89 protein-coding genes (1 of these 89 running past the window's edge) are annotated in these 115343 nt (G+C 61.3%); 41 read left to right on the forward strand and 48 right to left on the reverse strand.

Annotation, left to right across the window (positions count from 1 at the left end; all coding sequences use genetic code 11):
- Positions 1 to 383 precede the first annotated feature (383 nt).
- The 6 genes from KUV41_RS05120 to KUV41_RS05145 all read left to right on the forward strand — a co-directional run bounded on the left by KUV41_RS05120 (position 384) and on the right by KUV41_RS05145 (position 4110).
- Complete coding sequence (locus KUV41_RS05120) at positions 384 to 740, forward strand: c-type cytochrome (protein WP_261395919.1); 357 nt, start codon at positions 384 to 386, stop codon at positions 738 to 740.
- Positions 737 to 2203: a cytochrome D1 domain-containing protein gene (locus KUV41_RS05125; protein ID WP_315900547.1), complete on the forward strand. Its 1467-nt coding sequence runs from the start codon at positions 737 to 739 to the stop codon at positions 2201 to 2203. The genes KUV41_RS05120 and KUV41_RS05125 overlap by 4 nt, the downstream gene beginning before the upstream one ends.
- Before the next feature lie 16 nt (positions 2204 to 2219).
- A complete protein-coding gene (locus KUV41_RS05130; RefSeq protein ID WP_206943781.1) occupies positions 2220 to 2699 on the forward strand; it encodes a hypothetical protein in 480 nt (159 codons plus the stop codon).
- Between the two features lie 6 nt (positions 2700 to 2705).
- Positions 2706 to 3344: a cytochrome c oxidase subunit 3 gene (locus KUV41_RS05135; protein WP_222484700.1), complete on the forward strand. Its 639-nt coding sequence runs from the start codon at positions 2706 to 2708 to the stop codon at positions 3342 to 3344.
- A gap of 34 nt (positions 3345 to 3378) precedes the next feature.
- Complete coding sequence (locus KUV41_RS05140; protein ID WP_222484702.1) at positions 3379 to 3666, forward strand: cytochrome C oxidase subunit IV family protein; 288 nt, start codon at positions 3379 to 3381, stop codon at positions 3664 to 3666.
- A gap of 96 nt (positions 3667 to 3762) precedes the next feature.
- Positions 3763 to 4110, forward strand: coding sequence for a hypothetical protein (locus KUV41_RS05145; protein ID WP_206943778.1), 348 nt, complete (start codon positions 3763 to 3765; stop codon positions 4108 to 4110).
- Here KUV41_RS05145 and KUV41_RS05150 read toward each other — a convergent pair.
- From KUV41_RS05150 to norR, 8 genes are all read right to left on the reverse strand, one after another.
- A complete protein-coding gene (locus KUV41_RS05150) occupies positions 4107 to 4343 on the reverse strand; it encodes a hypothetical protein (protein WP_222484703.1) in 237 nt (78 codons plus the stop codon). The two genes, KUV41_RS05145 and KUV41_RS05150, sit on opposite strands and share 4 nt — an antisense overlap.
- On the reverse strand, positions 4340 to 6289 hold the full coding sequence (locus tag KUV41_RS05155; protein ID WP_222484711.1) for a nitric oxide reductase activation protein NorD: 1950 nt from the start codon (positions 6287 to 6289) through the stop codon (positions 4340 to 4342). Before KUV41_RS05155 ends, KUV41_RS05150 begins: the two co-directional genes overlap by 4 nt.
- Positions 6290 to 6297: 8 nt before the next feature.
- Positions 6298 to 7131: a CbbQ/NirQ/NorQ/GpvN family protein gene (locus KUV41_RS05160; protein ID WP_222484713.1), complete on the reverse strand. Its 834-nt coding sequence runs from the start codon at positions 7129 to 7131 to the stop codon at positions 6298 to 6300.
- Between the two features lie 52 nt (positions 7132 to 7183).
- Positions 7184 to 8524, reverse strand: coding sequence for a cbb3-type cytochrome c oxidase subunit I (locus tag KUV41_RS05165; protein ID WP_206943770.1), 1341 nt, complete (start codon positions 8522 to 8524; stop codon positions 7184 to 7186).
- 80 nt (positions 8525 to 8604) lie between these two features.
- The gene (locus KUV41_RS05170) at positions 8605 to 9057 is read right to left on the reverse strand and encodes a c-type cytochrome (protein WP_206943768.1); all 453 of its coding nucleotides are present in this window, start codon (positions 9055 to 9057) and stop codon (positions 8605 to 8607) included.
- 285 nt (positions 9058 to 9342) lie between these two features.
- The gene (locus tag KUV41_RS05175; protein ID WP_222162420.1) at positions 9343 to 9744 is read right to left on the reverse strand and encodes a SirB2 family protein; all 402 of its coding nucleotides are present in this window, start codon (positions 9742 to 9744) and stop codon (positions 9343 to 9345) included.
- A gap of 4 nt (positions 9745 to 9748) precedes the next feature.
- The gene (locus KUV41_RS05180) at positions 9749 to 10933 is read right to left on the reverse strand and encodes an NnrS family protein (RefSeq protein ID WP_222484722.1); all 1185 of its coding nucleotides are present in this window, start codon (positions 10931 to 10933) and stop codon (positions 9749 to 9751) included.
- A gap of 156 nt (positions 10934 to 11089) precedes the next feature.
- On the reverse strand, positions 11090 to 12655 hold the full coding sequence (gene norR / locus KUV41_RS05185) for a nitric oxide reductase transcriptional regulator NorR (RefSeq protein WP_222484724.1): 1566 nt from the start codon (positions 12653 to 12655) through the stop codon (positions 11090 to 11092).
- A 441-nt stretch (positions 12656 to 13096) separates the two neighbouring features.
- On the opposite strand from norR, the gene hmpA reads away from it, so the two are divergent.
- Positions 13097 to 14269, forward strand: a complete 1173-nt coding sequence (hmpA, locus tag KUV41_RS05190; protein WP_222484726.1) for an NO-inducible flavohemoprotein — start codon at positions 13097 to 13099, stop codon at positions 14267 to 14269.
- Between the two features lie 167 nt (positions 14270 to 14436).
- Here hmpA and KUV41_RS05195 read toward each other — a convergent pair whose 3' ends face one another.
- From KUV41_RS05195 to yiaK, 4 genes are all read right to left on the reverse strand, one after another.
- Positions 14437 to 15951, reverse strand: coding sequence for a tripartite tricarboxylate transporter permease (locus KUV41_RS05195; RefSeq protein ID WP_206943756.1), 1515 nt, complete (start codon positions 15949 to 15951; stop codon positions 14437 to 14439).
- A 4-nt stretch (positions 15952 to 15955) separates the two neighbouring features.
- Positions 15956 to 16516 (reverse strand): tripartite tricarboxylate transporter TctB family protein, encoded by a 561-nt coding sequence (locus KUV41_RS05200; protein ID WP_222484728.1) that lies wholly within the window; start codon positions 16514 to 16516, stop codon positions 15956 to 15958.
- Between the two features lie 49 nt (positions 16517 to 16565).
- The gene (locus tag KUV41_RS05205; RefSeq protein ID WP_222238993.1) at positions 16566 to 17537 is read right to left on the reverse strand and encodes a Bug family tripartite tricarboxylate transporter substrate binding protein; all 972 of its coding nucleotides are present in this window, start codon (positions 17535 to 17537) and stop codon (positions 16566 to 16568) included.
- Positions 17538 to 17880: 343 nt separating this feature from the next.
- A complete protein-coding gene (gene yiaK / locus KUV41_RS05210) occupies positions 17881 to 18894 on the reverse strand; it encodes a 3-dehydro-L-gulonate 2-dehydrogenase (RefSeq protein ID WP_222484737.1) in 1014 nt (337 codons plus the stop codon).
- A 395-nt stretch (positions 18895 to 19289) separates the two neighbouring features.
- On the opposite strand from yiaK, the gene KUV41_RS05215 reads away from it, so the two are divergent.
- Together KUV41_RS05215 and KUV41_RS05220 are read left to right on the forward strand one after the other, a co-directional pair.
- Positions 19290 to 19607, forward strand: coding sequence for an NIPSNAP family protein (locus KUV41_RS05215; RefSeq protein ID WP_206943748.1), 318 nt, complete (start codon positions 19290 to 19292; stop codon positions 19605 to 19607).
- 13 nt (positions 19608 to 19620) lie between these two features.
- Positions 19621 to 21279, forward strand: a complete 1659-nt coding sequence (locus tag KUV41_RS05220) for a thiamine pyrophosphate-binding protein (protein WP_222484738.1) — start codon at positions 19621 to 19623, stop codon at positions 21277 to 21279.
- A gap of 198 nt (positions 21280 to 21477) precedes the next feature.
- Here the strand turns inward: KUV41_RS05220 and KUV41_RS05225 are convergent, their stop codons facing one another.
- The 8 genes from KUV41_RS05225 to KUV41_RS05260 form a co-directional block, all read right to left on the reverse strand.
- Entirely contained in the window at positions 21478 to 22905 is a 1428-nt protein-coding gene (locus KUV41_RS05225; protein ID WP_222484739.1) for an amidase, read from the reverse strand.
- Complete coding sequence (locus KUV41_RS05230; protein WP_222162411.1) at positions 22902 to 24203, reverse strand: Zn-dependent hydrolase; 1302 nt, start codon at positions 24201 to 24203, stop codon at positions 22902 to 22904. Before KUV41_RS05230 ends, KUV41_RS05225 begins: the two co-directional genes overlap by 4 nt.
- Before the next feature lie 111 nt (positions 24204 to 24314).
- On the reverse strand, positions 24315 to 25010 hold the full coding sequence (locus tag KUV41_RS05235; RefSeq protein ID WP_206943740.1) for an ABC transporter ATP-binding protein: 696 nt from the start codon (positions 25008 to 25010) through the stop codon (positions 24315 to 24317).
- Complete coding sequence (locus tag KUV41_RS05240; protein WP_206943738.1) at positions 25010 to 25786, reverse strand: ABC transporter ATP-binding protein; 777 nt, start codon at positions 25784 to 25786, stop codon at positions 25010 to 25012. Before KUV41_RS05240 ends, KUV41_RS05235 begins: the two co-directional genes overlap by 1 nt.
- The gene (locus KUV41_RS05245) at positions 25783 to 26808 is read right to left on the reverse strand and encodes a branched-chain amino acid ABC transporter permease (RefSeq protein ID WP_224851947.1); all 1026 of its coding nucleotides are present in this window, start codon (positions 26806 to 26808) and stop codon (positions 25783 to 25785) included. The genes KUV41_RS05240 and KUV41_RS05245 overlap by 4 nt, the downstream gene beginning before the upstream one ends.
- Before the next feature lies 1 nt (position 26809).
- Positions 26810 to 27670, reverse strand: a complete 861-nt coding sequence (locus KUV41_RS05250; protein WP_206943736.1) for a branched-chain amino acid ABC transporter permease — start codon at positions 27668 to 27670, stop codon at positions 26810 to 26812.
- A 57-nt stretch (positions 27671 to 27727) separates the two neighbouring features.
- The gene (locus KUV41_RS05255) at positions 27728 to 28921 is read right to left on the reverse strand and encodes an ABC transporter substrate-binding protein (RefSeq protein ID WP_206943734.1); all 1194 of its coding nucleotides are present in this window, start codon (positions 28919 to 28921) and stop codon (positions 27728 to 27730) included.
- A 131-nt stretch (positions 28922 to 29052) separates the two neighbouring features.
- Complete coding sequence (locus KUV41_RS05260; protein ID WP_409995511.1) at positions 29053 to 29829, reverse strand: FadR/GntR family transcriptional regulator; 777 nt, start codon at positions 29827 to 29829, stop codon at positions 29053 to 29055.
- A gap of 428 nt (positions 29830 to 30257) precedes the next feature.
- On the opposite strand from KUV41_RS05260, the gene KUV41_RS05265 reads away from it, so the two are divergent.
- Positions 30258 to 31538, forward strand: a complete 1281-nt coding sequence (locus KUV41_RS05265; RefSeq protein ID WP_308126692.1) for an aminotransferase class III-fold pyridoxal phosphate-dependent enzyme — start codon at positions 30258 to 30260, stop codon at positions 31536 to 31538.
- Positions 31539 to 31755: 217 nt separating this feature from the next.
- Positions 31756 to 33252 (forward strand): CoA-acylating methylmalonate-semialdehyde dehydrogenase, encoded by a 1497-nt coding sequence (locus KUV41_RS05270; RefSeq protein WP_222484740.1) that lies wholly within the window; start codon positions 31756 to 31758, stop codon positions 33250 to 33252.
- Between the two features lie 387 nt (positions 33253 to 33639).
- Here the strand turns inward: KUV41_RS05270 and KUV41_RS05275 are convergent, their stop codons facing one another.
- The 3 genes from KUV41_RS05275 to hemN form a co-directional block, all read right to left on the reverse strand.
- Entirely contained in the window at positions 33640 to 34425 is a 786-nt protein-coding gene (locus KUV41_RS05275) for a ribonucleoside-diphosphate reductase (RefSeq protein WP_222484742.1), read from the reverse strand.
- Between the two features lie 81 nt (positions 34426 to 34506).
- The gene (locus tag KUV41_RS05280; protein WP_222484743.1) at positions 34507 to 36618 is read right to left on the reverse strand and encodes an adenosylcobalamin-dependent ribonucleoside-diphosphate reductase; all 2112 of its coding nucleotides are present in this window, start codon (positions 36616 to 36618) and stop codon (positions 34507 to 34509) included.
- A gap of 234 nt (positions 36619 to 36852) precedes the next feature.
- Positions 36853 to 38238: an oxygen-independent coproporphyrinogen III oxidase gene (hemN, locus tag KUV41_RS05285; RefSeq protein WP_222484862.1), complete on the reverse strand. Its 1386-nt coding sequence runs from the start codon at positions 38236 to 38238 to the stop codon at positions 36853 to 36855.
- A gap of 417 nt (positions 38239 to 38655) precedes the next feature.
- Here hemN and KUV41_RS05290 point away from each other — a divergent pair, with 417 nt between their 5' ends.
- The 9 genes from KUV41_RS05290 to KUV41_RS05330 all read left to right on the forward strand — a co-directional run bounded on the left by KUV41_RS05290 (position 38656) and on the right by KUV41_RS05330 (position 48467).
- On the forward strand, positions 38656 to 38973 hold the full coding sequence (locus tag KUV41_RS05290; RefSeq protein ID WP_222162405.1) for a c-type cytochrome: 318 nt from the start codon (positions 38656 to 38658) through the stop codon (positions 38971 to 38973).
- Positions 38974 to 39044: 71 nt separating this feature from the next.
- Positions 39045 to 41264: a NosR/NirI family protein gene (locus KUV41_RS05295; protein WP_261395920.1), complete on the forward strand. Its 2220-nt coding sequence runs from the start codon at positions 39045 to 39047 to the stop codon at positions 41262 to 41264.
- Positions 41224 to 43152: a TAT-dependent nitrous-oxide reductase gene (gene nosZ / locus KUV41_RS05300; protein ID WP_222484757.1), complete on the forward strand. Its 1929-nt coding sequence runs from the start codon at positions 41224 to 41226 to the stop codon at positions 43150 to 43152. Before KUV41_RS05295 ends, nosZ begins: the two co-directional genes overlap by 41 nt.
- Positions 43153 to 43206: 54 nt before the next feature.
- On the forward strand, positions 43207 to 44556 hold the full coding sequence (locus KUV41_RS05305) for a nitrous oxide reductase family maturation protein NosD (protein WP_222484759.1): 1350 nt from the start codon (positions 43207 to 43209) through the stop codon (positions 44554 to 44556).
- On the forward strand, positions 44553 to 45518 hold the full coding sequence (locus KUV41_RS05310; RefSeq protein ID WP_222484762.1) for an ABC transporter ATP-binding protein: 966 nt from the start codon (positions 44553 to 44555) through the stop codon (positions 45516 to 45518). Before KUV41_RS05305 ends, KUV41_RS05310 begins: the two co-directional genes overlap by 4 nt.
- Positions 45518 to 46339: an ABC transporter permease gene (locus KUV41_RS05315; RefSeq protein ID WP_222484764.1), complete on the forward strand. Its 822-nt coding sequence runs from the start codon at positions 45518 to 45520 to the stop codon at positions 46337 to 46339. The genes KUV41_RS05310 and KUV41_RS05315 overlap by 1 nt, the downstream gene beginning before the upstream one ends.
- A gap of 140 nt (positions 46340 to 46479) precedes the next feature.
- Positions 46480 to 46929, forward strand: coding sequence for a nitrous oxide reductase accessory protein NosL (locus KUV41_RS05320; protein ID WP_261395927.1), 450 nt, complete (start codon positions 46480 to 46482; stop codon positions 46927 to 46929).
- Between the two features lie 358 nt (positions 46930 to 47287).
- Complete coding sequence (locus KUV41_RS05325) at positions 47288 to 47749, forward strand: Rrf2 family transcriptional regulator (RefSeq protein WP_222484045.1); 462 nt, start codon at positions 47288 to 47290, stop codon at positions 47747 to 47749.
- A gap of 82 nt (positions 47750 to 47831) precedes the next feature.
- Positions 47832 to 48467 carry a hypothetical protein gene (locus KUV41_RS05330; protein ID WP_261395921.1) on the forward strand — a complete coding sequence of 212 codons (636 nt, stop codon included), beginning with the start codon at positions 47832 to 47834 and terminating at the stop codon, positions 48465 to 48467.
- A gap of 18 nt (positions 48468 to 48485) precedes the next feature.
- On the opposite strand, the gene KUV41_RS05335 is transcribed toward KUV41_RS05330, so the two are convergent.
- Complete coding sequence (locus tag KUV41_RS05335; RefSeq protein WP_222484774.1) at positions 48486 to 51374, reverse strand: EAL domain-containing protein; 2889 nt, start codon at positions 51372 to 51374, stop codon at positions 48486 to 48488.
- Positions 51375 to 51600: 226 nt separating this feature from the next.
- On the opposite strand from KUV41_RS05335, the gene KUV41_RS05340 reads away from it, so the two are divergent.
- The 5 genes from KUV41_RS05340 to KUV41_RS05360 all read left to right on the forward strand — a co-directional run bounded on the left by KUV41_RS05340 (position 51601) and on the right by KUV41_RS05360 (position 64802).
- On the forward strand, positions 51601 to 52224 hold the full coding sequence (locus KUV41_RS05340) for a histidine phosphatase family protein (RefSeq protein ID WP_261395922.1): 624 nt from the start codon (positions 51601 to 51603) through the stop codon (positions 52222 to 52224).
- Between the two features lie 585 nt (positions 52225 to 52809).
- Positions 52810 to 54072, forward strand: coding sequence for a capsule biosynthesis protein (locus tag KUV41_RS05345; protein WP_222484776.1), 1263 nt, complete (start codon positions 52810 to 52812; stop codon positions 54070 to 54072).
- A gap of 49 nt (positions 54073 to 54121) precedes the next feature.
- A complete protein-coding gene (locus KUV41_RS05350; RefSeq protein WP_222484778.1) occupies positions 54122 to 55828 on the forward strand; it encodes an LTA synthase family protein in 1707 nt (568 codons plus the stop codon).
- Positions 55825 to 63498 (forward strand): type I polyketide synthase, encoded by a 7674-nt coding sequence (locus KUV41_RS05355; RefSeq protein WP_222484786.1) that lies wholly within the window; start codon positions 55825 to 55827, stop codon positions 63496 to 63498. Before KUV41_RS05350 ends, KUV41_RS05355 begins: the two co-directional genes overlap by 4 nt.
- Positions 63495 to 64802: an aminotransferase class I/II-fold pyridoxal phosphate-dependent enzyme gene (locus KUV41_RS05360; protein WP_222484788.1), complete on the forward strand. Its 1308-nt coding sequence runs from the start codon at positions 63495 to 63497 to the stop codon at positions 64800 to 64802. Before KUV41_RS05355 ends, KUV41_RS05360 begins: the two co-directional genes overlap by 4 nt.
- A 439-nt stretch (positions 64803 to 65241) precedes the next feature.
- Here KUV41_RS05360 and KUV41_RS19625 read toward each other — a convergent pair whose 3' ends face one another.
- The 20 genes from KUV41_RS19625 to fliE all read right to left on the reverse strand — a co-directional run bounded on the left by KUV41_RS19625 (position 65242) and on the right by fliE (position 94126).
- On the reverse strand, positions 65242 to 66336 hold the full coding sequence (locus tag KUV41_RS19625; protein WP_222484790.1) for a glycosyltransferase: 1095 nt from the start codon (positions 66334 to 66336) through the stop codon (positions 65242 to 65244).
- Between the two features lie 102 nt (positions 66337 to 66438).
- Positions 66439 to 68034, reverse strand: coding sequence for a glycosyltransferase family 2 protein (locus KUV41_RS05370; protein ID WP_222484791.1), 1596 nt, complete (start codon positions 68032 to 68034; stop codon positions 66439 to 66441).
- 1251 nt (positions 68035 to 69285) lie between these two features.
- Positions 69286 to 70293: a hypothetical protein gene (locus tag KUV41_RS05375; RefSeq protein ID WP_222484062.1), complete on the reverse strand. Its 1008-nt coding sequence runs from the start codon at positions 70291 to 70293 to the stop codon at positions 69286 to 69288.
- A gap of 189 nt (positions 70294 to 70482) precedes the next feature.
- The gene (locus KUV41_RS05380) at positions 70483 to 71670 is read right to left on the reverse strand and encodes a glycosyltransferase family 2 protein (RefSeq protein WP_222484064.1); all 1188 of its coding nucleotides are present in this window, start codon (positions 71668 to 71670) and stop codon (positions 70483 to 70485) included.
- 2 nt (positions 71671 to 71672) lie between these two features.
- Positions 71673 to 72602: a hypothetical protein gene (locus KUV41_RS05385; RefSeq protein ID WP_222484066.1), complete on the reverse strand. Its 930-nt coding sequence runs from the start codon at positions 72600 to 72602 to the stop codon at positions 71673 to 71675.
- A 51-nt stretch (positions 72603 to 72653) separates the two neighbouring features.
- Positions 72654 to 75560 carry a glycosyltransferase family 2 protein gene (locus tag KUV41_RS19630; protein ID WP_222484800.1) on the reverse strand — a complete coding sequence of 969 codons (2907 nt, stop codon included), beginning with the start codon at positions 75558 to 75560 and terminating at the stop codon, positions 72654 to 72656.
- A gap of 23 nt (positions 75561 to 75583) precedes the next feature.
- Positions 75584 to 76126 (reverse strand): dTDP-4-dehydrorhamnose 3,5-epimerase, encoded by a 543-nt coding sequence (rfbC, locus tag KUV41_RS05395; protein WP_222484801.1) that lies wholly within the window; start codon positions 76124 to 76126, stop codon positions 75584 to 75586.
- 31 nt (positions 76127 to 76157) lie between these two features.
- Positions 76158 to 77045: a glucose-1-phosphate thymidylyltransferase RfbA gene (rfbA, locus tag KUV41_RS05400; RefSeq protein ID WP_222484072.1), complete on the reverse strand. Its 888-nt coding sequence runs from the start codon at positions 77043 to 77045 to the stop codon at positions 76158 to 76160.
- Between the two features lie 450 nt (positions 77046 to 77495).
- Positions 77496 to 78377, reverse strand: coding sequence for a dTDP-4-dehydrorhamnose reductase (gene rfbD / locus KUV41_RS05405; RefSeq protein ID WP_222484074.1), 882 nt, complete (start codon positions 78375 to 78377; stop codon positions 77496 to 77498).
- The gene (gene rfbB, locus KUV41_RS05410) at positions 78374 to 79441 is read right to left on the reverse strand and encodes a dTDP-glucose 4,6-dehydratase (RefSeq protein WP_222484803.1); all 1068 of its coding nucleotides are present in this window, start codon (positions 79439 to 79441) and stop codon (positions 78374 to 78376) included. Before rfbB ends, rfbD begins: the two co-directional genes overlap by 4 nt.
- A gap of 224 nt (positions 79442 to 79665) precedes the next feature.
- Positions 79666 to 80748 (reverse strand): chain-length determining protein, encoded by a 1083-nt coding sequence (locus KUV41_RS05415; protein ID WP_222484078.1) that lies wholly within the window; start codon positions 80746 to 80748, stop codon positions 79666 to 79668.
- A 55-nt stretch (positions 80749 to 80803) separates the two neighbouring features.
- On the reverse strand, positions 80804 to 81904 hold the full coding sequence (locus tag KUV41_RS05420) for an ABC transporter ATP-binding protein (protein ID WP_222484805.1): 1101 nt from the start codon (positions 81902 to 81904) through the stop codon (positions 80804 to 80806).
- Between the two features lie 10 nt (positions 81905 to 81914).
- Positions 81915 to 82712 (reverse strand): ABC transporter permease, encoded by a 798-nt coding sequence (locus KUV41_RS05425; protein WP_222484807.1) that lies wholly within the window; start codon positions 82710 to 82712, stop codon positions 81915 to 81917.
- Positions 82713 to 82743: 31 nt separating this feature from the next.
- Positions 82744 to 84405, reverse strand: coding sequence for a polysaccharide biosynthesis/export family protein (locus tag KUV41_RS05430; RefSeq protein WP_261395923.1), 1662 nt, complete (start codon positions 84403 to 84405; stop codon positions 82744 to 82746).
- Positions 84406 to 84551: 146 nt separating this feature from the next.
- Positions 84552 to 84836 (reverse strand): DVU3141 family protein, encoded by a 285-nt coding sequence (locus KUV41_RS05435; protein WP_222484087.1) that lies wholly within the window; start codon positions 84834 to 84836, stop codon positions 84552 to 84554.
- A 352-nt stretch (positions 84837 to 85188) separates the two neighbouring features.
- Positions 85189 to 87195 carry a sulfate adenylyltransferase subunit CysN gene (gene cysN / locus KUV41_RS05440; protein WP_409995784.1) on the reverse strand — a complete coding sequence of 669 codons (2007 nt, stop codon included), beginning with the start codon at positions 87193 to 87195 and terminating at the stop codon, positions 85189 to 85191.
- A gap of 116 nt (positions 87196 to 87311) precedes the next feature.
- A complete protein-coding gene (gene cysD / locus KUV41_RS05445; RefSeq protein WP_206943683.1) occupies positions 87312 to 88226 on the reverse strand; it encodes a sulfate adenylyltransferase subunit CysD in 915 nt (304 codons plus the stop codon).
- A 1560-nt stretch (positions 88227 to 89786) separates the two neighbouring features.
- A complete protein-coding gene (locus KUV41_RS05450; protein WP_222484091.1) occupies positions 89787 to 91682 on the reverse strand; it encodes a methyl-accepting chemotaxis protein in 1896 nt (631 codons plus the stop codon).
- A gap of 222 nt (positions 91683 to 91904) precedes the next feature.
- Positions 91905 to 93593 carry a methyl-accepting chemotaxis protein gene (locus KUV41_RS05455; RefSeq protein ID WP_222484815.1) on the reverse strand — a complete coding sequence of 563 codons (1689 nt, stop codon included), beginning with the start codon at positions 93591 to 93593 and terminating at the stop codon, positions 91905 to 91907.
- Between the two features lie 197 nt (positions 93594 to 93790).
- Complete coding sequence (fliE, locus tag KUV41_RS05460; protein WP_206943677.1) at positions 93791 to 94126, reverse strand: flagellar hook-basal body complex protein FliE; 336 nt, start codon at positions 94124 to 94126, stop codon at positions 93791 to 93793.
- 251 nt (positions 94127 to 94377) lie between these two features.
- On the opposite strand from fliE, the gene fliF reads away from it, so the two are divergent.
- The 16 genes from fliF (at position 94378) to KUV41_RS05540 (ending at position 110559) form a co-directional block, all read left to right on the forward strand.
- Positions 94378 to 96111 (forward strand): flagellar basal-body MS-ring/collar protein FliF, encoded by a 1734-nt coding sequence (gene fliF, locus KUV41_RS05465; protein WP_222484817.1) that lies wholly within the window; start codon positions 94378 to 94380, stop codon positions 96109 to 96111.
- Positions 96104 to 97108: a flagellar motor switch protein FliG gene (fliG, locus tag KUV41_RS05470; protein ID WP_206943674.1), complete on the forward strand. Its 1005-nt coding sequence runs from the start codon at positions 96104 to 96106 to the stop codon at positions 97106 to 97108. The genes fliF and fliG overlap by 8 nt, the downstream gene beginning before the upstream one ends.
- Before the next feature lie 36 nt (positions 97109 to 97144).
- On the forward strand, positions 97145 to 97870 hold the full coding sequence (gene fliH, locus KUV41_RS05475) for a flagellar assembly protein FliH (protein ID WP_222162373.1): 726 nt from the start codon (positions 97145 to 97147) through the stop codon (positions 97868 to 97870).
- Positions 97867 to 99267 carry a flagellar protein export ATPase FliI gene (fliI, locus tag KUV41_RS05480; protein ID WP_206943672.1) on the forward strand — a complete coding sequence of 467 codons (1401 nt, stop codon included), beginning with the start codon at positions 97867 to 97869 and terminating at the stop codon, positions 99265 to 99267. The genes fliH and fliI overlap by 4 nt, the downstream gene beginning before the upstream one ends.
- Positions 99264 to 99716 (forward strand): flagellar export protein FliJ, encoded by a 453-nt coding sequence (gene fliJ / locus KUV41_RS05485; RefSeq protein WP_206943671.1) that lies wholly within the window; start codon positions 99264 to 99266, stop codon positions 99714 to 99716. The genes fliI and fliJ overlap by 4 nt, the downstream gene beginning before the upstream one ends.
- 16 nt (positions 99717 to 99732) lie before the next feature.
- Complete coding sequence (locus KUV41_RS05490) at positions 99733 to 101133, forward strand: flagellar hook-length control protein FliK (protein WP_222484819.1); 1401 nt, start codon at positions 99733 to 99735, stop codon at positions 101131 to 101133.
- A 231-nt stretch (positions 101134 to 101364) separates the two neighbouring features.
- Positions 101365 to 101865 (forward strand): flagellar basal body-associated protein FliL, encoded by a 501-nt coding sequence (gene fliL / locus KUV41_RS05495; RefSeq protein WP_206943669.1) that lies wholly within the window; start codon positions 101365 to 101367, stop codon positions 101863 to 101865.
- 9 nt (positions 101866 to 101874) lie between these two features.
- Complete coding sequence (fliM, locus tag KUV41_RS05500; protein WP_206943667.1) at positions 101875 to 102921, forward strand: flagellar motor switch protein FliM; 1047 nt, start codon at positions 101875 to 101877, stop codon at positions 102919 to 102921.
- A complete protein-coding gene (fliN, locus tag KUV41_RS05505) occupies positions 102914 to 103417 on the forward strand; it encodes a flagellar motor switch protein FliN (RefSeq protein ID WP_222484821.1) in 504 nt (167 codons plus the stop codon). The genes fliM and fliN overlap by 8 nt, the downstream gene beginning before the upstream one ends.
- Complete coding sequence (gene fliO, locus KUV41_RS05510) at positions 103414 to 103821, forward strand: flagellar biosynthetic protein FliO (protein WP_222162367.1); 408 nt, start codon at positions 103414 to 103416, stop codon at positions 103819 to 103821. The genes fliN and fliO overlap by 4 nt, the downstream gene beginning before the upstream one ends.
- Before the next feature lie 128 nt (positions 103822 to 103949).
- A complete protein-coding gene (fliP, locus tag KUV41_RS05515; protein ID WP_315857913.1) occupies positions 103950 to 104669 on the forward strand; it encodes a flagellar type III secretion system pore protein FliP in 720 nt (239 codons plus the stop codon).
- Between the two features lie 34 nt (positions 104670 to 104703).
- A complete protein-coding gene (gene fliQ, locus KUV41_RS05520; RefSeq protein ID WP_206943660.1) occupies positions 104704 to 104973 on the forward strand; it encodes a flagellar biosynthesis protein FliQ in 270 nt (89 codons plus the stop codon).
- 86 nt (positions 104974 to 105059) lie between these two features.
- Positions 105060 to 105854, forward strand: a complete 795-nt coding sequence (gene fliR / locus KUV41_RS05525) for a flagellar biosynthetic protein FliR (RefSeq protein ID WP_222484823.1) — start codon at positions 105060 to 105062, stop codon at positions 105852 to 105854.
- Positions 105855 to 105991: 137 nt separating this feature from the next.
- Positions 105992 to 108019, forward strand: coding sequence for a capsular polysaccharide biosynthesis protein (locus KUV41_RS05530; RefSeq protein ID WP_222484825.1), 2028 nt, complete (start codon positions 105992 to 105994; stop codon positions 108017 to 108019).
- Between the two features lie 11 nt (positions 108020 to 108030).
- Positions 108031 to 108804, forward strand: coding sequence for an SDR family NAD(P)-dependent oxidoreductase (locus KUV41_RS05535; protein ID WP_222484827.1), 774 nt, complete (start codon positions 108031 to 108033; stop codon positions 108802 to 108804).
- 480 nt (positions 108805 to 109284) lie between these two features.
- Positions 109285 to 110559, forward strand: coding sequence for an autotransporter outer membrane beta-barrel domain-containing protein (locus KUV41_RS05540; protein ID WP_222484829.1), 1275 nt, complete (start codon positions 109285 to 109287; stop codon positions 110557 to 110559).
- Positions 110560 to 110579: 20 nt separating this feature from the next.
- On the opposite strand, the gene cysQ is transcribed toward KUV41_RS05540, so the two are convergent.
- From cysQ to KUV41_RS05560, 4 genes are all read right to left on the reverse strand, one after another.
- Complete coding sequence (gene cysQ, locus KUV41_RS05545; RefSeq protein ID WP_315900552.1) at positions 110580 to 111425, reverse strand: 3'(2'),5'-bisphosphate nucleotidase CysQ; 846 nt, start codon at positions 111423 to 111425, stop codon at positions 110580 to 110582.
- Between the two features lie 216 nt (positions 111426 to 111641).
- Positions 111642 to 112826, reverse strand: coding sequence for an HlyD family type I secretion periplasmic adaptor subunit (locus KUV41_RS05550; protein WP_206943652.1), 1185 nt, complete (start codon positions 112824 to 112826; stop codon positions 111642 to 111644).
- Position 112827: 1 nt separating this feature from the next.
- Complete coding sequence (locus KUV41_RS05555; protein ID WP_222484833.1) at positions 112828 to 114966, reverse strand: type I secretion system permease/ATPase; 2139 nt, start codon at positions 114964 to 114966, stop codon at positions 112828 to 112830.
- 3 nt (positions 114967 to 114969) lie between these two features.
- Positions 114970 to 115343, reverse strand: partial view of a TolC family protein gene (locus KUV41_RS05560; protein ID WP_222484835.1) — the 3' portion only. The gene runs 850 nt beyond the window's last position; 374 of the gene's 1224 nt are visible here — the last part of the coding sequence; its start codon lies beyond the right edge, outside the window — the gene reads right to left on this strand; its stop codon occupies positions 114970 to 114972.

Consider the following 115343-nt stretch of genomic DNA (forward strand, 5'->3'; position numbering starts at 1 on the left):
TTATTTTCAAAAGCTTATCGAAAAAATACCCCTCTATTTATTGTCGCAAAAAGATAGTTTCATGCCATTTCAAGCAAGATATTGACGCGTATCATCTAACCGTTTCCCTGGGCATCGACAGATCTTTAAAACTGGACTACTCAATACAACTTCTTTCCATCACTGACGCTTTCAATGGAAAAACAACGATCCATATCAATACATATTCTTGATGAATCAAGGACACTGGCGAACGCAACAGGTCCATCGCTGGAGGCAGTGTTTCCATGGCATTGCGATATGTTTTTCGCCACTTCACCCGGTTAGCGCCAGCTCGGTGCGGGGGGAGGGTAGTGCGACCCTATCCACATCAACGGTTGGTGAAGCACTGGGCGGCAAGTCGGATGTCAGCCCGCTTGGCGACAGCCGGTCTGATGGCAGCAGGCCTGCTGCTGAGCCCAACCCCCATGGTCGCGGCGGCGACGCCTGCGGCCGACGGTGTCGACCCCGCAGCCCTCGATAACCTGCTGCACCAGGACTGCGGGTCCTGCCACGGCATGACCTTGAAGGGAGGGCTTGGCTCCCCCCTCACCAGCGAGCGACTGTCTGCCTATGACACCGACACGCTGACCACGCTTATCCTCGATGGCCTGCCCGGCACCGCCATGCCGCCATGGCGTGGCGTGCTGTCCCCGCAGCAGGCCCACTGGATCGCTGAAGCCCTGAAGCATCAGCCTGCTGCTCCCCAGGAGTCTCCATGACCACCACGCTTTCCCGCTTCGGGCACGGCTCCCAACGTGACGCGAGCACCGTGACTGCGTCACCGGCGCCCACGTCACCCACCGCCCTGTCGCCCGCCTTATCCACCGCATGGCGGAGTTGTCGCGCCATGCTGTCGCTTGGTCTGATGCTTGGTCTGGTGCCCGGCCTGCTGCTGGGCTCGGGATTTGCCATGGGACAGGATCGTCCCGAGGACACCACGACGATCCACACGACCGACTCGCTTGGCACGTCACCTTCCCCCGCTGCACTGCCAGAAGACACCGACGCCTGCCAGCTGCGTGCCACCGGAGGACTCGGCGTAGTGGTGGAGCGGGCAGATGGCCGACTGGCGCTGGTGGACCGCCGCGCACACAAGGTGATTGGTCGCATCGAGGGGCTTGGGGATCTGTCCCATGCCTCGGTGAAGTTCTCAAGTGACGAGCGCTACGCCTATGTGTTCGGGCGTGATGGCGGGCTGACCAAGGTGGACCTGCTGTGCACTCGTATCGCCGCCCGGGTCATTCAGTCAGGCAACAGCATTGGCGGTGCGATATCCCAGGACGGGCGCATCGTGGCGGTGGCGAACTATGAGCCCGGCGGGGTCAAGCTGTTCGACTCGGATAGTCTGACGCTGCTGGCCGAGGTCCCGGCACGCTATCCATCAGGCGGTCAGCACAATGATCAGCACAACAGCGGTCAGCACAACAGCGGTCATGAAGCCCTGTCGAAGGTGGTCGGTCTGGTGGATGCGCCAGGACACCGCTTCGTCTACAGCCTGTGGGAGGCAGACGAGATTCAGATACTCGACACGACGCCCCTGGCCAGCGGAGACGCGCCCACCGTCACCCGCTTTACGCGGATCGGTGACCGACCCTACGACGCCTTGATCGACCCTATCGGCCGCTACTATGTGGCGGGACTGTTCGGCGAGGACCACCTGGCCCGACTCGACCTGTGGCACCCGGAGCGCGGGGTCGAGCCGGTGCTTTCCGGCTACCGTCAGGGCGACGAGTCACTGCCGGTCTACAAGATGCCGCACCTGGAAGGCTGGACCATCGCCAACGATCACGCCTGGTGGCCGGCGGTAGGCCGCCATGAGGTGCTGATGGCCAGTCTCGATGACTGGCAGCTCGAACGCCGTATCGCGGTACACGGCCAGCCAGTGTTTGTCATGAGTCGCCCGGACCAGCGACAGCTGTGGGTCAACTTCGCCTATCCGGATAACGACATGGTCCAGGTCCTCGACAGCGAGAGCGGAGATGTCATCAGGTCGCTGACGCCAGGCCAGGCCGTGCTGCATATGGAGTTCAGTCCTCGCGGCGAAGAGGTATGGATCTCGGCCCGTGACTCCGACCAGGTGGTGGTCTATGACACCGCCACCTTCGAGCTTCTGGCGACTCTCGATATCGCCTCCCCGAGCGGCATCTTCTTCACCGACCGCGCCCACCGCATCGGCCTGTAGGCCCAGGAGACAAGGCATGCCGAGTCGCCCCCTGTCACAGGACAGCAACGATCACCACCCGCCGTCCGCCTCTCACTCGCAACAGCGTCGGGTTCTGCTGCTGTATGCCCTGATGCTGGGCAGCGTCATGGCGGTGGTGACGGCCCCTGTCTGTGCCCTCGTGGCGCATCTGTGGCTGCTGCTGCGACGCCCCGCCGCTGCCCTGCTCCTCAGTCATCTGCGCTTTCAGCTGGCGACCTTTTGGTATGGCGTCGCGGCTGGCCTGGTGGGGCTTGGCCTGTGGCAGCTGATCGGTACCGCCAGTGAGGCCCTGGCACTGAACGGACGTGTCGGCTGGGTCTATGGCTACGCGGGGATTACCCTGGCGCTGATCTGGATGGTGGGACGCTGCGCCCTCGGCATTCGCCGACTGTTGGCGCAGCAAGCGATTCCGTGCCCATGGTCGCCATGGCTTGGGGGCTGTCGCATTCGCTTCACCGACGCGCCGCCACACTGATACGTCATGGCGAACCTCAAGCGAAGGCGTGATATCGAAGGCCCCAGCGATAAGCGTCCCAGCGCTATGCCCAGCGCTATGCCCAATCCGGGCTGGGGCCCGCTGTCGGGCCTGCCTGGCAACCCGCTGATGTGGGTGTTGATCCTCAGCGAGCTGCTGGTCTTCGCGGCCTTCTTCGGTGTGTTTGCCTGGCACCGTGCGAACGCACCGCAGTCCTTCTTGCTCGGCCAACAGCATCTCGCGCCGCTGATCGGCGGTCTCAATGCCCTGGTATTGCTCACCAGCGGCCTGGCCGCAGCGCTGGCCGTCGATGCCTCCCGACAACCACCTTCTGCGCGACAGCGACGCCGCACCCGTCAGCGGCTCTGGATCGCCATGGCGCTGGGTATCCTGTTCTGCGTAATCAAGGCTTTCGAATATCACCTCGAGTTCTTTACCAGCCCAATACCCAATAGCGTCACCTTCTTCACTTTCTATATCGGTCTGACCGGTTTTCATGCGGCACACGTCATGTTTGGTCTATGCCTGCTGGCCATCGCCGCCTGGCGCCCACACCCCCATACGGTGGAAACCGTCGCTGCCTTCTGGCACATGGTGGACCTGATCTGGGTGCTGCTTTATCCGCTGCTGTACCTGGTGAGATGACGCCATCGACACCCGTATCGAAGGGACCACGACCATGCACCACGACCTGCAACGACGCCGCTGGCGAACCTGGGCGCTACTGATGCTGATGACGCTGCTGGCCATGGCCAGTAGCGCCCTGCATCGGGGCGAGTTGCCCTGGAGGGGCCTGACGCTGGTGATCGGCGCCAGCCTGATCAAGGCGCAACAGATCCTGGCGAACTACCTCGACCTGCGTATTGCCCCTTCCACCTGGCGCGGCGGACTCTTGCTCATGGTCGGCGTGATGGGACTTTGCCTCGCGGCGGCGGGCTTGCTGCCGCGCTGGCTGGCAATAGGCTGATGCGGCCTCGCTGCCAAGCCCCCCGCCAAAAACAGCCCCGACTGAAACAGACCCGCCCGAAACAGACAAAACACGACCAACACCCAAGGAGCCATGATGAACAAGGCCGTGGAAGTTGACATGACCTTCGAGGATGACCCGAGCGAGACCATCCGCCTGATCGCGGTGATCGACGAACACGGCGACCTGACCTCCGAGCAGGTCTACGGCTACGCTCGCGACCACGCAGAAGAGGCGCTGGTCACCTACCCCTTCGTGCTGGATCGCCAGAGCAATGACCACTACCAGATCCAGTGGGGTTACGGTGACTGCACCCAGAGTGCACTGAACTTTTCGTCCCCGGCGGTGCTGCTGGGACAGCGCGTGCTGAGAACCGACATCTATCGCCACGACAGCGCCCAGTTTGCCTACGAAATAGTGGGTATCCGGGACCTCGTCCGCTAGCCAGGGAATCGCTGCTCCAGATAACGCCACGCGTTAAGGGTCCACCAGATCACCACGGGGACCAGCGGCATCAGCAGCACTCCCCAGTCTCGGTGATGGATCAGCCAGGCCAGCGGCGTCAGCAGCGTCACTGCCAGTGCCAGGCCGGCTGCCAACGCCAACCGATGGCGTAGTGCATTCCCTCTGCGGTGGTTCCTGTCGTGGCGGCTGGCATCGCTGCGAACGTCCCTCATTGCGCCACCAGCTGGCGATAGATCCCCGGCAGCGCAAGCGCCAGATGTTCCGGCCGCGGCACGATAGCGTAGCCCGAACGGCCGAAGATACGGCTCAGGTAGCGGCTCGCCTCGCGATCGATGGTCACCGCGAACACCCGCACCCCGTCGCGCATGGCCTCGCGCACGGCATGGCGGGTGTCCTCGATGGCGTATCGTCCCTCGTAATAGTCGGTATCGTTCGGCTTGCCGTCGGTCAGCACCAGCACCAGGCGGTGTCGACGAGGATGGTCCACCAGCCCCTTCGTCAGATGGCGGATTGCCGGTCCCATGCGGGTATAGTGACCCGGCGTCAGCGCCGAAATGCGGCGTTCGACACGCTCTCCCATGGGCTCATCAAAGCCCTTGAGCTGGCGCACCCAGACCCTGTGGCGGCGCTGGGAAGTAAAACTATGAATACTGACATCGTCGCCACAGTCGGCAATGCCATGTCCCAGCACCATCAGTGCTTCCTGGGCCACGTCGATGACCCGACGGCTATCGAGCCAGGCATCGGTGGAGAGCGATACGTCGATCAGGATCGACACCGCCAGATCCCGCCCCTGGGGCCTGGAATCGACGAACAGCCGATCGCTGGCCTGGCTCCCTGCCGCCAGGTCACAGCGACACCGCACCAGTGCGTCAAGGTCCAGCTCGTCGCCCTCCGCCTGGCCTCTTAGCCACTCACGCCGCGGCCTGAGCGCCTCGAACTGTCGGCGCACCTTGCGCACCCGTCGAGACGCCTGCTGATCCCCTTGCCAGGGCTCGGCCTCGTCGGTGGCGGGCTCGACGATCACCCGGCAGTGGTCCGCTAGCAGGCACCCCTTGCGGTAGTTCCACTCGGGGTACAGCACCTCATCAGGCTGGCTCGCTACCAGCGCCTTGTCGGCAACGGCGTGGGGCGCCAGCTCAAGCGACATGTTCAAGCGTGACGCCGCGCGCCGCTGGTGGCGACTCAAGGTGATCTCGTCGAGCTGGTCGGCGGCTTCCCGCGCGGCCTCTTCGTCCTCATCCTCCAGCTGACGGTTGACGTTGACCATCTCCGCCCAGGACAGCATCTTCTCCGAGGCATTCAGCATCAGCGGATCGTCCCTCTCCGCCTGGTCCTGATAATGTCGCTCGGCCTTGCGCTTGGCACCTTCCACCTCGACCGCCTTGGGCAAGGCTGACGCATCGTCGCGGTCCTCATCGTCATCACTCGCCCCCGACAGGGTCATGGGGCTCAGTGCTTCGCCCCACAACGGCAGTGGCAGGTAGTGACGATAGCCCTTGGGTGCCCGCACCTCAGGGCATGTCCTTGCAGCGCCATGCTGGAGCCAGTCCCACCAGGGCGACGCCTCACCAGCGTCATCCCCCAGCAGGCGGCGAACCAGCGCCTCCACGGCGGCCTCTGCCGGTGGCAATCCACGGCGCTGAGGACGCGCCTTGAGCAGCGCCCGACAGAGTCGCGCGTGACGGGCGACGAACCCCGGATAGCGCGCCAGGGTGGCCTCGGTACAGCGCCCGGCCTCAGCCAGAGACGCCAGGTCACGAACCAGAGGGTCGCTCGCGGCAGCGATGGGACGGGCCTCAGCCAGAAACATCACCAGCCAGCGATACAGGTCCAGATTCAGGGCGCACTCGGGCAGCAGCGAAAGGCGCGGTGGCAGCAGCAGGTGCTCGCCATCACGCCGCGCCACCTCCAGTACCTCTTCATCGAAGCCCAGGCGCTGTCGCCACGACAGCCGGTGGCGAGAGGCACGCTTGCCGATGGCCTCGATGGTCAGGCCCGGGTCTCCCCCGCTGGCGCGAAACAGCACCCCAAGCGGGCGAGACAGCTCATCGAGGTGAACCGCCGCCTCGGCATACTCCGGGTAGCTCGCCGCGCGGGACGCCCAGCGGTGCCAGCGACGGCCCACGAACTCCTCGACCTCAAGAAACTCCAGCATGACAGTGGCTACCCGAACGTGGCGGTGACGACATCCTCGATGCCCTTCAGCACATCAGGATCGTCACTGAGAGGTTCCAGCAGCGCTGCCCGGGCGGCGTCCAGCACCGGCATGCCGGCCTGGATCAAGCTGGCGCAGTAGATCAACAGGCGTGTCGAGACGCCCTCCTCCAGATCCTGGCCCTTCATCGTCCTGAGCCGGGCGGCCAGGCTGACCAGCGCCTCGCAGCGCTGACGGGGCAGGCCGCTCTCCCGGGCTACGATGTCGACTTCGATCGATGCCGCGGGAAAGTCCAGCGAGATGGCCACGAAGCGCTGGCGCGTGCTGGGCTTGAGGGTCTTGAGAATATGCTGGTAGCCCGGGTTGTAGGACACCACCAGCATGAAATCATCCGGGGCCAAAAGCTGCTCGCCGGTGCGCTCCAGCGGCAGCAGGCGCCGGTCATCGGTCAGCGGATGCAGCACCACGGTCACGTCCTTGCGTGCTTCCACCACCTCATCCAGATAACAGATCCCACCGCCGCGAACCGCCCGGGTCAGGGGGCCATCGGACCACTCGGTTTCCCCACCCTTGAGCAGATAGCGCCCGGTCAGATCTGACGCCGTCAGGTCATCATGACAGGCCACCGTATGCAGCGGCAGGCCAAGCCGCGCTGCCATGTGACGCACGAAACGCGTCTTGCCGCAGCCCGTGGGCCCCTTGAGCATCAGCGGCAGCCGCTGGCGATAGGCATGCTCGAACAGCGCGACTTCGTTACCCTGGGGTTGGTAGAACGGTACGCTGTCAGCGGCCAGGCTGCGCGGCAGTGGTGAGAGTAGTGGTGAGAGTGAAGCGTGAGTCATCAAGGGGGTCCTCCAGACATTCGAGGCCGCCCTAAGACGGCCTCGATGCGGGTCAGGCAGCAGACAGTGTCGAGCCCGCCGCCGTGCCACGGCGAATCGGCCCGAACAAGGCATAGAGCAGTAGCGCCGCGCCCACCACCACAGCAATACCGGTGCCCAGGCGCATGGCGTAGAACAGGCCGAGCTGGTCCTGCACCTCCATGTAGTTCATTCCCAGCACCCGCTGCAGATGGGTCTGCACCGCACCGGCAAAGGTCAGGGTGAAGGTCATGAAGCACATGGCCGACGTCAGAATCCAGAAGCCCCACATATTGAGCACCTGGTGGAAGGGCTGAGTCCGGCGCAGCTGCGGCATGGCATAGCTGATCACCCCGAGGATCAGCATCACGTAGGCGCCATAGAAGGCCAGATGGCCATGGGCTGCCGTCACCTGAGTGCCGTGGGAGTAGTAGTTGATGAACGACAGAGTATGCATGAAGCCCCACACCCCGGCGCCGAAGAAGGCCACCGTCGGGCATCCCATGGTCCACAGCATGGCCGCCTTGTTGGGGTGATTGCGCGAGCCCTTCCAGAACATCACAAAGGAGAACACCACCATGGCGAAGAACGGAATCACCTCAAGGGTCGAGAAGATGCTGCCGATGGGCTGCCAGTAGCTGGGGGTGCCGATCCAGTAGTAGTGGTGTCCGGTGCCGAGCAGCCCCGAGAACAGCGACAGACCGACGATGACGTACAGCCACTTCTCGATCACCTCGCGGTCCACCCCGGACATCTTGATCAGCAGATATCCCAGCAGCGACGCCATGATCAGCTCCCACACGCCTTCCACCCAGAGATGCACCACCCACCACCAGTAGACCTTGTCCACCGACAGGTTGCCCGGGTTGTAGAATGCGAACAGCCAGAACACCGCGGCCAGCCACAGGCCGAGCATCAACACCAGGTTGATGGTGGTCTTGCGGCCCTTGAGCAAGGTCATGCTGGTGTTATAGAGAAAGATCAGGAAGGACACCGTGATCAGCACCTTGACGAAGAACGGCTGCTCGAGAAATTCACGCCCCTCATGGATCCCCAGCTGGTAGCACGCCAGGGCGGCGACGCCCGCGACCACGAAGATGCCCAGCTGAAGATAGGCCAGCATCGGACTATGGATCTCCCGTTCAGCCTCTTCCGGCATCAGGTAGTAGGTACAGCCCATAAAGCCGATCAACAGCCACACAATCAGCAGGTTGGTATGGCTAACCCGGATCACGTTAAACGGCATGACCTGGGCCAGAAAATCAGGAAACACATAGACCACTGCGGCCATTATGCCAAACACGACCTGCAGGGCAAACAGCCCCATGGCGACCAGAAAGAAGGCGTAGGCCACCTTCTGCGTTTCATATTTCATGTTGCATATCCCTCCAGGATTATCCCTCTCTCGACCCCATCTCGTGACTGCCGACCACTGGCTGGCATAGCCAGAGGCTGCTACCCGGACTCATGGGGTGGCCAGTTCTGGTCATCGATGGCATCGGTCCATTGAAGGAAGTCGATCAACGACGTCATTTCTTCGTCGCTAAGGTCAAAGTGCGGCATCTTTCGACGACCGGGGATCGCTAGCGGCTGTGCGCGCATCCAGGCAGCCAGCCCCGCTCTAGCAGCCTCTGGGTTGTCACGTCCCTTGTAGCGTGTCCATACATTGGAAAGCTCTGGTGCGAAATAGGCCCCCTCACCCATGATGCTGTGGCAGTTGATACACATGTTCTTCTCCCAGACATGCTTGCCTGCCCTCACCGAATCGGTGAGAGGGAGGGCACTGGTAGACTCCTTCACGATGTACCAGTGACTATGCGCCGTCAGAGCTACAAAGATCAGGAAGAAAAACAGTGAGCCACCATAGAAGATGTTGCGTGCTGCAGATTTTGTCAGACCCTCGGCCATGACGACGCCTCCTCATTGTTTTGGCCCATGGCGCCGAAAAGACAGACCTCCATGGCGCCGATATTCATTGTATGAAGAGGAGAGACTTTATACCTGACAAAAACACTCGGAATATGACGTGCATCACCCATTTTATCGATTGATTCGCCCTATCAACCACTTAATTAAGTGACGTTATTCACCCTTTTTTGGCAGAGAGATACGCCTACTTCATGGAGACAATGCCGTTACCATGAACACTGAAAGAAAAGCATTGATACAGCTCAAAGACGAGCCGCCATCGGGTCATGAAAATGACGAAAACCAGGAGAGCATGCTGTGGCGATGAGCCGCCCCCAGCATGTAGAGAAACACCACAAGAGCCAGTGAGGCAGCGACGCTGCGTATCCAGAAAGGCAAGGTTGGCCGCATGGCCAGCATTCCAAGTCCGATATAGGCCAGCAAGGCCGTCAGCTTGGCGGCAAGCCAGGGTGTCTGGTGAGGCCACTGGGAAGTCGACACCATCAGCGCTACCCCTGCCGCCAGCAACAGGCTGTCCAGAACATGAGGAAGCTTTCTCATCGTGGGGGAGCCAACCGCTGGACCGTCCTGCATGGCGCGACACCAGCGCCAGGCGAAGAACAGCACGCTGGTCACGGCCAGCGTCACATGCAGCGATTTCATGAACAGATAGAGGCTTGCCGACATGCTGCTAGCCCATCTGACCGTCGAGGCGAGGCGCGCTCAGTATCGGCAGGTAGTGCAGCAGGAACAGTCCGTAGCCGGCGCACCAGCAGACAATACTGGCGCTGTAGACCCAGTGGGTTACCGAAGGCCATAGCGCCAACAGCAGCGAGCGTGACAGTCCGGCGATGACCAGAAGACCCAGGGCCACGCCAACCCCTGGCAGGCAGCGCATGGGACGGCCTGTATGTCCCAGCGACACGCGGCACATCATCGACAGCATCATGGTCCCCATGGCGCCCACCGTGATGGCGTGAATGCCCAGCTCCACGCGGCCTACACCGAACAGCCCGAACGCCCACAGCAGCAGTCCCAATGGGACAAAGGCATAGCTCAGGTGCAGACTCCACAACAGCGGCTCCCGCGCGGTGGCCACCCCTTGCCAGCGGATCAGACGCAGCGGGTGAAGCACTGCCGCCAACAGCAGAATACTGGCCAGCAGGGCATCAGGCAGCTCAATGCCAAACGTCCGGGCCAGCTGCAGCAGCACCGCCACGGCCAGACTGCCCAGTGCCGCACCTTCCAGCCACCCCAGCGCCGGTCGTCGCTTGAGTCCCATTCGGTTGGCAGTGAACATCGGGATGACCCTCCCCCCCAGCACGGCCATGATCAACGTGACCAGCATGACCGCCAGGTAGGAGGACTGACGCACCAGCTCCGGGTCTCCCCGAGCAACGCCCAGGTGACTGCCCAGATTGGCCCCGGCCAGAATCGCCAGCACCGGGACAAAGACCAGATTACGCCAGCGCCTGGCTCGGATGACCATCACCGCCATCACCGCACAGACCAGCACAAGAAAGCTGACGTCCAGCGCCACTACCAGGGGCTCGGGCAAGCCGGGAAACGCCAGCCCTAGCCTCGCCGCCAGCCACAGCGCTACAAGCCCGAGCAGTGGACCACCGTGCAGACCACGCAGTCCCGTCCAGGTCTGCACCGCGGTCAACAGAAAACCCGAGACCACCGCGGCCACCACGCCAAACAGCATTTCGTGCTGGTGCCACCACAGCATGCCCGCCCGGGGCGACAGCAGGAACACGCCGTGCCAGTAGCCCAGCCACAGCAGCAGCGACAGCAGACTGAATGCCGCCGCCAGCAAGAAGAAGGGACGAAAGGCAAGGCGTGCCAGCGGCAGGCGATCGGCAATGGAGGACATGACAAGTACCCGAGTAAAGCCGTTGGTCTTGTCCAGTCTGGCCCGCTTTGGCTATCGCCACCATGATGCACATCAAAGGCACTGCTGATGCCAGGCTGACCTTCCCCCTGCTGGCCGTCTCCAGATAGCAGCCTCGCTAGTGCCTTCGGGCGCCCCTCAGGCCTTCAGCCCCAGCCGCTTGGCCAGCCGGTGCAGGTTGCCCGGGTCCATGCCCAGCCGACGCGCCGTTCCGGCCCAGCTCTGCTCCATGGCCAGGGCCTGGCTGATGCAATCGCGCTGGAACTCGTCCGTCGCCTCCCTGAGCGGCAATAGGTCATGCGCTGTCCCACGCTGAGCACTCACCTGTTCATCGAGGTGGGCGGCTGAGCGAGTCAGTGGAGGTGTCTTCAGTCCAAGGTGGACGGTATCGATACGCAGGCTTCTGCGTCGTGCATCCGGTGACGCCAGCCGGTCCACCTCGGCCATCGCCAGCAGCGACGCCCTGGCCAGCAGGGACTCCAGCTCACGCACGTTGCCCGGCCAGTGCCATGCAAGCAGTGCTGCCCGCGCCTGGTCGCTCAGGCGCAGATTGCCGACGCCAAGTCGCACCCGGTTTTGCTCGAGAAAATGTCCGGCCAGCAACATCACGTCGTCCAGGCGCTGGCGCAGCGGCGGGACCTCAAGGGGAAAGGCGCTGAGCCGATGATAGAGGTCTTCACGAAAGCGCCCCTGGATCACCTCCTGGGCCAGATCCCGGTTAGTCACCGCTACCACCCTGACGTCGACATGGCGCAGCTGATCGCTGCCGAGGGGCTGAATCTCCCCTTCCTGCAGCACCCGCAGCAGCTTCGGCTGCAGCTCCAGAGGCAGTTCTCCCACTTCATCCAGCACGAGGGTGCCACCGTCGGCCATCTGAAAGTGGCCTTTGTGATCGCTCACCGCCCCGGAGAAGGCGCCGCGCCGGTGGCCGAACAGGGTACTTTCGATCAGTGACGCAGGTAACGCCGCACAGTTCACCACCACCAAGGGGCCCCCGGCGCGGCGCGAACCATGATGCAGGGCGTGGGCGATGCGCTCCTTACCGACACCGGTTTCCCCGTGCACCAGCACGCTCATGTCGGTGGCTGCCACCAGTTCGACCGACGCCATCAGCTTGCGCATGGGGGCGCTGCGCCAGCCCACCAGGCGCTGGTTGCAATGGCTCTCAGGAGCATGGTTCAGGGCCAGCTGCAAACGCGCACTGTCCAGACGCTGCGACAGGCGCAGGCAGGTGCCCAGTAGCTCGGCAGCGGCCAGCAGACCCTCATCATCCAAGTCGGCGAGGGCGCCCGGTGTCAGCGCGTCCAGGGTCAGCATGCCGATCAGCTCGCCACCATCGCGCAGCGGGACACCCAGGCAGTCATGCACCGGGGTCAAGCCGTCATCCAGCAGGCCATCATAGGGATCGGGTAACTTACAGTCGGCAGCAAAGCGACAGACCCCGGGCGCCTTGGCGATAGCATCCAGGCGAGGGTGCTCCTGGAGCACAAAGGTTCTGCCCGCGACCCCTTCAGGCAGTCCCTGAATCGCCACGGGTCGAAGCCCTGGCCCGTGTACGACCAGCAAGGCACTGGCGTCCGCCGACGTTCTCGCCACCAGCGAGCGCAGCACGCCCTGCCAGGCCTCGGCGAGCTCAGGCCCCTGTTGGTCTCCCAGCCGCTGCAACAGTCCGCGCAGCTGTTGAAGAAAATCGACCACCCGCATTGTCCTTTTGACATGACCAGTGTCAAAAAGATAGCAACAACCTTGTCGATATGACACTAGGCAACATTCGCTTGCCCCTCGATCGCGCTCGTCCTGCCCGCCCCAGCCTGCCCTAGCCCGCCCCAGCCCGCATTCTCGCTGGCGATCCTGCCAGGGCCGCGGCAAGTTGGCGCACCCATGACGCCTGGGCACGCCCCTTGCTCCTGAGACATCAGGCAGAGGGAGCCTGACGCGTCACCACGTTCTTGATCTTAAAACGCGCAGCGCTTCAGCACGGGCGCGAACGGCCACCCTCCGACCCGCTGCGCCGGCCTGGTTGACCACCTCGCCAGGACTGCGACTAGTCCGCAGCGAGCCAAGCCTCCGATACGACAGCGCCAAGACGCCAAGATGAAGGATGCACGGCACCTTCGTCACCCCATTTCCCTGACAGGACCTACCATGACTACAGCTGCCCAAGACGCCATCATCGATGCTACCGCCCCGCTGGTCGCCGAGCATCTGGACGCCATTACTGCCCGCTTCTACCCGCTGATGTTCGAGCGCTACCCAGAGGTCAAGGCGGTGTTCAACCAGGCCCACCAGGCCGACGGCGGCCAGCCCAAGGCCCTGGCACGGGGAGTGCTCGCCTACGTGGGGCTGCGCCAGCAACCCGAGGCGGTACGCCAGCAGATGCAATCCGTCATCAGCAAGCATGTCTCACTGGGCATCCAGCCCGAGCAGTACCCCATCGTTGGCGAGTGCCTGATGGCCGCCATCGGCGACGTCCTGGGCGATGCCGTCACCGCCGAGATCGCTGACGCCTGGGGAGCCCTGTATGGCGACCTGGCCGAGCTGCTGATCGCGGCAGAGGCCGAGCGCTATCAGGCCTTCGCTGGCCGCCCCGGTGGCTGGCAGGGACTGCGCGAGTTTCGCATTGCCCATATCCAGCGCGAGTGTGAGGTCATTCGCTCCTTCATCCTGGCACCTTGCGATGGTCAGCCGGTCGCCGATGCGCTGCCGGGTCAGTACATCGGACTGCAACTGCGCATCGACGGCGAGACCGTCCACCGCCATTACAGCCTGTCCGGCAGCCCCAACGGCTGCGATTACCGCATCTCGGTCAAGCAGGAGCCAGGCGGACGGGTCAGCAACTACCTGCACCAGCAGATGCAGGTTGGCGACACCCTGGCGCTGTTGCCTCCCGCCGGAGAGTTGACGCTGGACAATAGTGATAGGCCGGTGATGCTGATCAGCGGTGGCGTGGGCCAGACGCCGATGCTGCCGCTGGCACGCCAGGCGCTCAGCCAGGGCCGCCGGCTGTGCTATGTCCATGCGGCAAGGGATATCCACCACCACGCCTTTCGCAGCGAAGTGGACGCCCTGGTGAGGGAGTACCCGACGCTGATGACGCGGATCTGTGCCTATGATCATGGAGACGACGGTGATATCACGGGACGCCTTGAACAGGCTCTGCTCGCCCGACTGCTGCCGGGTGCCGATACCCAGTGCTATTTTGTCGGCCCTGGGCCCTTCATGAGTGCCATCGACAGCCACCTGGCCGCCCTGGGTATTGCCCCTGAGCAGCGCCACTACGAGCACTTTGGTCCCTCGCGCCCGCTGCACGCGGCCTGACCCCTGTCGATCTTCGTCACCGTCGCTTTAGCACCGTTGCGTTAGCGCCAAAGCGCTATCAACAAAGCTTCCTCTGCGACGCCGTCATCCATAAAAAAGCCGCGCTCTGGGATCAGAGCGCGGCCTGCTGGCAGATACAAGACGGCGACGGTGGCTGGACCAGCGCCTCAAGCGTGCTGACGGGCTTCCGGCTTTCTTATCACCATGAAGTAATAGAACACGCCGGTCAGTGCCAGGAAGAACAGACTGTCTGGACTGGTAAGGAAGATCAGCGGATTGCCGTCAGACAGCGACAGTGAGCGCCGACAGTACTCCTCCAGGCTCGGCCCCAGCACAAAGCCCAGCAACAGGCAGGCCACCGGGTAGCCCTGGCGCCGCAGCAGGAAGGCCAGCACGCCGAATACCAGGGCAAGGCCCATCTGGAACACCGAATAGGTCGCCACATAGCAGCCCACCAAGGCCACTACGGCAATACTGGCGTACAGCACGTCGCGCCGGATGGAGACGATGCGCACGAAATACGGCCCCAGCACGTACAGGGTCAGGGGCACCAGCACCAGCGCAGATACCAGCAGGGCCATGAACATCGGTGCCACCAGCGCTAGCTGGCTGTCGAGGAACTGTGGCCCCGGCTGCAGGCCGTTGACCACCAAAACCCCCAGCACAATGGCGGTGGTCGGGTCACCGGGAATGCCGAACGACAGCATCGGCACGAAGGCCCCGCTGCACATCGCATTATTGGCCCCTTCCGCGGCGGCGATACCTTCTACCGAGCCCTTGCCATACTTCTCCGGGTGGCGTGAGCTGCGCATGGACTCTGCGTAAGCCACGAAGGCCGCCATGGAGCCTCCCGCACCGGGCAATACACCGACGCTGTAGCCGATCATGGCCGACTTGAGATAGCGATAGAGACCGATCTCGCGCACCTCTTTCCACGGTGGAATAAAGTCGCGGCGGCGAATGGCGCTGGCCTTGATCGCATCCCGCTCGACGGTACGCTTGGCACGATTCTGCGACTGCACCAACAGCTCGCTGACGGCAAAGGCGCCGATGACCAGCGGCATGATGTCGATGCCCTGCATCAGTACCCCAGTACCAAAGGTGAAGCGGGTAATCGGCTGCATCACGTCGATGCCGACAGTGGCCACCATCACCCCCAGGGTGGTCGCGACCAGCCCCTTGGAGATGGCCCCGCGCTGAGAGATCACGATCACGATCAGCGCAAAGGCAATCAGCGAGAACTTGCCGGGGGTACGAATCAGCAGCGCGGCATCCGTTGCCAGGGGTGCCATGACCATCAGCAGCAGGGCCCCGATAGCGCCGCCGATCATCGACGCCAGCGCCGCGTGCCCCAGCGCCTTGGCGCCCTGGCCGCGCTGCTGCAACGGATAGCCCTCGATCGCCGTCATCATCGAGGCCGGGGCGCCGGGAATATTTATGGTCGTCGCGGTGATGCTGCCGCTGCACATCCCGGCCATGAAGATGCCCGCACAGGCCACCAGCGCGGCGGTGATGTCGAGGCTATAGGTCAACGGCAGCAGCAGCGCGATGGCCAGCATCGAGGTCAGCCCCGGCACCGCACCAAAGAAGGTACCGATCAGGTAGCCACCGATCAGGTAGGGCAGGATATCCGGCTGCATCAGCACCGCGAAGCCCTTGGACAGTTCGATCAGGTAATCCATGCCGTCACCTCCACAGCGTCGGCAGACGCACCTGGAACACCAATTCGAACAGGGCGTATCCCAGTAACGCGATGACCGCCGCCACCAGCGCCTTGAAGCCCAGGCTGCGAAGCGCAGGACGGCCCGCGCCAAAGATCAGCATCATGGAGAAGGCGTAGGCAAAGGTAGAAAGAAAGTAGCCGACGCTGGCAAACAGACTGATATAGAGACCGGTCGCCAGGGTCACCGCCAGGGCGCCCTGCCAGATTGATGCCGGTGCCGGCTCGCCCGAAGTCGCCGCTTGAGTCGCCGCTTGAGTCGCCTCCTGGTCAGACTCGCTCATCGGGGCCTCGTCCTCTGCGCTGTCACCGTCAGCGTGGCGGTCGGCACGCACGACGAAGGCCAGCGCCAGCAGCATGACAACGCCCAGAAGCACCGGAAAGAACGACGCGGTCAGTGCACCATTATGCAGTGGTGGCGCAATCTTGAAGGCTTCTACCAGGTAGATCAGGGTCACTGCCAGCAGGCAGGCGACAACACCTCGCCGCCCACCCAGCCAACCTCCCGCCCGTAGCAGCAGTTTCATGGCAACATCCTCACAAGGGTTGCCGCCGGCGCCCGACGGCAACCGAGACTCACTGGCCAATCAGGCCGGCTTCCTTGAGCTCATCCATCCGCGCGAACAGCTCTGCCTGGGTATCTTCTGCCCAGGCCTCGACCTCGTCGGCACCCAGCCAGTTGGGGGTGACCCCTACGTCGACCAGCCAGGTCTGAAACTCTTCACTGTCATAGGCCTGCTGATAGGCCGCTTCCAGGGCCGTCAGGGCGTCTTCCGGCGTGTTGGCCGGCGCGGCCAGAATGACAAAGCTGCCCATCTGGATGTCGTAGCCCAGCTCACTGGCAGGGGGCACATCAGGGAAGCTCTCGCTCTGGACGTCGGTGAACTCCACTAGGCCCTTGGCGTTGCCGGCGGAAATCAACGACTCAAAATCGCCTAAGCTGGTCAGTGCAAAGTCCACCTCGCCGTTGAGCAGGGCTTCCTTCTGGGGCGCGGCACCGCCGGGATAGGACACGATCTTGAACGACACGTCGGCCTGGTCCTGCAGTTGCAGCAGGGTCAGGTGGGTACGCGAGCCCATGTTCTGAATACCCGCGCGCACCTCTCCGGGGGCCGCCTTGGCAGCGTCGATCAACGCCTCCAGGCTGGCATAGTCCGAGTCTGCGGGCACCACGATGGCATCGGGTTCACTGGTAATACGCGCAATCAGGTCGAGCTTGTCGATATCAAAGCCGGCCAGCATCCCCTGCCAGGGAATCGTCACCACGCTGTCGTAGGTCAGCGCCACCAGGGTGTAGCCGTCGGGCCGGGCTCCCAGCGTCTGGACCAGACCATTGGCACTCATCCCACCCTCGATGTTCTCGACATAGATGGTGCCATCGAGGGACGCTTCGGCAAGATTGGAGATCTTGCGGACGATGCCATCGGTGCCGCCGCCGGCGCCCCAGGGCACGATCATGCGGATATCACGCTGGGGGTAGTCGGCCTGCGCGCTGGCACTGGCGACAACGATCAGGCCTCCCAGGGCCACGCTCATCAACTTGCGCATCTTGTTCACTCCTTGCCGTTGTTGTTGGCGATTTGGGTCTGTTGGCATTGTGATTGCTGGCGGTGCGACTGCTGGCGTTACACTGATGGCCCTGCACCGGGGGCCGGTGGAAGCGGATACTGGCCTGCCCTGAAACATTGCCGCTTGACGACGGCCGGTTCAGGAACCTCTTTTCCAGGCGCTTTACCTAGGGAAACACTGCATAAATTACTGTGCTCGACATCTCGGCTGCCGGCGGTGCTCAAGATCCTCATTTAACCGCTTGTAAACTCCGGTCTTTCCGCTCCGGCGGCTGCCGACCTATCATCGCTCGTAACATTTATTCAGCGCGTCCCTAAACGCTTTATGCAGGTAAGGCGAGAACGGCCTGCCACAGGTCATCGGGCACGTCGAGCAGGCTGTCGTTGTCTGCGTGGCGCCTATTTCCGGTGGATTGTCCCGGCCAGCGGGGCGGCCGGCCCGCGTCCACCGGCACGGCGTCGGCCAGGTGGCCGGCAAGCCCTTCGACCAGCGCATTGCAGGCCTCGAGTCCGGCCAGCTTGCGCGGGTCGAAGACCAGAAATACCTGGGAGGCGCCGCCACCGCTGCCGCGTCCCAGGGTATCGATATGATGGGTGGGGTTGCCCTGGGACAATAGCGCCGCCATCACGTCCAGCAGCATCGCCAGGCCAGATCCCTTCCAGTAGCCCGCAGGCAGCAGGCGCCGCGACTCAGCGATGGCGCCAGGATCGCGACTGAGCTGTCCCGCCTGGTCGAAGCCACCGTCCACCGGCAAGGACTCGCCGGCCAGGGCCAGGCTGTTCAGCTTGCCGTAGGAGAACTGCGACATGGCCATGTCCAGCACCATGGGGCCCTGCTCTGCAGGCACCGCCATGACCAACGGGTTGTTGCCGATACTCTGGCTGGCGGCCCCCCAGGCGGGCATGCAGGATTCGGTGTTGGTCCACATGATCGCGGCAAATCCCCGCTCGACCGCATGCCAGCCATAGCTGCCGCCGCGCATCCAGTGGGTGGTATTGCGCACGGCGACCAGCCCCATGCCATGCTCGGAGGCCAACTCCATGGCCCGCTCGGTGGCGTCGAGTGCGTGGCGAACGCCAATCCCAAAGTGGCCGTCGAAGACTTCCAGGGCGCCCAATCGTTGCACCAGGCTCAGCCGAGCAGCCGGATCGACCCACCCCTTGTTCAGGTAATCGACGAAACGCGGAATGCGGCCAACACCGTGGGAGACCACCCCGTCACGAGTACTTTCAGCATGAATGCGCGCGCACAGCTCGGCATCTTCCGGCGCCAGGCCCGCCGCATTCAGCACTGCGGCCAAACGCGAGCGCAGCTCGTCAAAGGTGACCTGAGTCATCGAACCTCTCCTTGAGGGTGGTGCCTCGCCGCTCAGGACCAGCACCGCCAGCGAAGATTAAGTACTACATCATACAAAGTTGCTGTATGAGCAACATAGACGGGGCCACCGCACAACGAAATGCGACTTTAGTGAAGCAGCGACCAGCAACGACGTCCCTTCGGCAACCCCGCGTCCCGACCGGGCGGCGCTATTACCCCCCTATCGCTACCAGATCGCCACCTTAACTCTGCTTTATCGCTAGCTTATCTCTGCTTTATCGCTGCTACGAAACACCCTTTCCTACCTTCGCTGCCTCCACCTTCCACCATGGTCGTACTCGCACGAATTAATCATATGTACTACAAATATTGACAAATGAATGCCTCACCCATCGTGCCCCACCAGGAGATCCCATGATCGTCGACCACCGCACCTACACCATGGTCCCCGGCCGCTTGAACGCCTTTCTCGAGCTCTACGAACGCGAGGGTTTGCCCATCCAGCAGCGCCATTTGGGCAATCTGATCGGCTACTTCGTCACCGAGACCGGACCACAGAACCAGGTGGTGCACCTGTGGGGGTATGCCTCCGCGGCGGACCGGGAGCGCCGTCGCACGGCCATGGAACAGGACCCCGAATGGATCGCCTATCGCAAGAAAAGCGCCGAGGCCGGTAACGTCCAGCATCAGACCAACAAGCTGTTGCGCTCCACCCGCTTCTCACCGCTCTGAGCCAGGAGGTTTCATGACCCATCCCCACGGTGGACTCGCCCTGGTCAAGGCGCTGCAGCAGCAGCGGGTCGAGCGGGTATTCTGTGTGCCCGGCGAAAGCTATCTGGCAGCGCTGGATGCCCTCCACGAGGCCGAGATCGAGACCATTGTCGCCCGCCAGGAAGGTGGGGCTGCGATGATGGCAGAGGCCGATGGCAAGTTGAGCGGGCGCCCTGGCGTCGCCTTTGTGACCCGCGGCCCGGGCGCCACCAACGCCGCCAGCGGCGTGCACGTGGCCTATCAGGATTCCACGCCCATGGTGCTGTTCGTTGGCCAGGTGGCGAGCGACCAGCGCGATCGCGAGGCCTTTCAGGAGGTCGACCTGGTCGCCATGTTCTCGCCCCTGGCCAAGTGGGTCGCCAATATCGATCGGGTCGACCGCCTGCCGGAATACATCAGTCACGCCTTCCACGTGGCCCAGAGCGGGAGGCCTGGCCCGGTGGTGCTGGGCCTGCCGGAAGACATGCTGTCGTCAGACTGTGATGCGGCGCCAGTGCCTGCTGCCACCCTGCCTAGCGGACTCGCCGCGCAGCACGACGTGCAGGCAGTGATGCGCGCCATTGGCAGTGCCGAACGCCCACTGGTCATCGTCGGAGGCGGCGGCTGGTCGGCTCGCGCCGCCGAAGCGCTCGGCCATTTTGCACGCCTGTGCGAACTCCCCGTCGGCGCCTCCTTTCGCTGCCAGGACTACCTGGACAATCGCCATCCGAACTACGTCGGCGACGTGGGCATCGGCATCAACCCGGCGCTGGCCCAGCGGGTCCGTGATGCCGACCTGATCCTGGCCCTTGGGGCGCGCCTGGGCGAGATGACCACCAGCGGCTACACCCTGCTGACGCCACCGCTGCCACGTCAGCGGCTGATCCACGTGCATGCCGATCCCAGCGAACTTGGACGGGTCTACCGTCCTGAGCTGGCGGTGGTCGCGTGTGCGGGGGCGATGATCGAGCAGCTGGCGGCAGCGGCCGAGGCGCCCAGCGTCGAGCGCGGCGCCTGGGTCCGCGCCGCCCGCGACGACTACGCCAGCTGGCAACAGCCGGAGCCCACGCCAGGCGCGCTACGTATGGAGAACGTCATTGCACGGCTCAATGAGGTGCTGGGTGATGACGCCATCCTGACCAATGGCGCCGGCAACTACTCCGCCTGGCTGCACCGCTACTACCGCTATCGCGGCTTTCGCACCCAGCTTGCCCCTACCTCGGGCTCCATGGGCTATGGCTTGCCCGCCGCCATTGCCGCCAAGTTGCGCCATCCAGAGCGGGATGCCATCTGCCTGGCCGGCGACGGCTGTTTCCAGATGGTCTCCCAGGAGCTGGGCACCGCCTGCCAGTATGGCGCTGCGGTGGTGATTCTGGTGATCAACAACGGCATGTACGGCACCATTCGCATGCATCAGCAGAAGCGCTACCCACGGCGGCCGTCCGCCACCGATCTGGTCAATCCAGACTTTGCTGCCCTGGCCCGCGCCTATGGCGTCTTCGGCGAAACCGTGGACCACGATGACGCCTTCGCGGACGCCCTGTCACGTGCCCTGGAGCATACCCGGCGCAGTGCCTCCCCGGCTCTGCTGGAGCTGCGCCAGGATCGCCAGGCCCTGTCTCCCCGGCTGACCCTGGAACAGCTCAATCCCTGAGGCGAGCGTGCTGGCAAAGCCGACCGACGCGCTGACCCGCTGCGCGCCAACGGCTGGACAGCTAAGACCAAAGGCCCGGCCGTCGATCAGACGGCCGGGCCTTTGGCGTGCAAGGGACCCATCCAGCGCCGCCAACGCCCTGGAGGAAAAGGCGGTGGCTGAGGCAGGTCAAGCTCAATACCTGGATAAAGGCCTGGGTCAGGGACGCGGCGGTGTCAGGCGTGGCAGACGTGACTCCAGCAGCGCCGCCACCTGCATCACTCGGTCATCAGCGAACTTCGGTCCGACCAGGTGCAGCCCCATCGGCAGTCCCTGCTCGTCCAGCCCGCAGGGCAAGGAGGCGGCGGGCTGTTGGGTGAGGTTGAAGGGATAGGTGAAGGGGGTCCAGTCCATCCACTCCCGGTAAGGCCCGCCCGGGGGTACGTTGTGGCCGGCGGCAAACGGCGAGATCGGCATGGTCGGAGTCACCAGCAGGTCATAGCGTTGATGGAACTCCCCCATGGCGGCGGCCAGCTCGCTGCGATGACGACGGGCGGCCAGATACTGCGACAGGGAAATTCCGGTGCCGCGTCGGGCGATCTCGAGGAAACCGGGATCCAGCATGGCCTGCTGCGACTCATCGAGTCTCTCCAGCACCTGGGAAGCCCCGGCAAACCACAGGGTATTGAAGGTCTCGATGGGATCGGCGAACCCCGGATCGACCCACTCGACACTGGCGCCCAGGTCCTGCAGCAGCGCTGCGGCGCGGATGACGCCCTGGCGAATGTCCGGCGCTACCTCGACATAGCCAAGGTCGAGACTGATCGCGACCCGAACGCCGCGCAGGTGATCAGGCCGCGGCGCCTGCCAGTCGATGGGGCAACGCGGCCCCGCATAGCCATCGCGGCTGTCCGGCTGTGCCAGCAAGCGCATCATCAGGGCACTGTCTTCCACAGAGCGAGTCATGGGCCCCAGGTGGGACAGGGTACTCATGGCGCTGGAGGGCCACTGGGGCACCCAGCCAAAGGTGGGTTTGATGCCAAAGGTGCCGGTAAAGCTGCAGGGAATACGGATCGAGCCACCGGCATCGCTCCCCTGATGCAGCATGCCAAGGTTGAGTGCCGCCGCCGCCCCGGCTCCTCCCGACGAGCCCCCTGGGGTCAGACGGGTATCCCAGGGATTGCGACAGATGCCATGCAGCGGGTTATCGGTCACCCCCTTCCAGCCGAATTCCGGCGACAAGGTCTTGCCAACGATGATGGCGCCGGCCTCGCGCAGAAAGCGCGATACCGGGGCATCGACAGCGGCAGGAGCATGGGCATCGCTGGTACGTGAGCCCAGCCGCGTCGGCATGCCCTGGGTCAACGTCAGGTCCTTGATGGTCACCGGCACGCCGTCCAATGGCCCGCACGGCCTGCCCTGTTGCCAGCGCTGGGTCGACGCCTCGGCGGCCGCCAGGGCATCGTCCCCCGCCACATGGGAGAAAGCGTTGACCCGTGGGTTGTCGCGGGCGATGCGCGACAGGCAATCTGCGATGACCTGGGTGGGCGTGCAATCGCCGCGGCGATAAGCCTCAAGCGCCTGGGTCGCTCCCAGATCAGCAAGCTCCGCCGCCAGGCCGGTCGTCACTGCAGCCTCATGGCTCATGCCTGGCCTCCCTGGTCAGCGGCGGCACTGCCATCACCGGCGCTCTCGAGCATGGCGTGCAACAGCACATCGCAGCCGGCCTTGAGCTCCTCCGGCTTGGCATACTCGCTTTCGTTGTGACTGATACCATCCTTGCAGGGCACAAAAATCATCGCCGCCGGCGCCACCCGTCCCACGAAGATGGCGTCGTGGCCCGCGCCACTGACGATGTCCATATGGCTGAGCCCGTGGGCCTTGGCACCGGCACGCACGGCCTCGATGCAGCTATCGTCGAAGGCCTCCGGCGGAAAATCGGCGGTGGGCGTCAGTTCTGCCGCCAGACCATGACGCTGGCTGACCTCCTGCACCACCTCAGCCAGCTGGGTCGCCATCGTCTCAAGGGTCAGCGGGTCCAGGTGTCGCAGGTCGACGGTCATCTTGACCTGCCCAGGAATGACGTTGCGCGACCCGGGATGGGGCTGCATCACACCGACCGTACCGCGCCCGTGGGGGGCCGCGTCGCGCGCCATGCGGTTGATCGCGACGGTAATCTCGGCGGCACCCACCAGCGCATCCTTGCGCAGATGCATGGGCGTCGGTCCGGCGTGGGCTTCGACGCCGGTCAGGGTCAGATCAAACCATTTCTGGCCAAGTGCACCGATGACCACTCCCAGGGTGGTGTCGGTATCCTCGAGCAGGGGCCCTTGCTCGATATGCGCCTCGAAGTAGGCCTTGACCGCAGAAGGGTCCAGCCGATCGCTGCCGCGATAGCCGATGGCATCCAGGGCCTCGCCCACACTGACGCCAGCGTCGTCCTGGCGAGACAGCATGTCGTCCAGACCCAGCTGGCCGGCATAGACTCCCGAACCCATCATGCAGGGCGGAAAGCGGCAGCCTTCTTCGTTGGTCCAGGCGACCACGTCGATGGGTGCACGGGTGGTGATGGCATGCTGATTGAGGGTACGGACCACCTCAAGCCCCGCCAGCACGCCGAAGCAGCCATCGAACTTGCCACCGGTGGGCTGGGTATCAATATGGCTGCCGGTCATGACCGCCGGCAGGTCGGGTTCACTGCCCTCGCGACGCGCCACGATGTTGCCGATGGCGTCGATACGCACGCTCATGCCCTCCGCTTGGCACCAGCCGATAAACAGGTCACGGGCCTGGCGGTCGAGCTCGGTCAGGGCCTGGCGATTGACGCCGCCCTTGGGAGTGGCACCCAGCTCTGCCAGGGACATCAGTGAGGCCCACAGGCGCTCGCCATCGCAGGCCAGGGTGGCAGTCGCTGCGGCTGCCGGGGAAGTGACGGTTGCTGTCATCAGAGTATCCTTGTCATTGTGCTGTTTCAGCGCCCCAGGGGGAGCGGTGACGCTGGGTCCTGAGGGTGTAGCGTGGCCCCAGCCGAACGCCGCGGCCGGGGCGTCGCCAGGTCAGGCGCTGAGGGCCAGATAACGGTCACGTACCGCGGGATCGTCACGAAAATCATCGGCGCTGCCGGTGTAGACGATCTGGCCCTGTTCGAGGATATAGTGGCGATCGGCCACCTCTTCGCAGACCCGCAGATTCTGTTCGACCAGCAGTACCGACAGTCCCTCGCCGCGAATGGCCTTGAGGATCTTGACGATCTCGTCGACGATGACTGGCGCCAGGCCCTCGGTGGGCTCGTCCAGCAGCAGGATCTGGGGATCGTTGAGCAGCGCCCGGGCAATCGCCAGCATCTGCTGCTCGCCGCCGGACAGAGCGTTGCCGCGATTGCGTCGCCGCTCCTCGAGGCGGGGGAACCAGCGAAAGATATCTTCCATCTGCCAGCGACTGCCGCGGCGAACGGCGATCTGCAGGTTCTCTTCGACGCTGAGAATGCTGAAGATGCCACGATGCTCCGGCACCAGCGCCACGCCCTGGCGAGCAATCTGGAACGGTGCCTGGCCAAGCAGCGGCGTGCCTCGCAGGCTGATGCTGCCGGTCGGCGTATCGACCAGGCCCATGATGCTTTTCAAGGTCGTGGTCTTGCCCGCACCGTTACGTCCCAGCAGCGTCACCAGCTCGCCTTCACCGACCGTAAGCGATACCCCTTCCAGGACGTGGCTCTTGCCGTAATAGCTGTGAATATCCGTCAACTCGAGCATCAGGCGGCTTCTCCCAGATAGGCGTCTCTGACACGGGCATCATTGCGCACGCTGTGGGGGTCGCCCTCCACCAGCACCTGCCCCCGGTTCATGACGGTGATGGTGTCGCTGATCGACATCACGATGCTCATGTTGTGTTCGATCAACAGAATGCTGTGGTCTCGGCCCAGCTCGCCGATCAGCGTGGTCATGCTGGGGATATCGTCGATGCCCATCCCTGAGGTCGGCTCATCGAGCAATAGCAGGCGTGGTCGCGGGCAGATCGCCATGCCGACCTCGAGAATGCGCTGCTGGCCATGGGACAGCTCGCCCGCGGCCACCCCGGCACGGCCTGACAGACCAATGCGTTCGAGAATCTCGTCCGCTCGAGCCAGGTGCTCGCGACGCTTGTTCAGGCGTTGCCAGAAATTGAGGGCGCGCCAACCGTCGACCCCCTGGGCCGCCAGCCGCAGGTTCTCGTGCACGCTCAGCTCCTGAAACAGGCTGGTCACCTGAAACGAGCGCGACATGCCAAGCCCCACTCGGCCATGGGCTGGCTCGCGGGTGATGTCTCTCCCCTCCAGCAGGATCTTGCCAGCGCTGGGACGGCGCTCGCCGGTCAGGCAGTGGAACAGGCTGGTCTTGCCTGCCCCGTTGGGCCCGATCACGGTATGGATCTTGCCCTTGCCGATACGCAGGTTGACACCATCCACGGCGTGGAAGGCTCCATAGGCGAGCACCAGGTCACGGGTTTCCAGCAGAGTGTCGGCGCCGGGACGCGAGGTTTGCGTGGTCATTGGTCGCCCTCCTTGCCATCGGTGCGCTTGCTACGACGTTCCAGCAGGCTGGACAGGCCGCCCCACAGACCACCTCGCATAAAGATCACCACCGCGATCAGGGCCACCCCGAGCAGCAGCATCCAGCGCGGCCAGATCGATGACAGCAGATCACCCAGCAAGACGATCGCGCCGGCGCCCAGCAGTGAGCCGAACAGCGAGCCGGTGCCGCCGATGATGGTCATGATCAGGATCTGTTCGGACATCAACAGCTCGATGTTCGACAGCGGCACGAAGTTCAGCAGCATGCCGTAAAGGGCACCGGCGAGGGCGGTGATTCCCCCGGACAGCACGAACACCATGACCTTGAACAGCCGGGTGTCATACCCCAGCGCCGAGGCGCGCTGTTCGTTCTCGCGGATCGCCAGCAGGGTGCTGCCGAAGGGAGAGTCGGTGATGCGTCGTGCCACCACGTAGATGACCGCAAACAGCACCGCAACCAGCGCATAGAAGGCCAGCGGTGAGTCGAAGCTGATCAGGGTGGTGTCGCCCACTGCCAGGGGGGGACGTGGCACGTCGAGCAGGCCGTTGTCGCCACCGGTCCAGTCACTCAAGGTGTAGGCCAGGAAGTAGGCCATCTGGGTCAGGGCCAGGGTGAGCATCACAAAGTAGATGCCTTTGCGACGGATGCACAGCATGCCGACACCCAGCGCCAGCACGGCGCCCACCACCACCGCAATCAACAGGGCACCGACCAGCCCGGCATTGAGGTGGATCATCGCCAGGGCACTGATATAGGCCCCCGCACCGAAGAAGATGGCCTGGCCAAAGGACAGCAGACCGGTAAAGCCGAGCAGCAGATTGCAGGCCAGCGCGGCCATGGCAAAGATCAGAATCTCGGTCGCCAGGGTCGCCGACGGCAGCACCACCGGCAGCAGCACCATCACCGCCAGCATGGCCAACGTCGTCCCCGCTCCCAGGCGGCCCTTGAACCGGCTTGGGCGCGCGGCGGTGCTGGTAGGTTCCAGAGTCTTGGTCATCATCTCATGCTCTCCCGAACAGTCCGTGGGGACGCAGCAGAATCACCACCGCCATGGCGGCGTAGATCATCAGGCTTGCGCCTTGTGGCCACAGCGAGGTCATCAAGCTCTGCACCACGCCCACGATCAATCCCGCCACCAGGGCACCGCTGAAGGAGCCCATGCCACCGATCACCACCACCACGAACGCCAGCCCCAGAACCTCGGGGCCGATGAACGGATGGGCCCCGCGCAGGGGGGCCGACAGCACCCCGGCCAATCCCGCCAGGCCCACTCCCAGGGCAAAGGTGACCGAGAACAGGCGAAAGATGTTGGAGCCCAGCAGCGACACCATCTCGGTGGACTCACTGCCGGCCCGGACCAGGGCGCCGAAACGGGTCCGCTCCAGCAGCAGCCACAGCACGACGGCGACCAGGGCACTGAAGCCGATCAGGAACAGTCGGTAGTAGGGGTAGGCAAAGTTGCCGATGCGCACCACGCCCTGCAGGGCTTCCGGGGTGGGAATGCTCTTGCCCACCGGCCCCCAGATCATGATCGACAGTTCCTGAATGATCAGGGCGATGCCTAGCGTCACCAGGATCTGAAAGGTATGCGGCAAGTGGTAGATACGCTGGATCAGGCTACGCTCCAGCGCCCAGGCCAGCAGCGCGACCAACAGCGGTCCCGCCACCAGGGCCAGCCAGAAGTTGCCGGTCAGGCTGACCAGGGTGTAGCAGAGGTAGGAGCCGACCAGGAAGAAGGCTCCATGGGCGAAGTTGACGAAGTTCAGCAGGCCGAAGATCAGCGTCAATCCCACCGAAATCAGAAAATAGATCATTCCGAGCCCCAGGCCGTTAAGGACCTGGAACAGATAGACATTAAGCATGGTCGCGGCTCCTGGAATGCCGAGGGCGGCGCCCCCGGCAGACGGACGAGGGCTGCCTTACAGCTGGCAGGGCGAATCTTCGGGGGCGACAAAGGACTGGCCGGCGCTGATCACGTCGGCATAGTCATCGTCATCGTCCATCTCGTCCTGAGCCTTACCCTGGAGCAGGTAGTAATCCTTGATGACCTGATGGTCAGACGCTCGGATGGTTTCTTCGCCGGTCGGCCCTTGATAGGTGTACCCCTCCAGGGCTTCGATCAGCGCCGGACCTGTGCTGGCCCCGCTCTGATCGGCGACCTCCAGCATCACCCGCGTCATGGTGTAGTCCGCTGCCAGCGGATAGGTGGGCGTGATGTCATAGGCGTCGCGCACCGCTGCCACCAGCTCGTTGTTGAAGGGTGTATCCACCTCGTGCCAGTACTGGGCGCCGAAGTAGATGCCTTCGACATTGGCGGCACCCAGCTCTTCGAACTGGTCCAGGCCCGCCGACCACACCATCAGAATATCCATCTGATCATTGAGGCCGAAGTTGCGTGCCTGGCGCAGGGCGTTGGAGGACTGGGCGCCAAAGTTGAGCAGCACCAGTACATCAGGAGAGGCCGCCATGGCGTTGGTCAGGTAGCCGGAGAATTCCTGCTCCTGCAGCGAGTGATAGCTGTTGCCCACGTGCTCGACACCGGCTTCCTCGAAGACGGCCTTGGCGTTGTCGAGCAGCGCCTCGCCGAACACATATTCCGGGGTGATGGTATAGAACCGCTTGGCCTCGGGCAGCGCTTCCATCAACGGCACCAGAGTTTCGCGAATGGCGCCGTAGGTCGGCACCGACCAGCGGAAGGTGGAGGCGTTGCACTCGGTGCCGGTCAGTTCGTCGGCGCCGGCAGGCGTCATGAACACCCCCTCGACGCCAGCCACTTCCTTGCCTACCGCCAATGCGGTGGAGGAAAGAGTGGCGCCGTTGAACAAGCGGGCCCCATCCTGGTTGATGGCTTCCTGCACCTTGCGGATGGCCCGGCCGGCATTGCCTTCGGTGTCCAGGCTGACGTAGTCGATATCACGTCCCAGGGACGTTCTGGCTTCTTCCACCGCCAGGCGAGACCCCATTTCGGCGTACTTGCCATAACTGGCGAAGGCGCCAGACAGCGACTTCACGCCGTAGAAGGTCAGTGGTTCCTGATCCTGGGCCAGCAACGGCTGGGCCACGAGTCCAAGGGCCAGGGCGGAAAGCAGAAGGGGTGTCTTGCGCACTGTCATTGTTATTCCTCTTGTCGACGTCATCGGAGTGGATGAGGGGTCGCTGACGTGGGTGGCTTGGTTGTTGTTATAAGGGACGCTGTTGTTGTTATAGGTCGCTGTGGGCTGTCGCCGGATCGGGCTAAACGGGATCAGCCGCTTTCGCCCAGCACCTCGGGCGACACCAGAAACTGGTTGGCCATCTCGCCTTCCAGGGCCGACATGTGGTGCTCGGCATCACACATGTGCTCGAACATAAGACGGCGCACCGCTTCACGGTCACCGTTGTCAAAGGCTTCCATCAGGGCGATGTGGTAGCGAATGTTGGACTCATCAAAGGCATGACGTTCCGGCCGATAGGCCTTCTTGATCACCACCAGGTCGCGCAGTAGATCGTTGAGAAAGGTGCTCATGAAACGCAGCAGCGGATTGGGACAGTACTCCGCCAGAATGTTGTGGAACTCGAGCTCCAGCATGCGGTGCTGGCGCTGGCTCAGTTCATCTTCATGGGGCCGCTGGCAGTGGGCGATGTTGTCACGCAGCCGCTCACGTCCGGCCTCATCAAGATGATCCATGGCCGCTACCGCGACCTCCACTTCTACCATCCGACGCAGCTGATAGACCTGGCTGCCATCCACGTGCTGAAAGTGCAGAAAGTTGCGCAGCGCGCGGCAGGCCGGGTCGATGGTCACTTCTCGGATGATCGCGCCACCGCCTGGCCCCGTCTTCAGCACCACCAGCCCCTCTACCTCAAGCACCCTGAGGGCCTCACGAATCGTGCCCTTGGCGCATTCATAGCGCTCCATCAGGGCTTTTTCGTTGGGCAGCCGGTCCCCTGGCGACAGGTTCTCCATCACGATCTTCTGCTTGATGTCCTCGCAGATCAGGTCGGCGAGCTTCTGACGGCGCTGGGGAAAAGAAGTCGGCACGGGCATCTCGGTCATTTATTCGAATAAATATAAGGATTAGTCCCAATGCGCGAATTGGTCAAGTCAATTTATGCCAACGCCAGCAGACCCAATTACGTTTAGATTTACTTACCTAAGCGAAAACAGAGTGGTGTTTTATCAACTTTCTACAGCCGCCATGCTGCCGTTATGTCACGACCATCCGGCTATCACCGTTCGGCGCTTAGCCTGACCTAGACAGTCCGGACAAGACAGCCCGAACAAGACAGCCCGGACAAGACAGACCCAATAAGACAGCTAGACCACGACAACGACAGGCCATGACCACCAGGCCCCGGCCCCAGGCGGCTGACAGGAGACCCACCATGCTGACCTTCGACACTCTGGAGACTCGCCCCGACGCCACCGCAGAGAAAGCGGATAACAGCGACCTGAACCATCACTACTGGATGCCGTTCACCGCCAACCGGGACTTCCACGCTCACCCACGGCTGATCCACGGGGCCGAGGGTCGCTACTTCATCGACGATCGCGGGCGTCGGCTGTTTGATTCCCTGTCAGGCCTCTGGACCTGCGGCGCCGGTCACAACCGGGTTGAGATTCAGCAGGCGGTGGCCCAGCAGCTAGGCAGCCTCGACTATGCGCCGAGCTTCCAGGTGTCCCACCCGCTGGCCTTCAAGCTGGCGGAAAAGGTCGCCAGTCTGACCCCCAAGGGGCTCGACCATGTGTTCTTCACTGACTCTGGCTCCGAGTCCGCCGATACCGCGTTGAAGATGGCCAAGGCCTACTGGCGCCTCAAGGGACGCCCGGAAAAGACCCGCATGATTGGCCGCGCCAAGGGCTACCACGGGGTCAATGTCGGCGGCACCAGCCTTGGCGGGATCGGCGGCAACCGCAAGCACTACGGCCAGCTGATGGACGCCAGCCACCTGCCCCATACCCTGCAACCGTCACTGGCCTTCACCCGCGGCCAGGCCGACACCGGGGCAGAGCTGGCCGACGCCCTGCTCGAGCAGATCGCCCTGCACGACGCCTCCAACATCGCGGCGGTGATCGTCGAACCGATGTCAGGCTCCGCCGGCGTCATCGTTCCGCCGAAGGGCTATCTGGATCGTCTGCGCGAGATCTGCTCGGCCCACGATATCCTGCTGATCTTCGACGAGGTCATCACCGCCTTCGGGCGTAGCGGTGCCCGTACCGGAGCCGAGGCCTTCGGGGTGACGCCAGACCTGATGACGGTGGCCAAGCAGATCACCAACGGTGCGGTGCCCATGGGCGCGGTGATTGCGTCCAACGAGATCTTCGACACCTTCATGCACGCAGGCGGTGCCGAGCACGCCATCGAATTCACCCATGGCTACACCTACAGCGGACATCCAGTGGCCTGTGCCGCGGCCCTGGCCTCGCTGGAACTGTTGGAGCGGGAAGACTTTCCCGGCCAGGTCAGAGCCATCGCCCCCGCCTTCGAGGACCGTCTGCATGCCTTGAAGGGTCGCCCCCATGTGGTCGATATCCGCAACTATGGCCTGGCCGGAGCGATCCAGCTGGCACCACGGGACGGCGACCCGAGCATTCGCCCAAGGGACGCACATCTGGCCCTGTGGGAAGCGGGTTTCTACGTGCGCTTTGGCGGCGATACCCTGCAGTTTGGTCCTCCTTTCGGCACCACAGAGGCAGAGCTCGAGCGACTGTTCGACGCCGTGGCCACCACCCTCGACCGCCTGGCGTAAGCACATTGCGCGCCCCAGGGGGCAAACATCAGCGCTGACGGGTGAGTAGCATGAACGGTTATCCACGCCACATCGACAGCCTGTGGACAACCTTTACACCCATCATTCACAGCATTATCCACAGGCAGGTGTCATGCCTGCCTGTGGCCACTGTTCACACCGATATCGTTGCTGGACCCAGCGTCCAGACATCACCCTTCAAGACAAGAGGTCTTCAATGGAATACGTCAGTCACTGGATCAATGGCCAGGACCTGGAGTCCAGCCGCACCTTGCCGGTCACCAATCCCGCCACCGGCGCTACCATCCGCCAGGTGGCCGAGGGCGATGCCACCACCGTGCAGGCCGCCATCGAGGCAGCCAAGGCCGCCTTCCCGGCCTGGCGCGACACCCCGCCAGCCAAGCGTGCTCAGGTGATGTACCGGTTCAAGGCGCTGCTGGAGCGCGACGCCGAGCGTCTGGTCCAGCTGATCAGCGAGGAACACGGCAAGACCGTCGAAGACGCCATGGGCGAGCTCAAGCGCGGTATCGAGAACGTGGAATACGCCTGCGGCGTACCGGAACTGCTCAAGGGCGAATACTCCCACAACGTGGGCCCCTCCATTGACGCGTTCTCCAACTTTCAGCCGCTGGGGGTCGTCGCGGGCATCACGCCGTTCAACTTCCCGGCCATGGTGCCGCTGTGGATGTACCCGATGGCGATTGCCTGCGGCAACGCCTTTATCCTCAAGCCTTCCGAAAAGGACCCCTCCGCGGCGGTCGCGGTCGCCAAGCTGCTGGAAGAGGCGGGCCTGCCCCAGGGCATCATGAGCGTCGTACAAGGTGGCCGTGAGACCGTGGAGGCGCTGCTGGATGCCCCCGACGTGAAGGCCATTTCCTTTGTTGGCTCCACTCCCATCGCCGAAACCATCTACCGCCGTGGCGCCGAAAGCGGCAAGCGCGTGCAGGCCCTCGGTGGCGCCAAGAACCACGCCATCGTGCTGCCCGACGCCGATATCGACAATGCCGCCAACACCCTGATGGGGGCTGCCTTCGGCAGCGCTGGCGAACGCTGCATGGCCATTTCGGTGGCGGTGTGTGTCGGCGATGACACCGCTGATCGCTTGATCGAGGCGATGACGCCGAAGATCGCCGCGCTGAAGATCGGCCCCGGCACCGACAAGGGCCTGGACATGGGTGCCCTGGTCACCGCCCAGCATCGTGACAAGGTGCTCGGCTATATCGAGAAGGGCATTCACGAAGGCGCCGACCTGGTCGCCGATGGGCGCGACCTGGTGGTGCCAGGCCATGAAGACGGCTTCTTCGTCGGCGGCTGCCTGTTCGACCGGGTTACCCCGCAGATGACCATCTATGCAGAAGAAATCTTCGGCCCGGTGCTGTGCGTGGTGCGGGTATCGAGCCTGGATGAAGCCATCGACCTGACCAACGCCCACGAGTACGGCAACGGCACCTGCCTGTTCACCCGTGACGGTGAAGCGGCACGCCGCTTCACCGATGCTATCGAGGTTGGCATGGTCGGCATCAACGTGCCGCTGCCGGTACCGGTGGCAAGCCACAGCTTCGGTGGCTGGAAGCGCTCGCTGTTTGGTGACCTGCATGCCTACGGCCCTGACGCGGTGCGCTTCTATACTCGCCGCAAGGCCGTGTCCCAGCGCTGGCCATCCTCCTTCGAGACCGCCAAGGCTGAGTTCAACTTCCCTTCCGGCGGACAGTAACCCCTGCATTCGATACAACAACGGGCCCTCAGGGGCCCGTTTTCTTTTGCCGTCACACGCTATTGTCACTCCACGCCGAGCGGCGAACAAATCCCTTGCACAGCCCTTCCACCGATTACCACACGCTTATTCACAGCCAGCCCGCACACTTATCCACACCCTTGTCGGCGCACTACCCTCTCGTCAGGCTTGCTGTTCGCTCGCGGAAAGCCACGTTCACCTGCTACCTGTCAGCGTCGCAACGGCGGCGACGGCCATGACGCCAAATGAGTCATGCCTGGTTTGGCCATAGTTGAGCCATAGTTTGGCGACAGTTGGGTCATCGTTTGGCCATACCTTGCTTTAGCCGCGCTTTGTTTAGCCACGCTTTGTTTAGCCGCACTTCGACTAGCCGCACTTTGACCAGCCGCAGCCGGCGTAGCAGGTGGGGCAACCGTCCATCATGATCAGCTCGCCGCGACACTCGGGGCAGTGGCCAACCACCGCGGGGCCGGCGCCTTCACCTGCGCCATCCACGACGGGCTTGCCATCCAAGGGCTCGACCGCGCCGCTCGGGGTCTCGTCCTCGACCTCGGCGGGGAACCAGCCGTGACCGGAGGCCTGACGCCTGGCATAGCGGCTGACCAGTTCCTCTACCGGAATCTGGTTGCCGTCGATATCGAGGAAGCCGCGGCGATAGAGGATCTGCTGGATCGACCAGGCAATCGCGGCGACCTCGGAGTCGTGGAACATCGGCTTGTTCCAGCGGTTCATGCCGCAACGCACCAGGCCCTTGTCCCAGGCCACCTTGCGCAGATCGGCCACCGCCTGGGTGACGTAGCCGCCGCGGGCGGCCAACGACAGGCTGCGCATGGTGGCGGTGATCCACTGGTGTTCGCTGGACAGCTGACCGGAGGGAAAGAAGAACTCCACCGGGCGCTCGATGATCACGCGCTGTCCGTTCAGCACCCCTTCCACCGGCATAAAGGACACCAGCAGGTAGACCTTCTTGCGGCCTTCGGCGCCGACGTAGGAAATCTTCTCGGACACCGCCTCAAGCGTCCCCTCGGGGCGCGAGGGAATGCGCATGGTCAGCGGGTTTTCTTCGGGCAGAGGGGGCGGCACCGGGGCCGCAGGGGCCTCTTCGCTCTTGACCCGGTAGCCCACGATCTTGGATGTGATTTCGACAGCCATCAGCAGGCTCCTCCACAAAGATGATTCAGACGCGGTGCCCACAGGCGCCGGCCACCACGCAACGACCTTTCGCCCCGGGCGTTACCACTTGCCATAGGTCCCCTCCTTCAAGGCGTCGTAGAGGTTGGCGGCATTGTGCTCCTCGCCGTCGTAGATCACCGTCTCGTCGCCCTTGAGTTCGAGGGTCTCGCCGTTCTCCAGCTCGAACACGTAGGTGGTGTTCTTGAGGTCATCCTCGCGCACCAGCACGCCCTGGAAGGCCTCCGGATTGAAGCGGAAGGTGGTACAGCCCTTGAGGCGGCTCTGGTAGGCGTCCAGATACAGGTCCTTGAACGCCTCGAAGGCAAAGTCGGTGGGCACGTTGACCGTCTTGGAGATCGCCGAGTCGACCCAGGCCTGGGCGGCGGCCTGCACCGCCACGTGCTGCTTGGGTGTCACCGCATCGGCGGTGATGAAGTAATCCGGCAGGTCGCTCTCTACCGCCTCGGCGTGCATGAAGTGACGATAGGCGGCCAGCTCGAAGGACACCACCTCGACCTGCTCCTTGGTCTTCTTGCCCGCCTGGATGACGTTACGGAAGTAGCGATGAGAGAACGACGGCTCGATACCGTTGGAGGCATTATTGCCCAGCGACAGGCTGATGGTGCCAGTGGGGGCAATCGAGGAGTGATGGGTGAAGCGCGCCCCATGCTCGGCCAGCTGCGCCACCAGTTCAGGCTCGACCTCGGCGATCTTCTGCATATAGCGGCTGTAGCGGGCATGCAGGATGCGGCCTGGCACCTTGTCGCCGGCCTCGTAACCATCGCGGCTCAATTCTGGACGTTCACGCAGCATCCTGGGGGTCAGCTCGAACTCCTGTTCGAGAACCGGCGCCATGCCCTTCTCGCGGGACAGCTCCAGCGCCTGCTTCCAGCCCTCCACGGCCAACACCCGACTGACCTCCTCGGTAAAGACCAGCGATTCGGCGCTGCCATAGGGCATCTTGAGCATGGTCATGGTCGATCCCAGTCCCAGAAAGCCCATACCATGGCGGCGCTTGGCCTCGATCTCGCGACGCTGGCCGGACAGCGGCAGGCCGCTGATCTCGACCACGTTGTCGAGCATGCGGGTGAAAACGGCGACCACCTGTCGGTACTTGTCCCAGTCAAACCGCGGCGCCTCACCAAACGGGTCGATCACGAAGCGAGTCAGGTTGATCGAGCCCAGCAGGCAGGCCCCTTCCGGTGGCAACGGCTGCTCCCCACAGGGGTTGGTGGCGCGGATCTCTTCGCAGAACCAGTTGTTGTTCATGCGATTGACCTGGTCGATCAGGATGAAGCCAGGCTCGGCGTAGTCGTAGGTGGAACGCATGATGGTGTCCCACAGCTCGCGCGCCTTGATCACCTCGACCACGCGGCAGGCCACGCGCCCTTCGGCGTCCACCGTGTAGCCGTCCTCGATCAGCGGCCAGTCACGGTAGATCAGGTCCTTGTCCTCGATATCGCCCTTTTCGCCCGAGTGCAGGGGGAAGGCCAGCGGCCAGTCGGCGTCCTCTTTCACCGCCTCCATGAACTCGTCGGTGATCAGCAGGCTGAGGTTGAACTGGCGCAGTCGACCGGCTTCACGCTTGGCCTCGATAAACTCGCGAACATCGGGATGGCCAACGTCGAAGGTGCCCATCTGAGCGCCGCGGCGCCCCCCGGCGGAGGCCACGGTGAAACACATCTTGTCGTAGATATCCATGAACGCCAGGGGGCCATTGGTGCCGGCACCAGCACCGAACACGAAGGCTCCCTTGTGGCGCAGGGTGGAAAACTCGTAGCCGATGCCGCAGCCGGCCTTGAGGGTCATGCCGGCGTCCACCACGCTGTCGAGGATGTCGTGCATGGAGTCGCGGATGGTGCGGGACACGGTGCAGTTGATCAGGCTGACGGCGGGCTTGTAGCCCTCGGCGCCGGCGTTGGAGGTGATCCGGCCCGCCGGTACGGCACCGTTCTCCAAGGCCCAGCGAAACTTTGGCAACCAGGTGTCAGCGGCCTCGCCCTCTACAGCAGCCAGCGCCTTGGCCACGCGCTCCCAGGTGGCCTGGAGGTCGCTATCCACGGGCTGGCCGTGACGGTCCTTCAAGCGGTACTTGGCATCCCAGATATCATACGAGGGACCCTGCATGGGAACCTCCTGCGACAGGGCGGCGGCCTTGGCGGATGTGGTCATGAACACATGTCTCCGATGAAATTGCCGGCAAAGAAACGAGGTAACAAGGGCGTCGACGCGCGTTACGGCCAAGGTCGATCGCTCTACTAGATATAGTTAAATTTTTGGCCGGCGGCACAATATAAACGAAAAAACCGGACACGGAAGGCCCGGTTTTTAAATTGCCTTTGGCGCATAAACGGTCACGCCTGGACCGGCGAGGACCTGGCGGGGACGCCAACCGTCCGGCGCATCCTAGACGGTACGGGAGAAGCGCCCACTTTCCGCCACCAGGTAGGCGTCGAAGGCCATGGCCAGATTGCGCATCATCAGCCGGCCTGCCGGGCGCACCCTGAGTGCGTCCTGCTTGATCTCGATCAAGTCGTCCTCGCGCATCTCTTCCAGCTGGTTCAACGCCGCCGCGAAGTGCTGCTGAAAGTGGATACCATGACGATCTTCGAACTCGGCAAAGCGTACCTCGCCGTGGCACATCAGGGCAGTGATCAGCTCTGCGCGCAGCTGGTCCTCCGCGGTCAGTCGGTAACCACGCAGCACCGGCAGCCGCCCGGCCTCAAGGTGCTCGGCGTATTCGGCGGTGGTCTTGACGTTCTGGCTGTAGGCATCGCCCACCTTGCCGATGGACGTCACCCCCAGGCCGATCATGTCGCACTGGGCATGGGTCGAGTAGCCCTGGAAATTGCGCTGCAGGGTGCCATTCTCACGGGCCAGACTGAGCTCATCCTCGGGCAAGGCAAAATGATCCATGCCGATATAGACGTAGCCCGCCTGGGTCAGCCGCTCGATGGTCAGCTCGAGCAGTTCTAGTTTACGCCCAGGCGGCGGCATGTCCTCGTCACGGATCAGCCGCTGCGCCTTGAACAGCGACGGCAGGTGAGCATAGCTGTAGGCGGCGATACGATCGGGCCTGAGGGCCACCACCTTGGCCAGCGTGGTATCGAAGCTGTCGCGGGTCTGTAGCGGCAGCCCGTAGATCAGATCCACCGACACCGAGGCGAAGTCCGCCTCCCGGGCGGCATCCATCAGCGCCGCTACCTGGGCCTCGCTCTGCAGCCGATTCACCGCCTTCTGCACCAGGGGGTCGAAGTCCTGAATGCCGAAGCTCAACCGATTGAAGCCCATGGCCCGCAATTCATGTATCTGCTGGGGCGTTACCGTGCGCGGGTCCACTTCCAGCGAAAATTCACGACGGGACATTGGGGCGAAGGAAAAGTGTTGCGCCAGGCTGTCGATCAGCCCAGCCAACTGAGCGTTAGTCAGAAAGGTGGGGGTCCCTCCGCCCAGGTGCAGCTGAGCCAGTTCACGCTGGCCATCGAACAGTTCGGCCTGCAGGGCGATCTCGCGCTTGAGCAGGCCCAGATATTCGGCGGCACGCTCGCGATTGTGGGTAATGATCTTGGAGCAGGCGCAGTAGTAGCAGAGGCTTTCGCAGAAGGGCACGTGCACGTACACCGAGAGCGGCTTTGGCGTTCCTTGCTGGCTGCGTTGTACCGCCTGTCGGTAGTCATCGACACCGAAGCCCGCATGGAAATTTGGCGCGGTGGGGTAGGAAGTGTAGCGCGGGCCGGGGAGATCATACTTTTCGACCAGGCTGCGCTGAAACGGCAATACATCGGATGACATCGACAAGGCCTCTCATGACACGACCGCCCGACGGCGGCATCTGTCGGCATTGTCTCACGTCATCTCGGCTTGGCTCCGATAGACGAAGCCAGACATGATCTGCATCAAATCAGTACCAGGACGTCACCCTCAGGCAGGTCGGTCTCTGGTGCTAGCGCATGACGGTCGCCACCGCAATGATGCCTGTCTGATTCCCTTGATCCCCATCAAGCATAGTGCGTAGCGACTACCTCTCCCTAGCTAAAGTTGACCAGCGTCATAGGGTATTGTCGCTGAGCGCTCCAATACTCGAGAGTCCCAAGGGTTGCCGGCAGCTCTTGCTTGCCGACACAACGACCCCGGACAGACTCGGCTGGCGGCGTGGCATGCCTTGCCCACGCTGCCCGTCCGCAGACCCAATCCCGAGGAGCGCTCATCATGAAATGGTTCCCCCTGGCCGCGCTTGGCGCCGCCTGTCTGTTCAGCCTCGCTGCCCACGCCGCGGGCGACGCCGCCGCCGGTGAAACCAAGGTCGGGGCCTGCGCCGCCTGCCACGGCACCGATGGCAAGGCCACTGGCCCCATCTATCCCAACCTGGCAGGACAGAATGCGCCCTACCTGGAAGGCGCGCTGAAGGCCTACCGCGACGGCCAGCGCAGCGGCGGCATGTCCGCCATTATGGCCCCCCAGGCGGCTGCACTGTCCGATCAAGACATCGCCGATATTGCCGCCTACTACTCCTCACTGACGCCCTGACAACAGATCACGACGCTGCTAGGCCACCCAGCGAAGCGCCCCGTGGGCGCTTCGCGACAGGAGGTCATCCTATGGCCCATGCCCCTCGCCCACTGCCGGTCGGCCGCTCTCGCCCAGGGAGTTCGACGACCCTAGCGCTGGCCGCGCTCGCGCTGGTGCTACTGGCGCTCTGTCTGTGCCTGCCCGCCCAAGCGGTCGAGTTCGACCAATACCCAGGGGAGCTCGGCAGCGCCAAGGCGGATCTCTCCCTGATGCAGGACACCTTTCCCGGTATCGACCGCAGCGAGCCCGTGCCGGGCCTTTCATGGCCGGTCAATGCCCTCTACCGCGGCGATGAACTGCTCGGCTATGCCTTCGAGAGCGCCGAGGTCGCCCCCATCCCGGCCTACTCGGGCAAGCCGGTCAATCTGCTGATCGCCATCGATCCCAGCGCCAGCCTGCGTCTGGCCAAGGTGCTCGACCACTCCGAACCGATCATGCTGGTGGGTATTCCTGGCGAGAAGCTCGATACCTTCGCCAGCCAGCACCAGGGCGCCTCGGTGGAGACCCGGCTGGAGGTGGGCGAGGATGTCGACGCCATCTCCGGCGCCACCGTGACCGTCATCGTGGTCAATGACACCATCATGCGTTCGGCTCGCCAGGTCGCTGCCGCCCTGGGACTGATCGCAGACCCCGCCGCGCGGCCGATTGCCAGCGTTCGTAACGATATCTTCGCCCCCGCTGACTGGTCGGCACTGCTCGCCCAAGGGGCCCTGGGCCACCTGATGCTGACCCAGGGCGAGGTCGACGACGCCTTTATCGGCACCCCCGCCGAACACTACCTGAGCGGCCAGCGGCCCCCTCGGGGCGCTACCTTTATCGATCTCTACCTGGCCTACCTCAATGCCCCCACCATCGGCCGCAATTTACTAGGCGAGCGCGGCTACGACAGCTTGATGGAGAGCCTCGCCCCGGGCGAGCACGCCATTGCCCTGCTCGCCGATGGCAGCTTTTCCTACAAGGGATCGGGCTATGTGCGCGGCGGTATCTTCGACCGCATAGAGCTGGTCCAGGGCAACGCCTCCATCAGCTTCCACGACCACGACCAGCGGAGACTGGCGCAGCTGGCCATCGACGCTGCGCCGACCTTCAGCGAACGCGACATCTTCATCGTGCGCGAGGGGGCTCACTTCGATCCAGGCGAACCCTGGCAGCTCAATCTGCTGGTCCGTCGCGCCTCGGGCCCACTGACCCAGGAGTTCACCCGCTTTCACCTGGAGCACCGCCTTCCGGAAGCCTTTATCGAGCGGCCCGAGCCGGTGGACCCCACTCCCCTGTGGCTAGAGATGTGGCAGCAGAAGCGCCTTGAACTGACCGGCCTGGGCGTGGGACTGCTGATACTGTCATTGATTCTGACCTTCCAGAACGCCCTGGCCCGCCGACCACAGCTGCTACGCCCACTGCGCAAGGCCTTTCTGCTCTATACCCTGGTCTACATCGGCTGGGTCTGTCTGGCCCAGCTGTCGGTGGTCAACGTGCTGACGCTGACCCACGCACTGATGCACGGTTTCCACTGGTCGGCATTCTTGATCGACCCGTTGATGTTCGTGCTGTGGGTGTTCGTGGCAGCCACCCTGGTGCTGTGGGGGCGCAGCGTGTTCTGCGGCTGGCTATGTCCCTTCGGCGCCCTGCAGGATCTGGTCAATCAGCTGGCGCGTCACTTCAAGGTTCCCCAGGTCACCCTGCCGTTCTCCGTTCATCAGCGCCTGTGGGTCATCAAGTACCTGATCCTGTTTGGCCTGGTCGGGGTGTCCTTCTACGACCTGGCACAAGCAGAGCGACTGGCCGAGGTGGAGCCGTTCAAGACCGCCATTACGCTGCATTTTCTGCGTGACTGGGGCTATGTGCTCTACGCCGTGGCCCTGGTGACCGCCTCGCTATTCATGCACAAGGCCTACTGTCGCTACGTCTGCCCGCTAGGAGCAAGCCTCGCCATCGCCGGGCGCATCCGCCTGTTCGACTGGCTGAGGCGCCACCGAGGCCAGTGCGGCACCCCCTGCCAGATCTGTGCCAACGACTGCGAACTGGTGGCGATCTATCCCGACGGCCGTATCGAGCCCTCGGAGTGCCACTACTGCCTGGACTGCCAGATCACCTTCGACGACGACCGTCGCTGCCCGCCTCAAGTCAAGCGCCGCAAGCGCCTGGAACGGGATGGAGCAACCGCGCGCGCCAGCGGAAGTGACGCAGAGACCCGCGGCTCAAGCCAGGATGGCGACCCGCGGCGTATACCTTGCCTTGAGGAGAACTGAAGTGAGTGACGATTCCCGCAGTATCCAGAATCTGGCCCGCCGTCATTTCCTGCGCAACAGCGCGGTCACTGGCGTCGCCGGCGCAGGCCTTGCCAGTGGTATGGTCGGAGGTGTCGGCACCGGCGCCCTGCTGGCCAGCTCCAGGGCACGCGCCAGTGAAGGCAATGGTGAGGTCGCCCCGGGACAGCTCGACGAGTACTACGGCTTCTGGAGTGGCGGACACTCCGGCGAGGTCCGAGTGCTGGGCATTCCCTCCATGCGTGAGCTGATGCGCATTCCCGTCTTCAACACCGAAAGTGCCACCGGATGGGGCATCACCAACGAGTCACGTCACATCCTCGGTGACTCTGCACGCTTCCACAACGGTGACGCCCACCACCCCCATGCCTCCCTTACCGACGGTCGCTACGATGGCAAGTATCTGTTCATCAACGACAAGGCCAATACTCGGGTGGCACGGATCCGCCTTGATGTGATGAAGACGGACAAGATCACGACCATTCCCAATGTCCAGGCGATCCATGGCCTGCGCCTGCAGAAGGTCCCTTATACCAAGTACGTCTTCGCCAACGCCGAGTTTCCGATTCCCCAGATCAACGATGGTCGCGACCTGGAGAATCCCGAGAACTACTACACCATGTTCAATGCGATTGACGCCGAGACCATGGAAGTGGCCTGGCAGGTGATCGTCGATGGCAACCTGGACAATACCGACGCCGACTATACCGGACGCTTCGTCGCCTCCACCTGCTACAACTCCGAGAAGGGCATCACCCTGGCCGACAGTATGCGCGCCGAGCGGGACTGGGTCGTGGTGTACGACGTCGAGGCCATCGAGGCAGCCGTCGAAAAAGGCCAGTTCGAGACCCTGGGCGACTCCCCCGTGCCAGTGCTGGACGGCCGCCATGGCTCGCCACTGACGCGCTATATCCCGGTGCCCAAGAACCCCCACGGCCTCAACACCTCACCCGATGGCAAGTACTTCATCGCCAACGGCAAGCTGTCGCCAACGGTATCGATCATCGCGATCGACAAGCTGCCAGCCCTGTTCGATGACGAGATAGAGCCAAGAGACACCGTGGTGGCTGAGCCCGAGCTGGGCCTGGGGCCGCTACACACCACCTTCGATGGCCGTGGCTTCGCCTACACTACGCTGTTCATCGACAGCCAGGTCGCCAAGTGGAACATCGAGGAGGCGATCCGCGCCTACAACGGCGAGGACATCAACTACATCCACCAGAAGCTCGACGTTCACTACCAGCCGGGGCATAACCATGCGAGCCTGTGTGAAACCCGGGAAGCGGATGGCAAGTGGCTGGTAGTGCTGTGCAAGTTCTCCAAGGACCGCTTCCTGCCGGTGGGCCCGCTGCACCCGGAAAACGACCAGCTGATCGATATCTCTGGCGACACCATGAAGCTGGTGCATGACGGCCCGACCTACTGCGAGCCCCATGACGCCATCATGCTGCGCGCCGACCAGCTCAACCCCATCCAGGTCTGGGACCGACAGGACCCATTCTGGGCACCAACCCGGGCCATGGCTGAGGCGGATGGCATCACCCTGGAAACCGACAACAAGGTGATACGCGACGGCAACCAGGTACGCGTCTACATGACTTCGGTGGCTCCTCAATACGGCATCACCGAATTCAAGGTGAAGCAGGGTGATGAGGTCACGGTGGTGATCACCAACCTGGACACGGTGGAAGACCTGACCCACGGCTTCTGTATGGTCAATCACGGGGTGTCCATGGAGATCGGGCCGCAGCAGACCGCTAGCGTTACCTTCACCGCAGACCGTGCCGGCGTTCACTGGTACTACTGCAACTGGTTCTGCCACGCGATGCACATGGAAATGTTCGGTCGCATGCTGGTGGAGAAAGCCTGACGACGTGCCATGCCGGGCGCTGACTGCGCCCGGCATGGGCGCAGGCGCCACTCAATGATTCTCCCATCCTGCTCTTTCTCTTTTTGTCGCAGTACGGTGGCCGGCCTGGTGCTGGCGCTTCTCTGCGGCTTGACCACATCGTCGTCACTGGCCGCCACCCTTCAGGTCACCCCGGAGGTGGCCCTGCAACGCTGGATAGATCAGGCGGCTCCCGGCGACACCCTGATGCTGACACCAGGCCACTACCGAGGCCCGGTGGTCATCGACAAGCCGCTCACCCTGAACGCCACCGATGAGGCCGCGACCCTCGATGGCAACGGCAGCGGCACCGCGCTGACATTGAGCGCACCACACATCCGGATAACGGGCTTGACCATCACCCGCTGGGGCGATGACCTCACCGCGATGGACGCCGGCGTTCACGTGGAAAAGAACGCCCAGGGAGCCATCATCGCGCGCTGTCGGCTCGAGGGTCCCGGCTTTGGTATCTGGCTCGACGGCGTCGAGGATGCCCAGGTACTCGACAATCGAATTCGCGGCGATATCCGGCTGCGTTCCCAGGATCGCGGCAACGGGGTCCACCTGTTCAACGTGCGCCGGGCCCGCGTCGCGGGCAACGATATCCGCCAGGTGCGTGATGGCGTCTACATCGATACCAGCAGCGACAGCGTCATCGCCGACAACCGGCTCGAGGACCTGCGCTACGGCGTCCACTACATGTATGCCCACGACAATACCGTGACCAACAACCTGACCCGCCACACCCGCACCGGCTATGCCCTGATGCAGTCCCGGGGGCTGACGGTGACCGGCAATCGCTCCGTTGAGGATCGCAACTACGGCATCCTGATGAACAACATCACCGAAAGCCGGGTCATCGACAACGACATCTTCCAGGTGCGCCAACCCCGTGATGCCAACGACCAGGGGCAGGTCAGTGGTGGCGATGGCAAGGCCATCTTTGTCTACAACGCCCAGTTCAACGAGATCCGTGGCAACCGGCTCCAGGACAGCGATATTGGCCTGCACCTCACCGCAGGCTCCGAAGACAACCTCATCAGTGGCAACGCCTTTATCCATAATCGACGCCAGGTGAAATATGTTGCCACACGCCAGCAGGAATGGTCCGAGCACGGTGGCGGCAACTACTGGAGCGACTACCTGGGTTGGGACCTGGACGAAAACGGGGTGGGTGACGCGGCGTACCAGCCCAACGATGCCATGGACCTGCTGTTGTGGCGCCACCCTCAGGCCCGGGTGCTGATGATGAGTCCCACCGTGCTCGCTCTGCGCTGGGTGCAGCGCGCCCTCCCGGTGTTCCGCCCTCCTGGCATCACGGATAGCGCCCCGCTGATGTCACCTCCCAGACCTCCACTCGCCAACAGAAGGCCCTCATCATCATGACCTTCGCCATCCACTTTGACGATGTCAGCCTCGAACACAACGGCACCAAGCGACTGTCCCACCTCAGTTTCGAGGTGGCCCACGGCGAAGTGCTGGGGCTTCTCGGCCACAATGGCGCCGGCAAGACCACCAGCATGAAGCTGATGCTGGGACTCCTGGCACCGACGTCCGGTACCCTCCAGGTGCTGGGATATCGTGCCGACCGTCTGGATGACCCCGATTTCCGTCGGCGCCTTGGCTATCTGCCCGAAAACGTTCGCTTCTACCCCCATTTAAGCGGACGCGAAACGCTCGCCTACCTGGCCAGGCTCAAGGGCCAAGCTACCCACGGAGTACAGGATCTCCTGGACCAGGTGGGCCTCGGTCATGCTGCCGACCGGCGCCTTGCTACCTGGTCCAAGGGCATGCGCCAGCGCCTGGGGCTGGCCCAGGCATTGCTGGGAGAACCCCAGCTACTGCTGCTCGATGAGCCCACCAGTGGCCTTGACCCTGCCGCCACCGAGGCCGTCTACGAGACCATCGCCACGCTAAAGTCGCGCGGTGCAACCATCGTCTTGTCCTCCCACCTACTGCCCGGGGTGGAGCCGGTCATCGATCGTGCGCTGATTCTCGGCGAGGGGCGAAGCCTTGCCTGTGACCATCTCGATAGACTGCGACAGCAGTTCGCTCTGCCCTATGTCATCGAGGTATCTGGTCCATCTGAAGAGCTCGGCCTTGATCTGACAAGAGAGGGTATCTCGGCCCGCACCAACCTTTTGCCGGGTGGACGACTCAGGCTTGAGGTCTCTCCAGAGCAGCGCCTTGAGGCGCTGCGACTGTGCATCGCCCATCCAGCACTCAAGGATCTGGATATCCGTCCCCCAAGCCTTGAAGCGCTCTACCGCCACGTCCAGTCAGCAGCTGCGCCCGAGGCGATGCCCTGCAGTCCCCATCGGTCCACTCTGTTGAAGGAGCCAAGCTGATGCAGCCCCTGATGATCATTGCCTGCAAAGAGTTTCGGGATGGCCTGCGCCATCGCTGGGTATTGGGCATCGCGGTACTGCTGGGCGTGCTGGCCATGGGTATCGCGGCCTTCGGCGCCGCCGCCAGCGGCGGACTCGGCTTCACCGAGCTGCCCACCACGCTGATCAGTCTGTCGACACTGGCGATGCTGCTGATTCCCCTGATCGCCCTACTGCTGGCCTATGACGCCATCGTCGGCGAGGACGAGGGCGGCACCCTGCTGCTGCTGGCCACCTATCCCATCTCCAGGCACACCTGGCTACTGGGCAAGTACCTGGGCCATGCCTGGGTGTTGGGTCTGGCTACCACCATCGGCTTTGCTGTGGCGGGAATCGTGATTGCCATTGGCACGCCCCAGGCAGCCTTGATGGACACCCTCCTGGGCCTGGCCACCCTGATTGCCTCAAGCCTGCTGATGGGCTGGTCATTCCTGGCCATGGCCTACTGGATCAGCGCGGGAGCAAGCAGCAAGCAGACCGCCGCTGCTCAGGTGCTTGTCGCCTGGTTTCTGTTTGTGCTGGTGCTGGATCTTGCCCTGCTCGCACTGCTGGTGATGGTGCGTCAGGGAGGTAGTTGGCTGCCCTGGCTGATGCTGGCCAATCCCGCCGAATGCTTCCGCCTACTCGTACTCGCCACATTGGATGCTACCCATACCGCTGACCTGCCAGCACTGGAGGGCGTTGCCACGCGCTCACCCGCGGTGCTGGTCAGCGTGTTGATCGCTTGGATCGTTGTCCCGCTGAGCCTTGCGGCGCGGCGCTTCGCGAAGCGTTCTCTCTAGTTCCAGTGACCTGCCGTACCGGCGACGGTCTTGGCGAACTTCTGTACCTCTTGGCATCAGCACATCCGGGGTGAGCAGCCCCGCCCCCTTACCTTTCACGGAGCAGTTTCTCTATGCCTATTTCACCGCCTATCCGACATATGATCGCCTGCATTGTGTTCATCGCACTAAGTGCCTGTAGCGATAGCCAGAACAGCTCCACTGCCGGCCCGGTTCCCATCGGGCAAGACGATATCTGTCACGTCTGCGGGATGGTCATGACGGACGTCCCCGGCCCCAAGGGCGAACTGTCCTTCCAAGGGGAATCGTCACCGCTCAAGTTCTGCTCGGTATCGGAAATGATGATCTTTCTCCAACAGCCAGAGAACGCTGATCGACGCGCTACAGCCTGGGTGCATGATATGGGCTCAGGCGATTGGCTGCGGCCGGAAAGCCACACCTTTATCGATGCTCAGTCCGCTTGGTATGTCAGTGGTCACTCACGTCGGGGAGGCATGGGTCATGCCCTTGCCAGCTTTGCAGAAAGGAATGACGCGGTCCGTTTTCAGCAGCGCTATGGGGGATCGCTAGTGCGCTTTTCAGAGCTCTGACTTGAGTGCTTACATGACATCCAAATCAGCAAAAAACATGACAACTACCTCTACGGAGGTATTGAAACTAGCTCAATGCGATCATTCAAATTCATTAGTGCATGTTTTAAGCTTTTATAGAAAAGTTCCATGCTACATTCAAATTATGATGAGGAAACATTAGTCTCCATAAGGGTGAGATTTATCCTTAACATAAGGTAATTGATATAGGTCACGTGCTGTAGGATTTTTCATACGTTTATGCGCTTTAATGCTCCATACCTGCGTTAGTATTGCCCTCCCCTGATAGAGTCGAACCCGATAAAGATCTTCCTCTATCGCTTTCTAACTGCCGCCCTCGGGCGCCGGGACACGACCCATGCACCTCACACGTTTTACTGACTACTCTCTTCGCGTTCTCATGTATCTGGCAGAATCAGGTAATGAGCGCACTACCATCGCCGAAATTGCCTCGCGCTTTGAGGTATCGCGCAACCATCTGATGAAGGTCGTCCAGGAGCTCAGCCGTCTAGGCTATGTGTCTGCAGTGAGAGGCAAGCACGGTGGGCTATCGCTCAAGCGTACCCCTGCCAGCATCCACCTGGGCACCTTGGTAAAGGACACGGAGCACAGCCTGGCCTTGGTGGAGTGCGATGGGGACGACAGCGCCTGCTATATGGCACCGATTTGTCGCTTCAAGCAGATCGCCAACGAGGCCTTGGCAGCGTTTCTGGAAGTGCTCGACCGCTACACGCTGGATGATCTGATGACCTCCGACTGCCGCCAGCGCCTGCACACTCTGAAACTGATCTCGCTGACAGCGGAAGCCGAAAGCGCCTGATCGGGACCGGCTAAGGCCGGGACAGCGACGCCCGTGAGTGCTAGCCTCCTGAGCTCTGTCTCAAGCACTGCCAGGAGCTGTCATGCCGCTTTTGCTGTCCCATGCCTTTTGCGTTCACCGGGGTATTCGCCGTGGTGCCAGTCGTCTGCTTGGCATGGCGATCCTGGTAGGCGCGCTGACCAGCTCCCAAGCCGTATTCGCCACCAGCTTCAATGTCGCCGACGGACAACGTCACCAACGTTGGCAGTCGCTGACTGCCTCTCTGGGTGGGGAGCGACATGTACGCGCCCTCGAAGACACCAGCTACAGCGATACGCTGCTCAGCATCAATGCCACGGCAGGGCACTGCGCCACCCATTGGCTTGAGCTGAGAAGCCGCCTGGGGGAACGTCAGTCGCGCAGTGAAGTGGTCAACCGCGTGCCCGTCGATATTCTGGTGGATGAGCAGACCGCCCAGACCGGGACGGCAGTGCTCTCTACGCAGCGGGGCGATGACGGTCTGTATGTCCACGTCGAAGATCTGGACATGCCGCTGCTGGAGTCACGCCTGAGCACCGGCAGTACGTTGCATCTCCGGCTGCGCATGACCGAGAAGGAAAGTGACTATTGGTTTCTCAGTTTCTCACTGGCAGGCGCCGATGAGGCGCTGTCGCGCTTGAACCGGTTGTGCACTCAGGAGGCCGGCGACTCCTCCGACTCGCCCTCTATCTCGCCATGACGACCTAGCCTGTACGATCTAGCCAGGACGATACCCTTCGGCGGACTCGGTCTCTGCCATGGGTCCTCTGCTGGTCTCACCCATCAACCACTGCTGGGCGAACTCTTCGCTGCTCAGTGGACGTGACAGCAGGTAACCCTGGCCATGGTCGCACCCCAGCTCGCGCAGGGCCTTTAGCTGAGCAGCGGTCTCGATGCCTTCGGCGACCACGGTCAATCCCAACTGCCGTGCCATGGCGATGATGGTCGCCACAATGGCGTGATCGTTACTGTCCGTCAGCATATCGCTGACAAAGGACATGTCGATCTTGACCGCCTCCACCGCAAAACGCTTCAGGTAGGCAAGGGACGAATAGCCGGTGCCGAAGTCATCGATAGACAGCGAGAAGCCTCGCTGGCGGAGATCGTCGGTGATTCGCACGGCTTGCTCAGGGTCCTTCATGAAGCCGCTCTCCGTGATCTCAAGCCCAAGCTGTTGCGGCGAGATCCCATAGCGACTGGCAATGTCGGTCAACTGCTTGGCCAGGTCTGGGTCCTCAAACTGTGCGGCAGCCAAATTGACGTGCAGGCGATGCGGCAAGCGCGTCAGCGAAGCATCCTGCCACTCTTTCAGCTGGCGACAGGCGCGCTCCATCACCCAGCTGCCCAAGGCCTCGATCATGCCACGCTCTTCGGCGATCGTGACGAACTCTGACGGGCTCACCCAACCCAGCTCGGCATCGAACCAGCGGCACAACACCTCGGCCCCAACGAGAGCCCCACTACCCAACGCCACGCAGGGCTGAAAACACAGTTCCAGCCGCTCTCCGGCCAGCGCATCATCGAGGCGCGCAGCCAGCACCAGGCGACGACGCAGGTCACGACCCATTTCCGGCGCGTAGAAACGGTAACCGCTGCGGCTTTCCTTGGCGTGATACATGGCAATATCGGTGTGTTTCAGCAGCTCTCTGGGCCCATCCCCATCCTCTGGGAAGAAGGCAACGCCGATACTCACCTCCACGTTGAAGCGATGACGGTCATGCACCACCGGAGCATTCAGCGCACTGAGCAGACGCCCCACGACCTGAGCCGTGCCGATTTCGTCAGCCCGCTCGACCATGACCACGAACTCATCGCCGCCCAGGCGAGCGAGGGTTCCCTGCTTGCCCAGGCAGGCGCTGAACCGTGCAGCCACTTCCTTGAGTACCTGGTCACCTACATCGTGGCCCTGACTGTCGTTGATTTCCTTGAACCGGTTGAGGTCCAGAAACATCAGCGCGACCCGGTATTGCTCGGTGCGCGCCAGGGCGATGGCACTCTGCAGACACTCCATGAAGTTAGCGCGGTTGGGCAATCCGGTACCGGGGTCAAAGAACGCCAGTCGGCGGATATGGGCGTCGCTGCGTCGCCGCTCCAGCTCCGCCGACGCGCCTGCGGCGAAGATGCGCAACAGGTGCGACACGGGCTCTGGGTCGTGCAAAGGCTCACGAAACAGCACGAATAATGTGCCAATGGCATCCCCGCTGGCGTCTTCCAGGCGGCGCCCTACGTAGGCCTCCACACGGAACCCGATCATCTCCTGGGCACGTGGGTAGCGGTCGCTTACCCCTCGCGCAATCACGTGCTCCAGATCACGAAAGGCATCGTCGCAAGGCAAGCCTTCAAAGCAGTAGTGAAACGGTGCCACCGGCTGACCATCCACCAATCCAGCCAACAAGGTAGCCTGTAGCGGGACACTTTCTTCCACCCGGGACACAAAGACACCGTCTGCTCCCAGAGCCTTGGCCAGCCGACGCACAAACTGAGAAAAAAAGGCGTCATCACTGCGGGCCGTGACCACTTCCGCCATATCCAGCACCGCCTGCTGTGTATGGCGTTGATGCTGGTGCGCACGCATGGCCTGCAGCCCAAACGACAGATTGCCCGCCAGCTCCCTCAATAGCGCCAGCTCACCGTCGCTGGCGCGATAGGGCGTGTCCATCAACAGCACCATCACCCCCCGGCGCCCACTCCCCAGATGCAGCGGCAAGGCGATTTCAGCCCTCACCCCGAAGCGCTGGACCCAGTTGGGGCGGTCTTCCATGTCGGCGTAATCGGCCACCAGGTGCTCCACGTCCTCACGAAGGGCTCTCCCGCTCGGCCCCTGTCCGTGGAGTCCGTCAGCATCCCAGCTGAAGCTGGCATGGCGCAGCAGCTCATCGGCACCGCCGGCACTGGCCAGCGGCAGAATACGATAGTCGGGTGCGTCCTGGGCCAACCCTGCCCAGGCATAGCGATAGCTCCCCTGATCAACAGCCAGTCGACAGACCTCTTCAAGTACGGCCATTTCGTCCGTCAACCGGATCACGGCACGGTTGACCAGACGCAGCAGTGTCAGGGCGCGATGGGTTCGCTGCAGCTGACGGTTGGTGGCTTCCAGTTGAATCGCGGTAGATGCCAGCTTGCGCTCGGTGCGTTGATGGGAGAGTTCAGCGCCGCAGCGGGCACCGGCAATTCGCAGCACCTCCTCCACCAGATGTTGCTGGCGCAGAGGATGGCGGTACAGCGCCACCAGCACCCCGTGCAACTCTCCATCCGGCCCATGCATGGGAACGCCGGAGTAGGCCTGGGCCTTGAACTCACGCAACCATTGGTCGTCGGGAAAGGCGTGACAGACGTCTTCGGTGTAGCTGCAGGCGCCACTGACCATGGCACCATGGCAGGGAGTCCCCGCCGACACGTATTCGATATTCGGCAGGCATTCACCATCCACATACAACACCAGCGTGCGCAGCCTCGTGCCGTCCCCGACGGGTACCGCCACCACCAGTGCATCTGCGTTAAGAATCACCGCCAGGCGTTCTACCAGGTGAACAAAGAAGTCTCCCCCCACTTCGCGAGAGAGGCTGTCGGCAAGGCGCTGAAAGGCTCGGCGGGCGTCCATCTTCATCGGCTGAGCGACCCATCCCTGAATCAGGCATTCGATGTATCGAGAATAGCTGAATTGGGGCAGACATCGCAGTGGGGGTTTCCACGCTAAGGGCCACGCTGATGAAAGCTGACGATGCAGCCTGTTCTACCAGCGCCTATGCTGTTGGGTGACACGGCGATGTCACAGACGCTCGCCTACCGCACGCCGTTTCGAGGCAACGCCTCTTGCAGCGGGAGCTACGCTCATGGCAGACGCCACTACAGTGGCTCTTCCTCACTGCCACAACCACTATCTGGTGATGCGCCATGGACATAGCCAGGCCAATGCCAGAGGACTGATCGTGTCTTCCCCCACCCACGGCTGCGAGGGCTATGGCCTGTCTGCCAAGGGCGAGGAGCAGCTGCAGCACCGACTCGACAGCTGGCATCTAGCGACACCGACACATATCGTGCACTCCGACTTTCTGCGTACCACCCAGACCGCCGAGCACGTCGGCGCGTATTTCTCGCTCACGCCCACGCCCGACCAACGGCTTAGAGAGCGTTTTTTCGGTGATCTCGACCAGGGTCCGGATAGCGCCTACGCCTCTATCTGGAGCCACGATGCCGAGAACCCCCATCACCACCTTCAAGGCTGCGAGAGTGTCGCGGACGTTGTCCAGCGTATGTTCGCGCTGATCATCGACCTGGAGGCCCGCTTGCACCACCAGACCATCCTGCTTGTCAGCCACGGCGATCCACTGCACATCCTGCTGACAGCCGCCAGCGGGCAGCCACTGTCGGCACATCGTGACCAGCCGCCGCTGGCCCCGGCAGATATCCGTCCTCTGATAGTGGGCGCCGATGCCGCTGGCACCGCCTCCTCCTGATGCCCTTTCTACGGGTCCCTGACGGGCGGTCGGCCCTCGCCGGTATGTCTCCCACGTAACCAGCACCTTCCCCGACCGGCAGCCCTGTCAGGCTCCTGGCTGTGCACAACACTGTGGACGACACAGAGATGTCCTGTGGAAAAGTCGCAGAAGCACGATCAACGCCTATCCAGGCCGACAAAAGTTGTGCAGCCATCGGATAGAAGCAGCGACTGTCATGGATCTCGTACTTTTAGCGCCCGATTCTGCGAAGTTCGTACCAAATCGTCACTCGCCCGCATGATATGTTGCGAACCACACCTCTATCTCTCAGAGGCATCGCTCTCAGAGGCATCGCTCTCAGATGCCTCAGCCTCGGCGCAGCCAGCCAAGGCGTTGTGGTCGCTGCCAGGCGTTTCACTGACACAGGACTTTATTGGCTCGCATGATGGAACCCACGTCTCAGCACCGCGGCTTAGCGGTGGATGGCCAATCATCGCGCGCCTTGCTGTTGTCGACGAGTCACTGCCAGGACACGAGCGATCATCTCGCCCTCGGGCTGCGCCACCGATTAGAGCGGCCTAGCAGGTTAGGGGTGCCCAACCAATGACGCTGCTCAGGACTCGCCAGTTCCTGCTGCTACAGGGCCCCTGCTCACCGTTCTTCACACAGCTCAGTCGTGAACTGCTGGAACGTGGTCACGGCGTGCATCTGATAGACCTGTGCGGAGGTGACCTGATCTACCGCTGGCGGCTGGGCAGTCGTCGGTTTCGCGGCGGGCTAACGGACTTCACGTCACAGATAGCCACCTGGATGAGCCAATGGCGGATCACCGACCTTGTGGTTTTTGGTGATCAGCGCCCACATCATCGAATAGCGATCCAGGCTGCCCGGCAGCTTGCACTGCGCGTCCAGGTGTTTGAAGAAGGCTACCTTAGACCCCACTGGATCACCTTGGAGCCGGATGGCGTCAACGGCTGCTCCCAACTCCCCAAGGACCCAGACTGGTTTGTGGAAGCCGCCGCCAGGCTTGGCCCACCGCCCCCTGCACAACACAGCCTCAGTCCCTTCAGGGTGCGTGCCACCCATGACGTTCTCTACCACCTGGCCGGGCTCTCCAATCCACTGCTGTTTCCCGGCTACCGCGGCCACGCTCCCGTCAGCGCACCGCGCGAATACGCCGGCTATCTACGGCAACTGACGCGCAAGCGTCTTGAGCGCGCCAGCGAAGCTCATCGCCTAAGGGCGTTTCTTGGCCATCCTGGGCCTTATTTTGTGTTGCTGCTGCAGCTGGACAGCGATGCGCAGATTCGCTGTCACTCAGACTATCCCGACATGGTCAGGGTACTGCGCGAGGTACTGCTGTCCTTTGCTCAGTTTGCTCCTCCCGACGCTCGTTTGCTGGTCAAGAATCATCCCCTCGATCCGGGATTGAGCGGCCTTCGTCGGCATACCCAGAACATGGCGAGGGAGAGGCAGATCGATCATCGCCTGCTGTTCATCGAGGGCGGGGACCTCAATCACCTGCTGCCCGCCGCCCAGGGAGCCATTACCGTCAACAGCACCTCGGGCTTTGTGGCGCTGGAAAATAACTGCCCTCTACTTTCCCTCGGGAATGCCATCTACAACCTGCCGGGCCTGACGCTATCTCGACGTCGGGTACCAGCGGACTTCTGGCATGCACCGCCCCGCCCAGACGGCAAGCTATTCCAGGCACTGAAAACAACATTGCTCCATACCGTTCAGCTCAACGGCAGTTTCTACTGCCGCCCAGGCATCGCACTGGCGGTCCACCACAGCACCCGTCGCCTCTGTACCGAACGCTCTCGACTAGAGGAGTTGCTGTCATGCGTGCCATGCGCTGCGTAAGCCTTGGGTCAGCCGCGAGGAGCCGAGGGCTCGGCCAGGATGTCCTGTCATGATGACCTCCGGGCTGGATACACAGATAGCGAGAACAGCACTGTGCCTGGGGCTGCTTGGTCTTCCCCTCGGCACGCTGCTCAGCCTCGCCCTCGAGGCTTCCGATGAACGCGCGCCATGGCGCCAACGCCCTGCGTCCGCCTGGCTGGTCCACATGGGCTCATGGGGTCTTGTCTATCTGCTCTGGCTGGCCTTGGTACAGCGCGGCATGCTGGCCATGGTCATCACCCTTACCCTGCAGTGGGTCGTTCATCGCAGCCACCAGGCCAAATGGCAGAGCCTGAAGGAACCCTTCCTGCTGCAGGATTTCGAGTACTTCCTGGACGCGGTGCGTCATCCGCGACTGTATTTGCCCTTCTTCGGCATCACGCTGGCCATATCAGCGACCCTGGCAGGCCTCTTGGCCATCGCGGCGTTCTGGTGGCTGGAGCCCAGCCTGATGTCCATGCTTGGCCCTCAGCAGAGCGTGCTGTGGTGGCTTTTCCTGGCCCTGGCGCCGTCAGCCGCCTTGGCGCTGGGCCTGTCGCGTTTGCCTGGGGCCAGCCTGGATCCTGTTGCCCATCACCGCAGACTGGGGCTATGGGCAGGCTTCTGGGCCTTCGCGCGCTATCCAGACACCCCGATCGATGTCTCCCGCGCCCCCATCTCATTGCGCCAACCTCGACGGATGCACTTCAATCAGCCGTCGATCCCGCTGTCTCAGCACACGCCCCCCTTCAGGCCGTCGGTGGACAACCTGCCTCACCTGGTCATCGTCCAAGGGGAGTCGCTGTTCGACCCTCGTCCCTGGTATTCCCAGGTTCCTGCTGAGGTGCTGTCCCACTGGGACCATCTTTGCGCCAGCGCATTGGCCCATGGGCGCCTTAGCGTGCCCGCCTGGGGCGCCAATACCGTGCGCAGCGAGACCGCCTTTCTCTGCGGGCTGAGCGCTGACGCCCTTGGCATGCATCGCTTCAATCCTTACCACCAGCTGGCTCGCCAACAGGTCCCCAGCCTGGCCAGCGCCTGCTCTCAGCTCGGCTACCGGACCCTGGTGCTTCACCCCTATCCGGCCAGCTTCTATCAGCGGGACAAGGTGATGCCGAGGCTAGGCTTTGATGTCTTTGAAGATCTCGACAGCTTCCGGCACGAGCGTCGCGACGGCCCCTACGTGGCCGATGCAGTACTGGCTGAGCGTGTCGAACGGGCGCTCCAGGATCCCGATCCCCGGCCATTGATGGTGTTGGTGATCACCATGGAAAGTCATGGGCCCTTTCTGCTCGAACCTATGCCATCGCCGCTACGTTGGCTGACTCCAGACAGCAGGCGTCCGGACAAGGTAAGTCACGAGCTGGACATCTATCTGCACCATCTGGCGAATATCGACGCCATGATCGGCCACCTCGCCGAGGCACTGACAGGCCAGTCGCGACCAGGACTGCTCTGTGCCTACGGTGATCACGTGCCTATCTTGAGCGCCAGCTATGAATGGCTCGGTGATCCAGATGGCAGAACCCCCTTTCTGCTATGGAGCCCCCAGGGCGCCAGTATTGACCCTCAGCCACCGGTGACGGAGCTCACCGAGCTGGCCGATGGCGTGCTGGATGCCGCCTCGGCCCTGGCATATCAAGATGCCGAACGACGATCGCCCGCATCGCCGCACTTCTCGCACGGCATTTCTCCCAACGTGTCTGGCCGCGTACGTCGGCAGAAGGAGTCGCCATGACCCGGCGTGTCGCCATTATCGGAAACGCAGTCCGCTTTCCCCAACAGCCCGGCGAGTCTCTATGGCAGAGCCTGCTGGCCGGGCGAGACCTGGTCACGCAGGTGCATCCCTCGCGCTGGGATGCTCGGCGTTTCTATCATCCGCTGCGAGGCTCGCTGGGGACCAGCGTCAGCATGGCCGCCGGTTCGCTCGGGGACATCAGCGGCTTTGATGCCGACTTCTTCGGCATTTCCCCCAGAGAGGCTGCCACCATGGACCCGCAGCAGCGTGTGCTGCTGGAATTGACCTGGGAAGCCCTCGAGCATGCCGCTATTCCGGTATCGACACTGAGAGGAACGCGCTGCGGGGTTTACGTGGGGATTTCCAGCCCCGACTTCGCCTATCGGCACGCCGGTGACCTGGCGTCACTGGACAGCCTGTCCGCTACCGGCAATACCTTCAGCATCGCCGCCAATCGGCTGTCTTACCTGCTGGACGTCACGGGCCCCAGCATGGCCATCGACACCGCCTGTTCGTCATCACTGGTGGCGTTTCACCAGGCGTGCCAGGCCATTCGCAGCGGTGAGTGCGACACCGCCTTGGCTGGCGGAGTCTGTCTACATCTCCATCCCTTCGGTTTCATCGCCTTCTCGCGTGCGGGCATGCTGTCCCCACGCGGCCGTTGCCGCGTCTTCAGTGACGAGGCGGACGGCTATGTGCGCGCGGAAGGCGCCGGGGTCGTCGTGCTCAAGGCGCTCGACCGGGCGCTGGCCGACGGCGACCCGATCCTGGCAGAGGTGGCGGCGACCGGCGTCAATACCGATGGCCACAAGAGCGCACTTACGGTGCCGAGCGCCGACGCTCAGTCGCGTCTGCTGACCCAGGTCTATGCGCGCGCCGGAATCGCGCCGGACCAACTCGACTACCTGGAAGCGCATGGCACCGGCACCCCCGTGGGCGACCCCATCGAGGTGTCCGCTATCGGCGAGGCACTCGGCAGGCATCGCTCAATGCCCCTTCCTATCGGCTCGATCAAGAGCAACATTGGTCATGCCGAGACCGCCGCGGGCATGGCCGGGCTCTACAAGGCCTTGGGCTGCCTGAGCGCCCGCCGGGTTCCGGCCACGATCGGCATTGAACGCTTGAATCCTGCCTTGCGCCTGGATGACCACAATCTGGAGGTCGTTCGTCATACCCGAACGCTGGCTGCCAGTGGCCCGCTGACCATCGGCATCAACAGCTTCGGCTTTGGCGGAGCCAACGCCCACGTCGTGCTGACCTCACCACCACGGCAGACAGCGCCTTCCCAGGTTGCCGTGGCAACTCATCCAGTGCCCAACGCACAGCGCTGGCCGCTGGTACTGACCGCCCATGACGAGCCGGCCCTGGCGGCGCGGGCCGCTCAGCTTGCCGACCACCTTGAGCACCATCAACCAGCGCTGGAGGCCCTGGCCTGGACCCTCACCCAGCATCGTGAACGGCTAAGCCACCAGGCCATCGCGTTGGTCAGTGATCACGAGCAGGCCATGACGGCGCTGCGCCAGCTGGCGGCTACGCCAGCATCAGGGGGCGACGACTCCCCCGATGTAGCGCACAGCGCTGCCGGCCAGCCGCCAGCGGTGTGGCGGCAGCCGCGTCTCGCGGCCCCCCTCGGGCCCGTCTTTGTCTACACAGGCAACGGCTGCCAATGGTTAGGCATGGGGCGAGAGCTTTTTAGCAGCAGTGGCGTCTTCCGGGACGCCATCGCCAAGGTCAGTGACTGCTTTGCACCCCGCGGTGGGTTTTCGCTGTTCACCTTGCTGGCCGAAGGCGACGATGCGGAGCTGCTGGACGACACCCTGGTGGCACAGCCGGCTCTCTTTGCGCTACAGGTCGGCGTGACCGAGTGGCTGCGTGCAGCGGGCATCGCACCGACGGCGGTGACCGGCCACAGCGTAGGCGAAGTGGCCGCGGCCTGGGCCTGTGGTGCCCTGTCACTCAGCGATGCGGTAGAGGTGGTATTCCAGCGCAGTCGCCTGCAGAGTCTGCTTCGCTACCGGGGCGGCATGACGGCCATCGCTTGTCAGTTGGACGATATAGCGCCCTGGTTGGAACAGCCTCGCTTCGCTGCCCTTGATCTGGCGGGGGACAATAGCCACGGCAATATCACTCTGGCAGGACCGCTGGCAGCGCTGACGGAGCTGGAACATGAGCTCTCCGCCGCCGGTATTCGTCATCTTCGCCTGCCGCTGGACTATCCGTTTCACAGTGCCTTACTGGACGAACTGGAACCCTCGCTGCGTGATGCACTGGGAGACCTGGCCCCTACCCCACCCCAGTTGCCGATGATCTCGAGTGTCAGCGGAACGCTGATCGACGCTCCGCTGGATGCTGGCTACTGGTGGCGTAATCTGCGCGCCCCGGTAAGGTTTCGCGAGGTCCTCGATGTCCTTGTGGAGCGCGGCGACTCGGTGCTGCTGGAAGTCGGTGGGCATCCGCTGTTGAAACGCTATATCGAGGCCCAGTACCGGCTGCACGGTCAACCGGTCCTGCATGTCACTACCCTGGCGCGCACCAAAGATGCCTCGGCGACACTCGAAGAAGCCTCCGCTAGGCTGTGGCTCAGTGGCGTGCAGGGCAGCTTCGCCGCCTGGTATGATCGACGCCATGCCCCCGTGGAGCTGCCACCCTACCCCTGGCAACGTCGCCACCACTGGCCCCGCCCAAGCGGCTGGGGCGACCACTCGCTGATCGCTCGAGAAGAGCATGTGCTGCTGGGCTACCGCCCAGATCCTACACTGGCCGTGTGGCATCAACGCCTGAGCACTGCCACGGTGCCGTCGCTCGCAGACCACCGTGTCGGTGGCACGCCGGTACTCGCTGCCGCGGCTCAGGTCGAGATGGTGCTGGCCGCCGCTGCCGCACTCGAGGATTCCGCCTGTATCGAGATCAACGACCTGGAGATCCTCGCACCGCTGGTACTGGAGGACCCATTGGGACGTCTGACCCGGCTGGAAGTGGATGCCCAGCGTCGTGTCAGCCTGCAGACCCGAGGACTCGACGAGGCAGATCGGTGGACGCCACAACTGACGGCACGCCTGGCACCAAGCTGCCTGGGGCGCACGCTGCAGGAGCCAACTCCCGAGCTACCCGACACACCTTCCCAGCTTAGCGGCGAGCAGCATACCGAGCTCACCCAGACCATGGGACTGGACTACCACGGTGACTATCGCTGCCTCGAGCATATCTGGTGTCAAGGTGATGAGGCCGTGGCCACGCTGGCCATGGTAGAGGACGACACCAACTGGGAGTTGCCTCCCGGTCTACTCGACGGCGCCCTGCAGCTGTGTCTTCCCTTGCTGGGAGAACCCCAGAAACGTGGATATCTACCCGTGCGACTGTCGCGCCTTCAGTTTCGTCGCGGCTCAGGCCAGCCGACACTGGCCAGAGCCGTCATACGTCGGCGCTCCCCCCATTCCTTCACCGCCGACCTATGGCTCTACAACGCCGGTGGCTGTGTTGCCGCCCTTGAGGCGGTGCGTTTTGCCGCCACGCCCTTGCCACGAGGAGTCTCTTCTAACGACACAGTCAGTGTGGAACGACTGACATCGACCCTGGTCCCCGCGCCACTCTCGCCGCAACCGGTCGGCCAGCACGGCAGCCGTCTAGCCGCTCAGCTCGAGGAGGTGATCAACGGCCGCTACGGACTTGTGCTGGAGGAACTCAGCGTGTTGCTGAATCACCTCTGCGATCGCTGGCTTGCACAGGCCGCCGGCCAGGCTGTAGCCAGCGAGCCGAGGACAGAGCAAAGCGTCGGTATCACAGAAGACAGCGTGGCACACCGGCTCGAGGCCTTGCTCCCGACCACGCGCCCCGTCTCAGGGGATGACTCGCCAGAGCCCCCGTGCCAGCACGAAGCGCAGCTTTCGGCCGCCGCGTCCGGCGAAGATGGGCAACCTGCGCCCGTCGCGCTGTGGCGACTACTGCTGGCGGAATATCCTCAGCAACTGGCGTTGCTAGGCCCGCTTGGACGCCTTGGCCAGCACCTGCCGTCGCTGCTGGCCGGGACGCGAGAGGTCATCGACGACCTGACTCTGGAACAGCTCCAGCCTGCCGCGGCCAGTCTGATGGATGACGCTCTATGGGAGGTACTGCATCAGCAGGTCCGTGGGCTGGTCGACACGCTGCACCAGGAGCTTCCCTCGTCTCAGCCTGTACGCCTGGTGGAGGCGGGGATGGCGGCCCCACGCCTGGCGGAGGCGCTGCTGCCTGTGCTTCAGCCTAGCCGCATCACGCTGCAGATCTGCGTCTCGGACGAGCTTTCGCGCCAGCGCGCCCAACGCCTGATCGACGCCAACAGCGCCATATCGTTGGCGACATCCACGGCCGGGCCTCCGGCTCAACTGGCTTGGGTGGTCACCACACCCCTCGATCTCGATGCCAGCTTGAAGGCCATCGATCAGGCCAGGGCCCGTCTGGCCGAACAGGGACAGCTGATCATCCTGGCGCCCCCTCCCACCCGCTGGTGGCAAGCCCTGGGTGCACTGTACCCAACCGCTCGTCCGGCCCGACACGACGCCATATGTCGGTATCTCATCGACCATGGCTTTGACATTCTCAGCCCACCCTCACGTACGGGTGCTCATCAACCGGCGATCATTCACGCCGTACTGACAGAGCCCAACATGGCCGAGGCCGCTGCCAACTCCTCACCGGCACTCTGGCTCATCACCGATCAGCGTAGCCAGCAAGCAGCGCAGCGCCTGCTGCTGCAGCTAGGGCAAGGAGAAGGGAAAGGCGAGGAGGAAGGAGAAGAGGAAGGAGCAAGCCACGCACACTGCCTGATGCCACGTTGCCTAATGGATAGTGAGCTGGCGGCTGAGCTTGAACATCTGACCAGTGACGAGCGCGCACGGGTTCATCTCGTCGACCTGCGCGGCCTGGCCACAGGCGATCACCCGGCGCCTCTTACGCCTGCTCCAGCCATCAGTGCTGAGCAAGAGCCCTGTCTCCCCCTCGAGACCCACCGTCGCTGTCTCGATCGGTTGGAACAGCTTAGCCAGCTCGCTCGATTGCCTGAGGTCGCAGCCATGACGCTGGTCACCTGCCAGCTGGCACCGCTGCTGAACGGCGCCACGCCAAGGTCGGCAGACGCGATGGGGTGCACGGCGGCTGACGAGATTGAGCAGGCCGCCGCCTGGGGACTGTGGCGCAGCCTGGCAAATGAACGACCGAAGGTTCGCTGTCGCGCCGTCGATATTGTCCTGACCGATGAAGCGCTGGAGACGCTTGGCCGGGCACTTGAGCAGGACGATGGCGAAGAGGAAACCGTGATCACTGCCCAGGGAGATCGCTACGCGGTTCGCGTGCGCCGATGGCCAGCACTCCCCCCGGCTTGCGACAGGCCAGTGTCCGCGCCTGTGACGACCGGCGCGAACGACCAGCGCCTGGCCATCAGCCATCCGGGACAGCTTTCACGTCTGACCTGGCAACCAGCGCTCACCAGCGGCCATGCGCCTGATGCCCTCGACGCGGATCAGGTCAGGGTCAAGGTGCTGGCCACGGGACTGAATTTCCGCGATGTCATGTATGCCCTCGGCATGCTGAGCGACGAGGCCCTGGAACAAGGGTTCTCGGGCGCAGGCCTGGGGCTTGAGTTCTCAGGCATCGTTGAAGCCGCGGGACGCGGTGTCGAGGGACTGGCGCCGGGAGACCTCGTCATGGGGCTCGGCTCAAACGCTTTCTCCTCCCGCCTGGTCACCGGTGCTAGCGCGTTGACGCGAATTCCTCCTGGCGTCGATCCCATCGCTGCCGCCGGAGTACCCACCGCTTTTCTGACCGCGATCTACGCGCTGGAACATCTGGCTCGGCTCTCTCCGGGCGAGCGAATACTGATCCATGGAGCCGCCGGAGGCGTCGGCCTTGCTGCCATACAGATCGCCCAGTGGAAGGGAGCAGAGGTCTTTGCGACGGTAGGCAGCCCGGCGAAGCGCGATATGCTGAGCCTGCTTGGCGTCACCCACCTGTACGATTCGCGCAGCCTGCATTTCGCTGAACAGATCCTCGACGATACTCAAGGTGATGGCGTTGATGTGGTGCTCAACTCCCTGTCTGGCGAGGCGATTCACCAAAGCCTGCGGGTGCTGGCGCCGTTCGGTCGTTTCCTGGAACTCGGCAAACGCGACTTCTACCAGGATACGCCGATGGGGCTGAGACCCTTTCGCCAAAATCTGAGCTACTTCGGCATCGACTCCGACCAGCTATTGTCCCATCGACCCGCTCTCGCCGGGAAGCTGTTGGGGCAACTGGTGGAAGGCTTCCATTCGGGTGCTTTTCACGCCTTGCCATGCACCATCTTCACTGCAGATCGCGTGGTCGATGCTTTTCGCCACATGCAGAAGGCCGCACATATCGGCAAAATTATCGTGACCGCCCCTGACACGGCCCACCAGAGCGAGCTACCGGACAGCGCTGTCGCTACCGCACCCGCCTCTCACGTGATCAGGACAGGCGTTGAGCCCAGCGACCATGAGCCGGACTCACTGCAAGAGGATGAGGTCAGTTCTGGAGAACCTTGGCTCGATGCAGCCGGATGCTACCTGATCACCGGAGGGCTATCGGGGCTGGGGCTGGTGACTGCTCAGCGACTGGTGGACTGCGGTGCCCGTCACCTGCTGCTGTTAAGTCGATCAGGCGCCAGCAGCGCCGAAGCCAAGGCGGCAGTCGATGGCTGGCGTCGCCAGGGCATTACCGTGGAGGCCCCCTGCGTGGACCTTGCCGATGGCATAGCGCTCGCAGCGCTGATCAAGGACCCGCAACAGCAGCGCCCCCCCCTGCGAGGGGTCATCCATGCGGCGGCCGCCATCGATGACGGCTTGGTGCACCATCTGGAGCGCTCCCACCTGGAGACAGCGCTAGGAGCCAAGCTGCTGGGGGCACTGCATTTGGATCACCTGACCCGCGACTGCCCGCTGCAGCTGTTCGTGCTGTATGCCTCCGCCACCACCGTTTTCGGCAGCCCTGGGCAGTCCGCCTACGTTGCCGCCAATACGGCGCTGGAAGCCCTTGCAGTGAGACGACGTCGGGCGGGCCGGCCCGCTACCTGCCTGAGCTGGGGCATCATCGAGGACACCGGCTTTCTCGCGCGCCACCCCTCCCTTCAACAGTCACTGGCCAAGCGCATGGGGGGCAGTCAGCTGCGTGCCAGCCAGGCGCTGGACCATCTGCAACAGGCCATCAACGAGGATATCGGGGTCGGTGCGGTGATTGGCCCCGTCGATGGCTTGCCCGCCCAGCGCCGCTTTGACGACCTTCGCCAGCAGTGGCAACGAACGGATACCTCGGAAGCGCCTCTCCCCCACATCGACCTGGCGACCCTGGACGAAAACGAGAGGGTGGAGATCGTGGAAAGCGTGGTACGTCAGCAACTCGCCAGCATCCTGATGCTCGAGCCGGAGCGGATCGACGGCCACAAGCGTCTCTCGGAACTGGGATTCGACTCCTTGATGGGGGTCGAGCTGGTGACGGCTATCGATCACCAGCTGGGTGTAACACTGTCTCCCATGGCCCTGGCAGACGCTGCAACGCTCAAGCGAACCGTCAACCTGATCTGCGAACAGGCGATGGGCCCATCCGACACGGTACACGACGAGCAGACCCACCTGGCCCACCGTCACGGTGCCAGCGCGGAGACCGAGAAGGTGGGGGCATGACGCCTGACGAACGCAAGGCATTGAAGGGACAATGGCTAGATCAGGCCAGGCGGCGGGATGCGAGCCACAGCGAGCGGCCTGGCCGCCAGGATGCCGCCCCTGACCTCACCGACTTCAGCACGCTGGAAGGTTACCGCCAGATCAGCATGATGCGCTCACTCGCCAGCGCCGCCGGCGTCGCCAGCCCCTTCTTCCGCTGTCATGACGCCAGAGCGGGGGCCGTTAGTCAGCTACAGGGCCGCGATGTCATCAACTTTGCCAGCTATGACTACCTGGGACTGGCAGGAGACTCCAGGGTCATCGCCGCGACGCGTCACGCTATCGAACGCTACGGGACCTCCGTTTCCGCCAGTCGCATCGTGGCCGGCGAACGGCCGTTCCACCAAAAACTGGAGGGCGCGCTGGCCCAGCACTATCAGAGCGACGATGCTCTGGCCTTCGTCAGTGGCCACGCGACTAATGTGTCCACCATTGCCATGTTGGTCGGGCCACGCGATCTCATCGTTCACGATAGCCTGATCCATAACAGCGTGCTCGTCGGCGCCAAGCTATCCGGGGCCACGCGCATGAGCTTTCCTCACAATGATCCCGACGCCCTGGATCAGCTGCTTCGACGCCACCGCCAACGTTTCGAGCGGGTACTGGTGGTGATGGAGGGGCTCTACGGGATGGATGGTGATACGCCGGACCTAACCCGATTCATTGCCGTCAAGCGTCACCATCAGTGCTGGCTCATGGTGGATGAAGCGCACTCACTAGGGGTGTTGGGAGCGACCGGACAAGGGCTGTACCAGCATTGCGACGTACCTGCCGCCGAGGTCGATATCTGGATGGGCACGCTCAGCAAGGCACTGGCATCGAGCGGTGGTTACATTGCCGGCTGCCAGCCGCTGATCGACACCCTGCGCTATCTGGCGCCAGGATTCCTTTACAGTGTTGGCCTGGCGCCACAGCTCGGGGCCCCTGCGATTCGCGCGCTCGAGCTTCTTGAGCAGGAGCCGTGGCGCGTCACCGCCCTGCAGCACAACGCTCAGCGTCTACTGGCAGGTTGCAGAGCACTAGGACTAGAGACAGGACATTGCCAAGGCCATGCCATCATTCCCGTTATTCTGGGCGATTCGGCCAAGGCTACCCAGCTCTCTCACCGGCTGCTGGAGGCTGGCATCAATGTCCAGCCAATTCTCTATCCCGCCGTGCCAGAGCGAAGCGCCCGCCTGCGCTTCTTCGTCAGTAGCGAACATACACACGAGCAGATCGACGTCACCCTGCAAACGCTGGGTAGATTGATGGCGACATCGTCATGAAATGGTAGTGATTGAAGGATCCTGACCTTTGTCCCAGCAACGGAAAACCAAAATGATCCAACAAAGAAGCCACCCAAGCCTGTGAGCAGCAACAGCGTGAATGGGGAACCATCAACGTAGGGAGAAGCAGTAGAGGAGAGAGAAGAAAGGGGGAGAAAGCGAGGGGAGGGAAAAAGAGAGAAGAGAGAAGAGAGAAGAGAGAAGAGAGAAGAGAGAAGAGAGAAGAGAGATTGAAGTGAGCTTCCTAGGCTTTGTCCGAAAAGTCGACGAGCGAAGGTTAGACAAGGCAAAAATTGGTGAGAAAGCGCAGTTTACGAGGTGTAAATGAGCATTTTGACCGGGCTGGCGTACCAGCCGATTTTTAACGCCGTATCACCAAGCGCAGGCACTTTTCGTACAAGCCCTAGTCAGGCAAGCCTTGAGTATTGCAAACACTTTCCTAGCATTGTCGCTCGCGCCAAAAGGCTTCGTGCCTCGCCGGGTTACCTATATCCGCGGCCTTTTCCAAGGCACGCCTAGCCATGACCTGCATCTGTTCAGGGGACGTCAGCAACCGCTCCAGAGCTTCCTGCCAGGCGAGATCATCATCATCTACCAGCACACCATCCACGCCATCATCGACGATCTCTTGATATGGCGAACGGCGGCTGTAGACACCGACCCCTCCCATGCGAGCAATCTCGAGAAACTTGAGGTGTGACTTGGCGCTGTTAAAGGCTGATGGCCACAGCGGAGCAAGCCCTACGTGCAGGCGCGTCTGGCCGAGCCGTCGCCGATAGGCATGCCATCCCATGGGTGCAAGGATCATGACCTGCTTATGATCGCGCAGCGGTTCAGGGGTAAATGCCCCCATCGCCACCTCCAGCGAGGCGCTGTCAAACGACGACAAGACATTGACGAGGGCTGGGCTGATCTTTGCAAGGTCCTCTCGGTGGGCTCGCGTCCCGTGATATCCCAGCCGCCACTGCCCGTCACCCGGCAGCGGAGTCGCCGCGCCAGGCAATGAGCCTAGAGCCGGCGTCAACACCGTCACCGTCCCGTGGTGGCTACTGAGACGACGGGCCAACCGTTCACTTGCCACCACGACTTCATCAGCCAGGGCCAATAGCCGTGGCACGCAATAGCGGGACAGCAAGGCCATACGCTCGCGATAGGGCGGCGGTAGGCTGGCATCCTCCGCGGCTGCCCCGATGTCATCGTCCAGCAGATAATGCAGACTCGCCAAAAGGCCACGCTGCGACTCGAGCAGCTCAAGCCAGGGGCGAGGCAGACTTCTGCAGACAATGACCTGTGCCCCGGACAACAGGCGCCCGAGCCAAGGCCAACATAGTCTGGGGGTCACCCATCGTCGAGTATTCAATCGAGTCACGTTGGCGCCGGCCTTGCGCAACCCGGGCGCCGCCGTCGCCATAAAGTAGATATCCTCAGTGGGCAGCGCACCATCGCTAAGCAATAGCCATCTTGCTCGGGCGGCGCTCAGGCTTCCCGTTGCATGGCGCCGTCCGACTGCGCCTTTCAGATCATCAGCTTTCACACGCTGGGTTCCCCCCCAGAAAAGCTCCAGCAGGAAATGCCACGACAGCCAACGTGCCCAGTGTCTCGCCTGACATCGCCCAGCGCCCCGATACGGCCACTATCAGCGTAAAGAGAAGTCTTCATGAACCAGGGTCAGGTTGGGGTTATAGGCGGGGTCATGATCGAGCTGCTCTTTCCAGGTGCTGCGCATATACAGCACCTCACCACTGGCTCTGGCCCGCTTGCTGGCGTTGTCATCGGCACCACGAGACTCAGACTCGTGGTGGTACAGCTCGGCATACGGCGTCCATACATTGCGATAACCGGCAGCGCGGACTCGCAAACAAAAGTCGACATCATTGAAGGCGATAGGCAAGTGGCGCTCATCCAGTCCGCCTACCTGATCAAACAGCGACTTTCGAACGAGCAGGCAGGCCCCCGTCACCGCAGAATAGTTCTGAGCCAGCATCAACCGCGAAAAGTAACCGTTAGCGTGACGACTGAAATACTTGTGGGCATGCCCAGCCACTCCCCCTATGCCAAGTACAACGCCCGCATGCTGGATCGTGTCGTTGGGATAGTAGAGCTTGGCACCGACACAGCCGATATCTGGCCTCACCGCGTGACGTACCATCTCATCTAGCCAATCTTCGTTGATCGGCTCGATATCGTTATTGAGTAGACCGAGCAACTCGCCCCGAGCATGGCGGGCGCCAAAGTTATTGATTCCCGAATAATTGAACGGGTGGTTCCACGCCACTACTCTGACACGCTTATCCGCCTCAGCGACGGTTTTGAGGTATGCCAGCGTTTCTGGACAGCGAGTGTCATTATCGAGAATCAGCAGTTCGAAGTGCGGATAACGGGTGCGCGAGAGAATCGCTTCAACGCAGGGCGCCAACAGATCGATACGATCCTTGGTGGGAACCAGCAGGCTGACCAATGGTAGAGGGTCAGGCAACGGCCAGCGAACTCGGTAGGTATGGGGCAACGGCCCTGGTTCTACCTCAGCCCCGCTGCGGGCCTGTTGCAAATGGTCTGCCACGGCGCGCAGTCCGGCATCGAAGGCGTACTGCTTGGCGTCGCTGCACAAGGCCGTAGAGCCGGGAGAAGCACGCCAGTGATAAAGCACGCGTGGGATATGGACGACGCGATCAGGATCCGCCGCAGCACACACCCTCAACGCAAGATCATGATCCTGGCTACCCTCGAAGCCAGCGCGGAAGCCCCCAAGTTGACGTACCAGTTCGATATCAAACACACACAAGTGAGCGATGTAGTTCTGTGCCAACAGCAGGTCTGGGTTATACCCTGGTTTGAAGTGTGGTTCGCAGCGATAGCCACGGGAGTCGATCTTGTCTTCATCGCTATACATGAGCAGTGGCGCGGGAAACAGGCTGGTAGCCTCAAGCACATAGCTCAAGGCGCACGGCGATAGCATGTCATCATGGTCTAACAAGGCGATGTACTGCCCCTTGGCCATGGATAGCGCCTTGTTGCTGGCTGCGCATACGTGCCCATGCTGCTCGAGGCGTGCGAGCTCGATTCTGTTGTCCCTTGCAGCAAACTCCTCAAGCAGGGCAATCACCTGAGGGTCCTGGGAAGCATCATCTACCAGGCACAGCTGCCAATGGGGGCTGTCCTGCCCCAGTACCGATTCAAGGCATTGACGCAGATGAGCCGGCACGGGGTCGTGGACGGGAACCAGAATCGACACCTGCGGTGTCGTAGGGTGACAGACTCTATGGGCGTCGGCTGCCTGGGCCGCACCAGGCACGTCCCGAGCGGAGAACCTGGGGCCGGCCTGTGAACGGACCAACCGCGACTCCCCCTGAACATCCATACGCCCAAACGATCTCTTGTGCTCCAGCATCACCCGCTGTCGACTGCGACTGTCATCGCGAGATCGCGCCCCCCCCGCCTTCCTTTTCGACTGACGGGTTCTTGAACGATCACGTGCGCGGGAGCCACGGAGCCCCTCGGTACCGGCGCGAATTTCCCCAAAATCGGCCTGTCGGCTGGTCGTCCGCCAATTCTGGCGATAGATGACCTCTCCAGCCTTTACCGCCTCACGCGCTGGCAGTGGAGGATGGGCATCTTGCTGCCTGACCGTCTCTTCATCCCGCCTTTCCGCCCGTCCATCCACCCTTTCGAGGTCATATAGGTTGCCCTCACCCATTAGCGTGGCGGACCGAGCCACAACACGATGAACAGGAGAAATCACTGGCCCAACAGGCCAAGAAGATACGCTAGTATCCTGCTCGTCTAGACGCTCCCACGCCTCCTCCCAGCCACGTTCGCGTAACCACTGGGGATAGCTTTGACCCGAACACATCCACTCAAACGTCTCTTCGTAGTCAGCCAAAGCCAATTCACGCCAGTGCCGCCGCTCCAACCTGGCGCGCTGACGACAGCCTTGTATCACACTTGCCCGTGGGACATTTCGCCAACGATGATGCATGTTCACCAGTCGCTGACTCAGACGATCATGGGCAAACCAGGGTGTCAGCCAGACGATACGAAAATGTCTGACGGCAAAGCGACCAGGCGAATCAAGAGGATCAAAGCGTAGGCGTTTCAGCCATCCTTTGACATACACGAGACGCTTACTGATGCGCCCGTTTCGCAAGGGCACTACGAGTGACTCCTCTTCACTGAAGCCACTACCAGTATCAAAATACAGACGTACTAGCGCGTGCCGCTGATCATGGTCCAGGTCGAGTTCAACCATATGCCACCCGGGAAGGGGCAAGTGCCTGCGCTGAAGAAACTGGGGATCATCATCCAGAGCCTCCCATTGCCAGTCGAGACGACCGTTCCCGAGCTTTCCCAAACCACTCCAAGGCCGCCAATACCGCTGAGGGTGGACGATAAAGTTCGCTCGCTCAAGAAGTCGTAACACCACCGAAGACGTACTATCCTCACTCATGCTGCGTGCTCAAGTCTGCAGATAGTCTTATGCTCCACGTCAATGTGGTGCCGCTATTCGGTAAGGTTCGATGGGGAAACATTGACCGGTATCTGCGACTCGACACTGCACTTCATCACCCGCTGATAACTTGATCGCCACCTTGAACCCTACACAACCGCTTCTCGGTGCTCGCCAGCTTTGAACATCACTACAGGACTGCGTCGCCGGAACCGTTACCATTCGCTCGCCATTGACTAATACTTCAACAACGACCTGATCATCGGACTCTGTCTCCCACCACGCCCATCCAGAAACACCCTGCATATCACAACGGGTCATCTTGCAGTGAGAAAATCGCAGATTCCTCCGATAGAGTTGCATTCGCACGTCAAAGAGCTTGCAGCAATGCTGATATAGCTCCACTTCCCTAGCATTCAGCTCAAGGAAGTCTCGCTCATCATCTGGATCTATATCGTAGCGTGCACCTAGTCGAGGCGCTGCAAGATTTTCCTGACGCTGAGGAACATCGATGTCATAGCGAGTATTAATAATCTCCAAACTCTCCGAGTAGCGTTCAGTCAGTCCGATGACACCGATAGCTTCAGGCTCGACACCACGAAGCACGGCAAGCTGGCGATTCAAAAAACCCTCGAGCCGGATAAATTCAGCAAAGCTCATTTTGTAACGGTCATGACGTTGATGATGCCAATATTCAGAGGCTGCCCGTTGAAGAGGATCACGAAGAAACGTCAAGGTTTGAGTTGCGCCGCAGACAGGCAAGTATCTGACAGCATTAACGTGCCCGGCCACCATCTTTGCCTGCATGGCAACACAACTGCGGTAAAACTGCCATACATTATCACGCCCCTCGTACATATACTGCCGTACTAAAGCATGAGTGCCCTGAGCCTCAAGCCCATAGTCATACACGATATGTTGGTTACCTAAAGCCTGCTGAACCCCTAAACGAAAGCTTGTACCAGCCGTTTTAGGTATGTGAATAAAAAACAAAGGACCCACGGTCACTTCACTTGATACAGGACATTCTTCTTCATGCAGCTGCATACCCCACACCCTTTTCTATAAGGAGAATCAACGTCCCACAACCCGACAATGAGCTTCTTGGCATTACACTATCGTAGAGATCCAAAAAAAGAGTGTGCGCCTGTCACATAATATAGCAACAGTCTCCACCACGAATCCTGATATCTCTCAAGCGCTAAGTTACTATTTTTCTAATAAAAAACTGGAATATCAATCTTCGCCGATAATGGTATTACTATGGCCGCCCAAATTAGATGCATTGGCGTGGGGTGTCACCGTTACCCTGTCGCCACGCTTCAACGGAAGAGAGTGCGTCCAACGAAAACCACAGTATCCGTCCACTGACCTACCTGAATGTAGAAGATCTGGACGATACATGTCAGCCGAAACACGCCCCACATGCACGCCATTGACAAATATGTTCACAAATAGACCACCCGCCTCACCTTGCAAGTCCGTGATCCAGCCCATCACCGTGGTAGCATTAGATACAATCACGATCCCCCTCAGAGGGCGGCCTAATGGGGTCTCACTGGCTAAGCGCTGATCCAACCCCGCCATTTCTCGTTCAAGGCGACTTAGCTTCCCTGGGTCAAAGAAAAATTGCTCGCCATGGACATCAAGATGCTTGAAATAATTTTCACCTCGCGTAAGGCTAGTGCTAGCTGCACTTCCGCGTCGACATTTAGCGGCGAACTCCTCCTTTGTCTTTACGGCATAGTGATGCACTCGCAAAGGCCCCTTGCGAACATCACCTGTCAAACCACATAATGGGCCAGGCTTAACAGTCTGGCCAGCCCGTTGCGAAAAGTCCAAGATTTCCTTCCCCATGCAATCAACATATTTAAGGTCAGAAATCAACAAGCTGGCGTGAATTCCTAAACTCTTAACATGATCGACTTTGACCAGACTTTTCACATGACGATCTCCTTCAAAGTTAGGGTCGCCCGAGCAGTGAGTAAACCGCTGAAGGACAGGCTCCGGAGTCTTCTTGATTAGGCCTCCGGAACCAAAACATCGCCAGTTAACACAGACACTGCCGACATCACCCGCACCAACTAGCTGTTCAAGGCAGCGCCGCTCCTCCCCATGACGTTGACTTTCGTGCACCAGAAACTCGTCAGCGTCAAGAAACATCACAAATTCAAACTTGCCGAGAGCAATTTCTAACACCCGGTTGTAACAATGCGCTTGAGTATTTTTGGCCAAAGTCGGCTGATATATTAGTTTGAGGCACCCAATTAGCTCCATCGCCTCAAGCAATGATCTCGTGCCATCGTTCGACATGTTGTCAGCTACGATGATATTGTCAAAACCGGCGAGGTGATGCCAGGCCACCCATTCCACCATGTAGTCAACTTCATTTTTTACAATTCCAGAAAGACAAAGCTTCTCCATTGCTAGTTCATCCTCAGCGGTGAGTTGACCAAATCAACAACATCGTTGACGACCCTTGCCCTTACGCATTCACCAGGCAGTACACTTTCATCATCCGGCAAAGTGAAGGAAAAGCCGCAAGCCAAGTTATCGGGTGCACCACAACCCGGATCTGCTTCATTAGCAGTCACTACGCCAATAGAGCGCTCACCAATGAATATCTCGACCTCGGCATGCCGCCCTCGATGAACATATTGAGCCCATCCCTTGACATGCTGCCCATCAAAAGCCACAAGGCTGCCTTGCGATTTCGTTATGCGGGTGGATTCAATATAATCCTCGGGTTCTGGATCAATAAAAGAACGTGCACTATCACGCTGCTCCCTCGATGGCTGGAGAGAACAAAATTCCTCTAATATAGAGAGAAATACCTCTGGATATGCAGTGGCCTTATCATACGACACCAGCATAGCATGAGGGGTGTGGCTATTAATAAAGCCCAAAGTCTTTTGATACTGCGTCAGTGCACGGCCCATCCCCATGGTGACTTGTTCAAGCATGGAGATAGAATTTCTTTGAGCAATCGAGAGTATGTCCTTATAGATAAAGATATAACGCGCATTCGGTACCAGGGCATCAACTTCGGGAAGGTGATCAATGATCGAAGGACGCTTCCACCCCCAGTACACATGCTTCATGGAGTATTCGTTAATGATATGCTTCGCCTTGGCAAGTTGATTACGCTCGAATGCTCCAGAAAGACGAACGTCCTCGTAGACCGGATGACTGGCCTGATCCCCCATATAAACGCCCAATCTAGCCAAGACGCCCGCCACCATAGACGTCCCGCCGCGCGCCGTACCAATGACAATAATAGGAGACGTCTTGTCCGACTTAGGGTTTCCGACAACAACGACACCCTTGTTAATTAACGCATTATTTTTAGCCATCATCCCTCCGAGCTCTCTCACTAGCTCCGCTAGTGATATTTAATACGGCAGTCATTATCGTCCACCAATGGAAAAATCCTCGCGACTCTTTGTCAGGCAGGGGTTATAACTTGGATCATGATCGATGATACGTCCCCACGAATTCTTCATATACTCTATTTCAGCATTGAACCTGGCGACTTTTTCAGGATTATCCTCAGCTCCGCGACTAATAGACTCGTGATGATACAACTCGGCATACGGCGTCCAGATGTTACGATACCCGGCAGCGTGTACCTTTAAACAAAAGTCAACGTCGTTAAACGCAACCTTCAATTCGTTTTCGTTAAGCCCACCAACTTCGTTATAAACATCCCTTCTGACCAACAGACAGGCTGCTGTCACGGCTGTCACTGATTGCACCACCTTGAGACGATTGAAGTAACCACCAGACTCTTTGGGAAAGTGCTTATGAGAATGGCCGGCAACGCCCCCCAAGCCTACGATGACGCCTGCATGTTGAATTGTGTCGTTGCCATAATACAGTTTTGCTCCCACGCAACCTACATCCTCTCGGCAGACGTGAGATACCATTTCTCCTAGCCATTCTGGCGAGATGACCTCCACATCATTATTAATCAAACCGATAACACTTCCTTTGGCCAAGGTCGCGCCAAAGTTGTTGATAGCAGAGTAATTAAAGGGATGATCATAGCGCACCACAGTAACACGGGAGTCCTCACGCTGAATTTCCTCAAAGAATGCATGAGTCTCCGGCTCAACACTACCATTATCAAGAATAATGATTTCATAATGTGAATACAGTGTCTTCTCAAGAATGCTACGTACTGCCAACTCCGTAACTTCCTTCTTATCTCTGGTAGGAATCAACATGCTCACAAGCGGTGAAGGTTGAGGAATCGGCCACTGCACACGGTAGGTATTTGCCACCATCCCCTGCTGAACCATCGCCCCCTCTACCGCAGAGGACATAAAGTGATCTTGTAATGCCTGGATCCCAGCGGATGTTGTATAGTCTTTTCCCTCTTCGGCCAGTGCAGTGGAACCTTCAATTGCTCGCCAGTGATACAATACACGAGGAATATGCCGAATATTGTCCGGATGCACATGGGGTAGACACCTCAGCACAAGATCATAGTCCTGAGAGCCTTCGACGCCTACGCGAAAGCCACCAATCTTTTCAACGAGCTTTCTTTGATACACACCCAGATGAGAAACATAGTTCTGTGAATAGAGAAGATCCACATTCCAATCTGGTTTAAAATGTGGCTCACAACGCATACCTGCGAAATCAATTTTGTCTTCATCGCTATAGATGATTTGGGCGTCGGGGTGTTCAGAAATTTCTCTAGCAACGAAATACAAGGCATCTACTGCCAGTTCGTCGTCGTGATCCAGCAACGCCACGTACTCTCCTGTTGCAAGAGCGAGGGCATCATTGGTGGTTTTGGAAATGTGGCCGTTATCTTCACGGAGATGGTACTTGATGCGTTTGTCTCTCTCACTATACGCCTTCAACACCTTTGACACATGTGGTGACGGAGAGGCATCGTCGACAAGACACAGCTCCCAATGAGGGTACGACTGGGCGATCACTGACTCAATACATTGCGCCAAGAGGTGCTCATCGGTATTGTAAACGGGAACCAAAATCGAGATAACGACCGGTGATGGTATCGCCGAAATGAAATCCTTAATCGTGTCTCTGCTGGGTAAGTCGAGCGTTTCTACCTCATCAATCCATTTTTGGTAGGAAAGCTCGGCCTCATTAACGATGAAGGTCTCGGCGTAATCCTCCAGTAATCGATGGAGGATATCCTCAGGGCCTTCTAGGTCTTTGACTTTGCCTTCTGACTGCGAGATCTTGCCGGGCTCACCATGATGTTCGTCTTCTTCCATCGAGACATCATTGACCGCACCCAACCATATGTCCGATGCTGACAGGCCGGCATACTCAGGGCGACTACTGGCCAGTCTACTGGCAATGTCCCTGTGGGCGTCACCCTCCAAAATATTATCGATGCACAGTCGCTCGAGTCGAAACAGTCCCTCCCGTTCCCAAGGGTCGAAACGAATATTGACCACATCTCCTGATAGGCGCAGCACCCTCGAGGTGGACATGCCAGACTGAAACGGGACCGGGTAGGACTCATCCTCCGTAAAGCCTTCACCATAGTCGATGTAAAGCTTGGCGACCTGATGCTGGTACTCACCTGTGATAATGAACTCGATTCGACACCAGCCCTCACTCAAGCCATCCTGGGCTCGTCGGCTCACGGTGAAAGCGGGATCAGTTCCATGGGATCGCCAGTGGAATTCCCCTTCTAGGCAACGCTCGAGTTGTTGGGCCTCTGTGAGGGTGACAGTACAACCTTCGCAGCACTTGAGAAAGCCATCGATACCCGACCAGGGACGTTCTAACTGAGGTGGGTCGATTCGTCTCAGCACCGGGTCGTCGAGTTGGAATTCTCCCGGTCGGGTCATGGGGTCCAACCGAAGACCTTGCGTCCCCCTCGGAATGTAGACGACGAGGCGTTGCCGCCCAGGCTTGGCAATAGCGCGTGTCCACACGACATCAGGCTGGAAACCGTCCCCATAGTCCAGGTACACGCACTGCTCAACAGCAAAGCGCGCTGAGAACTCATACTCCAGACTAAACCAACCGCCTTGTTTTAAGACAGCCGGGTTAAGCGGTGTCAGCAGAAACTGGGGATCATCACCCACCGCGACCCATATGACCCGATTATCTCTCGTAATCAGCTGCAGTTCGTGGATAGGGAGCAGGTCCAGCCGACTGCTCTTTCTAATGTACTTGTGATACAGGCCGCCCAGATCACGAAGTGGTTTGGTCGCACGCCAACTGAGCGACGTCTGCATACGCCGTAGCCTTGCCGATAACGCCAAATTCGTCAGATCCGGATACTCCGAAGAGGCCTGCCCCTGCCCTGATTCATCATCCACTACTTCCACTCCCTATCTATCATCTAGTAGCCGGGGGCATCGATAAATGCCATCCCTCGTGCGTCTTTGTCAGACACGCGTGGAGTACAGCCACTTAGAGGCCAATCTATCGACAGTGTCTCGTCATCCCAACGAATCGACACCTCATCACCTGGTGCATAGTAATCAGTACACTTGTAAACAAATTCGGCTTGGTCACTGGTGACAAAGAATCCATGAGCAAAACCTGGAGGTACCCACAGCATTTGCCGGTTGTCCTCACTAAGAAAAGCCCCCACCCACTTTCCGTAAGTGTCACTGTGACGTCGCATGTCGACTGCAACATCAAACACCTCGCCCCGAATGACTCGCACCAGCTTTCCTTGTGGTTGCTTAAGCTGATAATGGAGCCCTCTCAGAATATGTTGCTCTGAACGACTATGATTATCTTGCACAAATTGCTGATCGCCGCAGTGCTCATTAAAGAGCTCTTGGCGAAATGTCTCCATAAAGAATCCCCGTTCGTCACCAAACACTTTGGGGGTCATTAGCACAACATCGGGTATTGCCAGCTTCTCTGCATTCATTGACCTATTCCTTCCCCTTATGCTTGGCCTGTCATAGCCCGACTGCCTTGGACGACACCAATTGTTTTAGATAGACTCCATAGCCCGTCTTGGCTAGCCCTGCGGCCTGGTATAAAAGGAATTCGTCACTAATCCATCCCTGAGTCCAGGCAATTTCTTCCAGGCACGCAATCTTCAGTCCCTGACGATGCTCTACTGTCTGTACGTATTGAGCTGCCTCGAGAAGGCTGTCATGCGTCCCGGTGTCGAGCCACGCAAACCCCCTTCCCAGGCGCTCCACGTGAAGGAGACCACGGTCCAGATATTCGTTATTGATACAGGTGATCTCCAGCTCTCCCCTGGCGGAAGGCTTCACACTTTTAGCAATATCGACAACATCATTGTCGTAAAAATAGAGACCGGTCACTGCATAGGATGACTTCGGGCGTGTCGGTTTTTCCTCGATCGATATGGCACGGCCGTTTTGATCGAACTCGACGACACCAAATCTCTCGGGATCCTTAACGAAGTATCCAAAGACAGTAGCTCCACGGCACTGATCCGACGCCCTCAGCAGCTGCTCTGAGAAATGTTGCCCGTGAAAAATGTTATCGCCCAAAACTAAACAGACCGGATCACTGCCGATAAAGTCCTCGCCAATGATAAACGCCTGGGCAAGGCCCTCGGGTTTCGGCTGAATGGCATAGTTAAGGGAAACACCGAATTTTTCACCGTTCCCCAGTAGCTGACGGTATACGGGTAGATCCTCAGGCGTGGAAATTACAAGAATGTCGCGTATTCCCGCCAACATCAGAACGGATAGCGGATAGTAAATCATTGGCTTATCGTAGACCGGAAGCAGCTGCTTCGACACGCCGTGAGTGATGGGATGTAGACGTGTGCCGGAACCTCCGGCAAGGATAATACCCTTACGATTCATGGTGAAGACCTCTGGGGATACTGACCACTGGGCACGCTATTTTTATAAGCGGGTTGGCTAACATATTCAGTGCGGTGTCGACGACATACAGGACAAGATAGAAACGCGACGAAGGGGAAGACGGGATTAAACATCAAGGAAAGCAGAATAATATCGTTGGACAGACCGGAAATCTGTCTTTCTAAAGAATTTACTGACCAGTTGTTCACTTTACTACTTTTAAAATCGTTTGACTGGCCCTCAAGCACATGGAGCGATATCGACAATATAGAGAAGCCAGTAGTGGAGTGTGTTGTGTAAGACACACACCTTTCAGCCAACATAAAGTGAGAGCGATAAGATCAGATGGACACAGGCAACCTGCAAATTAGCGTCAGGAAAGGCGCTACTCAGAGCCGCGAAAATACGCCCCCTTCCAGAACGCCAACAGCGTCAACTTCGGCCGCTTTCCTATTTCAGGTAATCTGTCAGGGTTAGCGCCAGCTGTTCCTTCCAATGTGGCAGTCTCACTCCGAAGGTGCTCTCAGTACGGCGAAGACAAAGACGGGAGTTGGAAGGGCGCGTCGCCGCAGTGGGATATTCGCTTGTCGCAAGAGGCACCAGCGCCGCCTCATCTATCGCGAGCGGGATATTCGCCTCTCTCGCTAGACGAAAGATCTCTCGGGCAAAACCGTACCATGACACCTCTCCTCTTGGGGCTAGGTGAAACATTCCTGTTAGTTCCTGGTCATCCAGATATCGCTGCCAAGCCCATACCGTCATGTCCGCAATCAAACGGGCGGGTGTCGGTGAGCCTACTTGGTCATCAACGACAGATAGTGATTTACGCTCACGACCAAGTCTCAGCATGGTCTTCATGAAGTTGTTGCCCCTAGCGCTGTACACCCAGCTGGTACGGAATATCTGGCTTGCACAGCCACTGGCCTGCACCGCCTTGTCGCCTGCCAATTTGGACTGCCCGTAGTAGGACAAGGGTCCTGTCGGACTATCTTCCTTCCAGGAATGCTCTCCATCGCCTGGGTACACATAGTCGCTAGAGTAATGCGTCAGTAATATGTCTCGCTCGGCACAGTATTTGGCCAGACACGCTGGTAACCCAGCGTTGAGTCGAAAGGCAAGCTCGGTCTCGCTCTCTGCCTTATCCACTGCGGTGTACGCCGCGGCGTTTATCACCCACTGAGGATGATAATGGGATAGGTAGGCGCGCACCTGATCTATATCGGCGAGGTCGAGTTCGGGCCGGGAGGGTGCCTGCACGTCAGCATGAATCGCCAGAGCCTTGCGCAACTCGTGCCCTACCTGACCAGACGCTCCCAGCAACACTACGCTCATGACAATACACCCAGCCGCTCGGCGCGGTAACTTCCATCCTGGACTGCCTTCCACCATCGCTCATTGGCAAGATACCAGGAGACGGTCTTGCGCAAGCCTGATTCGAAGGTCTCGCGAGGTTCCCAGCCAAGCGTTCGCTGTATATAGGAGGCATCGATGGCATAGCGCCGGTCATGCCCTGGACGATCATTGACGTAGGTAATAAGGTCCCGATAGTGATGTGTTGACGGCGCCATCTCCATCAGAAGGTCGCAGAGCATGTGCACCACTTCCAGATTGGTTTTTTCGTTATGACCACCAATATTGTAGGTGTCACCCACTACTCCCTCCGTTGCCACCTGCACCAAGGCACGGGCGTGATCTTCCACATATAACCAGTCCCTCACCTGCCCTCCGTCACCGTAAACGGGCAAGGGACTTCCTTGTAGCGCTTTGAGAATCATCAACGGAATCAACTTCTCGGGAAAGTGGTAAGGGCCATAGTTGTTGGAGCAGTTAGTGATGATGCAGGGTAAGCCATAGGTACGTAGCCATGCTCGAACAAGATGATCTGATCCCGCTTTGCTAGCCGAGTAAGGTGAGCTGGGGGCGTAGGGGGTCTGCTCAGTAAAAAGGCTACCATCATCATCCAGGTCTCCGTACACCTCATCCGTAGAGATGTGATGAAAACGAAACCCCCTGGCCTTGTCTTCTTCGCTTTGCTTGGTGCGCTCCCAATACGCACGTGCCACCTCAAGCAGTGTCAGCGTTCCCACTACATTGGTCTGGATAAATTCCCGCGGACCATCAATGGATCTATCGACATGACTTTCCGCTGCCAGGTGCATGACAACATCCGGCTGATATTGTTCGAAAATTCTCGCCATGGCGTCATCATCACAAATGTCGGCGCGCTCAAAGGTGTAGCGAGCGTCATACGCCACGGAGGCGACAGAGGCCAAGTTCCCGGCATACGTCAACTTGTCGACATTGATGACGCGGTGAGAGGTATTAGCAATCAGCTCTCTGACTACGGCCGAACCGATAAAGCCAGCCCCCCCGGTTACAAGAAAGGTCTTGGTCATATAGCGCCTCTGGTAATCGTGCAAGTGATCGGCCCAGTGCCGTGGACAGCATCCTTTCAGGATGACCACTGCTAGCCGGGAGAAGAAGATAGTAGTGCGATTGAAGCTGGCCAGGCATAAGGGCCATCAAGATATGATTCAGTAACCGATTTAAAGGAGTCAGAGGTGTTAGTATTCCGTAGAGTTTGTTATGCGCCATGGCCAAGTTAATTCCTGGCCTTACGTTAGTCTCTATGATCCTGAACAATCATCCACAACATGCTAGCAATGAAAGCAATAAATATTGCTACGATAGAGAAGATTGAAAGATTATAGAGCCGTTCTGGCTGTGTCGCATATTCTGGTAGAAGTGGGCTCTGCAACACGCTCACTTGCTTCAACTTGCGAGCAGCCTCTATACGGGTCCCTTCCAAGGCAGTCAGTGCGCTCGAGTAGGTTTCCTGTGCAAATCTGGCACGCAACTCAAGCCGCTGATATTCAGATGATAGCCGGTTGAGAGAATCTCCTGTTGCTTTGGCCAGCCTTTCCTGCTCTCGATCGATCTGTTGCCGTAGCGCTGTGATTTCACTCTCTACTCTGACCATGTCTGCCGAGCGTTGGCTCGAGAAGCTGGCCAAGGCACTCCTCCGTGCCTGCATCCTGGCCAATTCACCTTCAAGACTTGCGACAACCTGATTCAGGCTGTCAACCGTTGATGTCGGGGATACCAGTCCATGTGTATTCTGATAATCGAGTAGATCTTCTCGACTCTGATCAAGCCTCAGAGAAAGACGTTCAACCTGCACTTCAAGAAACCTTACCTGTTCTTCAGCGAGCCGTTGCCCGATTTCATTCATATGCGACTCGCCTGCCTCGAGCAGAAGGGACGTTAGCCGCTGAGCAAACTCAGGAGTAAACGCTTGTACTTCAATCTTTAGAACACCTGCATAGTCATCGAGTGACACGCGCACACGCTTTAAATAGTACTCGTGCATGTCTTCTATCGGTGCGTCCGCGTTCCATAACCTTGCTGGAAAATCTCCATGTTTACTGTAGTGGGAACGTAAATCTAACTGTCTGTCCGCCAATTTTAGCATATCGACAGAGAGTAAATACTCTCTCAAAAGCAGCATATCGCTGTCGACATTCGCGCCGGCCAGAAGACTTGAGAAACTAAACGTTTCAGGCGCAATTTGCGGACTTTCCAGTACCACAACGGCTTCAGAAACATAGCGATCCTCAGCCCATACAAGCCAGTAGAACGACATGAACAGAATCGCTAAAGAAACCACAAACCAGTGTGGGCGTCCCATCAACCATCGCAACATTGTATTTGTTCCTTGGTGGCGATACCCCGGCGGATGCTATCCATGGGGCCTATCATCATGGTGATGTTCCATGACGTTGATGTGCCGGGTCCCTTGCCTGAATCGCTCGGCGAACTTCGTGCAGACGGTCCCGCGCGATATTGCGACGTAGGACTAAGCTTTCATGCAACTTTCCGTCAGGCTGAACATCGCCAGCCGTGGCAGAGCCCCCAAACTCGTCCAGGCGTGCCTGCCAGCGCATCATTGTATGGCGCCGCCGCCTCAGCAGCCTTCTCAACGCATCAAGAGGCATTTGGTCAAGCCCTTCCGTCGGCTTAGGGGAACGGAATGATGCCACCTTATCATCGGCGGGCTGACGCTCGGGGTGTTGCTGTTCGGCGTCCGGTAGAGACGTCTCAGGACCAGCAATAGCGGTTGACGATTCTGATAGGCCTGGAGCCACTTGAGGAAACATGGCCGTTTCAGTGAGGTTAGTGGTCGTACGTGACCCAAGTACCTGATCGCTGTCACGATGGTACACGGCGATAGCATCATTAATGTCATCGAACCAGAAGGCCTGGCCTTCCTTCAAATAGATCCCAGCCTGGCAGAGTTCTCGCAATATGCCCTCGCTGTGAGAGACCATGATCAGGCTTGATCGGCCTACACGTTCCTTGAAGGCTTGAGTGGCTTTGGCCCTGAAGGCACGATCACCTACGGATGTGGCCTCATCCGACAAATAGACATCAAAGTCGAATGCGAGCGAAAGACCAAAGTTGAGCCGGGAACGCATACCACTTGAATAGGTACGGATTGGCTCATCAAAGGCTTCGCCAAGCTCGGCAAATGTCGCCACGCGCCGGATAACCTCACTGACATCCCTGCCAGCCCCATGAATGCGCGCTACAAACTTGACGTTCTGGCGCCCAGTCAAGCTTCCCTGAAAACCGCCCGCCAGTCCCATCGGCCAGGACACCCTGACGTGACGCCGGATGCGTCCACGTTCTGCGGTATCCATTCCCGCAATCAGTCTAAGCAACGTCGACTTTCCTGCGCCGTTTCGCCCCAGCACACCCACACTGACCCCTGCCGGAATCGTCAGATGGATGTCCCTCAGCACCCAGTCCCTGACCAAGTGATGGTGATATCGCTTATACAGATGCTCTATTTCTATCATGGCGTCGTAGTCAATGCGCCATCAGACGGTGCTTAAAACGAAGGTGCAATATCAACCCAAGTGACATCAATGTCAGGGTCACCAGCCAGAAATATACTGCGCTGCCCCCCGCCACCGGCCAGTAGGAAACGAAAAAACCTTTTCTTAGATGTTCTAACCCATGTACCACAGGATTCAGTAACAAATACTGTTGCGCCCAATGGGGAGCCACCTGAATCGGAAAAATGACGCCAGACAGGATCAGCATCGGCATCATTGCCATTCTTAGAACAATGGCGACTTCAGCCACCAAGGTGGCTAGCACTGATACGATCAGCCCCAGTGCTAGCCCCAGCACCCACAGCGCCAGCCACCAGGATAGTGCTATCAGCGCATCATCCGGGGCCATAGCATCGACCTTAAGCAGCAGGCCACCTACAATAAAGAGGAGGAATATAAAAGACCGTAATAGCCCTTCTAACCCCACCCTTACCATCACAGGATCTATAGGTACTACTTGCCGATAGGCAAACAAGGCCTGATTCGCCCCGATAGCTCCCATGCCCCTGATCATGCCCTCTCTCACAAGAAAGAAACCCATCAACCCAACGACCATCCAGGGCAAAAAAGGGGCACCTATTATCAAACTGTCCGCATGTACAAAACTACGGATGGCAACCATGATAAGCGTGAAAAGAATGGGCTCTGCCACCATCCAGAACCAACCCATACGGTCCGTCATGGTGCGGGCTATCGCTTCCCGCAGGAACAGCGCATACCACACGCTGCGGGTCACCACCCAGGGATGACGCGTTGCCGCACGACTCATGCCGGTATTCTCCTCCAGGTCCGCTGCCACTCTACAGATCGACCGCTACCTTGGTAGCCACGGCAATCTGGTAGAGAATCTGCGTCAGGCTCGTCGCCAGCTGGAGATTCTTGGTCGGTACCTTGGGCATCACCAGAATTTCATCTCCAGGCTGGAGCGCGACATCATCCGCATTTCGCACAGCGCCGTTCTGCCTCACCACCAGAATATGGTCGTCATCCCCCCTCTGCGTCAGCCCGCCTGCAGCCTCAAGATAATGATCAAGCCCAGCTCCCGTCTGAAAGACCATCGCCTGGGGAACGACGACTTCACCACTGATCAGCACCGAGTCAGACGCCTCGGGCAGGGTTACCACATCCCCATCCTGCAACCTGATGTCCGCAACCCCTTGATCACTTGCCACCACGAGCCGCCCACTAGGCTCCAGCTGACGGGCACGAGCTACGAAGGTCTGAATCAACTCAGCCTCACGAACACGGATCTGCGCTTCCTCGTCAGTAGCGGATGATGCCCCGAGATAGGTTGTTTCCAGACGACGCAGGCTATCTTCCAATGCCTGCTTCTGCTGGAGAGCGACACTTTCTCGGCGAATCGAGACATTGCCACTGGCAGACAGGTTTCGCTGAACGGCGACCGCATCCAGCAACTCACCCAAGCGAGCGTCGATAGGGAGAGCAAATCGAGACGGCCCCATAAAGCTCCCTTCCAACGTCACCACAATGGTGTCTTCCTGATGGTCAGCGCTGAAGATGACCTCATCGCCGGGCCTGATCTGGCGGCCCGCAAACTCCGCCAGGGTCAGATACGTCGCCATCGGGCCGGTCGCTCTCTGTCCCCTGAGTAGAGCGTGTGATACCCCACTTTTCAGGCGCGCCAAAGTGACCAGCTCACTACCACTCAACTGGTTCGTCAACAGCTCGTAGCGATAGGCACGCTCCACGTCTCCCGTTACCGCAATCGACGGCCCGCGCTCCTCCACCACGATGGTGTCGCCATCGCGGAGCTGGGGCCGAGCAATACTGCCGTCCAGGAGAAACCGATAAAGGTCGAAGCTGGCTAAGTGCTGCCCTTGGCGCATCAGCTTGACCCGACGATAGCTGCCAAGAGCGTTATCGATGCCGCCGGCCTGATCAAGAAAGTACAGGATCGAGTCTGATGGAGTGCCTGCGTAGCGACCCGGGCTATGAACGTAGCCGGTCACATAGACGCCCACGGGCTGGACGCCCTGAAGATTGGTGTAGACCTGCACATTGTCGGGATAGATGTTCTGAATGGCAGCCCGCACCCTGGCATCCAGCTCACCATGACTCAAGCCTTGCACCGCAAGCGGCCCTATCGAGGGCAGAAAGATATTGCCCTGCGCGTCCACAGGTATCACGCGATCAAACTCTACCGCCCCCCATGCCCTCAATGTCACCTGGTCACCGGGCTTGATCCGGTAGTCGCGATTCAAGCCGTCCGCCATAGTGCCGCGGAATCCTCCCGCGAAAAGGTTGTCGCCAAAGGGCGGCAACAGGTCAACGCTAGGTGTTGTACTGGAGATAGACGAAGAAGCCACAGGCCCATAGCGATCGTTGTGCCAGTTTGTGCGGGGCCGGTCGTCGATCGCCTCAACACCTTCCTGCCGTTGAGCGCCTGGCAGAATGTCATCCGGCAGCACCAGGCTCTGTGCCATGGCAGCGATCGGCAACATAATGAGCCACACCATCACCACGAGAGCCATGGTGTATTTCAGCGAGCAGAGCCCGGCTCGACAGCTCTCACTGTCGCCGTCCGCTTCTGCTACTTCAGATCTATTACCCAGCTTGCGTCCCTCGCTCGTACCGTCCATGTACGCCATCACCAGGTCTCCGCTCCGTTAAACAGCGCTGTCACCAATCGATCACTGGTCCAGTTACCTTGCTCACCCCGGCAGGCCACCGCCACCATTCGCTCTGCGTTGGCGCGTCGTATCGTGAGATGACGGCAGATTCGCCGACTCGCAGCAAAGTAGGGGGCATCTGCCTGTACCTCGGCATTGGCTCCCCAGGGGCTGCTCGGCAAGACCGTGACGCTACCCGCACTAGCGTCTGTCAGAAACCGTGCCAGCGATGCATCTAACGACCGCCCAGTCGGTGTAGCCATAATGCTGGCGTCCACACGGGTCGGCGCCATAGGCGAATGAGTACATCCCCCCAGGGTCCACAGCAACAGCAGTGCTAAGGCAGACAGTCGTATCTGACTGCGCTGGTGCACTGCCCTGCTGGCAGCGCTTATTGCTCTTCCTGCCCCCACCCCTACTTTCATCCCTTTCGCATCCATCGCATCTACCTTTCGTCCCCTGCATTGTCCGGCCATGCTTCTGAGCTCGCGATAATCTCGCTTTCTGTGGTATATCTGCACAAACAGGAAAGCGTGTTTAACAGAAATGTATAACCCCGACATCACCGTGACAAAAACACTGAGATTGTCTCGCCAAATGGCTTTAGGTAGACGCTTACATATACTTCAGTAACTTCGCAATAATGTCCTTCTCGCTCATCTTCTCAGTATCCACAACGATTTCGGCATCGACGGGTGCTTCGTAGGGGCTGTTGATGCCAGTGAAATCGGCAATTTTTCCCTCTCTTGCCTTTTGATACAGTCCCTTAGGGTCTCTTTTCTCACACACATCCAGGGGCGTGTCCACGAACACTTCTACAAAACCATCCTGATCGAACAGGGCTCTAGCGGCTTCTCTGTCTGCGCGAAAAGGTGAAATAAACGCCGTTATCACAATGACGCCGGATTCTGCGAAGAGACGTGCTACTTCACCGACTCTCCGAATATTTTCTGCTCTATCTCTCTCATTCATCCCGAGATCTTTGCACAGCCCGTGACGGATATTGTCTCCATCGAGAATCATGGTGTGATAGCCACGTCGATTCAGTTCGACTTCCAGAGCATTCGCCAATGTGGACTTGCCGGAGCCAGATAGACCGGTGAACCAGACACATCGGCCAGCATGCCCATTGGTTCGCTCACGCATGGCCTTGGTGACCGTGGTGCGGTTCCAGACCACGCTGGCTTTGCTGTCATGATTGCGAAACTCATACGGCAGTTCGCTATCCACAGGGCTATGAATCATGCCTGCACCAACGGTCAGGTTGGTGAGCCGATCAATCAGTATGAAAGACCCGGTGCCCGGGTAGCGGCGGTAGTCATCTACTGGCACCTCGGCTGTCAGCTCCAGGCGGCAGCGCGCAATGGCATTGAGATCGAGCTGTACACCATGTCTTTGCTCCAAGGTGTTGACGTCGATCAGGTAATCAATGGCCACTACCTTCCCGGCCAGGTCTCGCGTAGCCAGCTTGATGTCGTAGAGCTTGCCGGGTTCCAACGGCGTTTCATGCATCCAGACGATATCGGCTTCGAAACCATCGCATAGCGTCACAGGGTCATCGGCAGCTACGATCCAGTCTCCTCGCGAGACATCGATGTCGCCAGCCAGAGTGACCATGATGGCCTGCCCCGGAAACGCAGCCTCGAGATCCCCATCCATGGTAACGATTCGCTTCACCTGGCTCGTGGTGCCCCGGGGCAGGACTCTGATCGTGGCACCTGCCGTCAAGATCCCGGACGTCAGCGTGCCGGCATAACCGCGAAAGTCCAGGTTAGGACGACTGACGAACTGCACGGGCAAGCGCAGGTCACGCAAGTTCTGGTCATGCTGCAATTCCACCGTTTCCAGCAGCTCCAGTAGGCTCGGCCCGTCGTACCAGGGCATCTCGCTACTTGGCTCCACCACATTGTCACCCTTGAGCGCTGAAATCGGCATAAAGCGGATATCCCGAGCGCTGACGCGATCGACAACTGACTGATATTGTTCAACGATCTCTTGATAGCGCCGCTGGTCGTAGCCCACCAGATCCATCTTGTTGATCGCTACCACCAGATGTTGAATACCTAGCAGGTCACAGATGAAGCTATGGCGCCGTGTCTGGGTCTGCACACCATGTCGCGCATCTATCAGGATAATGGCAAGACTTGCCGTCGACGCCCCAGTCGCCATGTTGCGGGTGTACTGCTCGTGCCCAGGCGTATCAGCAATGATGAACTTGCGCCGGTCGGTGGAGAAAAACCGGTATGCCACATCAATCGTAATCCCTTGCTCTCGCTCGGACTGCAGTCCATCGACAAGCAGCGCAAGGTCGACCTCATCCCCCGTCGTCCCACTCGTCCGAGAGGCCTGAGTGATGGCCGCCAACTGATCCTCATAGATCATCTTCGAGTCATGCAGCAGGCGGCCGATCAGGGTCGACTTGCCATCGTCCACGCTACCGCAGGTGATAAACCGCAGCAGGTCCTTGTTCTCATGCTCGTGAAGATAGCGCTCGATATCGCTGGCAATCAGCTCGGACTGGTGAGACATGCAGAATTCCTGTTGAAAGAGAGGATGCCGCCATGCAAAACGGCCGGCGGGTAAACTCAGCAGCAACGCTGTCCAGGCAGAGCCAACATCCACGGGTTGAGCACCGCGCCCTGGTGCGAGGTGTCGCTATCTCTACGCATGCAACCTGGAGGCCGCCGTTTAAGCGCCCTATTTCTGCTGCTAAGTAGGCTCGTTGCTAGGACGTGATGTCAGAAGTAGCCTTCGCGCTTCTTCTTCTCCATCGATCCAGCCTGGTCATGGTCGATGGCGCGACCACTTCGCTCGCTGGTGCGAGTCAGCAGCATTTCCTGAATGATCTCGGGTAGCGTCGAGGCCCGTGACTCGACCGCACCGGTCAGCGGGTAGCACCCCAGGGTGCGAAAACGTACCCAGCGCTGTTGAGGAACTTCATCGTGAGCCAGGGGGAGGCGTTCATCGTCCACCATGATCTGCATTCCGTCTCTGTCGACCACCGGGCGTGGCGCAGCGAAGTACAGCGGAACGATGGGAATTGATTCGAGGTGGATGTACTGCCAGATATCCAGCTCGGTCCAGTTGGAGAGAGGAAATACGCGAATCGACTCACCCTTGTTGATCTTGGCGTTGTACAGACTCCATAGCTCGGGACGTTGGCTCTTGGGCTCCCAGCGATGGTGGCGGTCACGAAAGGAAAAGATGCGTTCCTTGGCACGGCTGGCTTCTTCATCACGCCTAGCACCACCGAAAGCAGCATCGAAACCATGCTGGTCCAACGCTTGCTTGAGTGCAGCGGTCTTCATCACATCGGTGTACTTGGCACTGCCATGGTCAAACGGGTTAATGTTGGCAGCGACGCCTTCCTCATTGATGTGTTCGATAAGCTGCATGCCAGACTGCTTGGCCATGAGATCCCGGAAGGCAATCATCTCCCGAAACTTCCAGGTCGTGTTGACGTGCATGAGGGGAAACGGAGGCGTCCCGGGAAAGAACGCCTTGCGAGCCAGATGCAGCATCACCGACGAGTCCTTGCCAATCGAGTACAGCATGACGGGCCGCCGAAACTCGGCCGCCACCTCTCGGATGATATGGATCGACTCAGCCTCGAGTTGTCTCAGGTGAGTCTGCCTGTCGGGTGCTAGATCCATGGAAGCTAATCCTCAAGAAAATAAGGGCCGGCCTATGCCCGCCAGAAATACGGTCGTAAAGGGGCATCAGCAAGGCGATGAGAGATGAGAGATGGCATCGGAAGTACAGGGGAACGGTTCGGCCATGGCGCGTCGGCGAGACAGCTGGGGTGAAGGTGGGGGACCGGCTGCCATAGCAAGAGGAGAAGTGTCAGAAGCCTCCAGGTCGAAAGAGCAGGACCGGCGGAGACACCGCCAGGAGCCTGAGGCGGCATGGAAACAGCAGGTCCGTGAACGCCATGCCAAGGTACCCTGCCAAGCCGTCTTTTTCTGACCCTGTTTTCTGACCCTGTCTTCTGGACCTTACCCAACTGCAACAACTGCGGCCCTTATCTTGGTGCCTGTGTGATGGCGCCTTGAGTGTTAGGGCTTATGTGTTAACGCGTCGTTGCCAGACTCTGACGTGCCGATGGGACGATATATACGTGAACAATGCTAAAAGCACGCTACCGCCCCGGGGATGTCACGGACGTTTCCCCTCGCCCACTTCAGTGCCCAACAGCACTTTCTGCACATTTTTTCTGTTACGCGGCTCTTCATACACTTTGAAACAAAAGAACCGTCTTACGTTACAACCGAGGATGTTAATGATCTTGTCTGTCATCATCCAGCCAACCCTGCCACTCACTACGAAAATAAAACGACTTCGGCATAATGAGTAATCCAACGACATACAATTATGCCGATACAAATAAACCCAGACTTCACGTCCCGACAACGCAGGCTACCCGGCACCGACAAGCGCATGAAAAACGACAAAAAATATACGAAAAAACAATGAGATATAAAAAATCAAGAAAGATAAAACCTCGCAAAAGCAAAGTAAGCGTCTTATTTCCTACGACTGTTGTACAGACAACAACCTCAGCGCTTTGCTGAATAAAACTCAGCCATGGCGGTGGCTAAGAGTACGGCGTAATGGAGCGGGAAAAGTAAGTACGGTTTATGCGAAGATTATTATGCAAAGCTGGCGGGCAATTAAAAAAACCACGTCACGATACTAATATTTTAACGAGATTGGATTAATATATTAATTTCTATAATTTTAAAAAAACCGTTCATCCCCTCGTCCTTAAGGACAATCCTCGGACACACATTGGCTCTACGGCATTAAACGTAGGAAGTCGACGAAAGTCAGGCGCCAATGAGCAGGGGAAGCATGGAAGGGCCGCAGCCTCGATCGGCAAGCGCGAAATGACATCGACACGATATCGACACAACAGACCTTTAGTACCTACATTTCTCATTCCCCCTGTGCACTTAGCCGTAAACCCGAGTCCTGAATGACCATCCCCTACGCCGGCGGCGGTGCGCCATCGACACTCAGCCCTATGCCTCAGTCACAAGTACGATGCCCATCGCTCCCCTGGCCTGGCGACGAACCCAGATGACCAGGAAAGCGACGGGCACGCTGGCCAATCATTCTCAGAGCACTGCGCCCTTAGAACAGCCCCCCTCGGAATAGGCGCTTCGTATCTGCATCGCTCCTCCGTACGGTTGTCGGGGGGCTGTACTCAAGGGTTAGACGGCCGTAGCAGCGGAGCCACTAGTGGACGACGACAGATCAGGCATATGCGCCGGCGATGGCCCTCTGGTCTGGGTCAAGGTCGCGGGTGTCCCCAGGGTAAATCCCGAGACGAGCTGACCCAGCCGGTCTGCCTGCTCCAGCAGACGTTCGGTGGCAGCAGTGGACTCTTCGACCAGGCTGGCATTCTGCTGAGACATACGATCCAGCTCAGCGACGGCGATGTTGACCTGAGCGATGCCCTCGCTCTGCTCATCGGCAGCCACGCTGATTTCGTCAAGACTCAAGGCGACGCGCCCCACCTGGTGAACGATTTCGTCCATGGTCTGGCCGGCCCGACGCACCAGTTCCGTGCCACTGGCGACTCGCTCGCCGGACGTCTCAATCAGTCCACGAATTTCTCGTGACGCATCGGCTGAGCGAGTGGCGAGCTGGCGTACCTCGCTTGCCACAACGGCGAAGCCGCGCCCATGCTCACCCGCTCGCGCGGCCTCTACCGATGCATTCAGCGCCAGCAAGTTGGTCTGAAAGGCGATCCCATCCATGACCTTGACGATGGCGCCGATCTGGCTTGACGACTCGGTGATGGACTCCATGGTTGTCACCACCTCAGCGACTACCTCACCGCCCTTCTCGGCCACTCCGGACGCTTCACCCGACTGGCGCCGAGCCTCCCGGGATGATGCTGCGGTGTGCGCCACGGTACTGGTGATTTCTTCGATGGATGCCGACGTCTGCTGCAAGCTCGAGGCCGTCGACTCGCTGCGTCGTGACAGGTCCTGACCGCCTAGCGCAATCTCGCCTGCGGCCACGCGCACGGACTCGCTGCTTTCGCGAATGGTGACCATCACCGCCTCCATGCGCGACACAAATCGATTGAAGGCGGCCGCAATCTGCGCCACTTCGTCCTTGCCACTTTCAGGCAGGCGTCGGGTCAGGTCGCCATGGCCGCTGGCCACATTCACCATGGCATCCCTGGCGGTGGACAGCCGCTTGAGCGCGAAGCGAAGCAGCACACCCAGCACCAGCAGTGCCACCAGGCCAACGATCAGCAGCGTCCAGATCGACGCCTGTGTCACCTGGGCGAGACTGGCACCGGCTTCCTGGCTATCCAGGGCGATCACCAACTGCCAATCCGTGCCATCAATGGACGTGGCGTACAGCTTGCGCAGACGCTCATCGATCTCGACCTCGATCGGCGACTGCTGTTCACTCAGGCGGACCAGGAAGTCTGGCGTGAGGCGCTCGGCAAGCTCGCTGGCCGGGACCAGGCTAAGCGACGCGTCGGGATGTGCGACCAGCTTGCCGTCTCCATCCACCAGAAAGGCAAAGCTGTTAGGCGTGGGGGCGATCCCCTTCACGACATCGATCACGCTGTCGATCATGATATCCCCACCCGCTACCGCTTCCAGGCTCCCCTGACGATAGAAAGGTGTGGCGAAGGTCACCACCAGCTTACCGCTATCAGCATCCTTGTAAGGAGGTGTCACCACCGTGGACTCCGCGGCCACTGCCTGGAGGTACCAGGGGCGTTGCCGCGGATCATAGTCCGCGGGCGCTTGCCAGCCATCTGAAAATACTGCTTCGCCACTTGATTGGTGGGCCATATAGGTTGCGTAGAACCCACCCCCTGCCTGAAGCTGCAGTAGCGCGCTCATCGGATCCGCTACGGCCACCGCTGGCGCCAACGCCTCGAGCTGCCGGCCATGACCGATGACCCATTCGTCGATGGCGGCTTTGTTGCCCTCGGCAACAGACGCCAGCTGCTCACCGACCTGGCGCTCCTGATGATGCTGAAGAATGCTGAAGTTCACTAGGCCGTTGATCACTAGGGCCGCCAGGATGACGGCCACGGTGGTCAACAGGAGCCGAAATCTCAATGAATGAATCATGTCGCTCTCTGTCAGGGGGGTGGGCCTCGCGTGAGCGAGGTCGACAGAAAGCTCTATCGGCTATTTCACACTCACCTTTAATCAACGCAGGTAAGGTCTATTAACGGCCTAGCAGGCCGGTTCATCACGACCCCCATGAGCATTCGCCCTTTGAAGACGGCCCCTTGGAGCACGCCCCCCGGAGCATGCCCCCTTGAGGCCGTTCCTGTACCAGCACCCAGGTCATGCACTTCCAATGCCCTGGGACTTGAGTGCTTGCTGACGCTTGAACAGCGGCAGCCACCGGCGTTGTGTTCTTGCCGCTGACGTCGGCGGGGCCAGGGAGGAAGGCTCATCGTCGAGATGCGTGCAGGTGTCTGGAAGGCGCATGTGAGCATTGGCCTCGGTCAACGCAACAGCCGTCTGCGTCAGGCGCTCGGCCTCTTGCCTGGAGCGCCGGACCATGTCGGCATTGCGTTGGGTCACGCTGTCGATGTCGGCCATCGCCTGGGTGAGCTGATCCAGGCCCTGATGCTGCTCGCCAGCCGCCTGTTCGAGTTCCACCATGCGTGCCCCCAGCTCGACGATGGCACCGGCGATACCTTGAATGGACGCATCAGCGTCACGGGACTGCCGGGCGCCGACTGCCACACTGGCACTGGAGGCCCCGGTCAGATCACGAATTTCGCCCGCAGCCTCCGCACTGCGCGCTGCCAGACTGCGCACCTCTGCCGCCACCACGGCAAATCCACGACCGTGTTCCCCGGCTCGAGCGGCCTCGACCGACGCATTGAGGGCCAGCAGGTTGGTCTGGAAGGCAATATCATCGATCAGCTTGACCATCGCCTGAACCTGGTCCGCGTGACGCTGAATCTCGGCCATGGCCGTTGCCACCGCGGCAACTCCTTCACTGCCGCTGGCAGCACGCTGCCCCACGTCATCGGCCAGGCGATTGGCCTCACCGAGATGGGCCACCGTCTGCGCCACGGTCGCCGTCAACTGCTCCAGGCTGGCGACCGTCTGCTCCAGGGCCGCCGCCTGCTGCTGGGTGCGACGGGACAGCTCACGGCCATCATCCTGCATGCGTTCGGCGTTGTGGCGGAGGCTGTCGCTGGTCTCACGCATGTCACGCACGTTCTTCACCAAGGCCAGACGCAGTGACTCAACGCCTTGGTACAACTGCCCTACCTCGTTGTTGCCCCGGTCTGGCAGTGGCCGCTCGAGCTGCCCCTGAGCCAAAGCCTCAAAGTGGCGCAGCAACGCCTTGAGCGGCTGAAGAACGTGACGTCTCACGCCAAAGGCCAGCAACACAGACACCAGCAGTGACAGCCCCAGCGTCGCGGCCAGCGCCATGTTCATGCTGTCCGCCAGGTGGCGAAAGCCCGCTGCAAGCCGCGCCTCCTGGGCCAGCGCCTCGGCCGAAAAGGCCTCCACACCCTCCACGAAATCGTGGCTCATGGCCGTCAGGCGGGACTGCCCCGCATCGTAGCCCCCCAGGTCGCCCTCCTTGAGCAGCATCAATTGCAGCTCAAGGCCGGTACCGACCAGCGAGCGAAAGTGCTGTTCCAGCGTTGACCTGTTGCTCGACAGGGCCTCACTGGCGTCCGACGCCATAAAATCGTCAAAGGCCAGCTTGGCATCCGTCAGCAGCGCCTCGGCCGCTTCGATGACCGGCCCCGGACGATCGAAGGAAGGGACCCGCGTCAGCCGCGCCGCCCGGTCCATCTCTACGCGTGAGCGAAAGACCTGGGTCTGAGCCAGGTTGAGCAGCCGAAATTGCTCGACATGCTCCTCTCGCATCGTGTCGAAGGCTTCACGGCCTTGTTGGTTGGCATACAGGCCAAGCCCACCAAGGCCCGCCATAAGGAAAAAGAACAGCGCCAGCACCAGCAGGCCGCCGGTGCGGATGGAAAGAAAGCGAAGAGGCGTCATCGGAGCAAGGTTCCCTGGTTGTCCCGTTTCTTGAGCGAAGGGGTGCGGCAGGAATACCAGCTATTGATGACAAGACTGTGTCGAAACGGGACTCGGCGCCCAAGGTAATGGCCTACGGCTCACGCACAGCCTGCCTCGCGCCCAGGCGCCTCTCGGGCTGGGGATAGGGCTGGGGATAGGGCTGGTAAGAGGCCAGCCTAGACTTGCATGTTCATGACGTCCCGATAGGCCGATACCAGGCGGTTGCGCACCTGCTGGCCCATCTGGAAAGCCACGCTGGCCTTCTGCATGTCGACCATCACATCGTTGAGCTCGACGCCCGGAACGCCAGCCTGAAAGGCCTTGGCCTGGGTGTCGGCCGTCTCCTTCAACTCATTGATGCGCTGTATCGAGGACTTGAGTGCATCGGCGAAGCCGCCGTCGGCTTCGGCCCCATCGCGCACGCCTGGAGGCTGTGACGCAGAAACCTGACCGGCATCACGGGCCATGGTGGCCATCTGGGCCAGAGCCGATTGCATCGCGGGTGTCGACATGTGAAGTCCTGGTGCTCGTTAGTCTGCAGGGAGTTCCCCGATCGTCGCAGGCAAGCCTACCAAGTCTTGCGTCCTGCTCATCGCCGTAAATGGCCGACAAAACATGGGCTATTTCAATCATTGGCTCGACCAGGCCTCGCGATAATAGGCATCAACACAGAACCGGGCATTGCCCGCGGCCACTCGACCAACGGACCACCGGTCATGCCAATGACTCGACTTTACACGTCTCTTCCGCACAGGAATCGTCCATGAGCGCCACGGCAGACGCCAAAGCCACCAGCGCGGGCCCCCTGTCCGGACTGACGTCAAGACTGGGTGGCAAGCCCTTGATTCCGCTGCTGCTGGCAGGGGCAGCTTCGATCGCGCTCATCGTCGCCCTGGTGCTATGGGCCTCACGCCCGCAGTATCGCGTGCTGTTCAGCAACCTCAGCGAAGCCGACGGTGGTGCCATCATCACCGAGCTCGACAGTCGCGGCGTACCCTATCGTTTCTCCGCCGGCGGCCACGCCCTACTGGTGCCGGACGATCAACTGCACACCCTGCGCCTGCAGCTGGCCGAACAAGGCCTGCCCCACGGCGGCAACGTAGGCCTTGAGCTGATGCAGGACCAGGCCTTCGGTATCAGTCAATTCGCTGAGCAGATCAACTACCAGCGAGGCCTCGAGGGTGAGCTCGCTCGCTCCATTGCCTCGCTGGGCCCGGTCGCCGATGCCAGGGTACATCTGGCGCTGCCCAAGGATTCGGTGTTCGTGCGCGAACGCCAGCCGGCCAAGGCCTCGGTGGTGCTGACCCTCGAGCCCGGCAGGCGAGTCGGAGAAGGCCAGGTGGCCGCCATGGTCCACCTGGTGTCATCCAGCGTGCCCGACCTGGCCGGTGAAGACGTGACGGTGATCGACCAGAACGGTCGTCTGTTGTCGGCGGCCAGCCACAGCGGGCTAGGGCTCGACGGCACCCAGCTCGACTACATCGCCGAGGTCGAGCGTTCCTACCAGCGACGGATCGAGGACATCCTGGCGCCACTGGTGGGCCCTGCCAATGTGCACGCGCAGATCACCGCTCAGGTCGACTTCTCCAAGCGTGAAGAGACCCAAGAGCGCTACGGCCCCAATCAGCCCCCTAACCAGGCCGCCGTGCGCAGTCACCAGTCAAGCCTGGACATCAATGGCCAGGGCGATCTGGCCAGCGGCATCCCGGGTGCCCTGAGCAACAGCGCCCCGACCACCGCCGCGTCGCCGATTGACAACGGAGAGACCGACCCGGCGGCCGCCGAGCAGCCGGGGAACGCCCAGGACACCGCCGGCGACGAACAGGCCAGCGCCCAGCGAGTTCGCCGCGATGACGTCACCAACTACGAGGTCGACCGCCAGGTCTCCCACGTACAGCACCAGCGTGGAGGCATCGAGCGCCTCTCCGCCGCGGTGGTCATCAACTATCAGGATGGCGTCGACGACGCCGGCGAAGCCACCCGCACGCCCCTCTCCGACACCCAGCTGGCCGAGGTCGAGACCCTGGTGCGCCAGGCCATGGGCTACTCCGAGGAGCGCGGCGACGCCTTGTCCGTGGTCAACCGTCCGTTTACCCAGCCGGATGCGCTGGTCGAGCCGACCTGGTGGAAGGACCCCATGGTCCACCAGCTGGCCAAGGAGATAGGTCGTTACCTGCTGATCTTGCTGGCTGCACTGCTGCTGTACCTGCTGGTCCTGCGCCCGCTGATTCGCCGCTATACGGAAACCCCGCCAGCGCCTGCGATGCCCAGTGCCTTCTCGGCCCGGGTCGGCGACGAAGAGGCCGAAGGCGAGCACAAGGCTGATGGCGACAGCGAGTCAGGCGAAGACGAGGCGGCCACGTACAGCCGGGACAACCGACGCAAGCGCAAGGCCAATGCCTACGAACAGAATCTCAATGACCTGCGGGAAATGGCTCAGGAAGACCCACGTCTGGTCGCCATGATCGTGCGCAGCTGGATGAACGCCAATGACTAGCATCGAAACCTCGAGCGGCATTCGACGCAGCGCCGTGCTGTTGCTTGCCCTGGATGAAGATAGCGCTGCAGAGGTATTCAAGTACCTGAATGCCAAAGAGATCCAGCAGATATCGCGGGAGATGGCCCAGCTCGGCCAGATCTCCCACGAAGAGATGCGACGGGTCCTGCATGACTTCCACACCGAGACCGAGGAGTTCATCGGTCTCAACATGAATTCCAGCGAACACATCCGCTCGGTGCTGACCAAGGCACTAGGCAGCGAGCGCGCCTCGAGCCTGATCGAAGACGTGCTGGAAACCGCCGGCACCAGCAGCGGCATCGATGCCCTCAACCTGATGGAACCAGCCACCGTGGCCGAGCTGATCCGCGACGAGCATCCGCAGATCATCGCCACCGTGCTGGTGCACCTGGAGCGCCATCAGGCCGCCGATGTGCTCGAACTGTTCGACGAAAAGCAGCGCAACGATGTGGTGCTGCGGATCGCCACCTTCAGCGGCGTTCAGCCAGCAGCGCTGCAGGAACTCACCGAAGTGCTGACCAGCATGCTCGACGGGCAGAACCTCAAACGCAGCAAGATGGGTGGCGTACGGACCGCGGCAGAGATCCTCAACCTGATGAATACCAACCAGGAAGAGGCCGCCATCGACACGGTGCGCTCCCACAGCGAGGACCTGGCCCAGAAGATCATCGACGAGATGTTCCTGTTCGAGAACATCGGCGACCTCGACGATCGCAGCATCCAGCTGCTGCTCAAGGAAATCGAGACCAACAGTCTGGTCATCGCCCTCAAGGGCGCTCCGGAAACCCTCAAGGCCAAGTTCCTGGTCAACATGTCCCAACGTGCCGCCGACCTGCTTCAGGAAGACATGGATGCCCGCGGCCCGATTCGGGTCTCCCAGGTGGAAGCCGAACAGAAGGTCATCCTGCAGGTGGTGCGCCGCCTCGCCGACAACGGCGAAATTGTGCTCAGTGGAGGGGACGAAGCCTATGTCTAGGGGCGTGCACAAGACGCATGACAAGGGGGCGCGGGCATGAGCCATTGGCGTCGCTGGAACATGGGAGCCCTGCCCGAAGATGCAGACGAGGCGCCCGCGCCTGACGCACCGACGCGTAATGAGCTGGCTGCCGAGCGCCAGCGTGCGCGCGACGCAGGTCACCGTGAAGGCCATGCCCAGGGTCACCAGCAAGGCTTCGACGCAGGCCATGCCAAGGGCTATCAGCAGGGCCTGGAGCAAGGTCTTGCCGCAGGGCGTGCCCAGGCCGAGCAGGAAATCGCCGCCGCGATCGACAGCCGTAGCGAGGAAGCGCTGGCTCCCTTGGCACAGCTGGTCGAAGACTTCCAGGCGGCGCTGATGCAGCTTGATGATGCCGTGGCGGAACAGCTGACCGACCTGGCCCTGGCCACCGGTCGACAGCTGGCAGGCGAGGCATTGAAGGCACGCCCTCGCCAGGTCGTCGAGCTGGTGCAACAGCTGCTGCATACCGACCCGCCGCTGGTAGGCCGCCAACGCCTATGGCTGCATCCGTTGGACCTGCGACTGGTTGAGCGCCACCTGGGAGAGCAGCTGGAGACCGCCGGCTGGACGCTCCGCGTCGACGAACGTCTGCATCGGGGCGGCTGTCGCGTCAGCGGCGACCAGGGCGATATCGACGCCACTTGGGAGCGCCGCTGGCAGGCCGTCACCGCCCAGGTCCGCCGCCGCGCCCCCCGCGAGACGGACGACGACAGCACTAGCGGCGAGGACAGCGCCCCATGAGTTCACCTCAGGCCCACCATCAGCACTGGCAGCGCGTGCTTCAGGCCGTCACCCAACGGGTTGACGGCCTGCCCGCTACGCGAGCCACCGGACGTGTCATTCGCGCCACCGGCATGGTGATCGAAGTGGTGGGTCTGCAGGTAGCGCTGGGTGACAGCTGTCGCATTGAACTCCCCGGTGAAGGCCCGCGCCAACCAGACGGTAGCCAGGCCAGCCAGTACGCCGAGGCGGAGGTGGTAGGCTTTGCCGGCGAGCGTCTGTTTCTGATGCCGCTGGGAGAGATCAGTGGCCTGATGCCTGGCGCCCGCGTCTTGCCCCTGGGTGAGGGTGGCGCCAATGCCTCGCGCCGTTTTCCATTGGGCGACAGTCTGCTGGGTCGCGTTGTCGACGGCACCGGCGCCCCCCTCGACGGGCTCGGCGAGCTCGACGACGCTCCCCGCGCACCGCTGGCCACCCCTCCGCTCAACCCCTTGTCGCGGGCCCCAATCGACGAACAGATCGACGTCGGCATCCGCGCCATCAACGCGCTGCTCAGCGTAGGCCGCGGTCAACGCATGGGGCTGTTCGCTGGCTCGGGCGTGGGCAAGTCGGTACTGCTCGGGATGATGGCTCGCTATACCCAGGCCGATGTCATCGTGGTGGGTCTGATCGGGGAGCGTGGCCGCGAAGTACAGGACTTCATCGACAACATCCTCGGCCCCGAAGGACGCCGTCGTGCGGTGGTGGTCGCTGCCCCGGCAGATACTTCGCCTCTACAGCGACTCAAGGGGGCCGCCTACGCCACCCGCCTGGCCGAAGGTTTTCGTGACGACGGCAAGAACGTGCTGCTGATCATGGATTCGCTTACCCGCTACGCCATGGCCCAGCGCGAAATCGCCCTGGCCATCGGCGAGCCCCCGGCCACCAAGGGCTATCCACCCTCGGTCTTCGCCAAGCTGCCGAGCCTGGTCGAGCGCGCGGGCAACGCAGCGCCCGGCGGAGGCTCCATCACCGCTTTCTATACCGTACTCACTGAAGGCGACGACCAGCAGGACCCGATCGCCGACTCGGCGCGGGCCATACTCGACGGCCACGTGGTGCTGTCGCGAGGCCTGGCCGAGGCCGGCCACTATCCCGCCATCGATATCGAAGCCTCGATCAGCCGTGCCATGAACGCCATCGTCGACGACGGCCAGCGCCGCCAGGCACAGGGCTTCAAGGCCATGTTTTCACGCTATCAGCGCAACCGCGACCTGATCAGCGTCGGCGCCTACCAGCCAGGCCACGACCCGCGTCTTGACGATGCCGTGCGCCGCTACCCTGATCTGGAAGCCTTTCTGCAACAGCGAATCGACGAATGCGCCAGCCTGGAGGCCTCGCGTCAGGCGCTCTCGTCCACTCTGGGAGGAGCAGCATGAGCACCCCACTGGATACCCTGATCGAGCTGGCCCGAGATGCCCGAGATCAAGCCCTGCAGCATCTGGCCAGTGCCCGACGCGACGAGCGCCAGGTGGCCGACCAGCTGACTTCGCTGGAGCACTACCGGCAGGAATATGCCGAGCGCCTGCACCAGGACATGCGCCGTGGCATCGATCCGGCCACGCTGCATAACACCCAGCGCTTCCTGATGTCACTGGATGACGCCCTGGCCAGGGCACGCGGCGCGCTCCAGCGGGAGCGTGACAAGGTCACCAGCAGCCAGCAGGAATGGCAGCAAGAACAACAGCGCCTGAGCGCCTACGACACCCTGGCACAACGCCGTGCACAGCAAGGCTTGCGTCATCAGGCCCGCCAGGAACAGCGCGTCAGCGATGACCTGATCAACAGCCGCCTGCAGCGTGGCAACGCCATTCCCGGCGGTTACTGAGCGACAAGGATATCCCATGGACCTGACTCTGCTGGGCCTTGCCGGCCCGTCCACGACCAACGTCGCACAGGCCTCGTCAGCAACGGATGGCCAAGCCTCCTCCGGCGGCGACTTCGCCGAGCACCTGGCCGCGGTGGCCGGGCTGGCTTCCTCGACGACGCAGCCTGGCGTGCAGGAGTCCCACAGTGGCGACCGCGGGGGCAGCGCAGCCTCGAAGGACGGCGATCAGAACATGGCTGGGGAACTCGTCGCGGCCCATCATCCTGATGCCGCGCTGCCTGGTCTCAGCATGGCCCCCATCGCTATCCACGGCGAAGGGATGCCGGCAAGCGGTGAGCTTGCCATGGCCATCGCCCGCGCATCGGCGATCCAGGCGCACACAGTGACAGCCACGACAGCCAGTACTGGCCAGGGCGCTGGTCTCTCCCGTGCCGATGTCACCAGCGCGGCCCAGCTCACCGCAGGGCAGGCCAGCCTAGGTTCTCATGCCGCCGGTCCGCTCAACCCCACTCTGGCGGGCCCTTCTCTGGCCAGCGCGGCCCAGGGCGCGGGGGCAATGTCATCGCTGGCGGAGGTCACTCCGCCACCGCATCTAGACACCGCCAAGGTTCATCAGGCGCCAAGTGACGGCTCCACTGGCCGCGCGATGGCCACCTCCGTCGATCCTCTCGCCCTGCATCTGACGCCTCGCGGCGAGCACCCGACCCAGGCGACTACCAGCGCGGCCCAGCCGTCATCGCCGCTCGCGTCGGCGCCGTCAGCGCCGGTCTCCGACGCCGCTCAGCCGCCAGCGCCAACGACCCTGGCCAGCGGCATGTTGCAGGGTGCCAGCGAGGCTGCCGATCAGCCACGTAGCGAAAGCTCGCTTGAGGCTCGTGCAGCCACCGATGGCCTGGCAGCTCCGGCATCCTTGAACAGCCGCGGCGCGGCCCCCCTGGCGGCGTCAGCGCTTCCCGCCAGCGCCGCAGCACTGTCCCTCAACCACAACGCCTGGCCTCAGCAGCTCGGCCACACCCTGGCGCGTCTTTCCAGCCAGGCCGGCGATGCTGAACAGAAGATCGAACTGCGCTTGCATCCTGCTGAGCTGGGGTCCCTGGGCGTCACTCTCAAGCTCGGCGAACATGGCGCCCAGGCGCAGTTCTTCTCGGCCCATGCTCAGGTCAGGCAGACCCTGGAGCAGGCCATCCCACAGCTGCGCGAAGCGCTGGCCGAGCAGGGTATCCAGCTCGGTGATGCCTCGGTCAGCGACCAGGGCACGCATCCGGGCTCCCAGGGCAACGCCCAGGACAGCGCCGCTGGCGGGGGCCAGGCCGCACTGGCCGGCGCTCCCTCCACAGACACAGGCCTCCAGGAGGCCACTTCCCAGCAGGCGCCGTCACTGCCCCTCGGCGAGGGGCGTGTCGATCTCTATGCGTAACGCTGTCGAGGCCTAGAGCATTGGTAAAAGAGTGCTCTGGTGAACTAGAGCTCTAGTGAACTAGAGCGCTGGTGGAATCGCGCCTCGATGAAACAATATCCCAAGATAAGCACGAACTTGGTGCCTGTTCTTGCCATCGACACGCACCCTCAAGCGGCATACTGAGGGTGCGGCACATCCGCGTGTACCCATATTTCCCGTACAGGGACAACAGGCTCAGGACTTCAGGACATGGCGAAATCTCGACGGCTCATCTGGTTGCTGGTGATCCTGGTCATCCTGGCATCCTTCGGGGCTGCAGCCGGCTTCTACCTGCTCTACCAGGAGAAGGCCAAGACGTCCGCTCACGCCAGTCTCGAAGATGCCATCGGCGACACTCTGGTGGATGCCAGCACCCCGGCACACCCTGCGGTGGCGCCCATCTATCTCAAGCTGGAGCCCTTCACCGTCAACCTGGCAGATGACGACGATATTCCGCGTCTTCTGTATGCCGGCATGACGCTTCAACTGACCGATGAGCAGAGCCTGGAAACCCTGGAGCAGCACCGCCCCCAGGTGCGTAACAAGCTGCTGCTGTTGCTGTCGGACCGGGACGCCGAGAGTCTGGTGACGGCGTCAGGCAAGCGCGCCCTGGCCAGCGACATCGTCACGACCCTGAAGGACGTGCTCGGCCCCGATCGCGCCCGCATTGGTATCGACGACGTGCTGTTCACCGAGTTCATCGTCCAATAGGTCGCGATCATGTCTCAAGACGATCTCCTGTCTCAGGAAGAAATCGACGCCCTGCTCAAGGGTGTCAGCGGTGACGATGACACCGATGGCGAGGAAAGCGCGCCCCGGGGCCGCCTGCGCCCCTTTGATCCGGCCAACCAGCAGCGCATCATCCGTGAGCGGCTGCAGGCGCTGGATATCATCAATGAGCGCTTCGCTCGTCACTTTCGTACCGGCATGTTCAACCTGCTCAGGCGTAGCGCGGATATCACCGTGGATGCCGTTCGCTATCTGAGCTACAGCGAATTCTCACGCAACGTTCCGGTGCCCACCAACATCAACATCATCGCCATGAAGCCCCTCAAAGGCTCGGCGCTGATCGTGTTTCCCCCCAGTCTGGTGTTCATGGTGGTGGACAATCTGTTTGGTGGAGACGGACGTTTCGTCACCAAGTCCGAAGGGCGTGAGTTCACCAATACCGAGCAGCGCATTATCCAGCGGGTCCTCAACCTCGCCATCGAGGGCTACAGCGAAGCCTGGAAGTCGGTCTATCCGCTGGATATCGGCTACCTGCGCTCGGAAATGCAGTCCAAGTTCGCCAACATCACCAACTCGCCCAACGAGATCGTGGTCAGCACCAGTTTCCACCTTGAAGTCGGCAGCCTGTCGTCCACCTTCCAGGTGTGCATGCCTTACAGCATGATCGAACCGCTAAAGGACCTGCTGACCAATCCCCTCAGCGAAAGCAGTCGTGACAAGGACGGCGCCTTTCATCGACGCATGGCCGGCGAGCTGCGCCACCCTGAGGTCGAGCTGGTCGCCAACTTTGCCACGGTCGACTCACGAATCGCCGACGTGATGGCGCTTTCCGTCGGCGACATTCTGCCGCTGGACCTGCCCGACACGGTGACCGCTCAGGTTGACGGCGTGCCGGTGATGGAGTGCGAGTACGGTAGCCAGCGCGAGCAGCGCGCACTGCGCGTCCTGCGAATGTTCGATCACGCCGCCGGGCATCCCTCCGGCAATGCTTTCGTCAAAGGCACACGGCCTCCTTCCAAGGAATCAGAGCATGACTGACCCCAACAAGCCCGAAGACCAGGTCGGCGACGATGACTGGGCCGCCGCCATGTCCGAACAACAGGACAACGACGCCATCACGCCCGAGGACGACCCCTGGGCAGAGGCCATGGCGGAACAGCAGGCCGCCGACCCCAACGATGACACGGCAACCGCCGCCGACAGCCCCACCCCCAAGGCCGCCGGAGACAGCGTGTTCCGGCCACTGGGGGACAGCAGCAGCGCCAGCGGCACCCGTGATCTCGACATGATCATGGATATCCCGGTCAAGCTGACCGTGGAGCTCGGCCGCACGCGCCTGACCATCAAGCAGCTGCTGGAACTGGCCCAGGGATCGGTGGTGGAACTCGAAGGCCTGGCCGGTGAGCCGATGGACATCCTGATCAACGGCTATCTGATCGCCCAGGGTGAGGTCGTCGTGGTCGAGGATCGCTATGGCATTCGCATCACCGAGATCATCACCCCCTCCGAGCGGGTACAGAAGCTCAACCGATGAACGAGACGACCACCAGCGCAGCGATCGACGGTCTGGCCCAGGGCGGCGACGGCCTGCTGGGCCTGGCGATGCTGGGCAAGACGGCAGCCGCCCTGGCCCTGATCATCGCCATCCTGTTCGGACTCTCGGCCTTGATCAAACGGCGCAGCGGAGGCCTGCATGGCCAGCCAGGCAGGCTCAAGATCATCGGCAGCACCGCCGTGGGCCAGCGTGAGCGTGTGGTAGTCGTGCAGGTTCAGGATCGCTGGCTGGTGCTCGGCGTCGGCGCCGGCCGGGTCAATCGCCTCGACAGCCTGCCAGCGCCCGAGGAGCCAGAACTGCCGGCATCGTCCGCTGCAGCGGACAGCTTCGGCGAGCGCTTCGCACAGGCCCTCAAGACCAACCTCGGACAGCGACCGCGTTGATGGGTATGGCGATGATCGACAGCCTGCTGCCTCACCCCACCGGCCGCCCTGGCGCGGGTTATTTCTGGCAGCCTCTGACTCGACGGTCACTGGCGCGACTACTGACACCGCTGCTGGCCGTAGTGCTGATGCTGGCCTTTAGCGGTCTGGCCGCCACGCCGGCGGTAGCGCAGCAGATCCCTGGCGTGATCAGCGAGCCCTTGGCCGACGGCGGCCAGAAATGGTCGCTGTCGGTGCAGACGCTGCTGTTGCTCAGCGCGATGGCATTTCTGCCGACCGCGCTGCTGATGATGACCAGCTTCACCCGCATCATCATCGTGTTGAGCCTGCTGCGCACCGCCATGGGCACCGCGTCCACCCCTCCCAATCAGGTCTTGCTGGGGCTGGCGCTGTTTCTGACCGCCTTCATCATGTCGCCGGTGCTCAATGACGTCTATCAGGATGCCTGGCTGCCATTGACCACTGATGCCATCGACTTCGGCCAGTTCATCGACATCGCCCAGCAGCCCTTCCGCGAGTTCATGCTCGGCCAGACCCGGGAGCCGGACCTGGCGATGTTTGCCCGACTGTCTGACGTCGGACCCATGGCAGGCCCCGAGGACGTGCCCCTGCAGGTCCTGGTGCCGGCCTTCGTCACCAGCGAGCTGAAGACCGCCTTTCAGATCGGCTTCACCATCTTCATCCCGTTCCTGATCATCGACCTGGTCGTGGCCAGCGTACTGATGTCACTGGGGATGATGATGGTGCCGCCGGTGACGATCTCACTGCCGTTCAAGCTGATGCTGTTTGTGCTGGTGGACGGCTGGCAGCTGATCATCGGCTCCATGGCCGAAAGCTTCTACCTCTAGCACGCGCCAGCCACATCGCTCTAAGGAGATCCCCATGCACCCCGAGACCGTCATGAGCCTGGCCTATCAAGGAATGCGCGTGACCCTGCTGCTGGGTGCGCCGCTGCTGCTGACCGCCCTGCTCACCGGTCTGCTGGTCAGCCTGTTCCAGGCGGCGACCCAGATCAACGAGATGACGCTGTCGTTTATCCCCAAGATCCTGGCGGTGTTTGCCGTGCTGGTACTGGCGGGCCCCTGGCTGCTGGAACTGATCATCACCTTCACCCGGGAGCTGTTCAGCAATATCCCGGCCCTCGTGTCCTGACATAGCGTCAGTCAGCGGAACATGGCAAGTGGCCGAATAGCAGGGAGCGCTGTGAAGATCATGACCACCGGAAACACTCGGCTCCCATGGTAGAGGTCACCTTCGACCAGCTACACTCCTGGCTCAGCCTCTTCCTATGGCCCATGATGCGCATCACTGCGTTGATGCTGAGCGCTCCCCTGTGGGGCCACAGCGCAGTGCCGACCCAGGCCAAGATTGGCCTGGCGGGCGCCATCGCCATCCTGATCAGCCCCATGCTACCCCCATTGCCCGATATTCCGATTGCCTCCTGGGCCGGCCTTGGGCTGGTGGTGGAGCAGCTGGTCATCGGGGTCGCCATGGGACTGTGCATCAGGGTGCTGCTGGTCGTGGTGCAGGCCACCGGTGAATTCATCGGCCTGCAGATGGGCCTGGCCTTCGCCACCTTCTTCGATCCGTCCAGTGGCACCAACATGGTGGTGGTCTCGCGCTATCTCTACATGATCACCCTGCTGATGTTTCTGGCCATCAACGGCCACTTGATCGTGCTGGAGCTGCTGATCACCAGCTTCGAAACGCTGCCGATCGGCATCCAACGCTTCAATCCAGATGCTTTCATCATGCTGGCGCGCTACGGTGGCACCATCTTCGCCACCGGCCTGCTGCTGGCTCTGCCGTTGGTCGCCCCCCTTCTGACCATCAACCTGGCGCTGGGCATCCTCAACCGGGCGGCTCCCCAATTGACGGTGTTCAACATCGGCTTTCCCACCTCCCTCACCGTTGGACTGGCGCTGTTGATGGTGCTGATGACCGACCTGGGCCGCTTCCTGCAGCACCACTTCCATCAGGGTCTGAACGTTCTGCAGTCGCTGCTCGAGACGCTGGCCCCGCTGTCGAGCTGAGCCCTCACGACGCCTTCACCCTTTCTGCTGGCTGCGGCATAAAGCGCCGCCCTGATGCCCTTATCACCCTGATAGCATTAGCGACTGCTGCTCGACAGCAGCATCCTGAACACTCGTCCAAGGGGTAGAGGTCACTCATGCGTTCGCCACAGCTTCGTGACGCCACGTCGCCAACAGGCTGTGCGCTGACTGCCACCACCGCCCTGGCCCGGCTGCCGGCGCTGGCTCCCTGCCTGCCGGAGTTTTCTGATATCGTCCCCTGGCCACGCCGCCGCGGCTGTCGCGCGGACGCCGTGGTGGGTTGGGGGCAGCGCCCCACCACCGCCAGGGCCAGACAGTGGGCGCTACGCCACCAGTTGCCGTTCATTGCGCTCGAGGAAGGCTTCGTGCGTTCCTGGGGGCCCGCAGCAGAGGGATACGCCAGTCATTCACTGGTGGTCGATCACAGCGGCATCTACTACGACGCCTCGGCCCCCTCCGACCTGGAATCCCTGATCGAGCATGGCCGTATTTCACCCGAGGACGAGCTTCGCGCCAGTGGTTTGATCGCGCGCCTGCGCCACTCCCGCCTGTCCAAGGTCAACCACGCCCCGGACATACCGTTACCGGTGAGCCCTCGGCCACGCGTACTGGTGGTCGACCAGACCCGGGACGACGCCTCGATCGTCGGTGGCCTGGCCGACCGTCAACGTTTTCACCAGATGCTCGACCATGCACTGACCCGTCATCCCGATGCCGACATCCTGGTCAAGGTGCATCCCGAGGTCATCGCCGGGCGACGCCAGGGCCATCTGGAACACGCGGGCCGCCACCCTCGCTGCCAACTGCTGGCAGATGACATAAATCCCTGGGCACTGTTCGATGCGGTGCAGGCCGTTCACGTCGTGACCAGCCAGCTTGGCTTCGAGGCCCTGCTGGCGGGGCTCCCCGTCACCTGCCACGGCCTCCCGTTCTACGCTGGCTGGGGCCTGACCACTGACCACCTCCGCTGTCCTCGCCGTCACCGTCGAGCCTCGCTGCCGCGTCTGTTCGCCGCCGCTTACCTGCATTACAGCCGCTACGCCAACCCCTATACCGGCGCCCCTTCCACCCTGGAGGACACCCTGGATCTGCTGGAAGACCAGCAGCGTCAGATCGACGCCGGCAGGGGGCATTGGCGGTGCCACGGCCTGTCACGCTGGAAGCAGCGGTTCGTCGGGGATTTTCTGGGACCCAAGGCGTGTGTAAGTCATCACTTACAAGGACGCTTTGAGCCATCACCGATGGCCACCTCCACGGAGCGGCAGCTGCTATGGGGACGCCAGGTACCAGCAGCGACAGGGGTATCACGCATGGAAGATGGCTTTCTACGCTCCGTGGGGCTGGGCATCGACCTGGTCAGGCCGCTGTCGCTGGTCATCGATCGCTGTGGCATTCACTACGATCCTGGCCGCCCCAGCGAGCTGGAACGGCTGATCGCCCACGGCCGGTTCAGCCCCCGCGAACTCGCGCGGGCGGCCCAGCTGATCCAGCAGCTGCGACAGCTCAAGCTGAGCAAGTACAACCCTCACCACGAGCCTTCCCGCCTGCCTGAACTGCCAGGTGATCGACCGCTTCTGCTGGTGGTAGGCCAGGTGGAAAGCGATGCCTCGGTGCGCCTGGGCGCCGGGCGAATCCGCACCAATGCGCAGCTTCTCAGGGAGGTCCGTCGGACCAGACCTGACGCCTTCATTGTCTATCGTCCCCACCCGGATGTGGTGGCGGGTGTGCGGCAAGGAGCGCAGGTGTCCTCGGACGACTGGGACAGGCTGGTCGCCGACGTCGATATCACGACCCTGATCGACAGGGTCGATGAGGTCCATACCATGACCTCCCTGACCGGCTTTGAAGCGCTGATTCGTGAGCGCCGGGTGGTCACCTATGGCATGCCGTTCTATGCGGGCTGGGGGCTGACCCAGGACCACGCACCGGCACCCGATCGTCGTGGCCGCAAGATCAGCCTGGAGCAGCTGGTGGTGGCCGCGTTGATTCGCTACCCCCGCTACGTCGACCCCCGCAGTCGTCAGCTCATCAACGTCGAAACCGCCGTCCAGCTGTTGGCATCGGCGCGCCAGAACCAGCAGGAACTCACCCTGTTTCAGCGCCTCTACCGCCTGACCCGACGCTACCTGCATGGACCCTACTGAGGACTTGCGAGATGACCGAGCCCCTTCGACTGATCCTCATCACCGGCGCCACCGGGGCCATCGGTGGCGCCCTGGCCGAACACTACGCGGCGCCAGGCCAGCACCTGCTGCTACACGGCCGGCGGCAGGACGTCCTGGACACACTGGCCACACGCTGCCGCGCCAAGGGGGCCAAGGTAAGCCTGTTCAGCGTTACCCTGGAAGATGATCAGGCCCGTCGCGCCTGGCTGGACAGCCTCAGCGCGACGCCAGATCTCGTGATAATGGCAGCCGGCATGAACACCGGTATCCGCGACGCTCGGCTCGATGAATGCGCCGAGGCCGCTCGTCAGCTGATGGACATTAACCTGCGCGTGCCCATGGAAATGAGCCGCCAGCTCGCGACCGCCATGCGCCGCCGCGGTCACGGCCAGCTGGTCTTTGTCAGCTCCCTGGCCGCCTGGCATGGCTTGCCGTCCGTTCCCAGCTACAGCGCCAGCAAGGCGGCCATCAAGGCCTACGCCGAGGCGCTAAGGGCCCCCCTTGGCAATGACGGCGTCGGGGTCACCCTGGTCATGCCCGGGTACGTGGCGTCCAACATGGCGCGTGCCATGCCCGGCCCCAAACCCTTTATGTGGAGCGCAGAGCGCGCTGCAAAACGCATCGCCAAGGCAGTGGATGCCAATCGCCCCAGAGTCAGCTTTCCACTGCCGCTGTGCCTGGCAACCCAAGGTCTGACGCTGCTACCACCAGCGTGGGCCCAGCGCCTGCTGCAGCTTTTTGGCTATGGGATATCGCGCAAGTAATCCTCTGGTCATGACCTGCACGGCGCCTCACCCTGACGAGCAACGGCTCTACCCTCGCTCACAGCGCCACGTTTTTTTCACAACACCCATTTCCCTTCCTACCCCCACGTCCTTCTCTGCACCCACGTCCTTCCCTGCACCCACGTCCTTCCCTGCTCCGGTCCCCTCACAAAGCCCCGGCTGACTCGCCAAGACAGCGATGGGTCTTTTTTTCAGCAAACACCGACCAACACTGTGCTCTTAATTACCCTTCTCTGCTTTTTTGAGCACTTTTTCGCCACCAAAAAGATGGAATAGCAAAAAAATGCAATCCTAATTCCATTTAGGCACAGTATATACATTTAGTTACCTTCTAATGCCTGATACTGGATAACACCTCATCCAACATGCGCATTTTCAGCTAAGGATCGGATGAAAAGGCTGATGTATTTCCCCTAATCAGCCGCCCCAAAGGTGTTTCTATCCCGAAAAGGCATTTCCATGAAACCGACCCTACCCCACCACCCCTCCGTCGCCCCGGCACCCTCACTATTGGCTCGCTGCCTGTTGGTCCCCAGCCTGGCACTCAGCCTGATGCCTGCTACAGGGCTGGCCCAGACGCTTCCGACAACCGCGGCAGCAGGCACGCTCTACACGAGCTTCGAGGGCCGCCCCCTCACCTTGCAGCACTTCCAGCAAACGTCTCCTGGCAGCCCGGACAACCGTGTGACGGCGGTGCTCAATGGTCGTCCCATTGACCTCCTTCTACCCCCCGGCACACCGCTTGCCGCCGTGAACACCACCACGCCGATATCCCTGCGTGCTGACGATGGCACGCTGCTGTTCAGCGGAACGATGGGCGAGCTAGATCGCGATGAGACCCTGGCACTAGCATCCCGCCTGGGCATTCTCGACATCGATCAGAGCCTGTACGGCGCCCTCAAACAAGCCTTGGCACGCCACTTCCAGCCCGTCACCCAGCGCATCGACGCGCATATGCAACCGCGCGCTCAGCAAGCTCTGACAGGTCCAGGCATCAGCGTCTGGACGACCAGCGAGGTCGGCGATCTGGACGGGGAAACAGACCACACAGGATATTCGGGAGATACCAAGGCGGTGCTGGCAGGGGTGGACTACCGCCACCGGAACTGGCTCGTCGGCCTCGCCGCGGGCCACAGCGATATCGAACTACATGGCGACCATGGCGGCCGCACCGATCTGGGAGGAGAGCTGGTCATGCCCTATGCGGCGGTGGCCCTGCTCGATGACCGCCTGGTGCTGGATGCCACCCTGCTGTACCAGGACCTGGATGGAGAGGCACATCGGGACTATCTGGCCGCCCCCATCGACGTGGATGGACACCGCTGGGGAGGGCGAGCCTCCGGCTCCTACTATCTACCGCGCTATCACCGGGTCGACACCGGCCTTACCCTGGGCGGCGCCTATCTTGAAGACGACCTGGACGGCGATTACCTGGGGCAGCGCACTGACTATGGTGAGGAGACCGGTGAGGTCTTTGCTGGCGCCAAGTTGAGCACCCGCTTCAGCGCGGGACGGGTCTATGGCCACCTGTTCTATCACTACGACCTGTCCAGTGACGTGGACGACGACGCCGACCACCTGGACGGCAGCGATGACGACCGTTTCGTCCTGACCCTGGGGGGTGAACACCGTCTCGGCAAAGGCATGGTCATGTCGCTGTCGGGACAGACCACGCTGGGCGCCAGCGACACTGAATATGACGTCATCAGCGCCTCGCTGGCCTACACCTTCTGAAGCCGGCCGAACCGCGTGACTCAGTCCGCCAGTGCTGCGGCCAGGGCCTGTTCCCAGCGCCGGTCACGCTGGCCGCAGACGACGAAAAACGGATTGAGCAGTGACTCGCCACGATTGCAGCGCAGTGGCATCAACGTCTCGGCATCCAGCACCTCGCCTCCTGCGGCCGTGACCACGGCCTGGGCCGCGGCGGTGTCCCACTCGCAGGTAGGGGCCAGGCGGGGATAGAGGTCCGCCTTGCCCTCCGCCACCAGGCACAGTTTCAGCGAGCTGCCCATGGACGTGCACTCGCTGGCGGGCAGGCCCTCACAGAAGGCCTCGAAGGCTTCAGCCCCATGGCGCCGGCTGCCAACCACCACCCAAGGCGCTACCGCGGGGTCCGGCAAGTCACGTACTCGAATAGGCTGGCGCACGGGCGCCTGGCCGCTGGGGGCCTGCTCGGTGCGCCAGGCACCGTGCTGGCGATCACCGAACCAGGTCACCCCCAGCACCGGCGCGTGCACCACCCCGAGCACCGGTACACCGTGCTCGATCAGCGCCACATTGAGGGTGAACTCGCCGTTGCGATTGACGAACTCCTTGGTCCCATCCAGCGGGTCCACCAGCCAGTAACAGTCCCAGCCCAGCCGCGTCTCGGTGGCGATCTCGCCGGATTCCTCGGACAGTACCGGCGTGCCGGGCGTCAGCTGTTCCAGCAGCGCCACCAGCGCGTGATGGGCGGCCAGGTCGGCCTCGGTCAGGGGACTGTTGTCATCCTTGTGCTCGACGTCGAAGTCACGCTGATAGATCTCGAGCACCAGGCGACCGGCGTCTTCGACACCCGCGACAAGGGCATCCTTGTGTTCACTGCTCAGACTTACGGGCACGGAAGGCTCCTCATGGGCCACCGCGACCAAGCGGCAGGCCAGCAATTCAGCGGGGAAGATCATCTTCCCCGAAGGTTCAGGCAACACAGCTTACCCTGGCCCATGCCGCGTTGCAGGCCCAGAGCCACTCAGCCGCCGATAGGTGAGCGGATGGGCACGGCTCAGAGGTTGGGATCACAAGCGGTCGCAACAAGATCTGACCATTAGTGATATCTCTTAATACAACCTGGCTTTAATAATCGGCTTAAGCAGATAGCTCAATAGCGATCGCTCACCTGTCTGAATATCGACTTCGGCCACCATACCGGGCCGAATGGCGAGGCGCTCGCCGTGGCGCTCCAGGTGGGCTTCATCGGTGCGCACCAGCACCTCGTAGTAGGACACCTTGCCGCGCGGCGTTTCCTCTTCGATCGTATCCTCGCTGATCTGCTCCACCGTGCCTTCCAGGTCGCCGTAAATGGTGTAGTCGTAGGCCGTGATCTTGACACTAGCCGGCATGCCCGGAGCCACAAACGCCACGTCCTCCGGCCGAATCCGTGCTTCGATCAATAGCTGGTCTTCCAGCGGTGTGATTTCCAGGATCGGCTCGCCAGGCTGTATGACCCCACCGGTGGTGGTGACCATGATGTCGTTCACCCGCCCGTGCACCGGCGACACGATCTCGGTGCGCTCGAGTTGGTCGCGACGCTGCAGCAATGTCTGCTCCAGCGTCGACAGCTCCGCCTGCTTGGTGGAAAGCTCAGCATAGGCATCCTGGACATAGCTATTGCGCATCTCGGCCAGCTTGCCGGCCAATGAGGCCACCGTCTGCTGCAGTTTCAGGACCTCCATCTCGCTGACGGAGCGTCGCTCGACCAGCGGTTCCAGCAGCCTCAACTGGCGCCTGGCGATGGCCATCTCGTCCTCGATGGAGGCCTCTGCCTGCAGCAGGCGATTGCGCCGGGCCTCGAACAGCGCGCGTTCGGAGCGCGCCAGCTCGCCCTGCTCATCGATATCGTCGGGAAAACGAATGCTCTCCTGCTCTAACACCTCTGCTTCCAGGCGCGCGATGGACGCCCCGAGGACCTCGACCTGACTCATCGTTTCCAGGTAGGCGCTACGAAAGCGCGTATCGTCCAGCCGCAGCAGAGGCTGCCCTGCGGCGACCCGCTCGCCCCGCTGCACCAACAGACGCTCGAGGATGCCACCCTCCAGGCTCTGTATCGTCTGCATGCGTGATAAGGGCACCACCTTACCGTCGCCACGGGTGACCTCGTCGATGGTGGCCCAGGACGCCCAGGCAATAAAGATCGCGATGGTGGCGACGCAGGCCCACAGAATTACGTGGGTACCCTGGGGCAGCGAGCTCCCCCCCTGCAGCTGCTCCAGCACCTGCCGCTGGCGTGATGTCGCACTGGCCATGTCACTGCTCTCCTGAGGCGCGGGCTGCGGTGGTCCTGACCTGATTGCCCGAGACTACCTTGTCGACGGGGCCATCCATGACCCGCCGGCCATCCTTGAGCACCACCGCCCGATGTGCCAGCGACAACAGCGACTTCTTGTGGGTCGAAATCACCACCGTCCGCCCCTCCAGCCAGCGCATAAGGAAGGCGATGACCCGCTGCTCGTTGGACTGGTCGTAGGCAGCCGTAGGCTCATCCATCAGCACGATACGCGGGTCCTGCAGGATCAGCCGGGCCAGGCCAACCGCCTGGCGCTGCCCCCCGGACAGGCTGGCATTGCCCTGAAGAGGCATATCCAGCCCCAGGGCGTGCCGGCGGACGAAGCGACCGAGGCCGACATGATCGAGCGTCTCCATCAGCTCCTCGTCGTGATAGGCGCCGCCATCCAGCATCAGGTTGTCGCGCAGGGTGCCGTGAAACAACGCGATGTCTTGGGGCACATAGCCGATGGCACGGCGACGATCCCCTGGCTCGATCTGGCTCAGGCTCACCTCGTCGAGCTGGACCGTCCCGTTCGCAGGATCCACCAACCCCGCCAACAGCCGCAGCAGGGTCGACTTACCCGCGCCATTGCCTCCCAGCAGGGCAATGCGCTCGCCCGCGGCGAGAGACAACGAGTCGAGCGCCAGGGCGGGCGGCGCATCCTGCTGATAGGCAAGCCCGACCTCGCGTAGTTCGTAACGCCCCTGGACCCGTTCCTTGCGCACAAACTGGCGTCCCACCGGGCGTTCTGTCGGGGCGTCCATCAAGCCGTCCAGGCCTTCCATGGCGACCTTGACGTGCTGCCAGCGCGCCAAAATACCGGCCACCTGGGCCATCGGCGCCACCACCCGTGAGGTCAGGATGGTACAGGCGATCAAGCCACCGACGGTCAGTTCGCCGGCAGAGATGACGTAAACACCGGCGATGACCACACCGACATACACTAGCTGCTGGACCATGGAAGCGCCGTAGGTCAGCTTGGATGACAGCCGCCGATGACGGGTGGAGGCATCGGCGAGCTCCCCTGACAGCCTGTCCCACAGCCGCAGGTGGCGGCCCTCGGCACGACTGGCTTTGACCGATTCAAGGTGGTCAACGGTCTCTAGCAGTACCCCCTGGCGCACCGCCCCTTCTCGCAGGTTCTGGCGCGAAAGCCGCGCCAGTTTGCGCTGGGCCAGCAGGCCGGGCAACACCATCATCACGATGCCAGCCACCGGCACCCACACCATGTCACCACCGATAAAGTAGATGACACCCAGAAACAGCACGACGAAAGGCAAGTCGCTGATCGCACCGATGGTGGAAGACGTCAGGAACTCGCGAACGCTCTCGAACTCTCGAATCTGGCTGGAAAAAGCTCCCACCGACCCCGGCTTTGCCGCCAGGCGCAGGTTCATCACCTGTGAAAAGAGCCGCGACGATAGCTGTTGATCAAGCTGCTTGCCGGTGTTGTCGAGCAGACTCGCCCGCAGTACCCGCAGGCCAAATTCGAGCAGGATCGCCAGAACGACACCGCTGGCCAGGATCCATAGGGTGGAGAACGCCTCATTGGGCACCACCCGGTCATACACCTGCATGGCAAACAGCGCCGTACCGATGGCCAGCAAGTTGGCCATCAAGGCCGCCACGCCAACCTCCACCCAGGTTCCCCAGCAGCGGCTCAGGGGGCCTTTCAGCCAGTGCTCCTGCGGCTCCTCGGCGAAGCCCCCGGCCCGATCATCCGGCTGAAGGTCCGGCCTGGCGACGATCGTCACGCCGGTGTGCCTGGCACAAAGCTCTCGGGGGCTCCAAATTTCGGTACCACCACCGCTTTCACTCAGCAGTACCTGGATCGCGCCCTCTTCACGGGCCACCACCGTCACCCAGCGCTCGTCGTCCAGCTCGATCAATACCGGCAGTAGGTCATTGGCCAGCCTGTCCAACGGAACGTCGAGGCAGCGTGCCTTCATCTGTACCCGCCTCAGCGCGCGCGGTACCTCGGACACGGGCAACCTCCCCTGCTCCAGCGGTAGGCCATCGCCGAGTTCGGCGGTGGTGCAATGCCGACCCCACTGCTCGCACAGCACGACTAGCCCTTCTCGTAATGCGTCTCCTGTCACGCCTTGTGACGACTCCATCGCTCAGCCTCCCTGCGCGATATCCTGTTCCTCGAGCCTCGGCACCACGGCGGCCAGCGTTCCCAACTGCGAAGCGGCCCGGTACTGCAGACGCAGTTGCTGGATCTCCACGTCGATACGCTGCCTGGCCGCCTCGAACCGCTCGCTCTCGATACTGAGCAGATCGGCGATGTCCCTGAGACCGACGCTGAATTGGTCTTCGTAGGTCGTCAGGACCTCGCCGGCCCGATCGATCTGTTCCTCGAGCCCTTCCAGACGCCACTGGGTCACCTGATACTGCTCCTTCAAGCCGGCGATGGTGCGCTGAAGATCGCGCCGTGCGGCCCGCAGCGAGAATTGCGAAGACTCCACCCGCTGCGCGGCAGCATCAGTCCTAC

Origin of the sequence: Halomonas sp. DP8Y7-1, assembly GCF_019801685.1 — a bacterium.
Lineage (GTDB): Bacteria > Pseudomonadota > Gammaproteobacteria > Pseudomonadales > Halomonadaceae > Halomonas > Halomonas litopenaei_A.

Coding starts and splice junctions, on each gene's coding strand:
- KUV41_RS05120 (WP_261395919.1), top strand. CDS start 384: ATGTCAGCCCGCTTGGCGACAGCCGGTCTGATGGCAGCAGGCCTGCTG.
- KUV41_RS05125 (WP_315900547.1), top strand. CDS start 737: ATGACCACCACGCTTTCCCGCTTCGGGCACGGCTCCCAACGTGACGCG.
- KUV41_RS05130 (WP_206943781.1), top strand. CDS start 2,220: ATGCCGAGTCGCCCCCTGTCACAGGACAGCAACGATCACCACCCGCCG.
- KUV41_RS05135 (WP_222484700.1), top strand. CDS start 2,706: ATGGCGAACCTCAAGCGAAGGCGTGATATCGAAGGCCCCAGCGATAAG.
- KUV41_RS05140 (WP_222484702.1), top strand. CDS start 3,379: ATGCACCACGACCTGCAACGACGCCGCTGGCGAACCTGGGCGCTACTG.
- KUV41_RS05145 (WP_206943778.1), top strand. CDS start 3,763: ATGAACAAGGCCGTGGAAGTTGACATGACCTTCGAGGATGACCCGAGC.
- KUV41_RS05150 (WP_222484703.1), bottom strand. CDS start 4,343: ATGAGGGACGTTCGCAGCGATGCCAGCCGCCACGACAGGAACCACCGC.
- KUV41_RS05155 (WP_222484711.1), bottom strand. CDS start 6,289: ATGCTGGAGTTTCTTGAGGTCGAGGAGTTCGTGGGCCGTCGCTGGCAC.
- KUV41_RS05160 (WP_222484713.1), bottom strand. CDS start 7,131: ATGACTCACGCTTCACTCTCACCACTACTCTCACCACTGCCGCGCAGC.
- KUV41_RS05165 (WP_206943770.1), bottom strand. CDS start 8,524: ATGAAATATGAAACGCAGAAGGTGGCCTACGCCTTCTTTCTGGTCGCC.
- KUV41_RS05170 (WP_206943768.1), bottom strand. CDS start 9,057: ATGGCCGAGGGTCTGACAAAATCTGCAGCACGCAACATCTTCTATGGT.
- KUV41_RS05175 (WP_222162420.1), bottom strand. CDS start 9,744: ATGTCGGCAAGCCTCTATCTGTTCATGAAATCGCTGCATGTGACGCTG.
- KUV41_RS05180 (WP_222484722.1), bottom strand. CDS start 10,933: ATGTCCTCCATTGCCGATCGCCTGCCGCTGGCACGCCTTGCCTTTCGT.
- norR (WP_222484724.1), bottom strand. CDS start 12,655: ATGCGGGTGGTCGATTTTCTTCAACAGCTGCGCGGACTGTTGCAGCGG.
- hmpA (WP_222484726.1), top strand. CDS start 13,097: ATGACTACAGCTGCCCAAGACGCCATCATCGATGCTACCGCCCCGCTG.
- KUV41_RS05195 (WP_206943756.1), bottom strand. CDS start 15,951: ATGGATTACCTGATCGAACTGTCCAAGGGCTTCGCGGTGCTGATGCAG.
- KUV41_RS05200 (WP_222484728.1), bottom strand. CDS start 16,516: ATGAAACTGCTGCTACGGGCGGGAGGTTGGCTGGGTGGGCGGCGAGGT.
- KUV41_RS05205 (WP_222238993.1), bottom strand. CDS start 17,537: ATGCGCAAGTTGATGAGCGTGGCCCTGGGAGGCCTGATCGTTGTCGCC.
- yiaK (WP_222484737.1), bottom strand. CDS start 18,894: ATGACTCAGGTCACCTTTGACGAGCTGCGCTCGCGTTTGGCCGCAGTG.
- KUV41_RS05215 (WP_206943748.1), top strand. CDS start 19,290: ATGATCGTCGACCACCGCACCTACACCATGGTCCCCGGCCGCTTGAAC.
- KUV41_RS05220 (WP_222484738.1), top strand. CDS start 19,621: ATGACCCATCCCCACGGTGGACTCGCCCTGGTCAAGGCGCTGCAGCAG.
- KUV41_RS05225 (WP_222484739.1), bottom strand. CDS start 22,905: ATGAGCCATGAGGCTGCAGTGACGACCGGCCTGGCGGCGGAGCTTGCT.
- KUV41_RS05230 (WP_222162411.1), bottom strand. CDS start 24,203: ATGACAGCAACCGTCACTTCCCCGGCAGCCGCAGCGACTGCCACCCTG.
- KUV41_RS05235 (WP_206943740.1), bottom strand. CDS start 25,010: ATGCTCGAGTTGACGGATATTCACAGCTATTACGGCAAGAGCCACGTC.
- KUV41_RS05240 (WP_206943738.1), bottom strand. CDS start 25,786: ATGACCACGCAAACCTCGCGTCCCGGCGCCGACACTCTGCTGGAAACC.
- KUV41_RS05245 (WP_224851947.1), bottom strand. CDS start 26,808: ATGATGACCAAGACTCTGGAACCTACCAGCACCGCCGCGCGCCCAAGC.
- KUV41_RS05250 (WP_206943736.1), bottom strand. CDS start 27,670: ATGCTTAATGTCTATCTGTTCCAGGTCCTTAACGGCCTGGGGCTCGGA.
- KUV41_RS05255 (WP_206943734.1), bottom strand. CDS start 28,921: ATGACAGTGCGCAAGACACCCCTTCTGCTTTCCGCCCTGGCCCTTGGA.
- KUV41_RS05265 (WP_308126692.1), top strand. CDS start 30,258: ATGCCGTTCACCGCCAACCGGGACTTCCACGCTCACCCACGGCTGATC.
- KUV41_RS05270 (WP_222484740.1), top strand. CDS start 31,756: ATGGAATACGTCAGTCACTGGATCAATGGCCAGGACCTGGAGTCCAGC.
- KUV41_RS05275 (WP_222484742.1), bottom strand. CDS start 34,425: ATGGCTGTCGAAATCACATCCAAGATCGTGGGCTACCGGGTCAAGAGC.
- KUV41_RS05280 (WP_222484743.1), bottom strand. CDS start 36,618: ATGACCACATCCGCCAAGGCCGCCGCCCTGTCGCAGGAGGTTCCCATG.
- hemN (WP_222484862.1), bottom strand. CDS start 38,238: ATGTCATCCGATGTATTGCCGTTTCAGCGCAGCCTGGTCGAAAAGTAT.
- KUV41_RS05290 (WP_222162405.1), top strand. CDS start 38,656: ATGAAATGGTTCCCCCTGGCCGCGCTTGGCGCCGCCTGTCTGTTCAGC.
- KUV41_RS05295 (WP_261395920.1), top strand. CDS start 39,045: ATGGCCCATGCCCCTCGCCCACTGCCGGTCGGCCGCTCTCGCCCAGGG.
- nosZ (WP_222484757.1), top strand. CDS start 41,224: ATGGCGACCCGCGGCGTATACCTTGCCTTGAGGAGAACTGAAGTGAGT.
- KUV41_RS05305 (WP_222484759.1), top strand. CDS start 43,207: ATGATTCTCCCATCCTGCTCTTTCTCTTTTTGTCGCAGTACGGTGGCC.
- KUV41_RS05310 (WP_222484762.1), top strand. CDS start 44,553: ATGACCTTCGCCATCCACTTTGACGATGTCAGCCTCGAACACAACGGC.
- KUV41_RS05315 (WP_222484764.1), top strand. CDS start 45,518: ATGCAGCCCCTGATGATCATTGCCTGCAAAGAGTTTCGGGATGGCCTG.
- KUV41_RS05320 (WP_261395927.1), top strand. CDS start 46,480: ATGATCGCCTGCATTGTGTTCATCGCACTAAGTGCCTGTAGCGATAGC.
- KUV41_RS05325 (WP_222484045.1), top strand. CDS start 47,288: ATGCACCTCACACGTTTTACTGACTACTCTCTTCGCGTTCTCATGTAT.
- KUV41_RS05330 (WP_261395921.1), top strand. CDS start 47,832: ATGCCGCTTTTGCTGTCCCATGCCTTTTGCGTTCACCGGGGTATTCGC.
- KUV41_RS05335 (WP_222484774.1), bottom strand. CDS start 51,374: ATGAAGATGGACGCCCGCCGAGCCTTTCAGCGCCTTGCCGACAGCCTC.
- KUV41_RS05340 (WP_261395922.1), top strand. CDS start 51,601: ATGGCAGACGCCACTACAGTGGCTCTTCCTCACTGCCACAACCACTAT.
- KUV41_RS05345 (WP_222484776.1), top strand. CDS start 52,810: ATGACGCTGCTCAGGACTCGCCAGTTCCTGCTGCTACAGGGCCCCTGC.
- KUV41_RS05350 (WP_222484778.1), top strand. CDS start 54,122: ATGATGACCTCCGGGCTGGATACACAGATAGCGAGAACAGCACTGTGC.
- KUV41_RS05355 (WP_222484786.1), top strand. CDS start 55,825: ATGACCCGGCGTGTCGCCATTATCGGAAACGCAGTCCGCTTTCCCCAA.
- KUV41_RS05360 (WP_222484788.1), top strand. CDS start 63,495: ATGACGCCTGACGAACGCAAGGCATTGAAGGGACAATGGCTAGATCAG.
- KUV41_RS05375 (WP_222484062.1), bottom strand. CDS start 70,293: ATGCAGCTGCATGAAGAAGAATGTCCTGTATCAAGTGAAGTGACCGTG.
- KUV41_RS05380 (WP_222484064.1), bottom strand. CDS start 71,670: ATGGAGAAGCTTTGTCTTTCTGGAATTGTAAAAAATGAAGTTGACTAC.
- KUV41_RS05385 (WP_222484066.1), bottom strand. CDS start 72,602: ATGATGGCTAAAAATAATGCGTTAATTAACAAGGGTGTCGTTGTTGTC.
- rfbC (WP_222484801.1), bottom strand. CDS start 76,126: ATGAATGCAGAGAAGCTGGCAATACCCGATGTTGTGCTAATGACCCCC.
- rfbA (WP_222484072.1), bottom strand. CDS start 77,045: ATGAATCGTAAGGGTATTATCCTTGCCGGAGGTTCCGGCACACGTCTA.
- rfbD (WP_222484074.1), bottom strand. CDS start 78,377: ATGAGCGTAGTGTTGCTGGGAGCGTCTGGTCAGGTAGGGCACGAGTTG.
- rfbB (WP_222484803.1), bottom strand. CDS start 79,441: ATGACCAAGACCTTTCTTGTAACCGGGGGGGCTGGCTTTATCGGTTCG.
- KUV41_RS05415 (WP_222484078.1), bottom strand. CDS start 80,748: ATGTTGCGATGGTTGATGGGACGCCCACACTGGTTTGTGGTTTCTTTA.
- KUV41_RS05420 (WP_222484805.1), bottom strand. CDS start 81,904: ATGATAGAAATAGAGCATCTGTATAAGCGATATCACCATCACTTGGTC.
- KUV41_RS05425 (WP_222484807.1), bottom strand. CDS start 82,712: ATGAGTCGTGCGGCAACGCGTCATCCCTGGGTGGTGACCCGCAGCGTG.
- KUV41_RS05430 (WP_261395923.1), bottom strand. CDS start 84,405: ATGTTGCCGATCGCTGCCATGGCACAGAGCCTGGTGCTGCCGGATGAC.
- KUV41_RS05435 (WP_222484087.1), bottom strand. CDS start 84,836: ATGGCTACACCGACTGGGCGGTCGTTAGATGCATCGCTGGCACGGTTT.
- cysD (WP_206943683.1), bottom strand. CDS start 88,226: ATGGATCTAGCACCCGACAGGCAGACTCACCTGAGACAACTCGAGGCT.
- KUV41_RS05450 (WP_222484091.1), bottom strand. CDS start 91,682: ATGATTCATTCATTGAGATTTCGGCTCCTGTTGACCACCGTGGCCGTC.
- KUV41_RS05455 (WP_222484815.1), bottom strand. CDS start 93,593: ATGACGCCTCTTCGCTTTCTTTCCATCCGCACCGGCGGCCTGCTGGTG.
- fliE (WP_206943677.1), bottom strand. CDS start 94,126: ATGTCGACACCCGCGATGCAATCGGCTCTGGCCCAGATGGCCACCATG.
- fliF (WP_222484817.1), top strand. CDS start 94,378: ATGAGCGCCACGGCAGACGCCAAAGCCACCAGCGCGGGCCCCCTGTCC.
- fliG (WP_206943674.1), top strand. CDS start 96,104: ATGACTAGCATCGAAACCTCGAGCGGCATTCGACGCAGCGCCGTGCTG.
- fliH (WP_222162373.1), top strand. CDS start 97,145: ATGAGCCATTGGCGTCGCTGGAACATGGGAGCCCTGCCCGAAGATGCA.
- fliI (WP_206943672.1), top strand. CDS start 97,867: ATGAGTTCACCTCAGGCCCACCATCAGCACTGGCAGCGCGTGCTTCAG.
- fliJ (WP_206943671.1), top strand. CDS start 99,264: ATGAGCACCCCACTGGATACCCTGATCGAGCTGGCCCGAGATGCCCGA.
- KUV41_RS05490 (WP_222484819.1), top strand. CDS start 99,733: ATGGACCTGACTCTGCTGGGCCTTGCCGGCCCGTCCACGACCAACGTC.
- fliL (WP_206943669.1), top strand. CDS start 101,365: ATGGCGAAATCTCGACGGCTCATCTGGTTGCTGGTGATCCTGGTCATC.
- fliM (WP_206943667.1), top strand. CDS start 101,875: ATGTCTCAAGACGATCTCCTGTCTCAGGAAGAAATCGACGCCCTGCTC.
- fliN (WP_222484821.1), top strand. CDS start 102,914: ATGACTGACCCCAACAAGCCCGAAGACCAGGTCGGCGACGATGACTGG.
- fliO (WP_222162367.1), top strand. CDS start 103,414: ATGAACGAGACGACCACCAGCGCAGCGATCGACGGTCTGGCCCAGGGC.
- fliP (WP_315857913.1), top strand. CDS start 103,950: ATGCTGGCCTTTAGCGGTCTGGCCGCCACGCCGGCGGTAGCGCAGCAG.
- fliQ (WP_206943660.1), top strand. CDS start 104,704: ATGCACCCCGAGACCGTCATGAGCCTGGCCTATCAAGGAATGCGCGTG.
- fliR (WP_222484823.1), top strand. CDS start 105,060: ATGGTAGAGGTCACCTTCGACCAGCTACACTCCTGGCTCAGCCTCTTC.
- KUV41_RS05530 (WP_222484825.1), top strand. CDS start 105,992: ATGCGTTCGCCACAGCTTCGTGACGCCACGTCGCCAACAGGCTGTGCG.
- KUV41_RS05535 (WP_222484827.1), top strand. CDS start 108,031: ATGACCGAGCCCCTTCGACTGATCCTCATCACCGGCGCCACCGGGGCC.
- KUV41_RS05540 (WP_222484829.1), top strand. CDS start 109,285: ATGAAACCGACCCTACCCCACCACCCCTCCGTCGCCCCGGCACCCTCA.
- KUV41_RS05550 (WP_206943652.1), bottom strand. CDS start 112,826: ATGGCCAGTGCGACATCACGCCAGCGGCAGGTGCTGGAGCAGCTGCAG.
- KUV41_RS05555 (WP_222484833.1), bottom strand. CDS start 114,966: ATGGAGTCGTCACAAGGCGTGACAGGAGACGCATTACGAGAAGGGCTA.